This window comes from Paenibacillus sp. MAHUQ-45, from assembly GCF_058133325.1.
This window is the reverse complement of record NZ_JBYUPV010000001.1, coordinates 692057-807399: the sequence shown is the minus strand read 5'-3', so window position 1 is coordinate 807399 and position 115343 is coordinate 692057. Positions and strand designations below refer to the sequence as shown.

The window sequence follows — 115343 nt, the reverse complement described above, 5'->3', positions numbered from 1 at the left end:
AAGTACATGGACAGGTAGATCATCAGCGGCACAATCACAAAGGTCAGCACCGCAAGCTGCCAGTTAATATTCAACATAATCGCGAACACGCCGATCAGCGTCATGATCGCAATGAAGAAATCCTCAGGCCCGTGGTGGGCAATTTCCCCGATATCCATAAGATCATTGGTCATCCGGGAGACTAGATGCCCAGTCTTCGTATTGTCAAAAAAGTTAAAGGACAGCTTCTGTACCCGATCGAATAGCTTTTTCCGCATATCCGATTCGATATTAATACCCAGCTTATGTCCCCAGTAGGTGACTACAAAATGCATGAACGAGCTAACCACATAGATGCCCAACAAGCCCAAGCAGGAATATAGAATTACCCTCCAGTTGCCGCTAGGCAGGAGATCATCCACCACCCGGTTGACCGCGAGCGGGAATACAAGTTCCAGCAAAGCAGCGGCGATAGCACAAGTGAAATCTAGGATAAACAGCCCCTTATAAGGCCGATAGTAAGCAAAAAAACGACGCAGCATTTCCAGTTACACTCCTTACCGATGGTCCGAAGAAGAGGGAGCTGCAAGCCCCCGGTCTGCTTCCTCCGGACAGAATGATTACAGCAATAGTGAGGCCTTTGCCCCGCTAGGATTTCTTGCGTCCCAGCAAATACAGGAAGTAAGGAGCGCCAATAACGGCAACTACAATACCGGTTGGAATTTCCGATGGCTGCAGAATCCAGCGACCAATCGTATCGGCTGTAATGACGAGCAGTGCCCCCAGCAAGGCCGAAGTTGGCAGCATATACTGGTGCTTCGGACCAACCAGCCGTCTTGCCAGATGGGGAGCCACTAGACCGACAAAACCAATCCCGCCACTCACAGCCACACTTGCGCCAGCAAGGCCGACCGCAGCAGCCAAAAGGCGGAACTGTTCCCTATTGACAGGTGCGCCAAGACCGATCGCTGTCTGTTCCCCCAGATTAAGCACGTTCATAACCCGCGACTTGTAGAATATGTAAGGAAGCAAGATAACAACCCATGGTAGTAGAGAAAGCACAAACTTCCAGCTTGTTCCCCAGATACTACCGGCGAGCCAGGTTGCGACAAACTGATATTTGTCCGGGCTCAGACGAAGCGTAAGTACGATCATCGCAGCACTCATTCCAGCCGCAACCGCAACCCCGGTCAGCAACAAACGCGTAGGCGACAAGCCCTGATGACGTTTGTAGGCAAGTATATAAATCAAGGCTGCGGTTAAGCTTGCGCCGACAAAGGCCACAACGGGTAGCAGAAAGACCGGAGCCGCTGCGGTAGTCGGATAAAAGGAAATCAACAGCATAACCATGAGTCCCGCTCCGGCGTTGATACCGAGAATACCAGAGTCCGCCAGCGCATTACGTGAAATCCCCTGCATAACTGCACCACATACGGCCAGTGCAGCCCCAATCAACAGGGAGATGACAATACGTGGCAGCCGAAAATCAAACAGAATCAAGCTTTGCTTGTCTGTGCCTTGGCCGAACATCGTCCGGAGCAAGTCCAGAGGACTCAAGCGTATGTATCCAGTGTTAACACTGATTATAAAGACAACCACAATGAGAATAGACAAAATAGTCATGACAAAAAGTCCACGCCGATGTCTGATTTGCTCAAAAGATGAGAATACGGACTTCTCCATTATTACAGCTCCCTCCTTTCTTTACGCGCCAGATAGAGGAAGAAAGGCACACCAATCAGAGCAATGATCGCGCCAAGCGGCGTCTCATGCGGCGGGTTGATCATTCGTGCGGTAAGATCGGCAAAAACCGTTAGCAGACTGCCCAGAATCGCCGAGCATGGAATAATCCAGCGATAGTCCACACCAACCAAGTACCTGGTTAAATGCGGAATAATCAGTCCGATGAAACCCACTGTACCAACCACAGCAACCGAGGAACCAGCTAAGATCAGCACGATGATGACACCAGCCAATTTAACAAGACCCGTTCGCTGTCCAAGACCTTTGGCGATATCCTCACCCAAACTCAGCATCGTAATAGAGCGGGACAAAATAATTGCCCCCAGAATGGCAGCGCCAACCCAAGGGAACATGATCTTCAGCTGCAACCACTTCGTTCCAGCTACACCACCTGCATACCAGAAGGCCAGGTCTTGTCCAATCCGAAAATATAAAGCTATTCCTTCACTGAGTGCCTGCAGTAGCAAGCTGAATGCGGCACCAGAAAGAACCAGACGTGAAGGCGTTAACCCACCTTGGCCCAGTGATCCCACACCATATACGACACCTGCCCCCAAGCCGGCTCCAATAAAGGCATACATAATCAAATACATAAACGAAAGACCCGGGAAAAAGGCGAAACATAACGCAAGCGCAAAGCCCGCTCCAGCATTTATCCCCATCAGCCCTGAATCCGCGAGTGGATTTCGGGTCATCCCCTGCATAACAGCTCCTGCCACTGCAAAGCTCGCACCAACCATGGCACCACCAAGCACCCGTGGCAGACGTAAATCCTGAATAATCTGATGATCCGTCAGGTTCGGATTAAAATGGAAGATAGCTTGCCATACCACGGAAAGCTTGATGTCTGCCGCACCAAATGAGACCGATATCGCGATCCCCAGCGCCAGCGCAATCAATCCGCCAATCAATATCAGCGTTGCTGCCCATGGACGTGAACGGATTTTTTGCTTTTCCGCCTCGCTACTGGCCTCTATTCTACCTGTTGCCTGTAAACTCATGCATGTCACCCGTTTTCGTATGAAATTGATTCTCATTATCATCTTTGTATTGTAAATGAAATCTCTTCCTTTTGGCAATGGATAATTGTGATCTTATTATTTTTCTTTTCTGCATGAGCGTACATTTCTCCATCCCTTTTTCTGAAATCAAGTCAATTTCGTTGACAGGTTCACAAGTAATTTGGTAGATTCTATATTAATGTCCAAAATGATAATGATTATCATTATCTGATTGGTATCCACTATTTATACTGGGAGGTCCATCATGTTAAAGAAAAAGTCCCTACTGTCAGTCGCCGCGCTGATGATGCTATTCACGATCATTTTGACGGCTTGCGGAGGAACCAGCAACAATGCTTCAAGCCCTTCCCCGGCAGCTACTGCGGAAGCTTCAGCACCGGCGGCATCAGAACAACCGGCCGCTACCGATACACCGGCTGCTGAATTCCGTGATTACGAGACTCCCAAAGGGACCGTGAAAATTCCTACGAAACCCCAGCGCATCGTAACTGATTTTTACGGCGGTGAACTGCTCTCGGTGGGAGCCAATGTCGTTGGCGTTGAGCCAAGTGCTTTTGAGAATCCATTCCTGACCGATCTGCTCAAAAATACCACGGACGTCGGTTATCCTATCAGCGCCGAGAAAACCCTGGAGCTTGCTCCTGACCTGATCGTTGTCATGTACGATGGTAACTACGACGCGTTATCCAAAATCGCTCCTACAATCTATGTACCTTACGGAACTGCCACTAACATCTATGAGACTGTCAAGCTGTTCGGCGACATCGTTGGCGCTCCTGACAAAGCAGAGGCCTTCTTAACTGACTTTGACAAAAAAGCAGCCGAAGGCCGCGAGAAACTGAAAGGCATTGTCAAAGAAGAGGACACCTTCGGAATCTACGAGTTGACTGACAAAGGTGAACTGTGGATCTTCGGAGACAACGCCGGCCGTGGTGGACAAGTTCTCTACAATGCGCTCAAGCTGAAGATGCCGGAGAAAAACAAAAACGATAACCAAACACTTCAGCTCTCTATGGAACTGCTGCCGCAATACGCCGCAGATTATATGTTCCTGACTACCTATGATCCTGAGAAAAAAGGCGACAAGCTTAAAGAGCTGAAAGATTCCCCAGTGTGGAAAGGACTTCCGGCTGCCAAGAACAATCACTTGTTCTACAATGATTTCGATACCTACTACCGTTATGATCCCATCGCCATCACCGCGCAGATCGATCTGTTCGTGGATATGATCGTTGCACGGAATGAGGAGAATAAGAAGTAACTCGGGTGGGGATGGTGCTTATGAAAAGGAACGGGGTTTGGAACTGTAAGCGCGATGTGCTTGCCTGGATGCCTTCCATAGGAAAGCTTCCACTCGTACCGGGGCGCAGGCTGTCGACAGATTTCATCCGCTAGAAGCGGTACATTCCCTTTACCAGTTGCCTTAACAATGAAGAATAGGGTCCGCCTCCCTAACTAAGAGCATTTTTGCACCATATTTTCCTTCAATGCAGATAAATGAGGGATATAAGGACATTTTTGTATCTTATTTTTCGAAAAAGTATGCTAACCAGGGGATTCTGGAAGATTTAAGGTACAATATTGCACTTATTTTACGATCGCCCCTAGTTTTAGAAGATTTAAAGTACAAAAATGCCGTTAATCACACTCAAGACTCTTATAATAAGCTCTCTTTTCTCTTGGCTTTCTGGTTATTTTCATACGTTCTATATAGAGGTTTATTACAGAAAGTTGGAGCAACCGCGTCCAGTGCGAATGCGATGTTCCAAAATTAGGTATATTCCTTTGTGCGAAGCCTATCTGTCTGAAAAATCATACAAAAAAAGGAAATGGCAGTGCTCAGGAAGATTCCTGAACCTGCCGTTTCCTTTTTTCGTTCTACGCGCACCTGTTTGAGCAAGTGATGCGCAAACAAAAGCCACCCGGCCTCCGGGCGCAGGTACAATTCTTTTCTATTTGTAATTTCTAAGCTTCATGCACTGCGTTTTAAAATAAAAACCTACTCTACCGCATCAACTTTTTGATACCTTCCATTGTTAAATTCGCGGAGTAACGACAATCTAAAACTTCTGGATTCCCCAAGATAAACCAATAGTTCACTTCATCATATCCTATGATCTCAGCCCTAACTATTAAGTCCGTATGCATATTAGCTTTTTGTGAGTTTTTGGTACATTCATCATAATCAGCTACTCCCAATGCTCCATGACTTGGGATGCTCACCATCACCCCTTGCGGATAAAACACTTCGATATATCCTTCTACTTTGGTTCCAAGAGGGAGAAGCACTTTCAGCTCAAGCCATGTCTCCAATTGATTTATATTAATGTCATTCCATACTTTTTCGAATATTTCCTTAGGTATTCTTTTCAAATTTGGATCATCTAAAGACAACTCCTGATCTGATAAGAAAAAATCAAACTTCTTCAGATTAGAAATCTTACTTTCTTTCCCCTCTTCGATTAAAACCTGTCTGAATGCGGTTCCCTCTTCATCTACTTCAAAGTACCATGTTTGTTTGGCATAACAATCAGTTAAATAAATCATCTTCTTTCTTCCATGCCCAATTATATCTCTTCATTAAAAATGCCATTTGAGGTTATAAATTGCTAGTAGGGAAAATTCATAAGTTCATTCTATACATTAAAATACTGCTTTTTTCTTAACACGCCATCTCTTCCAAAAAACTGAAATTATAATGATTTGAACCACAAAAAATTGCATTGGAAAAAAATAAACCATCTCAAAATAATATTCCGTAAATTTAAACTCAACCAGGTTAACATATTCGTACTTAGATTGACCCCATTTCCAATCTACAGTTCCTTTTATAGTAATCAGAAGCAACAAACCAGATAAAATACTTGATATTATCCATATCATTAATTTTTTTGAATCAGCTTTTTTCAAACATAGGAAACAGACTAAATAAGATAGTGCTATTGGCGCAATATACGTAATGCATATTTCCAATAAAACGCCTGACCTCCAGCCATCTGAACGTATCCCTAAGGCATAGATCATAAAAGCATGAACTAAAATAACTAACAGTACATAGAACATTGCTTTATAGACGACCTTCTTCAAAAGATCACTCCTCAACGTTTCTCTTCTTTGTCGGGTTGCATCAACCAAAGCATAAATATTAAGAACAATTGTGTTGTTAGATAGAAAAATGGAAACGAGATAAGTAAGTCTATTAGAGTATAGGGTGGCTTTATACTTAAATAGTTCAGATCGATCAAACCAGCTACATTAGATTTTTGCCCATGAAGTCCTTTTAAATAATTTAAATACTTTAGACTAGGGGAAACACTAAAAACAAACCAAAGAATATTAGGTACGAATTTCCCCGCTTTTAATGACATCTTACAGCTTATGTATGTGAGAATTGTTAGAATCGAATAGACTAGAAAACATAGTCCTGCTTCCCCTCCGCCCCATTTTTCTAATCCGGCATACAAAAAAGAGATCGTGAGAACGTGTATAACAACCACAAAGAGAACTTCTATTATTGATATAATCTTTACTTTTCCTTTCAAACACTCCTCCCCCTTGTACTTAATCTGAAAATATAGAATTGGAAAAATATCACATAAATGAAAAATTACCCTTTAAGTATAATTATCGGATAATTCAGATCAACTATTGATTCCGACACGAAAAAAAGACAGCCCTTCTATAAAGAAGAACTGTCTCTTACGCCTTCTACACGCCTTTCAGATCCTACAACAACTTCCCAATCACAGTTCCACTCAAAATCTGCCCCAGCGTCTTATCCAGCGGCAACGGCTTGTTGCCGAGACAGGTGCGGACTGCGGTCAGCAGCACACGAACGTCGTACTTACTTGGGTGTACTGGAATCACTTCTTTTTCAAGCTTCAACAGCCCGTATACGGCCATCATGGCGGTGCGGACGGAGTATTCGACGGTGAAGACGCAGTCGTCCGGCACTTCGGCGAACTGGCCAAGGAAAGCTAAGTTCGTGCTGCCCTGCGGGATAACCTGCGGACGGTCGCCCATGACGCGTGGCATGAACTGTGAAGTGATGTATGGCATCATGCACGGAATGACGTTGGTCGTGTGGGCGAGAATTTCTGGAATGCGATCCTTCAGGCCCATATGGTAGCAAAGTTCCTCGAACAGCTCGCGTCCGGTACAGTCGGACATTTTCTTCTTGATATAGTCACCCTCTGCATCCGGGAACAGACCATATGCCCACAATACTTTGACGTTCTCAGGCTGGTTGATAAAGTGCGGTTGGGTTGGTGCGGTCCAGGACATGAGCCAGCTGGAATCCTTGATTGTGACTACGCCACCCATGCCCGGTTTGTCGCCAGTCCATTCCAGCAGGTGCGGGAACACGATGTCATCATCGGTTAGGGTGATGGTGAAGGACAACCATTTCGTTTTGTCGATATCGCCGCAGAAGACTTCAGGATGGCCGAAATCCGGAGACTTGGCGGCCAGCTTCTCCCATAGACTCCAGCAGCCCCGTTCGGACACGGAACGGTTCAGGATCGCCGGATGATTGAAATCGCCTAAGGTTGAATTTTCAGTCATAGAACCGTTAGTGACCAGCACTAAATCGCTATCTGATACCTTGATCACCTTCGGTGCGCCGCCTGCCAGTACATGAATTCCCGTTACCGTCTTCTCCCCATTCGAAAGATCGAGGTCGAAATCCACCACCTGATGGCCTTTATCGAAGTTGACGCCCTTCCCTTCCAGCCATTTGATCAACGGCAGAATCAGCGAATCGTATTGGTTGTATTCCGTATGCAAAATCCCTTTGAGCTGGTTCATACCACTAATGAGGTGCATAAAACGTTCCATATATCGCTTCACTTCAACTACGCTGTGCCAGTTCTCAAAGGCAAACATCGAACGCCAGAAGTACCAGAAATTCGTCTCCAAAAAGCTCGGGTCAAAGAACTCTTCAATCGTAGTCGCTCCCAGCCGCTCCTCGGTCAGCATGGTCAGCTTGCCAAGCTGCAACGAATCGGCAGTTGAAAGGCCCAGTGTGGAGAAATCGGCTTTCTGTCCAGCCTTCTCCACCAGACGGCAATGCGACTCTACAGGCTCAGCCAGGTTGAATTCACGGAATTCGTCCAGCACACTGCGGTCGGGATTTGTGAGGGATGGAATAAAGCCATACAGCTCCATAAAACATTCAAAATGCTCTTCAATTTCTCTACCTCCGCGCGCGCTGTAGCCATCCTTGGCGTTGCCTGCACCGTCCATAGAGCCGCCGTACACTGTCGATTCCTCTAAAATGTGAATGTTCTTGCCGGGCATATGCCCGTCGCGGATCAGGAAAGCCGCCGCCGATAGCGAGCCAATCCCTCCACCGACCAAGTAGGCTTTTCGTGAAGCAATACCTTCCGGCATTACAGGGTGAATCCGTTGATAAGTTCCCATGTTCATCTTCCTTCCGGGTTGAAGTAGTAAGGTTACTCATGAGCTGCCCTCACTATAACTCCATCCCGAAAAGAAGCCTATGGACAGCTTCCGCCATCTGTACAGAGATTGCACAATCACTCGCTTTTGTGTTCATTATGAAGAGTCTATGGCATACAAAAGCACCTCACTCCCGATTACGTTTCGGGAAATGAGGCGCCTCTAAGCTGTCTATCTGTTCAGGATAGCATCTACATCTTTCGCCAGTGCATCCAAGCTTTGCTGAACATCTTTATTATCTGTAAGAATGTCACCTAAACGGGACACAACCAGTGTCTCAACTTCATGATAAGCCCCGGTTGTTGGTCTCATTTTACTAAACTTCAGCTGATCTACTGCGACCTTATAGCCTGGAGATTCAGCCATAGTCTTTTTCATAAGATCCGTGTCCAGTGAGGAGAGCCGGGTTGGCAGATATCCTGTGCTTGCAGAAGCGAATGCCGCTTGGTCAGTGTCAGACAACCACTCCATGAATTCAAAGGTTGCTGCTTTCTCGATTTCCGTACCTGTGTTGGCCATGTAGACATTGGAACCGCCGACAGGTACGCCACGGGTACCCCCTTTGCCTTCAGGGATCATAGAAACTCCGAGGTCAAAATTGCCTTTTGCCGCCATCCCCAAAAAGATCTTGTAACCACCAATACTGGAGAAGGTCAGTAGTGTATCCGGACTTGACACAGCACCGATAAAGTCGTTCATCTGTGTAGCATTCAATACTTTGATCAAACCCTTGGATACGGCATCTCGCAGGAAAGTAATCAGTTCGACAGCACCCTTGCTGTTGATATTCGTAGCAGTTTCCTCGGCATTGAGCATGGACGTATCAGAGTACGAGAATAGCAGTGCCTCCAGAACCCAGAGGTCATTATTATACAGGTACATCGGTGTTTTCCCTGTCTCTTTGTAAGCGGCTTGCAAGTAAGACTCTAGCTCGTCAAATGTACCCGGTCCATTTTCATTCAAACCTACTTTTTTAGCCAAAGTCTTGTTCACATACATCACGGGCAAGCTTCTCATATGCGGAAAAGCATACATATCCTTGTCTACATAGAGATTCCCGAGATCACCAATCTTGAAGTCGTCATTCTTGAAATCGTTCACCTTCATAAAAGGTTCCAGATCCACAATTGTATTGCTGTCTGCAAAACCTTTGGTCTGGGATACTTCACCAATGAAAGCATTCGGAAGCGTTTGTGCTACCGCTGCTGCGTTAACTTTTTGCTGCATCTCTGAGTAATCGCCCTGATACTCCGCATTCACGTGAATATTCAGCTCAGCACCCTTGGTCTTATTGAACTGCTCCACCAGATCTTTATTAACCTGCTCCATGGCCGACGTCCAAAAATTAATCTCGACTACCTTATCACTTTTGGTGTACTTTTCTGCCCCTTGATTAGCATCTGCTTGTCCACACCCACTAAGAATGACAGTTGTTCCTACGACTGCTGTTAAAACTACTGCAAGTTTCTTCTTCATGTTAGTCATAACATCCTCCAGGTCATGTTGTTAGATTTACTTCACACCACTGTAAGTGAATGCTTTGATAATGTGTTTTCTCGCGAACATAAAGATGATCAGAATAGGAAGAATCAGCATCATATTACCTGCCATTACGATATTCGGATTCATCCCTTCTGCATCCTGAAGCTTCTTAACCCCGAGCGGCAAAGTACGTACTGTGTCAGTAGTTGTCCATACCAACGGGAAGAAGTAGCTATTCCATGTCCCGATAAACGTAAGCAGCGCCAGTGTAGATAGCGTTGGAATCGCCATTGGTAGCATAATCGTGCGGATGATTTTCCACTCACTGGAATTATCCAGCCGTGCAGCCTCCAGAATAGAATCGGGAACCTGCATAAAAGTCTGCCGGAGCATGAATATTGCCATTCCGCTCGCGATAAAAGGTACAATTAGTGACACATAGGTATTCAATAGTCCCACATTTGCAAACATCACGAACACAGGAAGGAAAATGAGCTGTCCGGGAACCATCATCGTCGCAAGTACGAGACCGAACAGTACCGACTTTCCTTTGAATTCATATCTGGCAAACGCATACGCGGCCGGTACAACAACCAGCATCTGTCCAACAAGCGTACCCAGAGTGATAATGATAGAGTTCTTCGTATAATGAAGAAAATTGATTCGGGTAAACGCATCTTTGAAGTTGCCCCATTGCAGCTTATCCACCCAGAACTTCGGAGGAATAGCAACCACCTCATCCAGTGTCTTGAATGCGGTCAGAAGCATCCAATAGAACGGAGCCAAAAAGATGATAATCAATAACACAGACAGCAGCAGTCTAACAGTTACTTTAGGGAGTCTCAGCCACATCTGTTTCTTTCTCCCCCTTATCTGTAATGCACACGGTTATTCAATACTTTAAAGTATAGGATCGTGATGAGTCCGACGATCAGCATCAGTACGACAGCCATAGCTGAAGCATATCCTACCCGGTAATACTCAAAGCCTTGCTTGTAAATGCTGTAGATCAAGGTATTGGTTGAATTGGACGGCCCACCATTCGTCATGACACTGATCGTCTCAAAGGCCTGAAACGAGCCAATAATGTTCATCAGAATTAAGAAGAACAACGTAGGCGAGATCATTTTCAGCGTAATTTGAAAAAATACCGAACGCCGGCTGGCATTATCCAAAGCTGCAGCTTCGTATAAATATGGAGGAATGGACCCCAGTGCTGAGAGAATGATCAGGACATTGAAGCCGAGCGATTTCCACACCGAGACCAATACGACAGAGAACAGAGCCACGCGCTTGTCTGTCAACCAGCCAACAGCATCCGCTCCAAACAGAGAAAGGATATAGTTGAACAATCCCTTGTCCGTATTCATGAGCCACATCCAGATCAACGATACCGATACCAGTGAAATAATATTGGGGGTAAAGCTGATGGTCTGAATAAAGCGGTTAATGAACGTATTTTTCTGCAAAAATAGCGCCAGCAATAAACCTAGTATGAGAACCATACTTACTTCCATCACCATGTACCCAATAGTGTTCATTAACGTATGGGCAAAGTCACTGCTGGTGAACAGCTCTTTGTAATTCTTCAAGCCAATAAATTTCATTGGCCCGCGCATATTCCAGGAAAAGAAGCTCAAATACATATTGTAGCCAATCGGATAAATGTAGAATGTCACCAGAATCAGGACGGCTGGAGCGATCATCACATAAGGGAGGATTCGCAGCGTGTTATTGTCTTGCTTCATACTCTGTTCGCTCCGTAGATTCTCTGTTCGTTCCCGTCAAAGAAGACTAAACTGGATTCTTCCACATACACCGTTACAGGTTCTAAAGGACGCTCCTGACTGTCAAAGCATTTGATGGCAATACTAGAGTTACTACCCAGCTCTGCTTTGTATATGATTTCAGAGCCCAAGATTTCGCGTGTAGTCAGCATGCCGTCGAAAGAAATAAATTGCGAGTTGCCCCCTGCTTTTTCATCCGCTAAAGTGAACTTCACCTTCTCTGGTCTAAACCCTACATACTTGGCTCCCGCAGGTGCAAGAGCCTGCAGTTTGCGATCATCACATTGCTCCAGTTCAAGAACGTTCATAGCAGGCGTACCGATAAATTTACTGGTGAAAATATTGTGCGGATCATGATAAATGCCCCGAGGCGTATCCTCCTGCATCACTTTGCCGCCATTCATTAACACAATTTTGGTGCCCATACTCATGGCTTCAACCTGATCATGCGTAACATATACGAAGGTTGCGCCCAGTCTTTGATGCAGTTCGATCAATTCGGAGCGCATCTGCTGCCTGAGTTTGGCATCCAGATTGGAGAGCGGCTCGTCCATCAGGAAGATCGCCGGTTTTTTAACCATCGCTCTGGCGAGTGCCAGGCGCTGTCTCTCCCCACCAGAGAGAAATTCCGGTCTCTTATGCAGATGCTTGGTTAAGCCAACCGTATTGGCAATATCCGTAATCAGCTGCATCCGCTCATCTTTAGGCACCTTGTTATTCTTCAAACCATACTCAATGTTCTGTTCTACCGTCATTGTCGGATAAAGGGCATAATTCTGGAAAACCATCGCCAGATTTCGTTTGCCCGGTTCCACACCGTTCATGTTCTTGCCACCAATGATGATCGAGCCTCCGGTATTATTCTCCAGACCGGCAATCATGCGCAGGGTTGTGGATTTCCCGCAGCCGGAGGGACCCACCAGAACCGTAAAGCTGCCGCTTTCGATATTCAGGTTGAGGTTCTCAATGATGGACTTGTCCCCGTATTTCTTCTCCACACGTTCCATTACAATACTGCTCATTTCCCATACCTCCGCCTAGCTGTCGATAATTGTGAGGGCCGATATAATAGTTAAGCTAGCCCAGATGGTTTAACCAGATTGGCGCAGATATCAGGATAATCTGTGATAATCGCGTCTACACCTGCATCGATCATTTGTTTCATGACCGAGACCTGATTGACAGTCCAGGCATTGACTTGAATACCGGCCTGATGGGCCTGCTCCACCACATCAGAGTCCACACAGATAAACAATGGATGAAGCGCATCAGCATGAACGGTCTTGGCATATTGCTCTCCTCTATGCAATTTGGAAAAATGCAGTAGAGCTGTTTTGATCTCCGGGCAAGCTTGCTTAAGCTCAAACATGGATTTGTGATTGAATGAGGAGAAGATCACCTGATCTACCAGATCATAGGTTTTCACCAATTCAGCCGCTGCCACGTTCAGGCCATCATACTTTTGCGATTGGAGCATAATATCCTTGACCTCGATATTCAGGTACAGATCATGTTCCTTGACCAGCTCCAGCACCTGCCGCAATGTTGGAATCTCTGCAGTAGCATACTTATCTTCAAAACGAGCGTTATAGTTATACTGCTTCAACTCCGCCAGTGTAAAATCGGTAACGTTCCCCTTGCCGTTCGAAGTTCTGTCGATGGTATCATCATGGATCACCACGATTTCCCCGTCTTTCGTAATATGAATATCTATTTCAAAGCCGTCCGCTCCCTGCTCTATGGCCAGCTTGAAAGCCTCCATCGTGTTCTCCGGAGCATACGCGCTGGCTCCCCGGTGTGCCAATACTTTGAGACTGCTCATGATTCCTGGCCCTCCTGTACTTCGTTCTTAGCCATCCTGTCATATAAGCTTTCTAAAAAAGAATAGGATTTCACTTCGCCATAACCGGCTCTAAAATTCACTTCATCAAGCCCGTCACGGGTGGCCTTATCCAGACCTCTAAGATCTGAGCAGATATCTGGGCAATCCGTAATGACAACATCCACCTCTGCATCGAGCATGGATTTAATAAAGGGAACATCGTTTACAGTCCAGGCATGCACCTTCACGCCGGCCTCGTGCGCCGCATGAACTTTTTCACGGCTGATACTTATAAAAAAGCCATGGAGTGCATTAGCGTCTACGGCTTTGGCGTAGGCTTCTTCGTGATGCAATTCCTCAAGATACAGAAGTCCGGTGCTGATATCCGGAAAATCTTGTTTCAGCCGGGCCATCGAGCTATGATCAAAGGACGAGAAACTAACTTGCTTCATCAAGCCATGCTCCGCAACCAATCTTGCAGCTTCCAAATGGATATCGGAACGATCAGCATTCGAAAAGATGAAATTCTCCTCAATGTTCAGCGCAAGATTATTCTCTTTAACAAATTGCAGGACCTCTACAAAAGTAGGAATCTCAGCTCTGGTATACTCCTGCTCAAACCTAGCATTGAAGTTGAATGCCTTCAGCTCTGCAAGGGTATAATTGGCAACTTCGCCAGTACCATTGGAGGTTCTGTCGATGGTATCATCATGGATAACCACAATTTCCCCGTCCTTCGTACGATGAATGCTGATATCCAGTCCATCGGCCTGCTGCTTGACAGCAAGCTTGAAGGCTTCCATTGTATTTTCCGGAGCATAAGCGCTTGCTCCCCGGTGTGCCCATATTTTTAGCTGCTCCATAACCAACTTCCTTTTTCATTTTATTGTTGAGCTGAGTTCCAGAGACTACGTGTACGAGTGTCTTGTTTGTTGTACTACCTTTATAGATTAGAGAATATTTATTCTCGTGATTTAAAAGAAACATTAAATATATCCGCAATTTTAAACATCAAATTTGTCCATATTTTCATATGAATGCGGATTCTTTCATCAAATCGTGGGATAATACAGAATTATTGTCTTAATTTCGGAAAAAAGACCGGTCTTTCATTTTACATTGGATTGATCATTCACTCCACATGTAAGCTATTTCTTCTGATACTGAGCTAGGCTTCTTTCTACACAACCACCCATAATTCTACTGACTTTATGCACAATTACGTCCGGATCGGTGTTGGCTCCAGCCTTCAACCATTGGATCACTTGTTCCAAAATAGCGAGCGTATAGAAGTCCGCTATCTCTTCCCTAGCTTGTGCGCTTGTCGTGTGCTCCCTCGCCAGCTCTTCAACGACTTTAATAGCTACGCCATAGATTACATCATACAGAAACTTCTCCAGATGCTCGCGGCCTAGTGAATGAAACGTATTGAGGCAGATCGTCTTATTCTTCTCGGTATAGTGCAGTACGCTACGGAAGCCCTGCTGCCAGCCGGCATAATTGCGGTATTGGTCCAGGCCCTCGATAATTTCCGTCTGATACACCCAGCCAAGCAGCTCATAAATATCGCGAAAATGATTATAAAAGGTATGCCGGGTCAGTCCGCAATCGTCGGTTATCTGACCGATTGTAATTTTATGAAGAGGTCTCGTCAGCATCAGTTTTTTCAACGAACGGGCCAGGGCGTTTTTCGTAATTTGCGAATAAGACATATGGTACCTCCTTGGAATGGGGTGAGTTGGTGTTTTAAAAATGTGCGTCATCGTACATGGGCGTGATCGCTGCGGGGCGAAGGGTGCTTACGATCGCTGTTAAAGTCCGATTTCAGTAATTGAATATTGCTAATGTGGAAATCGGACTTTAAAGGCGAACGCTTCGCTTCTTCAGCATCCCTTCGCCCCTCCGCTATGCGGCTTTTGTGCGTAAATCAACGTTTTTAAAACCTTAAAGATGGACGCTTCGATTCTACAACATCTCTTTGTTCCTCCGCTGTGCGGCTTATGCCCATAGGCCAATATTGTTCCATAGATACAGAAGCATAGAATTCACATGAAAATGAAGTGCTTGGTCTTACGTCAGAGAGGGCCTCTCTTGCGCAATAGTTGAAATATTCAGTATGAAAAAACAGCATTCAGTCTACCTTAGTTTAAGGATCTATACATAATTCTATATAAATGTGAAAAAAGGAACAAATAACTCATATAAAAAGGCGACCCCCGAAAATGCAGAAGTCACCTTGTTATATGAATCCTTTTATTGTCATACTCCTACTTCATCCATTTATAGCTCACTGGGCAATCTGCTCCCTGATATTCGCCAGGATCTTCTTCTCCAGTCTCGACACCTGAACCTGAGAGATGCCAAGCCGGCTGGCGACTTCGGACTGCGTCTGATCTCGGTAGTACCGCAGATAGACGATCAGCCGCTCCCGCTCGCTCAAGGCTCCGATGGCCTCGCTGAGCGCCAGTTTATCGAACCAGCGCTCCTGGGTGTCGTCGGCGATCTGATCAATCAGCGTAATAGGATCACCGTCATTCTCGAACACGGTCTCGTGAATCGAGGTTGGCGGCTTGTTGGCCTCCTGGGCAAACACGATTTCTTCCGGTGTTACGCCTAGTGCTTCGGCCACCTCGCCGATGGTCGGCAAGCGGTCCAGCGTCTTGGACATCTCATCCTTCATCTTACGCACCTTGTTGGCCATCTCCTTAAGGGAGCGACTAACCTTCAGGGTGCCGTCGTCGCGTAAGAAGCGCTGAATCTCACCGATAATCATCGGTACGGCATAGGTTGAGAATTTGACATCATAGCTGAGATCGAATTTGTCAACGGACTTCAGGAGTCCGATACAACCGATCTGGAACAAATCGTCAGGCTCATATCCGCGGTTCATGAACCGCTGCACCACCGACCAGACCAGGCGGATATTGCAGCTTACGAGCGTGTCACGGGCCAGGTTATCCCCGGCCTGACTAAGCGCGATAAGACGTTTGACCTCCGCATCGTCCAAGTAGGTCGGCGGAGCTTTTTTAGCTTCAGCATCCATGGCTCCAACCCCTAATTGTATAAAGCTTTTTTCGAGACGATGGTTTTCTTCATTGTGATGGAGGTACCGCGCCCCGGTTCACTGGTTACTTCAAACTCATCCATGAAATTCTCCATAATCGTAAAGCCCATTCCCGACCGCTCCAGCTCCGGCTTGGAGGTATATAGCGGCTGCTGTGCCAGCTCCAGATCCTCGATCCCCCGTCCCTTGTCCTCAATGGTCAAGCGTACGGTCTCGTTATCAATGGATGCCGAGATGCTGACAACACCGCTGGGGTCACTGTCGTACCCGTGGATAATGCAATTGGTGACGGCCTCCGACACGACGGTCTTCAGGTCATTCAGCTCATCCATCGTTGGATCAAGCCGGGAGACAAAAGCCGCCACAACCACACGTGCGAACGACTCATTCTCCGAGAGCGCAGCGAACTGCACCTGCATGAAGTTACCGGCTTGGCTATTAGTCATAACGCAACCTCCAAATCCGAGAGTGCAGCGCTCTCGTCGTCATATAAGGGCATAATCTTGAACAGGCCCGACATTTCAAGCAGACGCTGTACGGGTGCTGTCGCGTCGCACACCGCCATTTTGCCGCCTTTTGCGCGGATCAGCTTGTACCTTCCCAGAATAACACCAAGGCCGGAGCTATCCATGAACTGCAAATGTTTGAGACTCAGCACCAGATGCTCGACCTGGCCCCGCATGATCGCTTCATCCATATCCATCCGTACATAATCGGCGGCGTGATGGTCCAGCTCCCCTGACAAACGGACAATCAGCACTCCCCGGTGATGCTCCATTTCCACATGAGAATTCATGCTTGCCACTCTCCTCTTCGTTGCTTTGAAAAACTGCCCATGAACAGGAATCACTTGCTCACTCTTCACAGGACAAGGTTTTCTACGCGGCAAATCAGGAATCCTGCCTCCCGACAAAACTAGAAGAAAACCCCTATGAATCTACAGAATGCATAGGGGGCATCTACAAAATGTACGGAATTAATCCGCGTTGAACAGCGACCCTGCCGTCCGCTTGAACAGCTTCCACCAGCCTGCCTTCGCCACTGCCTGATCAGCCTTCAGCTCATATTCCTTAATTACGCTGGTGCCCTGGTATACGACCAGCTTACCGACAGTCTGTCCTTCGGCAACAGGCGCTTTAATGCTCTCCGGAAGCACCAATTCGTGCCGGATGCCCTCCTGAGTGACGCCTTTCTTCAGCAGAACGCTGTAGGCATCCTTGGCTGTAATCGGCAGCGTCTTCTTCTCGCCCTTCTCAATGTTAAGCGTGGCAATGGTATCACCGGTCTTGTGGATCGTATGCAGTTTATACTGCGAGAACAGGTAGTCGAACATGCCAGAAACCTCGCTGTTGCGGGTCTTCGTATTCGGCTCGCCCAGCACAACGGCCACGGCGCGCAGCCCATCTCTTGCAGCTGTTGCGGATAGGCAGAACTTAGCTTCCGAGGTATAGCCGGTCTTCAGACCGTCTGCTCCAGTGTAAAAACGGACCAGCTTGTTCGTGTTCACCAGCCAGAACGGCTTGCTCGAATCCTTGCGTAGGTAATCCTGATAAGAGCCGGTATATTTGATAATCCGCTCATGCTTCAGCAGCTCCCGGCTCATCACGGCGATATCATGGGCTGAGGAATAATGATTGGTCGCTGGAAGACCATTGCAGTTAGCGAAATGGGTATCCTTCAGCCCCAGCTCCTCCACCCGCTTATTCATCATATCGACAAAAGCACTCTCCGAGCCGGCCAGCTTCTCCGCCATCGCCACCGAAGCATCATTGCCGGAGGCCATAGCGATGCCTTTCAGCATCTCATCTACTGTCATTTCTTCACCCGGCTCCAGAAAAATCTGCGAGCCGCCCATCGACGCAGCATATTCACTGGTCCGCACTTTGTCATCAAGCTTAAGCCTTCCATCATCCAGCGCCTCTACCGTCAGTAACATCGTCATAATCTTGGTGATGCTGGCCGGCGGCAGCTTGTCATGGCTGTTCTTCTCATAGATCACTGTACCGGTGCCCGCATCCATCAGGATGGCGGAACGTGCCCCTGGCGCCAGGTCAACAGCGGCAGGCGTGCTGCTCTTCGCCTTGCCTTTTTCCTCCGCAAAAACACCTGAGGCCGGACCCAGGGCCGCGGTACTGATACAGAATGCTAGTAGCAGAGCTGCATAACGTTGTTTTCTCACAATAGTCCCCTCCTGAACGTTAACCCTCATTTCACAGGTACTGTGTTCCAGTTTCGTCAGAAAGGGACATTAATATTCCATTTTGCAGGGAAAAATCAGAATTATTTTCTGGCAGAATCCATCTCATAATGCGGATTTCAATCCGAATAGGTGCGATAACTAGCGACTTGGAAGTAATGTTTAATAGGCTTTAGGCTTAGAAAACTATTTTTTTACAGCATGAATATAATGTATTGTCTCGAATGCAGACAAATAATCCGTCCTATTCTTAAATAGGAGTTTGTTCATCATTTCAGGTGATAGATGCTCTTTAATTTGTAATCCTGACTTTTCCAACATGCTTGTAATTTCATCATATGTAAATCCTGATTTCATCGGTTCCCCGCTTGCTTCAGCAAATTTCACCAGGTTTTCCACCCGATTCGACATTCCCTTTTCTTCAAAAAGTTTTTCAGTTGCATAATCAAACACAATAGAACTACCTGATGGGACATTTGCAAAAAAATGTTGCAGCAAGGAAGCGTTTTCTTCTTTTGATAAATAATATGTGACACCCAACAGGCTAAAGAACGTTTTCTCGTTTTCAAATCCTTCCTTTACCAAGCTCTGATGAGAAAACTCAGTAGTAAAGTCCATTGCTACAAAATAAAGATTATCAGGGATGTCGAATTTAGCAGCTGTTAGCTTTCTTTTCTTTAACACTTGTGTATCCGGATGATCAATTTCAAAGATCTTTAAACTGCTTTGTAATTCCGGAAACCGGAGTGCGAAAGTATCCAGGCCAGCGCCTAATATGACATATTGCTTTAGGCCAGACTTCACTTCATTAAGTAATATTTTTTCACAATAGGCAGAGCGCGCTAGAGGTACTGAAGATACCTGAACTTGTGTAATCCATTTTAAAATTTTATCTGGTTCATCTTTAAACCTTTCTCCGATATCTTTATTAAAAAATTGTATACCGTCAATCAAATTTTTACTGATAGCTGAAAATTCCTCTTTGGAAAGCAACTTATTTACAATAAAATCATCTACCACTTTCGGTGAATCATACCTACTATGATACGCCTTACCAAAAGCTGATATTAAGGAAGTTAAACTAGCCCCATTTTGTTCTGAATCTGTTTCCACAGAAGTGTCTAATTCTTCTGGTATGTCGCTTTCACTATTGTATGTTCGGTCAAATGCTGAATCTAAAGCTGTTACGTTCGACTCAATTGGTTTCAATACGTTTTCCTCCCCAAATAATAATATAATTTTCCACGACTTAGAGTCAGTCCTATTCAACACAATATAATTGAATCATCAACAATAGCTGTCCGCACCGGGAATTGAAAATGTTACCACCTGCTCAAAGCAGGTGGTAACTCAAGTCTTTTTTTGACATTATTCTCTATCTGATTATGACTCAAATAGGTTTGCATACAGTCTCTAGTTATACCTAAACCATGTACAACTAGTTATCGATGATTAGATGCTCACTTATGGATTTATGAAATGGATTCGGTGCTAACGGCATTCTGGGCCGCTCCACGCTCATTGTAGCTTACAGCTGGACGGCTTTTGCCACTATGGCCGAGATAGAGTCTCGACAGAACTGGAAACCGGATGATCACCATAGCGAGTAACAGCGGAATCACCACACCCACCAGCGTGAACGCTACCAGTCCATAATCCGTCCCCAGTAGATACTTCAGGGCATAATTGATCGGCAAATGCAGGTACATGATCGCAATCGTATTACGTCCCAGATCTCCCAGCCATTTCAGCGGTAACAGCTTCGACAGCCAGAACACCAAGGCGCAGATCGTCAACGAGATGACTAGCGGAATGACCAGATCCAGCAGCAGCGCATCATATTGCTTGTATTTCATATTTAGGCTGTAGCTGATTATCCCGGCATGATCCAAATAGAACGCAGTCGCGCTTAGCAGCAATATGAACGGAACTATGAACCAGCGACCAATAATAGCCGGAATCGCCTTCTTCCCATAGTACCCAAGGGCATAATAAGTAATCGCCAGCAAGGACACATCGATGTTCCAAGGGAGATTATAGTTCTTCAGGGAAGTCATAGAAATCACATGAGCCAGCAGGTAACACGAGACGATCAGGATGAATTGGGTCGCGCCGCGGAAACGGGTAATGTACCCGAAGATCAGTTGGGTGAACAACAAGCAGGTAATGAACCAGAACACACCGTAGGGACCCGTCAGCGACAAGCCTCCATAAAGTAGCCTAGCGATATTTTCGGCAAACCCTTTTAAATTAAGTGTAGACAAGAGCAGAATAATCGTAATGAGTAATCCGTAGGCAATATAGGGCGTCATCAGCCCCTTAGTCCGTTTCACTGCCCACTCGATGTAGCGTGCCGGGTCCACTGGCTTGAATACCATACCGCTCAGCAAGAAGAACAACGGCATCCGAAACCAGGACAAATACTGATTGGCGAAGGCATCACCCGAATGTCCCATCACCACAAAAATAATACTTAGGCCTTTAGCCGCGTCAATCCACAGCTCGCGCCTTTTCTCCATGCGTACTCCAACTCCTCCCATATGTGTTCTCTTTTGTGAAGATAGTATAGGGGAGAGAGATGGTCATTTCAATTTTAAAATGATTATTTCCTGCAACTTTCATGCTGGGGACCTAGAGGAAACGCCCTTATTCCATTAAAAATGGGCCATCCGTTGACCGGATGACCCATAGTTTAAGCCTAAAAAAAGCTATCGTTCATTTTCCCTATTGGCATAGGTACAACAGTACCTTTTAATACCGCGTGACACCGTCTTTGGTGACTAAGGCATAGACAAGCGGCGGTGGTACCACCGGGCTGGAAGAGATCCGGTAAGCTTCAATAACCTTGCTCTCGGCTTCAGCCACCTTGTCTTCTGCAGCATCATTGACATGAAGCACTGCAAGCGTCTCGCCAGCCGCTACAGCATCGCCAACCTTCTTGGTCAGGTAAATGCCGACCGCAAGATCGATTATCGATTCCTTCGTCTCACGTCCAGCGCCCAGCAGCATAGCAGCGATACCAATTTCCTCAGCCTGAATGCCGTCGACATACCCTGACGCAGGTGCCTTGACTTCAATCAGGCGTTTCGCTGCCGGGAGCTTGTCCGGAGATTCGATCTGCGTCACATCTCCGCTTTGTGCAGCTACCATCTGCTTGAACTTCTCCAGCGCGGAACCGTCCGCGATGTGAGACTTCAAAATAGCCCTTGCCTCAGCTTCGTCGCGCGCCTTGCCACCTAGCACCAGCATATGGCTGCCCAGGATCAGGCTGACTTCTTCCAGGTCCTTCGGACCTTGGCCCTTGAGGGTCTCGATGCCTTCCTTAATCTCCAGCGCATTGCCGATGCCGAAGCCGAGCGGCTGGTCCATGTCGCTGATCACCGCGACCGTGTTGCGGCCCAGATGCGTGCCGATGTCAACCATGGCCTGCGCCAGCGCAATGGAATCGTCCAGCGTCTTCATGAAGGCGCCGCTGCCGGTCTTGACATCGAGCACGATGGCATCGGCTCCAGCAGCGATCTTCTTGCTCATAACGGAGCTCGCGATAAGCGGAATGGACTCTACCGTAGCGGTAACGTCACGGAGCGCGTACAGCTTCTTGTCAGCAGGCGTAATATTGCCCGACTGACCGATAACAGCGGCGCCGATTTCGCCAACCTGAGCGAAAAAGCGCTCGCGATCCATCTCCACAGAGAAGCCGGAGATAGACTCCAGCTTGTCGATGGTACCGCCGGTATGACCGAGGCCGCGCCCCGACATCTTGGCGACAGGTACACCTGCAGCCGCAACAAGCGGTGCCAGAACGACGGTCGTCTTGTCGCCAACTCCGCCAGTGGAGTGCTTATCTACCTTAACGCCTGCGATCGGGCTAAGGTCTACCTGATCGCCAGACTTGGCCATCTCCAGCGTCAAGTCCCCGGTCTCCCGGGCATTCATCCCTTGGAAGTAAACCGCCATTGCCCAAGCCGAAATCTGATAATCCGGGATATCGCCACGGCTGTAGCCTTGAATCAGAAATGCAATCTCTTCGCTGCTAAGCTCGCCGCCGTCTCTTTTCTTCTGAATAATGTCTACTGCTCTCATCCTGTAACCTCCACTTGGAATGCGGGATAGATAATAAAGTCCACAGCTGTAGCCTGTGACTACATGTTTGGAATAAAGCCCAATACCAGCTTCAAGAAGCTTTCGCGCACACGCTCAGCTGTCTCCATAACTTCTCCATGATCAAGTGGCTGATCGAGAATGCCGGCCGCCATGTTGGTGATACAGGAAATACCCAGCACTTCCATACCTGCATGACGGGCAACAATTGTCTCCGATACGGTGGACATGCCTACAGCATCAGCACCAAGTATGCGCAACATTCTAACTTCAGCAGGTGTCTCGTAGCATGGACCCAGCAGTCCGGCATATACGCCTTCCTTGAACTCGAAATTCTGTGCTGCTGCCGCTTCTTTCGCTACCTTGATGAGACGCGGGCTGTATGCGGTCGACATATCCGGGAAGCGTCCGCCTAGCGCCGGATCGTTCGGGCCGATCAGTGGGTTGCGTCCGGTGAGGTTCAGGTGGTCGGTAAGCAGCATCAAATCGCCTGGCTCAAATTCTGTATTCACTCCGCCCGCAGCATTGGTTACCAGCAAGCTGGTTACACCAAGCTCCTTCATCACACGTACCGGGAAAGCTGTCGTTTCTGGTCCATACCCTTCATACATGTGGAAGCGACCCTTCATCATTACCACACGGCGGCCTTCGATCGTACCGATCAGCAGTTCTCCCTCATGTCCTTCTACTGTGGACACCGGAAAGTGTGGAATTTCATTATATGGGATCGAGATTCCGTCTTGAATCAGGTCGGCTAGTACGCCAAGACCCGAACCAAGAATCAAACCGATCTCTGGTGCTACCGTGCTTTTTTCTTTAATGTAAATTGCGGCTTCTTGAATCTGATTTTGGCTAACTACGTTCATTGTCATTTCCCCCTTGAAGTTGGTAAAGCAGTTGTAATCCTTGGTTTCTATTGTAATTCTGCCAGGAAGCTTGTCCCGTACTGCGGCGCCTTAGCCCCGAAATTATCGGCAATGGTAGCCGCAACATCGGAGAAAGTATGGCGGATGCCCAGACTGTCCGGAGCTGTCAGCGCTGGACTGTAAATAAGCAGCGGCACATATTCGCGGGTATGGTCCGTTCCGGCATGAATCGGATCATTACCGTGGTCTGCCGAAATAATCAGCAGGTCTTCCTCACCCAGTGTAGCGATAATATCTGGCAGTGCTTTGTCGAACACTTCCAGCGCTCGCCCGTAACCTTCCGGGTCCCGGCGGTGTCCATACAGGGAGTCGAAATCCACGAGGTTAGTGAACAGCAATCCATTGAATGGCTTGCGCAGCTCATCGATAGTAACCTCAATTCCATGCTCATTGCTCTTCGTCGGATAAGAAGCGGTAACCCCTTCTCCTGTAAAAATATCGTTGATCTTGCCCACAGCAATGACATCCTTGCCGATATCGGCGAGTGCGTTCATCACGGTCGGCTCCGGTGGTTTCACCGCATAATCGTGGCGGTTTGGCGTACGGACGAAATGTCCCGGCTCGCCCACATATGGGCGGGCAATGACGCGACCTACCGAGAACTCGGGAGCCATGGTCAGCTCGCGGGCGATTTTGCAAGCCTCATACAGTTCCTCAAGCGGAATAATATCCTCATGTGCGGCAAGTTGGAACACGCTGTCTGCCGAGGTATAAACAATCCAGGCCCCCGTCTTCATCTGCTCTTCCCCGTACTCCACCAGGATATCAGTGCCGGAGGCAGGCTTGTTACCAATTACCTTACGACCGGTTGCCTTCTCGAATTTCTCGATCAGCTCTGCCGGAAAACCATCCGGGTACACATTGAAAGGAACTTCAATCTTGAGCCCCATGAGCTCCCAATGGCCGGTCATGGTGTCCTTGCCTACCGATACCTCTTGCATTTTACCGTAATATCCAGTCGGTGCCTCTACTGGTGCTAACGGCGGTAGAGGAGCAATATTAGCCAGACCGAGTTTTTGCAGATTAGGCAATTGTAAGCCCGGCACCCGCTCCAGAATATGTCCAAGTGTATGGGAACCGGCATCCCCGAAACCTGCTGCATCCGGTGCCTCACCAATCCCTACACTGTCTAGAACTATAAAGCCAATCCGTTTAAATGAAGACATGACCGTCTCACTCCTTCGTTATGTGACTGATTTGATGGTTGTACCCAACAGGAAGAAACGGTTGTACCGCCACTATAAGGACTGTATCCGTTCTTCGTGAAAAGAGGACCGCCGGCTGTTCCCGTGAGGCCTATCTTTTCAGTATGATTCCATCATACCCATATTACTCATAAAAAGCATCCTTAGCCTCATGCCCCAATGCTCTGGGATGATGCTGCTCATAGACTTCCTTCATATTCTTGCGGGCAATACCGCTATAGATCTGGGTCGTCGAAATATCCGCATGTCCCAGCATCTGCTGTACGGAGCGCAGATCTGCACCGCCTTCCAACAGATGGGCTGCGAAGGAATGACGCAGGGTATGCGGCGTTATGTCCTGCTCAATATGGGCTTCACGCGCATATTTCTTGATAACCTTCCAGAAGCCCTGCCTTGTCAAGCGTCCCCCCAGACTGTTCAGAAATAATGCCGGCTCCTCCTGATGATGTCGCAGCAGCTTGTCCCGCATATCGGCAGTATACGCTGCTACCGCCTCTGCAGCAATTACGCCAATGGGGACCACTCGCTCCTTGCCAGAGGTTCCTGTGCAACGGGCATATTTCATCCCGGTATGCACATCGCCGACATCCAGTGAGATTAGTTCCGACACGCGAATCCCTGTGGCATAGAGCAGCTCTAGCATCGCTTTGTCGCGCATCCCCTGAGGAGTGCTTTGATCGGGTGCTGCCAGCAGCTTCTCAATCTCCGCAACCGTCAGTACCATCGGCGGCTTCTTGTCCGGCTTGATGGATTCCATCTCCAGGGTTGGGTCCTGAAACATCAATTGTTCCTTCATTAAGTAATGAAAAAAAGCGCGGAGCGACACTGTATTCCGGTTCACCGTCGAGGCAGCCTTGCCTGCCGCACCCAGTGAGCCGAGATACAGCATAACTAACGGCTTCCTGATATCATCTGGTGATGCTGCGCCCCGCCCTTCCGCAAAATCCAGAAATTGCGACACATCCCGCCCGTAAGATTCCAGCGTATTCGCTGACAATCCTTTATCCCTGGACAAATAAAGCATAAAGGGCTGCAAGTGTGACCTCATCTCATTCACGCTCCTGTCTAACGCAGCTACTCTTGTGACGGCCTGCCTTCCGTGGCATGACTTTCAAATGATGCTGCCAAAAAGGACTCGGCCAAATTATGCCCAAGCTCACCTTAGCTTCATTCGACATAGTTCAACCTTTTTCCTGCTTCTATCTGTATACCCTCATTCACCATACCAGTAATAGTAGCGCAGACGCTCTCCCGCTTTCATTCCTTCACTGCCATAGTGGGCATCATGAAAAGCCCGGACCGCGGTGCCTTCCGGGATGTCTTGTTGTTTGATCGGGTTGATCCACTCGCCGATGAAGCTCATGACATGATAAAGCAAGTAGCTTAGCAGCACAAACATAAGCAGAAAATACATCCGCCGCACCGTTTTGGGCAAAGAAACGATCATCAATATTCCCCCTCCACGTTATTGACAAGGATCAGGCCTCCTCTGATCATTCAAATAGGCCCGTCCTTCAACTTATGCGATGGAATGGAACGTTATGTATCTTCCCCCTGATTCAAGAAAACCGGCAGATTCATTCAAAAAGCTCCCCCCGGCCATCTAGCCGTAGGAGAGCTTTGTGCGGTAAATCTTCATCTATAATCTTGCTCAGGACGGCTCGCCGTCCGTATTGTTCTTGTCCTTGCAGCGATGGCATATTCCATGAAAATCTAGTCTGTGATCAAGCACCGAGAAATTGTACTCCCTCTCCAGTCGCTCTTCCAGCGGACCTAACCAATCCTCACGGATCTCATCCATACTGCCACATTGCACGCAGATTAGATGGTGATGATGATGCTTCGCCGTATCTGTGCGCAGATCATATCTTGCCACGCCGTCACCGAAATTGATCTTCTCTACGACATGAAGCTCGCTGAGCAGTTCCAAGGTACGATATACGGTCGCCAGACCGATCTCGGGAGCCTTCTCCTTGACGAGCATGAACACGTCTTCCGCGCTTAAGTGATCCTCTTCATTCTCCAGCAGCACTCTTAAGGTCGCTTCCCGTTGAGGTGTTAGCTTGTATCCTTGGGATTGTAGCTGTTGCTTGATTTTATCTATTCGGGCTTCCACCTGTCTCCCTCCCCCTTGGAAAATTAACCACACCGGGCTTCAAACCACTTCTTTTATTATAGGGGGAGTCGCTTTGAGAAGTCAAACGGTTTTAATGAGCGGTTAGCAGGGACAGAGCTTGTACGAGCGATGGGGTGACCCAGCGCATCATCACAGGTGAGACCCAAGTCTCAAAGGAAGCTACGCCCAAGATCAGAAGAGCCATGGCAAAGGACAGTAAGGTGTACATGGCAAACGGCCGGGTAATGGGTGAACGGGTTCGCCCCAGCACTCTGCTGCGGATCATCAGCAAGGAGAAAGCAATCGCAGCTGCACTGGTAACCAGCAGGATCGGAATCAGCACCAGGTTGTGCGGAGCGACCGAGACCAGAGCAAACAACAAGCCATGCCAAGAGTATTGACTAACCAGACAACCTACCGTGAAACCAATCAGGACCCCTTTGAGAAAATCAAGAATAAGAATGCCCGGCAGTCCAATGACGGACAAGCCCAGAATCCAGATCAGACCCACCCATTTGAGATGCAAGACTGCGATACTCCAGAACGATTCCGCTGCCCCCGGAAGCCCCTGCTGGTCTACGGTGACAAAGAAGTTCCCCAAATAGTCACCCAGTTCCTGCTGTTGGTCCATGGTCAGCGCACTCACAATGAGAGCGCCGAAGACCACCCCCACTAGAAACAGTACGGCGACAAAAATATAGAGAGGCGTCTGCTCCTTCATCATCTGCCTTAAATTACGCATCGGGATGTGCTCCTTTCCGGTGTATGTTACACCATATGAGACAACATCCACTTCTATGACTTGTCCTTACGCCGAGGTGGACCTGGGGGTTCCAGCGTCCTTAGCTACTTGTCTTCCCGGACAACCTTGCCGTAGGTTCCTCCGCCACCTGCTGACAACGCAAGTGTACCTGAGCGAGCAGCGACAATGCTTGAAGCCAAATCCGTCCCGGCCACTGCGGCAATCTCATCCTCCCGGGCGGTATGCAAGATATTCATCTCTGTTCCGAACGCGTCCAGCAAAAGCTTCATTTTGGCCTTGCCGAGCCCCGGAATAAATTCAAGCGGCACCTGGTAATGATACTGTGGCCGATAACCTGGCACCTGCGGTGCCTGGCGGTCAGCAATATCCATAATTCGGTCCAGCACGCCCTTCACCAGTTTGAGACTCCCGCAGTAAGGACAGCGCTCTGAGGTGGCATAGGCTTCATCAATGATGCTGCCACAGCCGCCGCAGTATGTCCGGTGGTACTTGCCGAGCCGCGGATTAAGCCCGTAATTGGCGCTCACTCTTCGCCCGTCCTTTCGTTCCAGGGCCAAACGCAGCTCTGCAAACGAAGGCTTGGCCAGCTCCAGTGCGTTGTACTCCCGGCCGATTTTGCCCAGAGAATGAGCGTCAGAGTTGGTCAGAAAGGTATACGGGTCTAGCTCCGACACATAACTAGCCATCTCCGAGTCCGCACTCAGCCCCAGTTCAACTGCCGCAATGCGCTCCAAATCGAAAATATCGGCCATCCGCTCGGCAGAACAGCCATAAATTCCTTTGTGCGGTGTGAAGATATGGGCCGGAATCAATATTCCGCCCCGTTCGTAAATCTCATCTTGCAGCACTTGTGCCGGTGCATACAGACGCTGGGAGCTAAGATTCACATTAGTCATGTGATGACTCATCCAGTGACTAAAATCCGTCATGGTCTCTAAGTCCGGCATAAAGGCCAGGACATGGCACTCTTTTCGCCCCGGCTCACGAATTTCGATCTCCGAACCTAGCAGGATAGTCGTTCCGCGGTAGGTGATCCCCCCGCCTTCAGCCTCCGTCATCTCGCCCGAGTCCAATGCACTCCGGATGTCACGCTGTACGCCTGGAGAGTGGCAATCGATGATTCCAATCAGCTCGATGCCCTTGCGTTCAGCTGCCTCCCTGGCAATATTCGCAAACGTGAGATTGCGGCTGCCGCTGATTTTGACAGGCTGGCCTTCCGATGTCCTCCCGATATGGACATGCAAGTCAGCATAAAAGGTCTTAAGTTCCGGTGTTAGTGCCATTGTCCGGTCAACGTATACAGATGCCAGGCGTACACGGCCATCATCGTTTTGGCGTCGGCAATACGCCCGTCCGCAATATATTGATACGCTTCCTCCAGTGTCAGCTCCGATACTTCCAGGAACTCATCCTCATCCAGGTCCATCTCTCCAACCTGAGCATTCTCTGTGACATACAAATGTATGATCTCATCAGCAAATCCAGGTGAAGTGTAGAACGATTTCAGGTGCTTCAAATCACCGCTATGAAAGCCTGTCTCCTCTTGCAGCTCCCGGTGAGCAGCGACCAGTGGATCCTCGCCCGGGTCTAGCTTGCCTGCGGGAATTTCTACCTCAGTTCGAAGCATCGGCTGCCGATACTGTTCCACCACCAGCAGTTTGTTGTTGTTCAGTGCCAGCACCGCGACAGCACCTGGGTGCTTCACGACCTCACGGGTCGCGGTATTGCCATCCGGCAGTTGAACCGTGTCCACCTGCAAGGTAATAATCTTCCCATCAAAAATCGGCTGAGTGGACAAGGTTACTTCATCCAGGGCCGGATTGCTATTTCGTTTTTGATTATTTTCCATCACATTCTGGTCTCCTTTATCTCTGTTCTGCATACGGTGTATTATAGCAAACTTATCAGGAAAGAAGGTAACGGACATGAACAAGTTCTTCAGCCGTACAAGCTCAGCCGCCGTCATGATGGCAGGATCACCAACGCAAATTAAGGCCGTGCTGGCCGAATGGATCGAGCGATATGGTAGGGATATGCCGCTGGCTTACGTCCTCTCCCTGCATGACGAAGCACGGGCCCGCTCGCCCAAGGCTGGATAAATACATTCACTTCATTAAAATTCCAATTAAACCCCATATTATTTCCAAATGACAAAAGAGGTTCTATACATCCGATTATGTTTGGTCAACGTACGAAGGATGTGTGGTACAGATCGGCTAAAATAAAAACAAACATAGGGTACAACGGGGACAGGAGCAGTGGCAGTGGCTGTAAGAGTAGCTGTAGCGGCAATGGCTGTGGTAGCAGGGGCTGTGGCGGTAGTGACAGTAACAGCAGTGACAGTAACAGCAGTGACAGTAACAGCAGCAATAGTGAGAGTAGCGGTAGCAGCAATAACATCGATGGGCGACATAGACAGCACATGGATGACTAAGAGGAAAATAACCGGAATTTCTCCTGTTATTTGAAGCCATTTACTCATCCAGAACTAAATAACGGGAAAAACTCCCGTTAATTTAGGAATATCAATCAATAAGCTGGGCTTGGGCCTGAAATAACAGGAGTAAATCCTGTTATTTCTTGATCTATAGCGGATTCACCAGAATTAACGTGACTTTTTCCAGTTATTTTCTCATAACACGTATGTACCTTCACGATAACACAAGCTACGACAGGATAACCTACCTTTTCATGTAACTCGATTTCACTTCATCATTTCACATAATTCGCATCCAATTCACCTTTTCAAGTGACGCGCATCTACCTCATCTCTTAACATAACGCACCTACTCCATCTTTTCACGTGACTAGCAGCTACTTTTCCTTCTTACGTGACTCACATCTACTCCACCTCCTCATGTCACTCGTACCTACTCACCTTTTCAGGTAACTCGCATCTACCCTACCTTTGCGCATTACACGCGCACCTCACCGTCTCCTTTTTCGGCTACCGCCATCTTAAAACACCTACAAAAATAGGCCAATCAGAATTTTCTGGCTGACCTAATAATACGAAAAAAGCTGTTACCTGTTCTGGCAGTATGCCAGTCAGATAACAGCTCTTTGTGTTGAGTTCAGCAGGGAGGGGCTGTAGCCAGCCTATCCCTTAACGTTCTCCTGAATGATGGCGACCACCAGTTCAGCGGCTTTGGCGATATCCGCAGCCTTAATTCGCTCCTGGGTCGTGTGGATGTGCTCGTAACCAATGGCAAGATTGACTGTTGGCACCTTCAGTCCGTTGAACACGTTGGCATCGCTGCCGCCGCCGGAAGCAAACAGGCGCGTTGTCAGGCCAAGCGACGTGATCGCACGGTCTGCAAGCTGCACAACAGGATCATGCTGATTGAAGCTAAACGCCGGATAGATCACTTCGCTGCGGAATTCACATTCTGCGTTATATTCGCGGACCGTTGTCTCCAGCGCTTCGCGCATGGATTCAATCTGCCGATCCACCTTCTCCTGTACAATACTACGTGCTTCCGCATCGAGCTGCACATGATCGCATACGACATTCGTCGGACCGCCGCCAGCGAATTTGCCAATATTGGCCGTAGTTTCGCTGTCAATTCTGCCCAGCTTCATTGCCGAGATCGCTTTGCTGGCCACTTGAATAGCGCTAATTCCGTCCTCTGGATTAACCCCGGCATGCGCAGATTTCCCGTAAATTTGCATAGTAATTCTCGCCTGAGTCGGTGCAGACACGGCAATCGCACCTACTTCACCATTAGAGTCCAGTGCAAAACCAATCTCAGCGTCCAAATGCTTCGCGTCCATAGCACGTGCGCCCAACAACCCCGACTCCTCTCCGGCTGTGATAACGAACTGAATCTGTCCATGCGGCAGACCTTGCTCTTGGATCACCCGAATCGCTTCAAACAGTGCCGCTAATCCGGCTTTATCATCTGCACCCAGGATCGTGCTTCCGTCACTTGTAATCCAGCCGTCTTCATGCAGAGTTGGCTTAATGCCTTTACCGGGCACCACTGTGTCCATATGGCAAGTGAACAGTAGCTTAGGCGCCACTACTCCTTGATCTGCAGGCCATGTGACAAACAAATTGCCCGCTCCATGTCCTGTCCGCTCCTGGGAGTCATCTTCGACAACTTCCAGACCCAGCGCTTTGAACTTGCTCGTCAACACATCGGCAATTTCCCGTTCATTTCCCGTCTCACTGTCCACACGGACAAGCTCCATAAATTCCTGTATCAATCGGTCCTGTACAATCACTGGACTTCCCTCTCTTTCGCGGATACGTTACAATAGTTGTAATTGTGATATGTTCATAACTTAAACTAATTTAAAAGGAGTCACTCATGCAACGTCAAAAATGGTTTCGTATCGTTATCTACGTTATGCTGATCGCCATGATCGCATCCACCTTGCTAGGTTTCATCGAGCTCTTCCTTGTCGGCTAATCTCCTGCACAGGCAACGATAATAATAGCGGCCAGGGTTCTCCCGGCCGCTATTTGGATTTTCCATTTTTCCCGGGACCCAATCACACTTAAAGTTCATTCCAGGACGAAATGGCTTCACTATCAAAAGGAAAATGCTGCAGAAAATGAGGAATCAGCGACTGTGCCACTTCCTCAATCTCCACTGAGTGACCAACGCATGCCTCCAGAGAGGTCACCCCATACTCCGTAATGCCACAGGGGACAATGCCCTGAAAGCCTTGGCGGGCGATTTCCGCAGAAATGTTAAAAGCAAAGCCGTGGCTGGTAATAAACCCTCTGCGATGTTTGCTTTTATTAAACTTCACACCGATCGCGCAAATCTTCTCATCGCCTACCCATACACCTGTATATTCCGGCTTACGGCTGCCTACGATGCCATGAGAAGCAAGATAATCAATAATTACTGCTTCCAAAGTGCGCAAATAGCCATGAAGATCCACTCTGCCCTGTTCGCCCAGCTTCAATAGCGGATAGCCGACCAATTGTCCGGGCCCATGATATGTAATATCCCCGCCGCGGTCGATTTCAAACAAAGCAATGCCCTGTTCCTTCAATTGTACACTGTCCAAAAGAAGATGCTCGGGATGATTCTGCGATCCGATGGTATAGGTAGGCGGGTGCTGCAAAAGGATCAACTGCTCCGGCTGCTCGCCACGGTCAATCCCTTGCACAAGCTTCTTCTGCAGCTCCCATGCTGGACCATATTCCATCAATGGTGTATAGGAAATACGCAGCCTTTGATCATTCAAATTCTCCATGCGTCAGGGTCCCCTTTAGCGAGTCTCTGTTTCCTGTGATGGGCCGGGTATGGATCAGTAAAGCTTCGTTTCCGGCGTATAGCCTTCAATATTATCTTTTACACGTTGCAGGAAGCGTCCACAAATCACACCATCGAGAATCCGGTGATCGAGCGACAGACAGATGTTCGCCATGGAACGCACGGCAATCATGTCATTGATGACAACCGGCTTTTTCACGATGGATTCAAAGGTCAGTATTGCCGCCTGCGGATAGTTAATTATTGGATAAGACAGAATCGAACCAAATGAGCCGGTATTGTTGACGGTAAAGGTTCCACCTTGCATGTCATCGAGGCGCAGCTTGCCCTCCCGAGTCTTCTGTGCCAGTTCGTCAATTTCACGAGCCAGACCCGCGATGTTCTTCTGATCGGCCTTCTTGATCACCGGAGTCATTACGGAGTCTTCCGTGCCGACAGCCAGCGAGATGTTGATATCACGCTTCACGATGATTTTGTTAACCGCCCAGACCGAGTTCATGATCGGATAATCCTTAATAGCACTAACCACTGCTTTCATCATAAAAGCCAGGTAAGTCAGATTAATGCCTTCCTTGCGCTTGAAATCATCCTTTAGCTTGTTGCGCAGAGCAACGAGATTGGTTACATCCACTTCAATCATGGTCCAGGCATGTGGAATTTCCGACACACTTTGGCGCATTCTGGTCGCAATGGTATTACGGATCGGTGTGACATCGATCAAGTATTCGGAAGCGCCATTTTGCGCTCCTTCAATCTCAATTGATGGAATTCGCGGGGATTCACTTAAGTGCAATCCAGAATGGCGAACCGGCTCAAGCGGTGCCGATGCTTCTTCCGCCATTGGCGATGCAGTTGGAACTGCCGGAGTTGGTGTCTGTGCATATGTTGGTGCCTGTACGTATGTTGGCGCCTGCGTCGTAGTCGTAGTCGGAGCAGGAGCTTGTGCTACATTTTGCCCAGCAGCAGTGGCACCTCCCGCTTCCAAGTACGACAGCACATCCTTACGGGTAATGCGTCCGCCCATGCCTGTACCACTAACAGCAGTCAAATCAATGTTATGCTCTGCTGCCAGCGTCTGAACGGCCGGAGAATAGCGGGCACGCATCGGAGCATCAGCAGATGAAGCAGAAATCGCAGGTCTTCCAGCTGGCGGAGTAACTGGTACTGCCTGTGCTGCCACAGCGCCAACAGGCGATTGCGGAGTTGCGCTGGCTGCGACCGAACCCACTTCAGAAGATGATACAGGTACAGCAATACGGCAAATCACTTCGCCTACGTTAATCGTCTGGCCTTCCTCAGCCAGAAGCTCGCCCATAATTCCATCAACAGTAGAAGGCAGCTCAGCATTTACTTTATCCGTAATAAGTTCACACAGCGGCTCATACTGCTCCACCGGATCGCCCGGTTTCTTCAGCCATTTGCCAATGGTTGCCGACACAAGCGATTCCGCGAGCTGAGGCATAACCACGTCGGTCAACTTTTGATTGTCAGACATAATTTCACTCCTTAAAAGTTTTACGAAGCTATGCTTCCTAGAGTTACTCCGCAGTAAAACTGGCTTCCGAAGCGACCGCTTAGTTTTACGAAGCTATACACCTTGAGCTACTCCGCAGTAAAACTTGACTTCGAAAGCAACCGCTTAGTTTTACGAAGCTATACTCCTTGAGTTACTACGCAGTAAAACTTGACTTCGAAAGCATTCGCTCCGCAAAACAAATGAATGTTAGTATTGTGCCAGTCGAAGCATTTCTGCCTTCACTTTATCCTTGCTAAGCATGAAGAATTTCTCCATTGGCGGACTAATCGGCATGGCCGGTACATCCGGACCGCAGAGTCTGAAGATTGGGGCATCCAGATCAAACAAGCAATGCTCGGCAATAATGGCTGCGACCTCACCGCCGACACCACCGAATTTGTTGTCCTCATGAACGATCAGCACCTTGCCCGTTTGACGAACTGCAGCGATAATCGCAGCTGTATCCAGCGGCTGCAACGTACGCAGATCGAGGATATGTGCGGTGATGCCTTCCTCACGCTCCAGTTCTTCCGCTGCCTGCATGGCAAAATGCAACGGGAGGCTATAGCTGATGACCGTAATATCACTGCCCTCGCGCAGCAGGTTCGCTTCACCGATCGGCACTGTGTAGTCACCTTCGGGAACGTCCCCTTTTATCAGCTTGTAGCATTTTTTATGTTCAAAGAACAGGACCGGATCGGGGTCACGTACTGCGGCCTTCAGCAGCCCTTTGGCATCATAGGCCGAGTATGGTGCTATGATTTTCAAGCCTGGTGTACCGAAAAAGATGGATTCAGCACACTGTGAATGGTACAGGCCTCCGAAGATACCGCCACCGATAGGTGCACGAATCACCAGCGGACAGTCCCAATCATTGTTGGAACGGTAACGGATTTTGGCCGCTTCACTAATAATTTGGTTGGTTGCTGGCAGCATGAAATCCGAATACTGCATCTCGGCAATCGGCTTCATACCGTACATGGCTGCACCGATGGCAACCCCGGCGATCGCGGATTCCGCAAGTGGTGTATCCAGAACACGCTCTTCACCGAACTGTTCCTGCAGTCCCTTGGTTGTCGTGAATACGCCGCCTTTTACACCTACATCCTCACCCAGTACGAAGACGGAGTCATCGCGCTCCATTTCTTCCTTCATTGCCAGCCGAATAGCGTCAATATATTCCATCATAGCCATGTCTTATACCCCTCCTTGTGACTGGGAATCGCTGTACACATGCAGCAGCGTATCTTCCGGTTTCGGGAACGGTGCATTGTCCGCGTATTCAATCGCTTCTTTCAGCTCCAGATTGCACTCCGCCACGAGATCACGTTCCTGCTCCTCGCTCCAAAGTCCCAGCGCTGTCAAATAATCGCGGAAACGGGCTACGCCATCCTTTTTCCAGTTCTCGTCAACCTCTTCCTTCGTCCGGTAAGCCAGATCGTTATCAGAAGTCGAGTGCGGCGCTAAGCGGTACATCATCGCTTCAATCAAGGTAGGACCTTCACCAGCTAACGCTCGTTCGCGCGCTTCCTTCACTACACGATACACTTCCAGCGGATCATTGCCGTCAACACGAATACCCGGGAATCCATAACCTAACGCGCGGTCGCTGACCTTCCCGCCAAGCTGGCGGTGGGCCGGAATGGAGATGGCGTACTGGTTGTTCTCGCACATAATAATAACTGGAAGCTTGTTGACCCCTGCAAAGTTACATGCTTCATGAAAATCTCCCTGGTTGCTGGAGCCTTCCCCAAAGGTGACAAAAGAAACAAATGGCTTCTTCTTCATCTTGGCAGCCAGCGCAAAGCCAACCGCATGCGGCACCTGAGTCGTTACCGGACTTGATCCGGTTACGATCCGCAGACGTTTGCTGCCGAAATGGCCTGGCATCTGCCGGCCACCGCTGTTAGGGTCTTCTGCTTTAGCGAAGACGGACAACATCAATTCACGCACCGTCATCCCGACAGACAATACGAAAGCATAATCGCGGTAGTATGGCAAAAAATAATCATTCTGCCGATCCAGTGCAAAAGCCGCTGCCACCTGGGCCGCCTCCTGGCCGATACCGGAGACATGGAAATTGATCTTTCCGGCGCGCTGCAGCAACAGGCTGCGCTCATCGTATTTGCGAGAGAGCTGCATATATCTGTACATATCAATGACCTGGCCGTCGCTGAGTCCAAGCTGCTTATGTCGGTTAACGATTTCTACAGTACCTTGCAATTCCATAAATGAGGTACCTCCTAAAGTTTGGTAAGCGTAACTTCTTCGAGCTCCTTCGTACAAAACGCCTTCGAAGGGATACGCTTGTTCATAAAGTCTCAATTCTTAGACTGTTTTAGGACCACCTATACCCTGATCTTAAAACCAGGTACTAAGACTTGGCTTGAGTCTATTATAATCCCAACTTACTCAAAAAGAAAAGCCGGAAATACACGTTTGACAGCCCTTTTGAAGCCATTTGGGCAGCAGAACCTGTTGTCTGCTGTCCCTCATGTCCCGCGCAGTGCATTTTATAAGCCGATTGCCTTGCCATCGACTGCCAGCATGGCCTCGCCCACGATCTCCGACAACGTCGGATGTGCATGGATCGCCTCGCCAACTTCCCAAGGTGTCGCGTCCAGCAGTTGGGCCAGCGCCGCTTCCCCGATCAGATCGGTCACATGCGGCCCGATCATCTGCACACCAAGGATGTCACGGCTGCTGCGATCAGCCACGACCTTGACGAACCCGTCCTGTAAGCCGTATACAATAGCTTTGCCAATGGCCGAGAACGGGAACTTACCGGTAACGACATCATGCCCCAGTGCCTTGGCTTCCTTCTCCGTATAACCTACGCTTGCAACCTCAGGCCGTGTGTACACACAGCGGGGAACAAGGTGGGGATGATAAGGATGAAGTGGCTCCCCGGCCAAGTGATTCACAGCCCGAATGCCTTCATGGCTGGCTGCATGGGCCAGCTGCAATCCGCCAATGCAGTCACCGATCGCATAGATATGCGGCTCGCTGGTCTGCATGTTGGCGTTGACCGAGATAACACCCTTCTCTACGCGGATGTCCGTGTTCTCCAGACCAATATTCTCCACATTAGCTACCCGCCCTACCGATACGAGTAGTTTCTCAGCCGTCAGAACTTGCCGCTTTTCGCCTTTTACCGCTTCGATGGACAACGTGTCCCCACTGCTGCTGAAGCTCTCTGCCTCCACAGTCGTACCTGTTAAAATCTTAACGCCCCTTTTCTTCAGAAGACGCTGCAGTTCACGTGCCACTTCCTCATCTTCCTGCGGCAGAAGCTGGTCTGCGGCTTCCACCACGGTCACCTCTACGCCGAAATCAGCCAGCATGGAAGCCCACTCTACACCAATCACTCCGCCGCCGACGATGATCATCGAAGACGGAAGCTCTTCCAGCGTCAAAGCTTCTTCACTGCTGAGGATCATCTTGCCGTCAGGCTGGAGTCCTGGCAGAACACGCGGACGGGAACCGGTAGCGATAATGAGATGCTCCGAGACAACGGTCTCCATCTCGCCATCTTCCAGTTCCACTGCCACAGCACCGCTGCGTGGAGAAAAAATAGAAGGGCCAGTCACGCGCCCTTTCCCTTTAATGACTTGTATTTTATTTTTGCGCATCAAATACTGTACGCCTTGATGAAGTTGATCGACTACGGATTCCTTGCGCTGCTGTACTTTAGGGAATACGAGCTTTACGCCATTAGTCTCAATACCATAGCTTTCGCTCTCCTGTATTTCCGCGTACACTTCGGCGCTGCGCAAAAGCGATTTGCTTGGAATACAGCCACGATGCAGGCAGGTTCCGCCCAGTTTGTCCATTTCGATGACGACAACAGATTTCCCTAATTGCGCAGCACGGATTGCGGCCACATAACCTCCGGTTCCTCCACCTAGCACTGCCACGTCGCATGAAATTGTCATGATATGTATCCTCCAGTCATTACACTTAGCTTTGAATGTTAATCTACTACATTGTACTCCCTTTTCCGCCTATTACAAAATGTATAAACGTCATATGTCAATGGACTTTTAGAGAGTGAAGCGTTATCATAATGGTGAACTTACAGCGCCTAGAAGGGTAGGAGACACTTATGAGACTGCTCATTTCACGCTTTATTGCCATCCTTATCCTTGTAATTCCCGGCCTTGTCGCCATGAAAGGCTTTCTCATGATGAAGGATGATATCTTCGACTATTACTCCATGCATGGAGATGATAGCGTCACCCCGGTATTCGCCTGGCTTCATTTTGGCGGGGGACTAGTGTTGTTCGCAGCAGGCATGACTTTCCTCGGCGGCTGGATTCTCACCCGTGACCGCAAACGTAATTACGTCGGTCCCCGGTTCCGGGAGAAGCAACAGACGAACGGAACAAAACAGTAAAAAATGCTTTACCGCCAGCTATTTATTGAATTCACTCTACTACATAACATAAAAATCGGCATTGTCCGGTGAAGTTTGGACTTACAGTCTCTATTGTCTTCAGGTTTCTTCTATGTTAACTGCTTGAAGCAGTGGTATGCAGGAGACAGCCGATGCTTTCGACTTTCGATACTAGCTTTCCGTTAGAAAGTTCTCAGGCGATCGCTATCGCACATTTACCAGTAGTTTTAACAGTGAAAAATGGTCTACCACCTAATTAAGTGCATTTTTGTATCTTATTTCTCTTCGATATAGGAAAAAGAAGCAAATAAGGACATTTTTGTATCTTAATTTTCAAAAAAGCACGCTTAACAGGGGATTCCGGAGGAATTAAGGTACAATATTGCACTTATTTCCCGCTAAGCGGTAACGTCAGCGTATTTAAGGTACAAAAATGCCGTTAATTGTAATTCGTTAATTGCAATTCGTTAATCACACTTCGTAAATCATTATATTAATGTGTTCCACATATTTGTTTCTCAAAAAACTCCTAAACGTTAGCACATCAAATAAGAAGCTCCCCAAGATAGCGCAAATGCACCTTCGGGGAGCTTCTTATGGTTACTGTGTATAAGACGAAACTTGGCACTCGAACGTAAGCTTGAACGTAAGCTCGAACGTAAAATTCAAACGGAGGCTCGAATGTAACGCTCGAACGTAAAATTCAAACGGAGGCTCGAATGTAACGCTCAAACGTAAACTCAAACGGAGGCTCGAATGTAACGCCCAAACGTAAAATTCAAACGGAGGCGCGAATGTAACGCCCAAACGTAAACTCAAACGGAGGCGCGAATGTAACGCTCAAACGTAAACTCAAACGGAGGCTCGAATGTAACGCCCAAACGTAAACTCAAACGGAGGCTCGAATGTAACGCCCAAGCGTAAACTCAAACGGAGGCTCGAATGTAACGCTCAAACGTAAGCTAAAACGTAAACTCAAACGTAACGCTCGGTCTTCCTACGGTAGATATTTGGACTTCTAGTCACTGTTGTCCCCAGGTCAGTTAACTGCTGCTTTCCGCTGGCCTTGCACCAGATCCTGATACAGCCCCTCTTCCTGAAGCAGCTTCTCGTGGGAACCCTGCTGGATCAAATTTCCACCCTGCAAGACGAGAATACGATCAGCTGAACGGATCGTGTTCAAGCGATGGGCGATAACAAAGCTGGTTCGGCCCTTCATCAGTGCCTGCAAGCCTTCCTGGATTTTGACCTCTGTCACCGTATCAATACTACTGGTCGCTTCATCCAGTATAAGCATGGCTGGATCGGCCAGAATGGCTCTGGCAATCGCCAGCAGCTGCTTCTGGCCTTGACTGATTCCACTGCCATCTGCAGATAGCATGCGATCATAACCGCCAGGCATTCGCATGATGAAAGAATGCGCGTTAGCCAGCTTCGCGGCCTGCTCGACTTCCTCATCGGTAGCATCCAGCTTACCATAGCGGATATTGTCCCGGATGCTGCCCTTGAAGAGAAAGGAATCCTGCAAAACAAAAGCCATATGCCCACGCAGACTCTCGCGCTTGATCGAAGTGATATCCCGGCCGTCTATCATAATGTGGCCTTCGCTCGGATCGTAGAAACGGGATAACAGGCCTATCAGCGTTGTTTTGCCAGCTCCTGTCGGCCCAACCAAGGCAATCATCTCGCCAGGCTTTGCCTCGAAACTGATATTTCGCAGCGTATCCCCTTCACCGTCATAAGAAAAAGCCACCTCACTGAATTGAACAGCCCCTGCTACATGATCCAGCGCGATCGCCGCCCCCTCATCACGGGCCTCTGTCTCCTCATCCAACACCTCAAATACCCGTTCTGCCCCAGCGATTGCCGACAATAGTGTATTCCACTGGTTCGCCAGATCGTTAAGCGGCCGGGTGAATTGGCGGGTGTACTCCACGAAGACGAGAATGACACCGACTGAAATGGAGCCATGGAGCGCCAGCAAGCCGCCGACTCCGGCAACAATGGCGAAGCTCAGGTTGTTCAAGCTGTTCATCAGCTTCGGAATGAAGCCGGAGATCGACTGTGCCCAGTACCCGGAGAGCATGATCCGGTTATTCCGCTCACGGAAGCCCTCGATCACTCTTGTCTCCTGTGAGAACGCCTTAATAATCCGCTGGCCGGACAACGTTTCTTCAATATAGCCGTTCAGTTCACCCATATTGCGCTGCCGCTCCTTGAAGAGCGGACCTGTCCGCCGTGTAATCCAGCGCATACCAAACACCATTAGCGGCACCACAATAAACGTCAACAGTGTCAGCAGCGGGCTGAGCCATAACATAACGGCCAGTGTTCCCACCAGTGTAAGCACGCTGGAGAAAATCTGGATCGCTGAGCTGTTCAGCGTAGAGCTGACATTCTCGATATCATTAGTCAGACGGCTCATAATCTCGCCCTGCTGTCTGCGGTTAAAGAACGAAATCGGCAGCCTGTGAAGATAAGCGAACAGTTCCGTTCGCATCCGGTAGATGGTCTCCTGGGCAACCTCGATCATCCAAATATTTTGCAGCCAGGAGGTAAGTGAATAGAGAACATAGACCAACGACAGTGCACCGAGGAAAATCCCCCAGGACCGGCCCCCTGCACCTTCCAAATAATCGTCCACCGCCACCCCAATCATATAAGGACCTAGCAGCGACAACCCCGAGCTCAGGATTACCATGAACAGTACCAGTCCCAGCTTGGCTTTGCGCTCAGCAAGGTAGCTCCAGATCCGTTTTAGCGTACTGGACCAGTCCTTAGCCTTACCCTTGGGCTTGTGTCCGGAAGGTGTCCCGAAGCCGCTGCCAGTCCCCAGCTCAATGTCCGGCTTCGGATGGCGGAATGCTTCAAGTAAGGCTTTCAACATGTTGTTCCGCCTCCCCTGTCTGTGATTCAAGAATGGTCCGATAGAGCTTCGAACTGTCCATCAGCTCATCATGTGAGCCACGTCCAATCAGGCGGCCTTCATCCAGCACCAGAATCAGATCTGCAGATACTGTAGAGCTGATCTTCTGAGTAATCAGGAATGTTGTACAGGACATTTCCTTCAGAGCCTGGAGCAACAAGCCTTCGGTTACCGCGTCCAGCGCACTTGTACTGTCATCAAGAATCAGTATTGCCGGCTTGCGAACAAGAGCCCGGGCAATCGTTAGCCGCTGCTTCTGACCGCCGGACAGATTGACACCCCGTTGGCCCAGCAGTGTATCGTAGCCCTTCGGCAGATTTACGATCGTCTCATGAATCTGGGCCGCTGCTGCAGCCTGCTCGATCTCCTCCTGAGTGGCATGCTCATTGCCCCAGGCAATGTTCTCACGCACCGTGCCGCTGAAGAGCAGCACTTCCTGCGGAACATAGCCGATGGCGCCGCGAAGCTTCGTGAGATCCAGCTTGTCGGAATTCACTCCGTCTACTGTGATCACTCCGCCACTTTCTTCATAGAGACGGGGGATCAGGCCAACGAGTGAGGATTTTCCGGAACCGGTAGCGCCCATAATAGCCACCCGCTGTCCAGGCTGCACCGCAAAGGACACATCCTCCAGCACAGCGATTTCGCTGCCGGGATAGCGGAAGCTCACTCTGTCAAAAACAACACCGCCCTTGATTCCTGCCACAGGTTCACCGGCATGCTCTGAGTCTGATGTCGCAAGTGCCGGAAATCCGAGTGCTCCGTCTGTTTCGTCCGAAGAGGGATTGCCAGCAGCCATGACCTCTCCAATCCGCTGTGCAGACGCGCGAGCGCGAGAGAAGGTTACCACGATCCAGGATAATGCGGATAAGGCACCGATCGTCCGCAGCGAATAGTTGACCACTGCAACCGTCTCTCCCAAGGTGGCACTGCCCGCAGAAATATCTACACGCCCGTACCACAGAACGGCCACAATCGCCGCGTTTACAATCAATAGGATGAACGGCATCGTAGTCTCTGTAAGACGAAGTGCAGATATCGTTGTTCTCATCAAATTGCCGCTAAAGTTAGCAAAACGGCCGATTTCATGGCCCATCCGTACGAAGACCCGAATCAGGCGAATACCTGTCAGATTTTCCTGAATGACACCGTTCACGCCATCAAGACGGTTCTGAACCGTACGGAACAACGCGGAGGCTTTTTTCATCACCCAATATAAAAACACGATCAGAATCGGTAAGGTTACCGCGAGGAGCAGGCCCAGCTTAAAATGCACGACCAGCGCCATGATGACACTGCCCAATACCACGAGCGGAACCCGGGTCATAAAACGCAGACTCATGAACACCGTATCCTGAAGCTGGGAGACATCGACGGTCAGACGGGTAATCAGCGACGAGGTGGCAAAACGGTTAAACACTTCATACGTAAAGCTCTGTACTTTCTCATACAGCCGGTCCCGTAGATCGAAGGCAAAGCTCTGGCTGGCATGTGATGCGAGAAAAGAACTCAGCACACCGGCTATAAACGCCAGGGCCGCGCTGCCAATGAGCACCCCACCCCACAGCCACACCACCGATGCGTTCTGCCCCCTGATTCCGTCATCAATAATTTTGGAAATCAGGAGGGGCTGGGACAATTCCACAGCAAGCTCAATGACCATCATGACCAGTGCAGCGATGGAGGCGACTCTGTATTTTTTGAGAAAAGTAAAAATGATGTCCATAAGCAGTTCCTCCGTAATGTTCCATTACCCGTTATTCTGTTTATTCATACAATGCTTCCCGTAAGCGGGTAGACATGCTGGATGATTGGCCTGTTTTCAAAATCACCCGTCGCAATGCCTTGTTGCTGCGATTACTCTCGGTCAGATCTGCCAATATCTCTTCCATAAGAGCCTTGGCTGTCTCGGATAATTCCCCGTTCGCTTCGAGAGCCGCCATCCGTTCCCTGTAGTCATCATATTGCTCAGCCATGCCATTCCCTCCTTTCTTCACACGGTAAAAACCGTGCCATTCATACGAACTCATGTTTTACTGCAATAGAATTTATTATAGCATATCCTGTCATAATGATCTTTACGATAACCTGAGCCCCGAGAAGGCTGTAGAACGCATTATTGACACTGGCTTCTCCGGTACCGAATATGATACTCTGTTAAGGTCGCAATTTTCGGGATCATAATTAAGCGGGTACTAACGAAAGGACAGATGGACGTGGCACAGTTGTTTTTTAGATACGGGGCAATGAACAGTGGAAAATCCATAGAGATATTGAAAGTCGCACATAACTACGAGGAGCAGGGCAAATCCGTGCTGATGTTCACGCCCTCCATTGATGACCGGGACGAAGTAGGCTATATTACCTCCCGCATCGGACTGCGCAAACAGGCCATTCCGATTGACGATAACACCGATATCTTCGGGATTGTCAGCAAAAGTCTACCCAAGCCACACTGTGTATTAATCGATGAATGCCAGTTTTTGAACAAAGACAGCATTCTGCAGCTGGTACGGATTGTCGATGAGCTGGAGATTCCGGTGATGGCGTTCGGACTCAAAAATGATTTTCAGAACAACCTCTTCGAAGGCAGTAAATATATGCTGATCTATGCAGACAAAATCGAGGAGATGAAAACAATCTGCTGGTTCTGTGAACGCAAGGCAACGATGGCCCTCCGCGTGGAGAACGGTAAACCCGTCTACAGCGGCAAGCAGATTCAGATCGGCGGTAATGAAGCATACTATCCCGTGTGCCGCAGATGCCACAAGAATCCTCCCTTGTAACTATAAAAGCATTCCTAACCGGATTATCGGTTGGAATGCTTTTTTTAGATTAACGTTAGCGTATGGCCTGTAGGGCCGCGTGCTCGTCTTCCTCCCGGACGTATATCTCGTAGATCGGATTGGATCTTCCTCCAGCCGCCGCGCGCTGATTCAAGCCCCTGCTTCCCCCATCAATCTTGGAACGATGCGCAATGCCTTCAGCAAGTAGACTATTTTTAGCCTTGAAATATTGTACCTGGTCAAATGTGGTGATAAGCAAGGTGCGCTCTCTCGGAATAAAGAAATTCAGTATGCTCCGCAACAGACTCAATGAGTTCCCCTCCTCGTCTCTATCAAATACATTTTCAAGAATTTTTTGCCGAAAAGTGTCATTCATCATTGTTGTATTTTAGCATATTATGTATAATGTTTGGTAGATTAAGGATTAATTATCCTGATTACCGGGAGTGTCAGCATGTTGGATTTCGTGCTTTTTATGATTTTTTCTGTTGTAGAGAGTTCTACATTGTTTTACTTCGCATTTAAAGTTTTTAAAATTGATTTGTATGTAAAAGAAATCATATTTGCAGGAATTATCATGGCCTTCTTCTCTTATACTATTCGAATTGTATATGGTTTGGCTGAAATTGATATTTTGGTACAATACATATTGGTCTTTTGCTTTTTGTGGCAATTATTTCGTATACATATCTTCTATGCAGCAATCATGACAGGCCTGGCCTATCAAAGCTATATGTTTATTCAGTCCCTTATTTTTTTAATCCTGAACAGAACATTAGTTACTACAATTCACATTCCTACCAATTCAATAAGAACCTATTCCCTTCAATGCCTATCAGCTCTTGTAGTTTTTTCAATTGCTTTTTATGTAGGTAAAAAAAGAAAGGGTTTTGATTTCATTCCCGATAAGCCTGATGGAAAAATAAATACAAATCGCAGTGAAAAGATACTGTTTGTCCTGTCGTTCCCCTCTATTACTGTAGTCGTGCTAATGCTTTACCTTTTCAATAATTTATCGCCATACTTTAATTTAATGCCTCTCTTCTATGCTATCATCCTGTACGGTTATTTATATCTCTCACGAAAAAAGAATTTTGGAGACACGATATGAATAAATTAGCCTACAAAATTTCTAGTTTAATAAAAAATACCAATCCAGAAGAAACCTCCTCTGTTGAAGTAATGCAATATGCTTTAAATATAATTTTGAATAGCATATTAATTTTTCTCGGTACTTTGCTGATTAGTTGGCTGCTAGGGAATTTGAACGAGTCCATAATCTTTATAATATTCTTTTCGTCATTACGATTTCTCTCTGGTGGGTTCCATCTTAAAACCGCAACAGCCTGCAACATTGTTACGATTTTACTATGTACCCTAACTCCCTATTTGATTACCTTTCCAAATAACCGGGTTTGGATCATCAACCTCATTAGTTTGCTAATCATGTTTTTGTTCGCACCAAATCCAGACAAAAATGCCCAAATACAGCCTCAGTTGTATCCGACGCTAAAAATACTCTCCATAATCCTGGTTTCTCTGAACTTCTTCATTAGCTCCACTGTTATCGGACTTGCTTTTTTAGTACAGTCCTTAACAATAATACCTTTAAAAAGGAGGATTAAATCATGAAGAAAACTGCAGCCAAACTCGCCTCTTCGACGCTTTCCGCATCTGCCCGTTTTTTTGCATCCGTCATGAAGATCGGACTACACAGCCCAGAAATCCCAAAAGAACTGCGGAAGTAGTCGAACAAGGATGGGGAAAACATGCGTGTCTTGCTAAATGACGGTTCCTCTCAGGAAATTCTTGAGGAAGAAATATTGTATTTCTCCAATTACAAAAATACAATATTCGTCCATACGAAAGAAGGCGAATTTGTTCTCCCCACCACACTTTCCGATCTTTTCGCCGCTTATGGTAGCAAGGGCTTTGAACGTCTGGACCGCAGCAACGTCGTGAACATCAACAATATTGACGGTTATGATTCCGAACGGAAGATCGTTTTTTTCAATCAAGGGGAGCAATTTACTAACGTCTCGGAATCAAACGAAGCTCGAATCAAAAAGTACCTGTCTGACCGCAACAATACTCTGGATTAAAACAAAAACGGCGATACTGTCCCCTATGCGGGATGGATCGCCGTTTTTCGTTTCTTACAATACATAATTTACACAAAAAGTTAATTATCCTTTAACTTTAATAAAAAGTAAAGATGAATTCGCAGCGCGAATGGCAGGGGACGGATTCAATTCCAAATGGTACCATTTAAGTTAGGGTCCTGATTTTATTCTAACTACTCTTGGAGGAATCTTATGGAATATCATTTTCATCCCATTCCGCGCCCTTCATCACTTGATATGCTATCCGACGAACAATTGGTGGATATTTATGAATTGGCGATCGATGCCAAGGTATCCGCAGAATTTATCAATATTATTGAGAATGTCCTGGGCCGCAGAAACCTGCTTAGTAAGGGTACATGAGTTTACGCTATTTCCTCCCAAGCCAAGGATTTTGACCAGATATACTGATCATAAATTTATATAAAGCTTTTTTCATTAAAAAACCAGGCACCCCCACTTCGGGTGATGCCTGGTTTCTTTTCACTCCATATTGCTCATTGCAATACTATTCAACAATCTCTGTCTTGAAGACATTATCTAATTTGACGCCAATTCTTTTCTTCAAAGGAACTTTTACGTCGCGGCTCAGTTCTTTGAAGAAGGTCTCCGCATCACAGTTAACGTTCTTGGCCAACGCAGTGAGCACACCGTCACCAACGATGTTCGTGTTGCTCTCCGCAGGTATATCTACTTCAATATCATACTTTTTAGTTAGCGTTCTGATATATCTCGTAAAGATCTCCAGCAGTTCCTCGTTGTTAAAGTATTCAATGGCTGCCTTTCCTTTGCTGGTGAATTTCATGGTAATCTTCAATAGCGTATCCCCTTTTCTCTTCCCCACTGGTAATGTATGCTCTGATTCAACTTAAAATAGATGGCTGTAAGAAAGGGCAACAGATTCATTTCTTTCAGTACGATCCTATCTCTAATCATAACACATCAGGACAAGGGATGGTAAAGGGTTAGTTCTCAGAAGATTTTATCCATATATTGCATGGGCTAAATTCTTCGGCTTGCTCGCCATTTAGAAAGGAAATTTAAAAGTAACCACCCATAAAATTATTATTCCAACAATCACAGATATTAATCCCCGCTTATCTTTTCTTTTACTATAGAAATATGCCCCATTAGAAACCCCACCTTATTGAAGGCAGGGTATCTGTACGTTCCGATGATAAAAGTATATTGAACTTGGGACTTTTTGTAAATAAAATTTTAACATGTGTGGAACTCGCGATTCATGACTCACGAAGTAATCACACAACTACAGAGCCTCTCTTCTTCAGTGCATAGACTTATTTGGCAGTGGTCATAATAGGAAAGAAATGCGAAAGTAGAGAGAAGGTTCCATTCATGCGGCGAAATCCACCACCCAACACCTATCATCAAAATGATTCTCAGACTACTCTGCCGGGGGATGACCAGCTCCTAATTGATAAAGAAGTTGTGCCTAATACGCTACGTATTCGTCAAGACATGGGCGAAAGTAATGACTTAGTTATTCGCCAGGTTTTTTACGAGCATACGGAAAAGGTTGCTGCTGCAGTCATTTATATAGATGGCATGTCGGACGCAAACATTATTAATCAATTCATAACCGATGTAATCATTGCGAATATGAAAAAGCTTAGCCATCATCATGAGGGACTGGAAGTACGAGAGACTGACCCTGTCGTGCTTGCCAAAGAGCTTCTGATTGGTGTGGGTTCGATTCAGACTGTTACGGAGTTCGGCTTCTTATATAAAAACTTGCTGTCCGGCGAAGCTGTTATCTTTCTGGATGGCTCTGTCCAAGCCTACTGCGCCGATGTCCGGCAGTGGAAAGGACGTGAAATCGGCGAGTCCACCAATCAGACCTCCATCCGTGGACCGAGAGAGAGCTTCAACGAGACGCTCCGCACCAATACTTCATTAGTTCGCAGAAGAATTAAAGATCCCCGTCTTTGGCTTGAGACCTATTCCATCGGCTCGATCACCAAGACAGATGTAACGATAATGTATATCAACGGCATTGCCAAGCCTTCGGTCGTGGATACGGTCAAATCACGCTTACAATCCATTAATATCGACAGTATTCTCGACAGTGGATATATCGAGGAACTAATTGAAGATGGCAAATACTCGCTGTTTCCTACCGTTTACAATACAGAACTGCCTGATAACGTCGCCTCTCAACTGCTGGAAGGCAAGGTAGCCATTCTGGTGGACGGAACACCAAACGCACTGCTTGTCCCTACACAAATGATTTCTTTCTTCCAATCTACAGAAGATTATTACCAGCGCTCGGTCTATGCGAGCCTGTTGCGGATTTTGCGTTTCATCGGCTTCTTTATTTCTTTGCTGTTCCCGTCCCTCTATATCGCCATTACAACGTTTCACCGCGATATGCTGCCGGCTCCCCTGCTGATCAGTCTAGCCGCGCAGCGCGAAGGCGTGCCTTTTCCCGCATTTATCGAAGCTTTTATTATGGAAGTCACCTTCGAAATCTTGCGTGAAGCCGGCCTGCGTATGCCGAAGGCCACCGGACAAGCAGTATCTGTAGTCGGCACACTCGTAATTGGTCAAGCTGCGGTAGAGGCCGGAATTGTATCTGCTGCGATGGTCATCGTTGTCGCAATTACAGCAATATCTACTTTCACAGTTCCTGCCTACAGCATGTCGATTCCGATCCGGATTTTACGGTTTCTCTTTATGATTGTAGCCGCCAGCTTTGGTCTGCTTGGTATCTTTATGGCCATATTCGTGCTGCTGCTCCATCTTTGTGCACTTCGTTCCTTTGGAGAACCATATTTGTCGCCGATTTCCCCCTATCGGAAAATTGAAATGCAGGACTCTCTGTTGAGGATGCCAAGATGGCTGATGTTCAGACGCCCTGAAACTTCGGCGAGAAGAGGCGAGGAAAGGTTACGTTAACATGGATAAATTTAAGGTCATATTTCTAAAAATAATGATCGTGATGCTCTGCTTCCTCTCGTTAACTGGCTGCTGGAGCAGACGTGAGTTGAACGAGCTTTTGATTGTGCTCGGAATAGGATTTGACTGGGTAGATGATGAATTTCTCGTCTCCTTTCAGGTAGTCAACCCAAGTGAAATCTCTGCACAGAAAGGAGGCGGAACTCGTCCACCCACGACTTTATATCAGGGCAGGGGCAAAACATTGCTAGAAGCCGCTCGTTTCTTAACAGCAGAGGCGCCTCGTAAAGTGTATATGGGACATCTGCAATTCTATGTCATCGGTGAGGAGTTAGCGAAAAGAGGAATCAGTGATTTCATAGATAATGCACTACGTGACAATGAACATCGCATGGACTTCAATGTGGTCGTTGCTCGAGAAACCAAGGCCGAAGATATCCTGAAGATCTATACGCCTCTTGAAAAACTGCCCACTTACAGTATGCTTCATTCCCTTGAGACATCGGAGAAAAATTGGGCGCCTACAGTCTCCATTACAATGGATCAGGTGTTAAAACGATTATCTAGTGACGGCGTAGATTTGACTTTGACCGGGATCCGGCTAATCGGTAGTCTGGAGCAGGCGGAACACAAAAGTAACGTCGAAACCTTTCTCCCCGGCAGCCGCTTCCGGTACAACGGGATTGCCGCATTCAAAGGTGACAAGCTGGTGGGCTGGCTGAATGAGAAGGAGAGCAAGGGCTACACCGATATTTCGAATAAATTAGAAAGCACTTCTATCGAAGTTCCATGCGACGGAACCTCTTACACCGGAATTGAGATTACCTCCTCCGAATCGAAAGTTGAGTCTAAAATTATCGGGGATATCCCGGAGTTTATCGTCTCCATTCGTTCCGAAGGAAGTGTGAATCAGCGCTCATGCCGCGAGCTTGATTTAATGAATCCTGCTACCATCACGCAATTGCAGAAGCAGACGGTAGAAATTATTCGCAGTAATGCCGAAGTGGCCGTCAGTCGCTCCAAAATGATGAAATCCGATTATTTGGGCTTCGGTGAAGTGATAGCCCAGAATCATCCCCATTACTGGGAAAAAGTCAAAGGTCGCTGGATTGAGGAATATTTAGCGAAAGTAAAGGTTCGTTACAAGATTCAAATGTTAATACGCAAAACGGGTACAACGGGCAATTCGACCTTGAAACCATAGGGGAGTGTAGAGCATGGCCATAGCTTCAGTTATTGGGGTGCTGGCATTGGCGGCAGCTGCTCTTGGGCTGGAAATGCCCGGACTGCTGCAAAGGAAGCGTACAAAGGAGCTTGTGGTATTCCTTGCACTGCTACTGATCGGAACCTCACTATATATAGCACTGGTATTAAATGCTCCGCTTCCTAATCTGCTTATGCTTTTGAAAATCCGCTTCTCGTAGCAGTTCTATGGAGGGATACGGGAGAAAGGAAATACATGCCAACAAATACTATGGAGAAAATATCAGTACGGCAGTTTACGATACTGATCATCCTGGGGATCATCGGGGATTCCATTCTCGTGCTGCCAACCATGATTGCCTTTTTCGCCAAACAGGATTCCTGGATTGCGATGATTTTGGCTGGCATCTTTGGTCTGGTCGCGGGCTTTTTGTTCGCCGGGATTGCCAATCGACTCAAAGAGAAAAGTCTTATTGCGGCAATTCAAAGCAAATTGGGAATCGTAACGGGCGGTATAATCACACTACTGTTCCTGTTCCAATTCTTCATGTGTGCCTTGACTCTTATGAGCGAAATGAGCCAGTTCATGACCACGCAAATGATGCCGGAAACTCCTGTCAATGCGATACTTGTATTATTTGTAGCTGTTGTTATCATTGCTTACCGCTACGGAGTAGAGGCGTTTGCCCGCATGGGAGAACTCCTCTTTCCTGTTTTTCTAGTGTTATTCCTCTGTCTGGTCTTTTTTCTGTTCCCGCAGATTGAAGGCACCAATGTGAAGCCAATATTGGCTCATGGTCTGGGACCGGCTTTTAAAGGGATGTTCCCGGCTGTCACTCAAGCTTTTACGGAAGTGGTGTTTATTCTTATGCTGGCACAGCATGTCAACAGCAAGACCAAGCTGACCAAACCCATTCTGACCGGCTATGTCATCGGCGGATTTATTTTGCTCATCGTGGTCACGCTTTGCGTCCTCGTGCTGGGTCCATCGCTCATGGAAACCAAATATTATCCCGCCTTCGTGCTGGCCCAAAAAATAACCATCGGCAAATTCCTGGAACGCCTGGAGGTGATCCTTACCTTTTTATGGATCATTACTGTTTTCTATAAAACCACCATGCTTTTCTACGCCTTAACCACCGGGTTAGCTCAGTTCCTGCGCCTGAAGGAAAGCCGAATGCTAACGATCCCGCTCGGAATCATATTAATCGTATGCACCATCACCAGCACGCCCAACATAACCGTGTACAACCAAATTTTGCTCTTTTACTATCCCTGGTTCGATCTCATCTTCTGCTTCGGTCTGCCGCTGCTGTGCTTTGTGATTCTACTCATCCCAGGGAAACGGAAGAAAGGTGTGTCTAAAGCAGGCGAGCCCAATGAGACGGATAGAAATACTGCATAGGTAGTTCTGGTTTTTGAATTCTACCCAGCTAACACGATATAATCTGGTAGAGGCCGTCTTTGGGTCTGTACGAAAAAGTATAAGGAGCTGGGTACTCGTGTCGATAAAATCAATACAGGTACAGCGTAATGAAACCAAACTTGTGGGGTACACCGCAACAGCATCGTTAAATCAAGACTTGGAAAATGAAGTTGTCGTAAAATTACGCGAAGCACTGATAGCAAGACGTCATGAAATTGCCAACCAATTAGATGACACTGGCATCTACCTGATCCAAGTGTATCCTGACGTCGAGTGGACACCGGATGTCCCTTTTGAAAGTATCGTTGCGGTAGAAGTCAGTGAGTTCAGCACATTGAACGATGGATTCATAAGCCATACCCTACCGGCTGGAACCTACGCGAAGATCACCCATACAGGCCCCGAATCGCAGATTGGCGAAACGTATGATGCCATCCGTGAAGCGGATATCGGTAGTGATCGGATGTTTGATTTTGAATACTCGGCGGATCTAGGGTCACCGGAACACGAAGAGAGTGTTATTGAGATTTATTTGCCGCTGGGGGATTGAGTGGCGGGGTGCTGTGAAGATGGCTGTTGTGGTGCGGTAAAGAAGCGATTCTTGGAGTGAGAGAATCGCTTCTTTGTAACGCTTTTTGCACTATTTAGTTTATACGTTCTCCTTTAAAGGACTCTCTAATGTGTTTGATATCCTTTAGCAAATCGAAGATATCTTCTCTTGTTTAATTTGGCCGCTCTCCTGCCTCATCAATATTTTGTCCATTGGCAAATCTCCAAAGAAAATAGCCATTCGGTGCAGAAGGCCCGTCTTGCCCTTGTGTGAAAGCCGCCGTGCCACCAGGTGTTCCGCAAATGGGCTTGAGGACCTCGTAAGCATTTGCCATTTCTTTAATGAAGCCCTCACGGATTAAAAATGAAAAGTTTTCAGGGACCCATCCACTGTTAAAAATATTCTTGGATAAATAAGAACCTGGTAGCAGAGTAATCATTTCAAACTTCTTCGCTGTGCGATCATAGTAGCCCTTAGCTTCTTTCAAAAATACATTAGTTTCAAATTGTCCGATCTGCGCTGGTGAGATCGTATATCTGGTTCTTGGCATGGTTGCAACCTCCTTTCAATAAGGAAAATATAACCTGTGATTTTTATTTTTTCAACATTAAATCTGAAATATCCATTTTATCTTTGATTAAATCTATAAGAATGAAATAACCTATACTTTGAATGCCAAGTCTTATCATAGTAAAAGCTTCTACGACTTCCCTTCCGGATGGCATACAGTAAAAGAGGATGAACTTATAAACGAGGATATTGATCTTTATGAATGTCTCTAACTACTATAATCACTGGGAACTACCTTCAGAGATGATGAATAAGTAAATATCAGGTTCAAAAAACGCTCGGAGCTTATTGCTCTGAGCGTTCCGATTCAGCTACAACACTAAAGTTACTCCTGAACAGGCAAGCCCAGTAGTTTAGCAGCATTATCATAAAAAAACTTCTGCTGTACGCCGTCATCCCAACTCCAATTTTTCACCTTATCTAGTGTAAATTCATATGGCACATTGGGATAATTACTTCCATACAAGATCTGGTCCGATAAATGGAAATTCGCAGCTTCCAGATACTTTTCTCCGTCCGGGAATCGAACAAACAGGTCGGGCAATATATAAATATTGCGAAGGTACGAAGCGGTCCCTATCGCTTCATTTACGAATGGCCAAGCTCCGTGGTTGATAATAAAGTTTAAATCCGGGAACGCTTGGGCAGCTCTAACCAATTGGCTTGGTCTAGCGAAATCATAGTTCTGTCGCGGTCCGGTTATACCCAGATAAATGCTCAGTGTCAGCGCAAGCGGCAACTTATACTTTGTGCAGGCTTTGAATATAGGGTCCCACGCAGGGTCGCCTACTGGTAAATGAGGCAGTAACACAGATGCGTTGAGCGCCACCCCGCGGAACAGCCCTGTAGCGGCGTAGGTTTCAATCGTTCTTACCGCTTCGTCGACGTAGGGAGTATCTACCCCAATAAAGCCAATGAAGCGTTTGGACAGCGGACTTTTCAGAAAATCCGCAAGCTCCTCATTCGATGAGCCCGGCTCATTGCCACGCCCCATAATGACCGCGTAATCTATACCATGAAAGTCGAGCTCGCCAATCACCTCATCAAGCGTGCTTGAAGGTACTGAGACGACGTTTTGCAGCTTGCTTCTATCTCTGACAACATCCTTCCCGTCCACAAATAGCTTCTCCCATTTGGGAATCGGCGCCTTCATACGAAAATCAATAATCATAGTTGTTAACCCTCCTTCTTTTCCTAAGTTTGCACAGATGATATGCCCCCAGATGGTTCTCGATATGGGCTGCGATGTTACGTTTAATCTCCATGATTCGCACCAGATCGCGCTTAAAATTAATATCTGGCTTCTCCCAACCATCATCTGTCAGCCAGTGAAGCAGTAGCGTGTTATACTGCAGCAGAACGGGGAAAGCTGCCAGAATATGTGCGGCATTCCTTGATTAACATGCTGACCGCTTATCCAAGCATCCTGAGCGAATGCCCGCAATGTTACAGTAGTATCCATCAAAATACCGCTTATTCGAAAGGAAATCCCTCTCGCTAAGACTTTGAATTGCTTGGAGCAACCTTTCGTGTGTTTCCTGAAAGGCTTGAATATTTTGCTTTCTCATGCTTGCATTCTCCAAATCATGAATCCTATGGGGTCATGCACGCAGCCAAACAACCGATAGCAGTCTGCGGTATGTTGCAAAATTCACTCCTGAATGTATGGGCATCGTGCCCGGCTCAGCCATAGCCTTATTTCCATTTTACTTAAATTAATATAATTACCATATATTAAGTTTTATTCCCGTAACTTTCTTCACATAGTTCTCAGCCTTGTAATCCTTGCGCACCTCGTGCAGTACACCGCTATTCGCTTCAGACCAGGACTCCAGTATCATCCTTGGCTCTCCTTCAATGATATCACTCGCTGCAACAGTATCGCCGCTTCTAAACGCCTCAATGATATTCATCAAGTCAGTTCGATCGAGCAGCTTCACATAGTTGATGCCAGCCAGCGTTTCACATGGCTCCGTAAACTTGGCTGTAGCAATCACAATGGCTCTTTTAGCTTTGTAGTACCACATGCATGAGAAGACCTCCTACACAGCGCTGATGCTCACTGGATTGCCAACATGATACCGCTTTGCTTGTACAACATTCCTGACTCCTTCACGATCTGTAAACACCACATCAGCTCCAAAATCGCGACTCCCTTTAGTCTTGTATACTCCTGAATAGCCAAGCTCCATTAACAGTCTGTAAAGATACATCTCGAATCCTGAGCCATCCTCCATTCTGTCTATTTCAGCCATGTTGATAGCTGTTAAATCGTAATTCTCTTCAGTAAAGACTGCTATCCTCTTTTGTTTATGTTGGAAACTCACAACCAACAGACCAAACGTGATAATAACTACAACTATTGATACAGATAAAACATAGACCATTAGAGCTACCTCTAAAATCAACTAGTAAAATAATACCATATTACCTTGGAAATAAATTAAGTTATTGGTTTTTTCGACATGAAAAAGAGACAGTTAGATTAACTGCCTCTCCTCCATATGTTCCTTATTAACATTGCAATGCATCATCTTCCATATTCCGGTACATCATCTACATCCTGAGCTATCTTTGCACTTGCGTACAACAGCCACATAGAGTATTCAATCATTCTTTTAGTCTTCTGATTTTCAAATTTTTCCAATATATGCCGAAACACTATATGAGCATAGTTAATTGCAAGACTGGAAGTTGTTTTAATCTGTAGAGAATTGAACACTGGTGCAGCTTTAAAATTGCCTTTAGAAACAAATAAATGATCTACTACAGGAGAACCATGAACCGTCAAGGACAAAGCTCCATACAATCTATCGTAATCATCAGACATTTGCACGACTTCACATAGAGCTTTAGGTGTTGCATTTGGGTATTTACTTTGAGCTTAGCATCTTTATTTATGATAGACAGTAAGAGTTTACTATACCAGTTTGATCGTGGTATGTATTTATGTTTTATTCTATGATACGTTCTATTAATTTCTGCATGTTCACTTACAGGTATAATACTGCTATCCCTTTTTATCGCCAGGTACTTTTCTATATACTTTGAGTCCATAAACAACTGCATACGATTTTTAAAATCATCATAGATAAATGTAGTTGTGACCGCTGTTTCGAATAACGATCTGAATATAAGCGAGGCTTGATGAACACAGCCGTTTTTCAGACAATTATATATTGTAAACAAATCCGTAGATGCTTTGGACGCCAGCAAATAGCTTCCTTGTTCTGCATCTAAAATTGAAGAGTCTGCCAAGTAATTTAGAAAGTAATAGTATGTTAAAAGCAGATATAGCGTAGTATCATTTTCCACAGCTTGACCTTCCAGCCATTCTGGGAATCTTCGTTCTAAGTCTTGTATGTATAACTGAAACCCATCCTCCACATCTCCTAATGAAAATAGATCCTGTAATTCCTATTACATACCTCCCACCGTTGTATCCTCCTTCGAATTAAATCCCTCTAATTAGATAAAGCATTTATTTAATACCAGCATAGCATAATGCCAAACTCACATAACTACACTCCTAATAAATTCTCATTTTAACTTATTGTAAAGAAATCCATCACCATCCTCATTGACCTGTCGCGGTAGAACAGCCTGTGGTATATTATGGTAATCCAAAAAAACCTTTCTGATCTACAAGTATGGGGGTATATGAAAAAGAACATCCTGTGGATGCTCTCATGTTTTGTCCCTATTCAACTTTACTTAGTTTTATTTACATATATTAATTTATGTGTAGATTTTATCTTCTTACACCAGTTATTTTCAATATCAGTAAATATGCTGTTCCTGACTTTCATACAGCGCTAAAGCACATTCAACCTTCTTTACAAAAAAATACGATTATAAATTAGTTTTTTAAAATACTCATTACCTCTTCTAGTTTACTATAATTCTCATCTAAGATATATTGGGATGCCTTAACATTAATTTTTTTAAAGTAATAAGGAGTCTCATTGCTTAACCATAAATTTTTAAAAGCTGTAAAGCAAACACCCAAAGAATTGTATCGAAATCTATCATTTAAAATTTCAATCTTATGTATATTTGCTTTGTAGAACTCATTGGTTAGTGCATTTATTGCGTCATTCATTTCGAATTCCGTTTTATATCCATTTAGAGTGATCTTTTTTGAAATACAATTATAAATATCAATAAAAATCAAACCATATTTGTTATCAGTATTTGTAACTTCATTTAATTGTTTACCCGCTTTTTTATAATTCTCTTCTAGCCCATTTAGTGATCTCAGTCTCTTACATTCAATTAAAAAAGTATCATTTCCTTTAGTTGCTATTACATCAGTATTTTGATTGAAATCTATTTTATAACCTCTATTCTTAAGGTTTACTGCAACTGTTAGTTCATATAAGAAATCTCGAGAAGAGTCGTTTTTTGAAGTAATATCAAAAAAATCTTGACCTTTTACAACTTTTTCGAGTCTTTCATTGAATCCGTCACTCGTTTCATGCTTAAACGCTTCAAAAATATCAACAATTTGAATGCATTCTTGAAAAGCTTCATTCGCCTTAAGGAATGCGTCTGATTTAAAATTCTTATTTCCGCTTGCCATAAAATCATTAATATAATTCATATATCTTGAGTATCTTGAACTTTTGTAATTTATGTCCTTTATACCAAACCATTTTAATACAGAAGGCATTCGATTTAAATATTCTAATGTATGTGTACTGGTAAAACTAAGTATATTCATATTTTTATTCACCTTCCAAACCTATTATCGACCGATTTTAAAACTATTTACTAATATAATTAGTATAACACTACTCTTTTTCATTATGTTTGTCATATTCATTGGCTAATAGAGGATAGAGATGAATGAAAGACTCTACTGAATTGGTGCCTACTACTGTAACGTTATAGCACATAATTATCACTCCGATTTCTCTCAAATTTATGGAAGTCTGTAAACATTATCTCTCTAGTATTACCCAGCGATATTTTACTACGGAAAATAGTTTCAGCATATTAGGTTTATTTTGCTTCAATCGATTTAAGCTGTACGCTGTGTATAACTTCTATCCCTTACGAAAAATTTTGCAGAGGGTACATCTTCAATCAAACAACTGTTAGTGTGGAGAAATAAAAAGCGGTACATGTATCTGTTATGGGCAGATGAGCATGTACCTTTAATTGCTGCTGAGACGTTCTAGGGCTGACTGTGAGGTTGTTATATGTAGAAAGTAAAACAGTCAAACAATCTTCGGGAGGATCTAATAGAATGATGTCTTTAGCAACCACAAAATGTTACCCTCACAAAACATATTTGCACTAAATTGTATCACTCAAAAAATACCCTCCGATAATTCTAGAGCGAAATTTAAAACATTCTGCAGTAAGGAGACAAAAAACCTTATAAGTCAAGGCTTTCAGGTATTCTTCTTCTCCTTAAGTGACCTTTGATTTCTTAGCATTATTGGAAGTATGCTACCACAATACTACCATAATTGACTGATGCTTTATGAGTCGCTAGGTCTTCTTTTCATGAAGTTCTCGAACTTGTTTCTCAAAACATAAACATAATCACATATTGCTATTGCAAAATCTAAAAGGTCCGAAGCGTCTACTTTATTTATCATCACATCAGAGGCATGCGCTCCGACATTCCGATGAATTCGCAGAGTATTTCCCCATTCATAAATTCTCTTGTCAATAATCTCACGCTCAAGCAATTCCTTAAGACCACCAGCGATGTTCGAACTCTTAGTGTCAAAATCCTTACAAATACCCTCAACAGCCCTTCCACACATAACAGCGCATGCCAAATACGCACTACCTTTAAAGCATTTCTCAGCCTCATTCAGAGAGAAACTGACCGTCTCAGGTAAATCCCAAGACAATTCTCTTCTAGGCTCTGGCCATAACCTAACAGCATGACTCCATTCAAATTCATCATGCCCTATCTGCCAGTATTCTGTTCGGGCTAACAATGAACTTTTACAGATAGGACATTCTAAAAGAACTCGCTTCGTCGGATGATCTTCATATTCGCCAAAAGTTTCATGCTCGCCTCTTACAATACCATCTACTTTAGATGCACAATACGGACACTCGACAATCATACCTTACCTCAATTCTGGAAACTAATCCATCTCAATAAAATTCTGTAGTGCGAATTAACAATGAGTACTTGTGTTAACACGTTCCACTTCACCATATTTATTCTACGTTATTATCACACATTCCTGCACTTTAAATATGAGTTTGTCTATTGGGTTCTTAATTTAGCCATTATTTACATCAAATGATTGCACTTTGGTTACCTCTCTTGCTAGTTAAACTAATCTTGATTTTTCATCTCTCATACCCGAGCGAATTTATATCGTCCAGCCGTATGCTTATAGGTTTCTGTTCAGCGCCGACAAGCATCATAACCCTGCCAAATTCAGTCTTCTTGTATTCAAATTGTACCGGAATTGCCACGCCTTGTTCATAGAAGGTAATGACTCCATAGTTATTGTTTGTAAAGGCTATTTTAAAGGCTTGTTTCTCTGATTTCCAGTTTCCTTCAGAATCCGTCAATTCATATTCCATATATTCCGTTGATACCTCATTAGGATAAAGGCTTGTTAGCAGATGATGCTTCTACTGAAGGATTTGGCTCACCTGCCGTTACTGGTATCGTTACCTTTCCTTCATTATATGCTGTTACGGATTGATACATATTAGTAAAGATGGTTTGGTCGTTATTGAATGATGAAGGGTACATAATATAGTCATCGACTTTTTGCCTCCACAGCTCCGTTCCTTTGGTGCCGTCAATAGCAATCAGATCAGAATAGGCAGGAGTACCTTTATACTTTTCATACTCTCCACCCCAAGCGCCAATGTATAATGCATCCTCAAGTATGGACGGCTGGGGTACAATCCAAGGAATGGTGGCGCGGTACTTCTCATCACCTATCTTAATCTTCCATAACTCCTTACCTGATTTAGCATCGATGCCAACCATTTGTCCGCTTCTCACTTCGGATGCGATTACCTTATCTTTAAGCAAGGTTAACACAGGGGTTTTGGCACCTCAAAGACATCATTACCATACTGCCATTCCTGCATTTTGGTCTTAAATTCAATAGCAGTGACATGTCCGCTCAGATCGACTATGTAGAGCTGATCTCCAGCGACATTCAAACTGGATATTGGCGCATCCGTGCTTATGGAGTCAATCTCCTTCCCATTTTTCTCATCTACAATATGAATCACGACATCAATTGGAACATAAAGCTTATTCGCTGCTAAAACAAAACCGACAAAGGGGATTGCATTGCCATATTCCCAACTTACTTTGCTTGTTTTGATGTCTATCGCTTCTAGGGTGACGACCCGACGTTAGTTTGTTCTGGGAGCTGATGAAATGATTAGATTCGCTGTAGGCAGTGTATTGAAATACTTAGAGATTATGGAACCAGTAACTTCATCCGTACACAACTCACCAAACTTGTGGAAGTTTGCATTACCAAGATTAACTGATCTGTAACGAACCTTATATCTTAGGATACCTCCGCAGCGCTCAATCTCTTCTTTCGTCACTCCCTTCTCTTTTAGTGACATTCTTCTGCTTATCATAGACCTGAAGCTCTATGTAACAGCGGTCAGTTCATCTCCTCCCAATTGAACTTAGGGATAAGCTCTGTAACAGTTTTAGTTTTCATGGTTACCACTCCTACAAATTAATGACCTTGTAGTAACCGTCTCCGATCCGTTCGTAATCATTAAAGACCGTAGCGTGATGCCGCTTTGCATTAGCGCAGCATTTTGAAACGATATGTGTCCTGATCGTAGATTCAGCATAGTTCGTATTGTTGCGCTGCATGTACTCAATAGCTTCCTTAGGTGTGAACCGATTTTCTCCTTTGGCTTTAACTATGATTCTCGTTGCTTGTAACAGTTCATCCCTGCAAGTGCTTTTCATTCAGAATCGCCCCATTCATGATTTTCCTCATCTTAACATAAACTTCATTTTCCAGAATAGTAATCTTCTATTGTGATTAAGTGTTGTGATTAGAGCCAATGTCTAATTCATTTCCGCATTCAACATCCATTGTTTTCATATTGTAGGCGGGCTACAATCGGTTCAAGAGGTGAAAAACAATGTTGAAAGCGGAATTGCTCGAACGAGTTCGAGAGCACGGAATATCAATAAGCAGCAATATGATTGAGCGGTACGTCGAATATGGTCTTATCGTTGGAAATCGTGTGAGTTTAGGATTCTCCCAGGGTGTCGTTACCCACTACGATGAGCGGACAATAGACGCTATTATCTTAATTGATAAGCTTAAATCTAGCAGACTATGTAAGCATCAGAAGGACTATATCTTCATCCTTTATTGGAAAGGATATCCTGTTCAGTGGGACAAGCTAAAGGCTCGACTTATTGAATTCCATTCGAGCATTATGAATACATTCAAGGAAGTTGCAGGTTATACTGCACATCCTGAGTATCCTGAGATCATCGAAGATATCGCTAACAACGAAGCAGCAAGAGCACCTAAAGCAATTGGAAGGCCAACAAAACATTCTGAAGAGATGCAGAGGATCGAAGCAAAAGAATCTGCTAAGCGATTAATGATAGTCAGTAAACTCGTTTCTGACATAATCGACAACGGAACCATATCGTTGGATGTGTTTCACACTTTCAATCAACTATCTAATATCGACTCGGAAGTAATGAATGAGACTATTCTTGGGCCAACAAACAACTGGCTGCAGATGATGACCTGGAAGAATTCAGTAAGACACTCAGATGAGCAAGACTATCAAGAAGCTTACGAACTTATCGCAATACTAAAGGAATACTGGTCGGATCTAGAGGTTCACTTCGGAAGCGTATATGATATTCCTTTCTTCGGGAATAGCATTAAAAATCTAGAGGATTCTTTTCAATTAAAGTTATTTACAGACAAGCCATCGTTCTACAGATATGTTTTGCTTGTCTTAATCAGCGGTGGTTTTAGACAAAAACTCATGCAGTTCTTGTCCAATCCTTCCACGAGAGGAAACTGGAATCAAATTATCGCGGCTCTCCCTGCTCATCTCGCTCAGATTACAGGAGAGGAGGTGACACTCAATGGGTAACGTCGGAATCGCATTAGGCGGTGGCAAGGCCTTCTCTGCCCCTGCATGGTTCATCCTGGTTCTTATCAGTTTGGCCGTTATCGGAATCAACCATTTAATCAAAAGAGCAAAAAATTAAACAAATTGAGCACCTTCTCTATTGTGAGATAGGTGCTCGATGTTGTGTACTACTTCACAGCCACATTCTGAGGCTAATACAGCTTTAAATCGAGACTTACAGGGAAATATATTCCCTAACCTCTAGGGCTTCAAGACGCCTCTTAGAGCTTCACTACATAATCAAATCCCATCCATATGCGCTATAGGACTATGCTTCTGGTACTTTCTAGCGATCTCATCGTTTGTAAAATCCAGGTACGCTTTCTGAGTTACTTCCACTGAACTATGTCCAAGGATGCGGCACAAGCTAAACCAGTCCCCATTGTTCAAGATGTTGTACTTAGCAAAGTTATTCCTCAGTTGGTGAGGATGAATGGACACCCTTACCTGTTCTCCTGCCTGACGCAATGCTCTTTCATAATTGCGAACTTCTAGCTGCGTTCCTCTGGTCGTCGGAAACAAGAACGGACTCTCCGAATATCTGTCCCTGTACTTCATCCATTGCTTCATGTCATTAGCAAGCTTGAATGAGAAGTAAACATAACGCTCCTGCTTATTCTTTGGGTTCGTGATTAGAATGCTCTTATGTGTGAAATCGAAATGCTCAGGAAAAAGGGACAGGCACTCTCCAATCCGCCAAGAGCTTAGTTATGATGTAGTTCCTGTAACCGTGAAAGGTCGATGAATCAAACTGCTTTAACACTCGCTTGATTTCATCAGATGTCAGCATCTTCTTCATCTTCCGTTCAGACTCAGGGTTGTCAATACTATCCATTTAATTTTTCGGGATTTCTCGCTCAGCATGGTACAGATAATAGAAGAACACTTTGATGTTTCGAACGTAGTTGGCTATGGTTGTCATCGATATGTCCTTCTTATAGTCGCTTCGGTTATCTGGATGATTGATGTTCTTGGTTTCTTCCTTGTTGACGACCGTGTATTTGCCCCGCTCCCGCAGATACTTAATGTATTGGCGAATATGTCCTGACTGGACTTTCTTCACATCTTCAATCCCAAAGCTCTGCTTCAAGAACAGCGTAAACAACTTAAGGGTTTGTTCATAGGGTGCCATTGTCTTGCGGGAAAGATTCTTGGAACTGCAATAAAGCATAAAATTGTCGAGGTGGAATTCCATGTCTGTCATAAGAAATACCACTCCTTTATGGGATTGTTAGGAACCCAATAAACAAGTGGTATTTGTTGGCTTACTTATTCGATATTTATCGGCTCAAAACGTCCACTTTCGGATATTTATAGCCATAATTGCAATAGCCCTTGACACTCACAATCCCTTACCCCTCACTCCTCCTTACCCTTTCAAGAAACCTTATGCTCAATGCGCAGCTTGTCTGCTACCATGGCAATAAACTCCGAGTTAGTCGGCTTGGATTTGGAGATATTAATCGTGTAGCCGAACAGGTGGCTGATGCTGTCAATGTTGCCACGGGTCCAGGCCACTTCGATGGCGTGGCGGATGGCGCGTTCAACACGGGAAGGCGTGGTTTTGAACTTTTCAGCGATGGCCGGGTACAGCGTTTTGGTGATGGCACCCAGGATTTCGATGTTATTGTACACCATGGTGATCGCCTCACGCAGGTACTGATATCCCTTGATATGGGCCGGAACACCAATCTCATGGATGATGGAGGTAATGTTGGCATCCAGATTCTTGCCCTTGGACAATGGCACCACATTAGATCTTGAAGCCGTGAAGCCCGACATCCCGGAAGAAGAGGAAGAGGTCAGATTGGATTGTACGCCCACCAATTGCCGCACCCGGTTCGCAAGAACTTCCATATCGAACGGTTTCAAAATATAATAAGATGCCCCTAGCTGCACAGCTCTTTGCGTAATGTTCTCCTGTCCAAAAGCTGTCAGCATAATGATCTTGGGCTGCGGATTCAGGTCCATTTCACGCAGACGCTCAAGCACACCCAGTCCGTCCAAATGAGGCATAATAATATCAAGAATAAGGACATCGGGAACTTTACGTGTTTCGCTAAGCATATGCAGTACTTCTTCCCCATTGTACGCGATGCCCGTTACAGTCATGTCTTCCTGTTCTGTAATATATTCGGCTAGCAAGTTCGTAAATTCCCGGTTATCATCGGCCAACAACACTTCGATATTCTGCACTGGCTGCTTCCTCCTTATTTATACCTGCTATTCGAAAATAACAATTTTGTCTTCTCTCCCTTACGTTTTCGACATCTGGATTGAATTTCCTTCTGTCGAAAATTATTTTTCTTTATTTTTTTTCAGGGTTAGATTATAATTAATTATTTTATTGCACGGTTCGATGTAGTTCGGTCAGCTTCGACAAAAAATCTTAAGGCTAAATGGCCTTAAGATATTGTTGTAAGCTATTTTGTTCGCTGATTACTCCGGAATCCCTTAGCATCCATTCGATGAAGCAGCCGTACCCGGATTTAGGATCGTTCACGAATACATGGGTGACGGCGCCGATCAGACGGCCTTTCTGCACAATGGGGCTACCGCTCATCCCTTGCACAATCCCTCCGGTCTTGTCGAGCAGACGAGGATCGGTAATCCGCAGAATCAAACCCTTTGTGGCAGGAACCTGCTGCTTAGCTACATGGATGATCTCCACATCGAAACGTTCCACCTGTTGGCCGTCTACAACGGTCAGGATCTGCGCTGGTCCTTCTTTCACATCGTTGCTCAGTGCAATCGGAATCGGCTCTTTATAGAGGCTGTGTTCCGGGTTACGGTCCATTTTGCCGAAGATACCAAAGTCCGTATTACTCTCCACATTTCCTAGAACCTGACTCTCCTTGAGAAAATGAGCTCTTTTCTCACCAGGATCGCCGTCCTGGCTCTTGGATATCGAGGTAACACTGGACTGCACAATATGGCCGCTGCCGACTACAATAGGTGTTCCTGTGTTCATGTCGGTAATGACATGCCCGAGTGCACCATACACCCCCTGCTGCGGAGCATAAAAGGTCAGGGTACCTACCCCTGCTGCTGAATCCCGGATGTAAAGTCCAAGACGCCACACCTTGTCATTGCGGTCGTAGGCGGGTTTAAGCTTGGCGGTATGCTCCTTGCCACCTCTTTTAAAGACGATGTTGAGGAATTCGCCTGCTTTACCAGCACGCTCCACCAGTTTGGCTACCTTGGACACTTCATCCAGCTTCACACCGTCAATGGAGGTCATCAGATCCCCGGGCAGCAGTCCGCTGTTCTCGCCAGGTGAAATCTTGGAGGACTGTGAAGTCTGGACCATGTGATGCCCGACAACCAGCACGCCTGCAGATTTCACCTTCACACCAATCGTCTGTCCTCCCGGAATGACCTTCAGCTCCGGATCAATTCCCTTCTGCACCGTCTTGGCCTGGTTAGGCTCACGCTCCGGTGAAGAGGCAAAGCTTGTGATGGGTCCCGTTATGCCTGATAAACTGAGAAAGAAGGCAAGTAAAAGGCCGGGCATTAACTTCCTGAGGTTCGGCTTCAATGGCTGTCACGCTCCCTTTTGCTTCTTTCGCTTGACGAAAAAGGTGGTCGCCAATTGCGTACCTATAAGATAACCTTGCCCCCAGGCTTTTATTACTGTCAATCATTGTCCCGCTTACCCTGCGCAGCCTTGCTGGCCCCCGCCAGATTAAGCATTTCCTGCGCATGATGCAGCGTCTTTTCGGTAATTTCCACGCCACCCAGCATCCGGGCCAACTCCTTCACCCGTCCATCCTCGGACAGGGCTTCGACCTCGGTCATGGTCCGCTCATCCTCCACCTTTTTACGGATCAGGTACTGATGATCAGCCATACAGGCGACCTGCGGCAAGTGGGTAATGGAGAACACCTGACAAGAAGAAGACAGCTTAAACAGCTTATCCGCTATGGATTGTGCTGCACGACCGCTGACACCGGTATCCACCTCGTCAAAGATCAATACAGGAATAGCGTCGGTCCGGGCAAAAATACTCTTCATCGCCAGCATAATCCGCGACAGCTCACCGCCAGAAGCGATTTTGCCCAGTGGGCGCAGTGGCTCCCCGGGGTTTGGAGAGATCATGAACTCGGCGCTGTCGATTCCCTGTCTCGTTAAACGAATGCGCTGGCCTTGGTATTCAATGCCCCGCGGGTCCTCCAGTGTCTCCAAGCTGACCTTAAGCGATGTCCGCTCCATCTGGAGATCCTTCAGCTCGCTTTCCACCTGGGTAGCCAGATCGTCCGCACAGATCCGTCTTGCCTCGGTTAGCTCACCAGCTGCCTCCATTAATACAGCAAGCAGTTTATCGCGCTTCACAGTCAACTTCTCAAGATACTCGTCTTTATTCTCCAATAAATCGGTTTCCCGGTGAATTTGCTCATAATAAGCAAGGATCTGCTCTACACTGTCTCCATATTTACGGCGCAAGCCAGTAATCAGATCCAGCCGGTTCTCAATATCCTCCAGCCGCTGCGGATTGAATTCGATATCTTCACGATAGTCGCGAAGCTGAAACGCCGCATCCTCCAATTGATAATAGGAAGACTGCAGTTGCTCCAGAATGCTCTTCAAGCCTTTTTCATCATAACGGACGGCGTCTTCCAGCCTTGAAATGACTTTACCAATTGATTCCAGACCCTGGCGATCATACAGCAGTTCGTATGCCCCCGATACGGAATCCATCATTTTCTCACTGTGGGATAGTTTGACCCTTTCTTCGGAAAGTAATTCATCTTCACCCGGTTTTAATGCCGCCGAAGAAATCTCCTCCAGCTGAAAACGATACAGATCCAGCATCTGGTATGCCTTTTGACTGGATTCCTGCAATTCCCGTAGTTCTCTCTCCACCTTGGCAAAAGCGGTATACCGCTCCTGATACACCGCTTTAAGCGGCCCAATAATCGGTTCGCCGTAAGTATCCAGTAATCCGAGATGGCGTTCCGCCTTCAGCAGATTCTGATGCTCGTGCTGGCCGTGGATGTTGACCAGTTGTTCCCCAATTTCCCGTAGCATGCTGAGGTTGACCATCTGTCCGTTAACGCGGGAAGTACTCTTGCCCTGCAAGGTGATCTCGCGCCTGATGATCAGGTGTTCCTCCTTCTGTGCCTGGATGCCCAGTCTCTCCAGCGTTTCCCACACCGGATGGCTGTCCGGCAGGCTGAACAGTGCTTCCATCTCCGCCTTCTCACAGCCGTAACGAATGGAATCAGCGGACCCGCGTCCGCCGGCAATCAGTCCCAGCGCATCAATGATAATGGATTTACCTGCACCGGTCTCACCGGTAAGCACATGAAATCCGGGAAAAAAATGAACATCCACCGCCTCCACGACGGCCAAATTGCGGATTGATAACGTTTCTAACACGAAAAGAAGCACCTCCGAAAAGTCATGCCATTGGCTATTGATTAATGCTAGAGGATTACGAAATATAACCCATAATCTGCGAAATCACCGTTTTGCTGTCTTCGGGCTGGCGGCAAATAATAAGGATGGTATCATCCCCGGAAATAGTTCCCATAATCTGCGGCCAATCAATATTGTCGATCAAAGCGGCAACGGAATTTGCCGTACCCGGCAAACACTTCATCACAACCAGGTTACCGGAAAAGTCAATCTGTACGAAGTTGTCCACCAATACACGCTTGAGCTTCTGAACCGGATTGTAACGCTGATCTGTCGGAAGGGAATATTTATATCTGCCGTCATCCATCGGTACCTTGATCAGCAAGAGCTCCTTGATATCACGAGACACCGTAGCCTGGGTTACCTGAAAACCGGCATCCCGCAGCGCTTCCACCAGCTCGTCCTGTGTTTCTATTTCCTTTTGTGTAATAATCTCGCGAATCTTGATATGTCGTTGTCCCTTCATTGTTGCCTCCCGTTTTTTAAAAAAATTAGCTTAATTGGATTCACCATCGTCTTTGCCGAGTTCAATCACATGGATGGCTGCAGTCGCCATATTGACATACAGCACACCACTGCATTCGGGGTAGATCAGCAGATAAGGCAGCAAATAATCACGCAGCCCGCTGCCGGTGAAATCCAGCGGCTTGCGGGGGCGGGCAAGAATCACCATATAGAAGGACCCGTCCTCTTTGGCGACAACATAATCTATGAAGATCCTGCTGTACATCGCCGCTCCATTGACCCGGAATGACAGAGGAATCTTCAATTTGCCGCCAATCACCTCGTACCCAGCCTCTTCCATAAAGTCGATGGCCGGATGCGGGGGAATATCATTATTTATCGGAATCTTATCTTTAATCATTGAACGCGGAGAGCCCTCCAGCCATACATACAATCTGTATAACAAGCCTATGGCAACCGCGATTCCAATCACCGTCATGACGATCTTGTCAGAGCTACCTGCCACATCCATCACCTCGGAGATTTATTCGTGCGAACCCCCGCAAAATCCTCCCCAATGACAAAAGAAACTCACCGCCGTGAGTTTCCATGAGTTGTATTGACACTAAACGTGGCGTTAGCCTCCTTGATGACCTTATCGGCCAACGCAGCAAAGCTGACGGCAGCAGGCGCAGCTTCCGCACTATCAGGGTGCTCTACGGCTTTCTCTGCTACAGACTCATCAGCCGGATCAAGTCGCCAGTGAGCCAGGAACTCCACATTGCCCTCTCCACCGGTAATCGGCGAGAAGGTCAGATCCTGAAGACTATAGCCCAGCTCGGCCGCCATCGAAAGCACATTGACCAGCACTTCCTTATGCACAGCAGATTCACGAACTACGCCAGATTTCCCAACCTTCTCCCGGCCTGCTTCGAACTGCGGCTTGATCAGCGCGGCAACATCTGCCGGACGCTTCAGCAGCGCCATCAGCGGCGGGAGAATGATTTTAAGGGAAATGAATGATACGTCGATGCTGGCAAAATCGGGAACAGGCCCCTTTAGATCCGGAGGTGTCATATAACGGAAGTTGGTCCGTTCCATGACACTGACCCGCTCATCGTTGCGTAGCGACCAGTCCAGCTGATTGTAGCCGACATCAATGGCGTAGACATGACTGGCGCCATGCTGCAACGCACAATCCGTAAATCCGCCAGTGGAAGAACCAATATCAAGCATAGTCCGTCCGGTAAGATCAATACCAAAGGTACAGAGCGCTTTCTCCAGCTTCAATCCACCTCTACTAACATAAGGATGGACAGCCCCTTTAACTTTCAGAACGGATTCGCGCGATACCTTCATGCCTGGTTTCTCGATCCGCTCTTCATCCGCGAGAATGAGGCCGGCCATAATGGCGGCCTTGGCTTTCTCACGGCTTTCAAAATACCCCTGCTCCACGAGCAGTACATCTATCCGTTCTTTACGGTGTTCCATGGTCATCTCCCATTGTTCAAAGGATGCGGGTTACAGCTTCCGGTCTTCTCAGGAAGACGAAGTGTTCTTATATGAAAAGGCGCGCAGCGCGCTCATCGACTTGATTCGTTTGCAGAGCGCCTCGACGGTAAGGCCCGCCACCTGACGCTGCTCCTTGATCGAGCCGTGCTCCACGAATACATCCGGCACACCCATTGGATGAACCCTGACATCGTATAGCTCATGCTCCGCATAAAATTCCAGCACAGCACTGCCCAAGCTGCCAGCTTGACTTGCTTCTTCCAATACAACCATGCTTGTTCCGGCATGAGCGAGGTCCAGCAGCATCGAATTATCCATCGGCTTCAGGAAGCGGGCATTGACTACACCAACTTGAATACCTTCACGCTTCAGCAGCTCAGCTGCTTCTTCTGCAAGCTGAACCATTGGCCCGCAGGCCACAACCGCGTATTCATCGCCCGGACGTACCCGTTCCCAAGTACCTATCGGTATGGTGTGCAGCTCTTCATCAAGCGGAACACCTGTGCCATTGATCCGCGGATAACGATAAGCAATCGGGCCGTCATTGTAATCTAGTGCTGTCTTCATCATATGGCGCAGTTCATTCTCATCCTTCGGCATCATCAGCACGATATTCGGAATATGGCGCATGAAGGCAATATCGTATACCCCTTGATGCGTCTCTCCATCAGCGCCGACAAAGCCGGCCCGGTCGATTGCGAACATGACATTGGCATTGTGGCGGCAAATATCATGCAAAATCTGGTCGTAAGCCCGCTGCATAAAGGTGGAATAGACCGCGAACACCGGCTTCATGCCCTCCATCGCCAGCGCGGCACAGAGGGTAGCGGCATGCTGCTCAGCAATGCCGACATCAATCATACGATCAGGGAATTCCTTAGCGAACGGGAACAGTCCCGATCCGCCTGGCATAGCAGGCGTAACGGCAATCAGACGCTTATCTTCACGACCCAGTTCGATCAATGTCTTGCCAAATACTTCGGTGTACATCGGATTGCCGACTGCTTTAAGCACTTGGCCGGATTCGATTTTGTAAGGGGAAATCCCATGCCATTTGTGAGAATCGGCTTCCGCCGGTTTATAGCCCTTACCCTTCGTAGTAAGCACATGCACAAGCACAGGACCGTTCACATTATCGGCCTGTTGGAAGGTCTCGATCACTTTCTCAAGATCGTGACCATCTACAGGTCCAAGATACGTAAAGCCCAGTTCTTCAAAAAGAACACCGGGAACCATCATATATTTAAGGCTGTCTTTCACCCACTCCGCCGTTTTGGCGAGGCGATCTCCGATCGCGGGGATTTTCTTGAGCAGTCCTTCAACTTCGTCTTTGGCGCGCAAATAGTGGCGGTCTGAACGAATCTTGCTCAAATAATTGTGCATAGCCCCTACATTCGGCGCAATGGACATTTCATTGTCGTTCAGAATTACCATCAGTTTACGCTTCTCGTGTCCAATATGATTCAGCGCTTCAAAAGCCATACCGCCGGTGAGCGCACCATCACCGATTACGGCAATCACGTTGTTGTCTTCGCCTTTCATATCCCGGGCCATAGCCATGCCCATAGCTGCTGACAGGGAGGTGCTGCTGTGCCCGGCCTCCCAAACGTCATGCTCACTCTCGTTACGTTTGACGAATCCCGAGAGCCCTCCATGCTTCTTGAGGGTATCGAAACGATCCTTCCGTCCGGTCAAAATTTTGTGGACATAAGACTGATGCCCGACGTCAAAAATGATTTTGTCCTGAGGACTATCATAGCAGTAATGCAGGGCCAGCGTGAGCTCCACGACTCCCAAATTTGGTGCTAGATGCCCTCCGGTTACAGACAGCTTTTCAATCAGGAAATGACGAATTTCCTCAGCAAGAACACCCATTTCTTCGATTGATAGCATTTTCAACTGCGCAGGCTCATTTATTTGTGGAAGCAGCACGTGTATTCCCCGCTTTCCTAGTTGTTGTAAAATATATAAATCCCATTATAACACAAACGAAACGGCTGTCGAAGTACAGCCGTTTCCGTATTTGATTCTAATGATCCCGCTTCATGAGATAATCGGCGATCTCCAACAGCCGGCTAGGGTCAGTGAAACCGCCGTCCAGCACGGCTTTCCGGGCTGTCATCGTCAATCTCTCCACCTCGGATTTCGAAGCCTCAATCCCGATAAAAAACGGATATGTGACTTTTTGCTGCTCGATATCACTTCCTGTTTTTTTACCAAGTTTGCCTTCGTCGCCGATCAGATCCAGAATATCGTCCTGAACCTGGAAGGCCAGTCCAATATTTGTTCCGAATTCCCGCAGGGCGTTCAGCTGCTGCTCATTCGCACCCGCGATCCGTCCTCCCGCCAAGAGCGAGAAGATAAACAGATCACCAGTCTTGTGCTCATGAATGTAACGAAGCTGCTCCAGGCTGGTTAAGCCTTGTTCACCCTCCATATCGGCCACTTGACCGCCAACCATCCCACGTGGACCGGCCATTTCAGCCAGTTCCTCTACGATGGCAAGCGAGCTCTCCGCCGGAATACCATGACGCCGTGTGGCTTGTACAATGCTGTAGAACGCGTGGGTCAGTAGTGCATCTCCGGCCAAGATGGCTGTCGCTTCACCGAACACCTTGTGATTCGTCAACTTACCGCGCCGGTAATCATCATTGTCCATAGCTGGCAGGTCATCATGCACTAGTGAATACGTATGTACCATTTCGATGGCAGCAGCTACAGGCAGCGCAGCAGAGCGTGATCCACCCAGTGCTTCACAAGCCGCGACGACAAGCAGTGGCCGCAGGCGTTTGCCCCCGGCCATCAGCGAATACTGCATCGCCTTATGCAAGTTATCAGGAACAAACCATGCCTCAGGGATGGTTGTCTCCAGTTCAGTCGTGACCAGATCATTAATTATCGCAATATAGGACTCAATGGGTTCCCGCAGGGGCTCCCCGGCGATCCCTTCGGGATTGCTGTCAAAAGGACTCATCGCTGACCCCTTCCAGACCGCCAAACGGCTTCTTGCGCAGTTCGCCGTCTTCTTCTACAATCATCTCAATCTTGCGTTCTACCTGCTCCAGCTTGTTGCCGCACAGCTGGGACAGTTTCATACCCTGCTGAAATAAATCGATGGCCTTTTCCAGGGGGACATCGCCGTGCTCAAGCTCCCGCACGATTTCCTCCAGACGGTCCATTGCTCCTTCAAAATCCAGTTCCGCTTCCTTTGTCATCGTCTTTGCCATCCTCCTTCATTCCCCATACCTGGCAATTCAGTTCACCATCATTCAGCTTGACCACCACAAGGTCGCCGAGTGCTACATCGTTCAGCGATTTGACCAAGTGCTGTTGTCCTTCGTCGTAGACGAGGCTGTAGCCTCTCGACATAACTTTGAGCGGGCTTAGCGCGTCGAGGTGGCGCATTTCCGCCACAAATCTCGAACGCTTGTCCCGCAGCCGTGCCCCCATAGCGCCGATCAGTTCACGGCGCAAGCCTTCGGCGCGCTGCCTGGCGGCGATCACGCCGTCACGCGGGTGGAAGCGCTGCAGGCTGTGCCGCAGCACCGCTTCCCGCTCCCGCGCGCGCCCTAAGCGCGCATCTGTCGCGTTTGCGAGCCGCTGGCGCAGCATGTCGAGCTGCTGCGCATGCTGCAGCAGATACCGGCGCGGGTTGACCAGCACCGGCGACCGCTGCAGCGAAGCCAGCCGCTCGCGTCCGCGCTGGGCGCGCCGCTGCAGCCCTTGGCGCAGCCTGCGCTGCTGCTGGCGAAGCTGCGCCGCCAGCTCGGCGGCATGCGGCACCGCCAGCTCAGCCGCAGCTGTAGGCGTCGCCGCGCGGAGATCGGCGGCGAAGTCGGCAATCGTGAAGTCGGTCTCGTGGCCAACGGCCGAGATGACCGGGATATTCGATGCCGCAATCGCACGGGCGACGATCTCTTCGTTGAACGCCCAGAGCTCCTCCAGGGAGCCTCCGCCGCGCCCAACGATTAGCACGTCAGCTTCACCCATCTCGTTCAGGGTCTTGATCGCCTTTACGATGGAAGGCGCAGCGCCTTTGCCCTGCACTGTCACCGGATACAGTACAACCGCGGCTTGCGGGTATCTTCGCTGAAGTGTAATCATAATATCCCGCACAGCTGCGCCGGTCGGAGAAGTTACAACCCCGATGCAGCGGGGCATCCTTGGCAGTGGAGACTTGCGTTCCGCCGCGAATAATCCCTCCTGCTCTAGCTTCGCCTTCAGCTGTTCATAAGCAAGATACAGACTGCCGATGCCATCTGGCTGCATGTGTGTTGCATAGAACTGGTATTGCCCATCCCGCTCATATACAGTCACATTGCCCCTGGCAATGACCCGCGAGCCTTCCTTCGGTACAAAGGGGAGTCGCTGATTATGGGACGCGAACATGATCGCCTTGATTCGGCTGCTCTCATCCTTCAGAGTGAAATACATATGTCCGCTGCCGTGATGTGTAAAGTTGGAGATTTCACCACGTATCCATACATCCGACAGAAGATGATCCGAGTCCAGCTTCATGCGGATGTAACGGTTAAGTTCCTTAATGGAATAGACTTGCCGCTCTGCCGCCATGATTTCTACCTATTCCAGTCCGTGACGGCGTTTAGCTGCAATCAGCGTATTCCCCATCAGCATTGTAATCGTCATAGGGCCCACACCACCCGGTACAGGTGTAATATGGCCAGCAACTTCTTTCGCGCTTTCATAGTCAACATCCCCGGCAAGTTTGCCAGAATCCAAACGGTTCATACCAACATCAATGACGATAGCGCCTGGCTTAACATAGGATGCATCAATGAAATTAGCACGTCCAATCGCAACTACCAGGATATCAGCTTGGCGGCTGAGTTCCACAATGTTGGCTGTACGGGAATGACACATGGTCACTGTAGCATTCTCACGTTGCAATAGCAGGGATACCGGCTTGCCGACAATATTACTGCGACCGATGACCACGGCATGCTTGCCGGAGATCTCGATTCCTGTACGCTTGATCAACTCTATGACACCAGCAGGTGTACATGGAAGAAGGCTATCATCGCCAATAACCAGATTACCCACATTCACCGGATGGAAACCGTCAACATCCTTCTCCACAGCAATCGCATCAATAACGGCTTTTTCTTCGATATGTCCTGGCAATGGCAATTGCACCAGAATCCCGTCAATGTCGTCACGCTGATTCAACTGTTCTACCAGTGCCAGCAGCTCTTCCTGCGAAGTCGAGGCATCTAGTCTATGTACTTCGGAATGGAAGCCCAGACTAATACAGGATTTCTCCTTATTGCGCACATAAACCTGTGAAGCCGGATCTTCCCCTACAAGCACAACGGCAAGACCTGGCTTTACCCCGCGTTCCACAAGCCCAGCAACCTCCCGGGCAATGTCGATGCGAATTTCGTCGGATACTTGTTTACCACTGATGATTGCTGCTGTCATGAAAATCTCTCCTCTTTGGTAGGCTTTGGTTGATTTTATATTATAAATTGAACCTGTTTTGGGGCTCAAGTCAAAATCAGAGGTCAACATTAAAGTTCATTCCTGATTCTAAGATAATTCCTAGCTCTACACAAAACATGGCGTGCTCTCAAAAACCTGGCTTGCAAAGCGTTGCAAAATGCAGGGTCAGCTTGTCTCCTGAAGTCTACCGATGCATTCCTCGTGTCTACTGACAAAAGATCGATATCCTAAATAATGGTAATATCGTACCTTAAAAGTCGGGAATTTCGAGTGTAATGTATATTAAGAGCAATAACCGCACTTAATCTAAAAGATTCGCTTCTCTAAAGCTAAAGTGAACCATTTTAGGGGGCGATAATGCTCCTAAATCATACATTCGCCTGTTTCCCGCCTAATTAAGGGGCATTTTGGAGCTTATTTCCCACAGCGACCTTCAATAGTCCGTGGTTCCTCATATCTAAGTGATTCCTCACAGTCCATGGTTCCCCACAGCATCCTCACCTTAAATTACTTATTGGAGGTGATCAGCTTTAAGCGTGTCCAGTTCCTGGATCATTTTACCCAGTACCCCGTTCACGAACTTGCCGGAATCCTCGGTACCAAAGTGCTTGGCTAGATCAATCGCTTCGTTGACCGATACCTTGGCAGGCACATCGCTTGCGAATACCATTTCAAAAGTCGCCAGACGCAAAATCTGACGGTCCACCCGCGACAAACGGCTCATTTGCCAGCCCTTCAAGTAATACTCCAGCATGTCATCAATCGCTACCTTATGTTCCCATACGCCATTCACATGATCTACTACATAGTGCTTCAGTTCAATCTCATCGGTAATGACACGCTCCGTCTCATTCTCCTCCGAAGCCTCTTCCAGCAGCATTTCTACCGCTTCAGCACTGTCCACATCATTCATTTCCATTTGGTACAGGCTTTGTACAATAATCTCTCTCGCTAAACGTCTCTTCATGTGTTCCTCCTAAAATCTTGTTTCGCATATCTTTATTTTAAGCCCAAATTTAGCACATTCTATCCCTATATAGGACACAGATTATTACAACTGCGGCAGGAGTCTTCTCTCCACAAAAAAACCGCGTGATCTTTCTTCCGGGGCAACGAACATCAGCAAACCTACAATTCCTGCTTCGGGAGAAAGACTATCGCGGTTCATTTGAAAGGACGCCAGCGTCCAGACAACCACTCCACCAGCTCCTGCCATCTAACCAACAGAGACTGCGCGTGATCGTCCTTCCTTTTGCCAAGCGTATATCCGATGAACACTACCAGTGCAAAGAACAGCATATCCCAAAAACCGCTAATCAAATAAATCAAACCGAGAATGATCCCGAAGGTAACTCCGGCGATCCTACCCCCGTGACTTTCCCATACTTCTCTCCAGGACATAGGGGAAACCCACCTCTATTCCACTCGACTTTTGAAGCTTGGAGACTGTGACAGGTTGGCAATATATACGGACACATCCGCGACTGGTATGCCAGTCGTCTCCTGCACGAAATCGTGCACCTGACGCTGAACTTCCGTGGTCAGCAGCGGGAGCGAATGCTCTCCGTCCACCACCGCGCGGATCATGATTTCAAGACCCGCCTGAGAGACGCGAATACGCGACTTCAGGTCACGAATGCCTTTCACCTTGCCGGCAGCCTTAAGGCTGAGGTTCTCAATCGTTTCCATGGAGATCTGGATATCTCCGTACTCTGTGCGCTGATCCACCGAAGGCAGGGTTGCCCGGTCACGTCGCATCGAGATGTAGAAGAAACGAATGCTGAGCAAGAACAGGATCACCGCGATCGTGATCGCAACAATGTAGACTGCCGGCCCATCCTTAATCTCCACCGTTCTAGGGATGGCCCCGCTCAAGAGGAGGATGGCTATTGCAGATAATATTCCGATGCTAAGGCTGTAGATGAAGAGCAGAAGCCTGTCCAAAATTTTCGCCACGAGTCTCATAACCTCCTTAAATTAGAGTAAACCCTCGACGTTGCTGTCGGGGGTTTATAGAAGAACGGGTGGCTTTTATTTCACACGAACCACAGCTTCAACATCCTCGTTCTTTTCTACAGTGGTGCTCTTGAACTGCACATCATGAATATGAACATTGACTTCCACAACGGTAAGTCCAGTCATGGTCTCGATGGAACGCTTAACATTGCGCTGAATCTCCGCAGCTACTTCAGGAAGACGGTTGCCGTACTCGATGATTACGGATACATCTACCGCAGCCTCGCGTTGTCCAACCTCTACCTTTACACCTTTGGACAGGTTCTTACGTCCGAGAAGTTCCACAATACCTCCGGCAAATCCACCGCTCATGCCGGCCACACCTTTAACTTCTACGGTTGCCAAACCTGCGATTACCTCGATTACTTCCGGGGCGATTTGGATTTCACCGATTTCAGTCCGTTCAAATTCCGTCGGCAATGTACTCATATTAGCCTTCACACCTTTCAACATGTTGTTCATGATTTCAAGCTTAAAGCACGTCTCTTATTAAACATACTATATCATTTGGCGAACTTTATGACAAACAAAGTACAGTCGTCCTAAACTTCATACTCTTCCAGGAATTTGATATCAAAGTTCCCATCCAAGAACACAGGATGTTCGAGCAGTTTTTGATGGAACGGAATAGTCGTATGGATTCCTTCCACCGCGAACTCGCCCAGGGCGCGCTTCATCTTCGCAATGGCTTCCTGACGGGTTGGTGCCCAGACAATCAGCTTTGCAATCATGGAATCATAGAAAGGCGAAATGGTATACCCAGGATAAGCGCCGCTGTCTACGCGAACACCAAGACCTCCTGGTGGCAGATAGAAGCCGATTTTGCCCGGAGAAGGCATGAAATTCTTCTCAGGATCTTCGGCATTGATTCGGCATTCGATGGACCAGCCGTCAATGACAATATCCTCTTGCTTGAATGAAAGCGGATTGCCTTCAGCAACAGAAATCATTTCCTTGATCAGGTCAACACCGGTAACCATTTCAGTAACTGGGTGTTCGACTTGAATCCGGGTGTTCATTTCCATGAAATAGAATTTACCATCCGGTCCGAGTAGAAATTCCAGTGTACCTGCTCCGGAATAGTTCACGGCAAGCGCTGCACGTACGGCTGCATTACCCATAGCCTCACGAATTTCCGGTGTCAGTACGGCGCAAGGCGCTTCCTCCACCAGTTTCTGACGACGGCGCTGCACGGAGCAGTCCCGTTCACCCAGATGGACCACATTTCCATGCTTATCGGCAATAATCTGTATCTCAACATGCTTCATTCCCGTCAGGAATTTCTCCAGATAGACTCCGGCGTTGCCGAAGGCCTTCTGTGCTTCCTGCTGGGCTGCAGTAATCTGCTTCACCAGGGATTCTTCATCCTCAGCAATCCGGATGCCCTTGCCTCCGCCGCCCGCTGTTGCCTTGACGATGATCGGATACCCGATCTCACGGCCCAGCGCTATAGCTTCCTCTACATCACCCACAAGGCCATCAGAACCCGGGATGACCGGAACTCCGGCCTGCTTCATGGTGTCTTTCGCCACAGCCTTGTCACCCATACGCGTAATCGCTTCCGGGGAAGGCCCGATAAATGTAATGTTGCAAGACTCGCAAATCTCAGCAAAGTCAGCGTTCTCCGCGAGAAAACCGTATCCCGGATGGATCGCATCGCATTCGGTCAACGTGGCAACACTCATAATATTTGTAAAGTTCAGATAGCTGTCCTTGGATGGCATTGGTCCAATGCAGTAGGCCTCATCTGCCAACCGGACATGCAGTGAGTCCCTGTCGGGCTCGGAATAGACTGCCACGGTGGAAATGCCGAGTTCACGACAGGCCCGAATAATGCGGACCGCTATTTCTCCACGGTTGGCAATCAGCACTTTTTGAATGTTCATGCGTTTCCTCCCAAAAGTATTGCGGAGCCTTAAGCTCCGCATGATTTACAGCATATTATTCCGGTTTGACCAAGAACAATGGCTGGCCGTATTCCACAAGCTGGCCGTTCTCGACCAAGACGGATACGATTTCGCCTTTCACTTCTGCTTCCAGTTCATTCATCAGCTTCATAGCTTCGATAATGCACACTGTTGTCTTGGCATTGACACGGTCGCCGACAGATACAAACGACGGCGTTTCAGGAGATGCGGCACTATAGAAGGTACCCACCATCGGAGACACGATTGTATGTAGTGTACTTTCTGCAGGAGTAGACGGAGTCTGCACCTGACCAGGTGTCTCGATCACAGTCGGCTGCACCGCTGGTTGTTGCGGAACAGGCTGTTGCAGAACAGGCTGCGTCAGAGGATAGGCATAAGGAACCGCTGTTCCGTCGGCCTCAGGGCGGTTCGGTTTGCGGATAGCCAGTTTCATTCCTTCGTTCTCAATCTCCAGCTCATGTACGGAGGATGTCTGGTCCAGCAATTTGATCAATTCCTTAATTTCGCTTAATTTGAACATAAAATCAGTTCACTCCTTCAGCTTTCTCTCGAAACCGCTCTTCTTCGCGGACAAGATAACTTTAAGTATTATATCATAAACGCTAGAAATGGAAAGAGCCCGGGATAACCCGAGCAATTTCGCTATTTTCTTTGCTTTTTTTTCATAGCTTATTGCTGAGAGATGTACTGTACGCTGACCTTGTCTTGTGTAACGCTAAGTTCTTTCATGACCAGGTCCACAATGCCCACCGCTTGCTTCACATCCAGCTTGTCACTCAGAACGATCACTTTGTAGAAATTGTTGCTGTCTTCCTTGACGACGGCTTCCCCATATTTTTGCTGGAGTTGCTCTTCGATGGCAGTTATTTTGGATTCTTTCTCTTCTAACGCACTAAGCTGCTGCTGAGCTACAGCGTTCTCAGCCGGTGTTTTATCCATGTCATTGATCATAGCCATCAGATCCCGTTGCTGCTTCACATTCTTTTGCTCACGCTCGTACAAGTAGTTGTTGAAGAAACTGCTTGCGGAGACACTTTGGGAGGCGACTTCGTCCAGAATATCAGCATCTTTTTTAGCTGATGTTTTCTCGCCTGCTGCGGTTTTCTTATCGGCACTCTTGTCGCTGCCGCTCTTGCTGTCAGCAGTTGATTTGTTACCGTCAGTGTTTATATCCGTTGCAGACGATTTATCGGCTGTTTTGTCTGAAGCACCGGATTTTACCGATTCATTATTCTTGTTATCAGTAGCCTTGCTGCTGTCTCCTGTAGTCGCTGCTGTGCTGTCATCTAATGTTGCAGGGTCCTGTACAGCATTCTGAGCGGTAGTTCCCCCATCGCCGGTAACATCACCTTGTGTCACAACTTCATTAACCTCGAAGCCTTTATCAAGCGCATTATTGGGAGAGTTTCCCTTAGCTGCGCCATCCACCTGCATGCTGCCTGCCGTCTCCTTTGGAACCGAAGCACCGGAGTCCTCTGTGAACAAATAATATGCGGATAATACCACCATCAAGCTGAGCATCGATACTAACCAAATCGTTTGTCTTTTGCCGTTCATTCCTTATTCCTCCTTTTATGCTTTCCTTCTTCTATTCCTGCTTGCGCGGAACTACAGAGATCTTGTAGCTAGGTACATTCAGTCCTTTCTGAACGGCTTGCTCAATCAAGCCCCGAACGACCTTGTTCTCTGCTCCTTTGGCTACCACCAGCACACCGCGCACCTGAGGTTTGAGCCGCTTGGTTATGATCGGGGTCTGATCCCCGGACTGAGAGTAGGTTACGATCTCGCCGTCCCTTGTGTACTGTGTCGTATGGCGTTTTCCCCCGTTGGCATCCGTCTCTTCACTAAGCTGCTGAGAGTCTTTGACATCTCGCTGCACGACGATCTCCTCGGTAGAATCAACGGTAACCATAATATCCACTGTCCCCACACCGACGATTTTCTCCAGAATTTCCTTGGTGCGGTCCTCCATGGCTTGTTCTATGCTGGAAAAAGAATTTGCTGCCCCAGGATCAGCCTGCTGGATTGTAGCTTGTGAACTGCCGGTACTGGGCGGCTCCCGGCCCGTATTCTCACTGTCGAGCTTCTTCACATTCACAAAAGAATTGAAGAGCATAATCGCCGCGCCCAGCAAGCCCAGAATAATCAGCCAGCGGAATGTATGACTCCGCTTTGGGCTTCCCGCTCCACCCCCGGCCCACTGTTCCAGCTTTTTCAACCAATTTCCCATCCCTGTAACCCCCCTTCATTGTTTGGCATACTCTTCATTCTTCGCCTTACAACTTCTTGTCGCTTACGTTTTGATCTTGTATGTGGATGACCTCCGGATTAAGGTCCCATTTTTGCTTTAGCAGTTCAGTGATTGACTTCGCTTCTTTCGATGACTCTCCGCTCTCTTCGACACTGCCCTTTGCTCCCGCCTGTCCGGTCTGGGATGGCACTGCACTTGGTGTGCCCCCTATAGATACCTCTACGGCTTCCACAGGAGGGATGACAATCGGCTGGGAGACTGCTGCGCCGGAGGCACCTCCCTTCCCTGCCTCCGTCCCTGAGGGGGAAGGGGCTGCAGGCAGCGCTACCGTTACGCCTGAAATCATCGGGACATCCTCGCCGCTGCCCTCAGGGGGCTTGCCCATGGCCAGCGAGACAGTCACGCGAACACCTCGGACGCTTGTCTCGCTGATAATCTGCTCTCGCATCTGTCCTGCTACTTCCTCAGCCGCCAGCTTGAGGCTCTGCTCCTGACGGCCCTGGGCTAACTTCTGTCCGTCCGCCAAAATTTTCTCCAACGAATCTTCCCCTTTACCTGTGCTTGAGAACAGGCCACCAGTCTTCTCCTGCTGGCCTATCGCCATGCTTAGCTCCTTGGCAGCGTCTCCCTTCAACAAGGAAACGACGGGGTTCAGCAGAGTGAGTAGGATCAACAGGCTGAGCACCAGTCTGGCATAACGCTCCATAGATTTGCTTGGAAGGAGCAACTCCACGAAAGCAGCCAGCAGCACCACAAGGATGATCTCACGCAGCCAATCGCTTAACCAGGTCATTGTCTCCCTCCCAAAAGTGTGTTACATGTCCAGTACCCCTGAAATCCTTAGCTACAATCTGGGTTCAGAGACACCAATCTACACTCACCTCATCATTACCGTGACATTGCCTGCGGTCAGCATAATGGTGACGGCCAGGAAGAACATGAGCGAGACCGCAGCCAAGGCGGCGAACACATACACCATACTTTTTCCAATGGTCTGCAGGCAGGATACAATCGGTGTCTCGCCGAGCGGCTGCATCACAGCAGCAGCAACATTGTAGATGAGAGCAAGCACCAGGATTTTGATCGCCGGGAATGCACAGAGGAACAAAATAATGATGACTCCCGACAACCCAATGGCGTTCTTCACCAGCAGTGAAGCGGAGATGACGGTGTCCGTAGCATCCGCGAACATTTTGCCGATGACCGGAACGAAATTTCCCGTTATATACTTTGCAGCCCTGATCGTAACCCCGTCAGTGACCGAGCTGGTAATGCCCCTGACGGATATGACGCCCAGAAACACAGTCAGCAGTACCCCCAGCAGCCCGGCACCGATATTGCGCAGCAGATTGGCCAGTTGGGTAAGCTTGTATTTCTCGGACAGCGAGCTGACCAGATGCAGCACGGCCGAGAAGAATAGCAGCGGGAAAACCACAGTGTGAATTAAGGTACCAACCGTATGGATCATGAACACGATCAATGGATGCGTGACTGAGACTGTGATGATATTCCCCATGGAAGCAAGAAGCGCGAAGAGCAGCGGAATCATCGCCATCATGAAATCAATCATCTTATCGATCGCATCCTTGGCATAACCGATAGCAATATTGAAACTGTTGACGGCAATGACGAGCACTACCATATAACAGAGGGTATACGCGACTTTACTGACGGTTTTACGTTCAAAAGCGGTCTGTAGCGTCTCCAGAATCATACTCATCACACTGATCATGACAATGGTGACGAGGAGCTTGCCGTTATAGAGTACCTCGTGCCACATGTACCCTCCCAGGCCTGACAGCACCCCTTTCATGCTGAGTCCCTTGTCTCCTGGTAGCAGCATATCCATAAGGGTAGGGGTGGCCCCGTCCGGGAAGAATCCGCCGTAATCCTTCATCAGCTGATCCCAGTATTGGTCGACTTTGTCCTTGGGGAGACTCTCCACCTGGCTTTTCACCCATTGATCCACCGGTGTTGAGTTCCCATCAGGAGAGGATGCTGGCGAAGCAGCGGCGCTCCCGGCACACCACAGCATCAGGAGGCAGGGGAGCAGAAGCAGTATGCGTTTGAACGGTGGAGGGCGAAACTTGCGGCGTTCCGGCATGACTTCTCCTCCCTGTCCCTGTTTCGCGTTCGTAGTTCTTTAAGACCCTATGCGGGTAAAAGCTTCATAACCGTTTCGATGATAATGCTAATGATGGGCACGGCCAGCACCATGATCAGTATTTTTCCGGCTAGCTCAATCTTTGAGGCAATCGACTCCTGGCCTGCATCACGCACCACCTGAGCGCCAAATTCGGCAATGTAGGAAATCCCGATAATTTTGAATATGGTCTTTAAGTAGATCATTTCCATGCCAGAGGATTCGGCGATCCGCTCCAGTGTGGAGAGAACCATCCCGATTTTTCCAATCAGGAACAGAAAGATCAGAACACCTGTGGCAGCTGTGAGCAGGAAGGCGAACATCGGCTTTTGTTCCTTCAGGACGAGTATCAATATGGTCGACATGAGCCCGATCCCTACAACTTGAATGATCTCCATGACACGCCGCGCCTAATGAAAAAGAAAGATCGTTTTGATTTCCTGGAGCAATCCGTCCAGCATTCGGATAACCATGAACAGCACGACAACGAACCCGATGACTGTGACCCAATGGGCGATATCCTCTTTACCCATCTGCTTCAACACGGTATGAATCATGGCGATGATGATGCCAATGCCGGCAATTTGGAAGATGGCATTCACTTCAATATTCATTCCTGGCACCTCGCTAAAAGATCAAAATGACGATCAATGCTCCAAGCAGCAGACCCAGGCTTTTGCTCATAGTTTCGTATTTGCCTTGATCCTCTCTGGCCGCTGTCTCTTCCTGCTTCAATTGCTGCAAAGCCAGCGCGATATGGTTGCTCTGGTTCGACCTGTCGCTTGTGCCAAGCGTACAGCTTAGCTGCCTCATAATCTCTTTCTCCGCTACCTTCAACGCTGCGGCCTTCCAGTGAACCTCCATCGCCCGGCCGAAGGCCTCCTCTGCGCTGCGATCATGCGGCGGTGACATTTCCTCGGCAGCTTGGACGAACAAGGCTCGCAGCGGTTCCTTGCACTGCTGTCCGATCCGCCGCAGCGCTTCCGGCAATGGTGTAAAGCCGTACATAATCTCCGTCTCCAGTCGCTGCAGGGCGGCGATCAGGCCACGGATATTCCGGGGGCGGTCGGCATACTGCCTGGCCCGTTGGAACCCGGCCAGTGTGCCGGCTAACACGACCAGCACGGCGCCGAACAGTTTAAGCATGGCGTTCACCGCCTATCCGCTCCCCCGGGGAGCTTGGCAGCAGCGCGCGTTTCTGACCGTCCAGGATGCGGAAGGATAGTCCCGCCTCACCGCGGCGCAGAATCACATAACGCTCAAACATCTTGTGCTCGATCAGGCTACCTAATCCCGGTCTGCGGGCCAGCTCGGCCACTTCCTTACCGTGAGCGGAAGCCACGACCGTGATGCCTGCGTGCAGTGCTTCAGTTACCGCTTCGGCATCCTCCGGACGGCCAATCTCATCAGCAATAATGACGTCTGGAGAAAGCGAGCGAATCATCATCATCATTCCTTCCGCTTTGGGGCAGCCGTCCAAAATGTCGGTGCGTGGGCCTACATCGAAGGCGGGAATTCCGCGTCTGCTCCCTGCAATCTCGGATCGTTCATCGACGATACCAACCTTGAGACCTTGCCGGACTCCATCCTGTCTGTTCTGACTACCGCCTGAGATTTGTCTGGCGAGATCGCGCAGCAGTGTAGTCTTGCCATGCTGGGGCGGGGAAAGGATCAGCGTATGCAGCACCCGCATTCGACCTTTGTCCAGCAGATAAGGCAGCACCGCGTCCGCCACACCTGGTACCTCACGTGCGATGCGCACATTGAATCCGGTGATATCGCGCAAATGCTCGACACCGCCCCCGCTAAGCACCGTTCGCCCAGCCAGTCCAATTCGATGCCCTCCAGGAATCGTAATGAAGCCCTTTCGCAGCTCTTCTTCCATCGTATACAAGGAATGGTTGCTGATCAGATCCAGCAACCGATGGCTGTCCTCGCGATCCGGCCGATAAGCTTCGCCTGGCTTTTGTGTGAGGCTACCATCGCCGCTTAGAAAGTGGTACTTGCCGGAATAGTTGATTTCGAGCGGCCGGCCTTCGCGGACCCGGATTTCCTCTACCGCCGATAAAAGCTGTAAGGGAAGGCTTTTTAGCAACACTCTTACTTTTTCAGGGAATAAGTGAAGCCACTCATTTGCCATACACGCTACCCCCAAGTTGTCCTCTACTTCTTCTGCTTTAATTCATATTTATGCTTGTACCGGTCAAATATGACTATCATCTATCATTTTTTTAGAATTCCAATTAAGAGAAAGGCAACACCGCAACCAATCCAGCCTAGCTTGCCCCAAGACAGTTCCTGTGCCATCCCGGTGAGTCCAATCGTCGTGGTTAGAATTAGGATCGTGGGGCCTACTAAAGCCAGTGTAGAATTAACGGCCAGTGCCTTATCCACCTGATTAAGCCGCAGCATAATCAGCGCAGCTATAATCTCGGCGCTCCCGGACAACATTCTAAGTACTGCCATCCAACTTACATACTTGTCCAAATCTGTTCATCTCCTTTTGACAAGATTAATAACACTCCTACTTCCTTGGAATCATCTACTTCAAGCCATTATTCATGGATATGCGGGACAGGCACGGATTAGACAGGAAAGATAGGGAAGATTAAGGGGAGGATTGTGAAACAAATCATAGTGATCATCTCGATAAGAAAATATCATCGGTATGATAAATTTATTTTTACACGAGAAAAAAAGAGGGGATCATCATTATGCATGTTCGAAGTTTATGGGCAGGACTAACTGGCGCAGTTGCTGTGAAGCGGGCGCGAGAAGTGGTAATTATTATTATCTCGGCCTTCTTGGTCGCCAGCGGACTGCGTCTGTTTCTGATTCCGCACCAGTTGTTAAGTGGAGGTATAGCCGGGGCAGCATCGGTAGTCGGGTATCTAACCAATCCGAAATATATCACTATATTTTATTTTGCAATGAACTTACCGATTTTGGTGTGGGGCTTTATCGCTGTGGGCAAGAAGTATATCTGTCTAAGCATGCTCTCGGTGGTGGCTACAACCTGGTTCATGACGATTATTCCCGTGGTGAAATTGACCAAGGACCCGATTCTGGCCAGTATTTTCGGTGGGGTAATTATTGCCTGCGGGGTTGGATTCGCGCTGCGAGTCGGTGGTTCCTCCGGGGGATTTGATATTCTTGGCTCTATTATTACCCGTAAGCACGATATTCCGATGGGCTCGATCCTGTTCGTCATGGACGGGGTTGTGATTTTGAGTCTCGGTTTCTTCAAAAGCTGGGATTCGGCCCTGTATGCCATGCTCTGCATCTTCGTCAAAAGCCGGGTCGTGGATATGATTCACATCCGCCACATCAAACTGACCTGCTTCATCGTCACCAAGGAACGGGAGAAAATGCTGAACCGGCTCACCCTTCTGCCGCATGGGGTTACCGTAGTGAATGCGGAGGGTGGTTACAGTCATGAGGGCAACACCATGCTGATGACGGTCACAACCCGCTATGAGCTGTCGGAGCTTAGAAAGACGATCCTGGAGACTGATCCGAAAGCCTTCGTCAATGTGCTGGAGACGGTAGAGATTCTGGGCCGGTTCAGAAGGCTTGCCTAGCAGTGCGGAGTGATCCGATAGATTCAGATTCGAGTTTTTTCAAAGAGTGCAGCCGCTATATAGAACGTATTAAAAAACAAACATAGCCAAGAAAAAGAGAGCTTTATAAAAGGTTCAAAGTGTAATTAATGGCATTTTCGCACCTTAAATCCTCTGCAGCTAGGAGGTAGTGGAGATTAAGTGCAATATTGCACCTTAAATTCTTGAGAATACACTGTCCAGCATGCTTTTTCAAAAAATAAGATGCAATATTGCCCTTATTTCCCTAATTTGCTTTTATTGAAGAAAAATAAGGTACAAAAATGCTCTTAGTTGGGGAGTAGTCCCTCTTTTTCACTGTTAAGACGACTGATGAAGGGGAATGTAGCGCTTCTAGCGAAAAATCTGTTGACAGTCTAAATTCCGGCGCCAGCTCTCCTTATAGAAGGCTGCTTTCAGACGTGCTCTTTCAGGCGAGCACTTCAGGCGAGCACTTCAGGCGAGCACTTCAGACGAGATCTTTTCGACGAGCACTTTCTATCTACACAGTCCCAAGCTTCCCTGTTCGCGCATCTTTGCTTTTGGTTAATTTCTTTTGTTCGTATTACATAGTTCCACATAAAACCATAAAAACAGGGATGCCGGCAGCCGTAATGGCTGCTGACATCCCTGTTTGTGCGTTCACGTATAGCTTAACGACGGTCCTGTGGGCCGCCCACAAAAGCTTGCTCAGTGGTATCCAAATTATAGGCGGTGTGAAGCGCCTGAATAATATTTTGCAGATTGCCCGATTCAATGACACAAGATACTTTGATCTCGGACGTACTAACCATCTTGATGCTAACGCCTTGTCTCGAGATAACATCAAACATCTGTGCGGCCACGCCAGGATGGCTGACCATACCAGCGCCGACAATGGATACCTTGATAAGATTATCCTCGGAGGTCACTTCACGGTAAGGCAGTGCGCTATGCAGCTCCTTAATCACTTCCTTAGCACGTTCCAGATCATCCAGCGAGACGGTAAAGGAGAAATCTGCATGCTCCCCTTGTACGCCGCTCTGTACAATAATATCCACATCAATGCCTTCTTCAGCCAGCTTGCCGAAGACTTGGGCCAGTACACCCGGCACATCAGGCACTCCCAAAATGCTGATCCGCGCCACGTTCTTGTCGTAGGCAATACCGCTTACCACTACTCCCTGCTCCATGTTTGTTTCCTCCTTCACAACAGTACCTTCATTATGGTTAAAGCTTGATCTGACGACCAGCTTGACTTGGTGACGTTTAGCATACTCTACAGCACGCGGATGCAGAACAGCAGCGCCCAGATTGGCGAGCTCCAGCATCTCGTCGTAAGAGATTTCTTTCAGTTTGCGCGCAGTCTTCACGATCCGCGGGTCGGTTGAGTAAATCCCGTCGACATCAGTGTAGATCTCACACACATCCGCTTTGATCGCCGCCGCAAGTGCAACAGCCGTTGTGTCAGAACCACCGCGACCTAGCGTGGTGATCTCTCCGTTCACCGTCATCCCCTGGAAGCCGGCAACGATGACAATCTGGTTCTTCTCCAGCGACTCCAGCACGCGGTCAGGCAAAATTTCGTTAATGCGAGCCCGTCCGTGCGTTTCATCTGTACGGAATCCAGCCTGCCAGCCTGTATAGGACACAGCGTCCCGGCCAATCCCATGCAGTGCGATAGACAACAAAGCCACAGAGATTTGCTCCCCTGTAGTCATCAGCATATCCATTTCACGCGCTGGTGGCTGAGCGTTCAGCTCCTTCGCCTGATCAATCAAATCATCTGTCGTATCGCCCATGGCGGATACAACTACAACACAGCGGTGGCCCTCATCTTGCTTCTGTGCAATACGTCCTGCGACCCGCTTCATGCGTTCGATGTCGCCAACGGAGCTGCCCCCGAATTTCATGACATAAAGTGACAAAGTCTCATTCACTCCCTATTTCGGTCTATGTAGTATCTAACTTTCAGTTTCCCGCTTTAAATCAGTATAATACGAAATTAGTGTTATGCGTTAATGGTTTCACAAAAAAATATCCGGGCAATTCTTGGATTGTCCGGAAACAGGCCCCTTACAAAAGGATTTTAACAGGAATTTATTTGTTTTGGAAACCCAAACACGTACAAGCCCCACCGCTAATGCAGGGGGCTTGTACGCAATAAAATCTTATATGGAACATAGCTCTTGACTGAAAGACTACGCGCGGGAGATGTATTTACCTTCGCGAGTATCGATCAGAAGAACGTCGCCTTCGTTGATGAACAAAGGTACTTGTACGGTGTGACCAGTCTCCAGCGTCGCGGCTTTAGTAGCACCTTGAGCGGTGTTTCCTTTAACGCCTGGCTCAGTTTCAGTAACCTTCAGCTCTACGCTGGTAGGCAGGTTGATCCCGAGGATCTCGCCTTGATAGCTCACGATGTTCACAGTCATGTTCTCTTTCAGGAAGTGAAGTTCCCATTCAAGCTGCTTGCTGGACAGTTCGAACTGATCGTAAGTTTCGTTGTCCATGAAAGTGTGCTCCGAACCGCTGGCATACAGGTACTGTACACCACGATTTTCGATGATGGCGCGACCGATGGTTTCGCCTGCACGGAAAGTACGCTCAACGGTGTTACCGTTGCGCAGGTTTTTAAGCTTGGAGCGTACGAATGCCGCACCTTTACCTGGCTTAACATGCTGGAAATCAAGAACGGTGAAGATATCGCCGTCCACCTCTACGGTCAAACCTGTTTTAAAATCGTTAACTGAAATCACAAATACCCCTCCTGAAATCAATAATTATAATGGAACCCTGATGAGAAAATATAGTCTTCCCGTTCGAAAGCTACTCATGGGCTTAAAACCGAATTACAATACTGTATACTCTTTGGACGAGTGCGTCAGCAGCGCAATGCCGCTTTCCGTAATCACTACATCATCTTCAATGCGTACGCCGCCAAGACCCGGCAGATAAATCCCCGGCTCCACGGTAACTACCATGCCTGGCTCCATAATCTCATCACTGAGCTTGGAGAGACGCGGCCATTCATGCACTTCCATACCAAGACCATGGCCTGTGCTGTGTCCGAACTGCTCGCCGTAGCCATAACGCGTAATGATATCACGCGCCAGTGCGTCGCATTCACGTCCAGTCATGCCAGGTTTGATATTGGCCAGCGTATGTAGCTGAGCTTCCAGCACAATATCATAAATCTCTTTCAGCTTCGGATCTGGTGATCCCAGCGCAATGGTCCGCGTCAGGTCGGAGCAGTATCCGTCAAGCAGAGCACCGAAGTCCAAGGTTATGAACTCATTGCCCTTGATCACACGGCTGCTCGCCACACCATGCGGCATCGACGAACGTTCACCGGAAGCCACGATCGTATCGAAGGACGAAGACGTTGCCCCATGGGTACGCATGTAGAATTCCATTTCCAGATCCACATCACGTTCGGTCATGCCCGGTTTGATCACATTCAGAATATGGCGGAAAGTATCATCCGCGAGCGCGCCAGCCCGTCTCATGACAGCCAGCTCTTCTTCATCCTTGTAGGTGCGCAGGTTCTCAACAGCCTTGGATACCGGAACCAACTCAGCCGGCTTCAAAGCATCCGCATAAGCTGTATAAGCGCTGTAAGCCACATGATCCTGTTCAAAGCCAATACGCACATTGTTGCCTGCTGGCAGCAATTCACGTACGGTATCTAGAAACTTGGAAGCGTGCTCTACCACTTTTAATCCGTTTGATTGATCCGCTGCCTGTGTCATATACCTGAAGTCTGTCAGCAAATATGCATCATCACCTGTGACGAGTACATAGCCTGACGATCCGGTAAATCCGCTCAAATAGCGGCGGTTGATGTCGCTGGTAATTAAGATCGCATCCAAACCCTGATCCAGCAAAGTCTTGCGCAGCTTGGAGACACGCTTGTTGCCCATTTTCATTCTCCTCTCAAAATAGCCACATTGTATTTTAACATAGGGTTATGCCCTTGAGAAGTTTTTTTGAGGCGTTTAAGTAAGTATGCTCTTCTGTTCCCGCTTACGCTCATCTGTGTACTCCATTGCAGTGGTGTAGCCAATAAACAGTCCCCAGAGTAAAAATACGCAAAATTCACTGACCACTGAATTCCATGGCAGCCGGAATGGCCGCTGTAACAGGAAGAGCCAGGAACCCGCCAGGAAGAGGCCTGCCCACCAGAGTATGCCATAAATCATCCCCGGCCACGGGCCCTTTAACCAGCGTAGTGCGAATACATAAATCAGGGCAGCGATCACCGACAGAACAATAAAGAACAAGTAACCGATCAGATGGCCCGCCGGCTTCAGCAAGAAGTCATGCTTGAAGAAAGGTTCTGCCAAAAAAGCAGGAATGACCTTGGTAAAGCGCAGTGTATACATGATCCAGCGGGCACCTCCCCAGATGAATCCGGCAAAAAAGCCCAGCTCCACGGCAAACACAAACCGATTTGTATGCACGGTCTTCTGTTGTTGTGACTTGCTCATCTTGACTGTACACCCTTTCCTCATTGGTTTAATGAGGCCTAAACATCCTTATCCTCACTCTAATGGATAGTATGTACAGTAAAAGCCGATCCAACTAGTAATGTCCGTAAAAATTAGTTACAATGAAGGATATACAAATATATTACAACGGGAAGGTGAATGCGGTTGTCCCAGGAAACTCCAAGCTACGGCGGCCAAGCCGTTATTGAAGGCGTCATGTTCGGCGGCAAGCATGTTAACGTAACTGCCGTACGGCGCAAGAATCAGGAAATCACATTTTTGGAGGTACCGAGGAGCGACAAAAGCTGGGTCGTTAAACTGCGCAAAATCCCGCTGCTTCGCGGCCTTGTCAGTATTATAGATGCCAGCGCCAAGGGCTCCAAGCACCTGAATTATTCCGCAGAATCTTATGCCGAGGATGAGGTAGAGCCAGAAGAAGCCGCCAAACCTAAGAAGAAGGATAAGGAAGAGGGCTGGAGCCTCGGGATGATTTTTGGCGTCGCAGTCATGGGTATTCTTTCGTTTATCTTTGGCAAGGTGATTTTCACCCTCGTACCGGTATTCGTTGAAAGTTTCTTTTTTAAGAATGCATTTGATAACTATGTTTTGCACAACATCATAGAAGGTGCCATCAAGCTGATTCTGCTGCTCGTCTATCTGTGGGCGATCTCCCAGACACCGGTTATCAAGCGGCTCTTCCAGTATCATGGCGCGGAGCATAAGGTCATCAGCGCTTTTGAAGCTGGTGAGGAATTGACCGTGCGCAACGTACAGAAGTACAGCCGCCTGCATTACCGCTGCGGAAGCAGCTTCATGATGCTGACGATTGTGCTTGGCGTCATTATTTACTCTGTAGTTCCATGGGATAGTCTGTGGGAACGTGTCATTCAGCGGATTATTTTGCTGCCGGTGGTTATCGGGGTCTCCTTTGAAGTCTTGAAGGGAACGAACGCAGTACGCGACATACCAGGATTGAAGTACCTGGGCTATCCGGGTCTGTGGCTTCAATTGCTCACAACGAAGGAGCCTAAGGACGAACAAGTAGAGGTATCTATCGCTTCCTTCAACCGCATGCGGGAGTTGGACGCAGAGATCGAAGCAAAGGGTTATGCGGGAGCAAGTGTGTCAGGCATATTGGATCCGGCGAAAGGATGAGTGGCCTATGAAAAGGCATGCTTTGATTTTTTGGAGTGCAATACTGCTGGCAGCATTCGGAGTGGTGAACGCGATCATCGATAGTAATTGGAGGGCGTTATCTGAACTGATTATCCCGGTTCTCTTGATCGCTGTGATCTATTATTTCTTCAAAAAACGGTCTTATGGCGGAGGCACGCGTGGATCGAAGATCAAGGTTAAGCCCTCCCAGAAGACGATGGCCAAGGTAGCTGGCGCAACTGGCGCCCGCAAGAGCCAGGCCTCGCCTGGCAAACGCAAAAGCTATCCATTCCAGGTCATCGAAGGCAGCAAGGGCAAGAACGATGATCACCTACCCAAATATCATTAATGCAAAAAAGGCATCTCCACGTTAGCTTGTCACGTGAGAGATGCCTTTTTCATTAAGTCTGCTCTTCAATGCGGCCGCCAGCCCTTGAAGAACGCCTCGCCCGCCTTGAATCCAGAATCATATAGCTTGTCACTTAGTTCCGGTGTAATGTCAAATTGGGTCGTACCGACCCCCAGCGTGGGAATTCTTACAGTGCGGTCAAGCTTCTGCTTCTCAATATACCGTTCATCATGGGCGGATAGCATGGTGGATATCATCGCCTGCAGCATCGTGAATGGACCGGTAATCCGGTTCGGCTGAGGATCTGCCCTGCCTATCATTCTATAGCCGACAACAGGAGCCAGTGGACTTGCAGACGGTCCGCTATTTTCCTGGAACAACCATAACGGAAAATTACTCAGCAAGCCGCCATCTACGATGTACACGATTTGCTCTCTAAATCGCTTGCCTTTCGCAGCCTCTCCACTTAATCGCAGCATGACCGGATCGAAGAAATAGGGAATACTGCAGCTCATGCGCACCGCTCTCGCCACGCTAAACTGTTCCGGCGATATGCCGTAGTCCTTAAGCCCATCTGGAAGCACGACAATCCGCCCATTCGTAATATCCGAAGCGACAATGTACAATTTACCGCGTGGCAGATCGCCGAATGTACGCACCCCCTTTTGTTCCAGGATGCCGCGAATCCACGATTCCAACGCTTCGCCAGAATACAATCCTTTCTTCAGCATCACCCGCAGGGCCGGACCGACAATGCCGGTGTTGAAGACAGGTGCCCGCTTCAGAAACATCGTGAAGGCTGTCTCCCTAATAATCCCGCTCATTTCCTCCCCGTTATAGCCTGCGGCAATCAGGCTGGCCACAATGGAGCCAGAAGACGTCCCTGCCACTTTTCTAAAGGTACGTCCTGCCCTCTCAGTTGCCGCTACAGCACCCGCCAGTGCAATCCCCTTTACTCCCCCGCCTTCAAATACAGCATTAATAGCCATAACCATAGAATTACCCCCGTTCCCATAGATCTTACTGCTTATCTATGAGCACGGGGGTACATTCATGACTTATAAGGGATAACTAAAGAATCAGGGCTTAAAATAAAATGTCAGCAGGCTTGAAAGGCCAAACGGATCTCTGACAACAATATCATTGGCGCGGAACATAATGCTTCCCGCCACCTCATTATATTTCTCGTTATATTTCAATTGATTGATAATCTGCTGACCGCTCTGCCATTCCGCACTTTGGTCGCTGGCCCCTACTTTATAAGCTGCCAGGCCGATGTAGAGCTTCACGTTAGTGTTACCTACCTCATTCACCCACCAATCCACCAGCTTGTCATACCGTGCGGCGTTGAAAGACAGACTCCAATAAATCTGCGGAGCAACATAATCGATCCAACCCTGCTTGACCCATGTCCGCACATCGGCATACATGCTGTCATAGGCGGTTACGCCTGCGGTGGTATCAGAGCCAGTGCTGTCCATCTTGATGTTGCGCCAGACGCCAAACGGACTAATGCCATACGATACCGATGGCTTGGCGCTGTGAATCTGTGACCCAAGTTGGCGAACGAACTCATTGATGTTGTCCCGGCGCCAGTCGTCCTTCGATACGACTCCCTTGGCGTTATAACTCTTGAAGGTTCCATCATCGGAGAAGGTCGTATTCGACGGATAGAAATAATCGTCCAGATGAACGCCATCAATGTCATAGCCATTGACGACTTCCATTACCGTATCAATAATATGCTGACGAGCCTCAGGCACCCCTGGATTTATGTACAGCTTGCCTCCAGCATTCACTATCCATTCAGGATGAGCTTTAACTACATGATTACTCGCAAGGCCTGTAGTTGAAGCATCCGTTGTAGCCCGGAACGGGTTGAACCAGGCATGAAATTGCATACCGCGTGCGTGTGCTGCACTGACCATATAGGCGAGCGGGTCATAGCCCGGGTCTTTGCCTTGCGTTCCGGTCAATACCTTCGACCATGGCACCAGGGACGAAGGATACAGGCTATCTGCAGAGGGTCTAACCTGCACGAAGACTGCATTAAAGCCCACTGCCTTCAGCTTGTCCAGCAGATTATCAAATTCCTGCTTCTGCTTGTCGATTTTCCCGGCGGAAGATACTGATGGCCAATCCAGATTGAAAACAGAGGAAATCCATGCGCCTTTCATCTCTTTGCTGACCCCGGCCCCAGGTAACGGAACATTTGGTACTGTTCCAGTTGGTGATGGCGTCGTCGTTGGTGCTGGCGTTGCTGTAGAAGCTGGTGTCCCTGTAGGCACAGGTGTAGAGGTAGGTGCAGTCGATGGTGTCGGCTGCGGACCTGAGGATTGCGGCGGCTCTGCCCCTGTATACAAGGAAATATGCTTCGTTACTTGATCCCATACCACCTGCAACCCGAGCTGTTCACTGACAAAACGCAGTGGTACCATTACCCGCCCCTGCTTCACCTCTACGGTGGATTCTAGGGTTATAGCTGTTCCATTCACGAGGGCGTTCTTCTGGCCGCTAGTCAGCTTGATTACCGTGTCGCCCTGCGTGATCGTAGCTGTCTTACTGTTCTGATTCCATTCAACGCCGGCGCGCAGCCCTTTACTAATAACGCTGATAGGCACCATTGTCACATTCTTTGGTGTGATATAAGGTGGCACATCACTGACCAGTGCCTCCCCATCCAGTTCAATCGTAATCTGAATCCCCGCTGCACGTATCCCTACAGAAAACAGCGGCAGACTCAGGATGATTACCAGTAATCCAAGCATCCATTTACGGTATTTCATAATTCCTCCCCAATCCAAAAAGTGTGGTAAAAAACAAAAAAACGGAGTCATCCTAAAAAGGACGGTATCCGTTTTGACGTAAAAAACTGGGAAAGGTTGCGGTAAATCCGTAGAAAAGGAAGATCCGGGTTCCTTTTTCTAAGAATCGCTAACCAGTTCATCATGAATATTATACAGCGTCTGCACTCGTTCCTGGTCCCGGCGGAAGTATTCCACCAGTGTCTCAATACGTGTGATCGAATCCCAGCTCAAGTGATGCTCGATGCCTTCAACATCCTTATAGATATTCTCCTCTTGCACACCGATCAGTTCGAGAAATTGCTCTAACAGCTGATGACGGTCAACCAGTCGTTTTCCCACTTTTTTTCCTTTATTGGTCAGGACAAGCCCACGATATTTCTCATAGATGAGATATTCGTCCTTATCCAGTTTTTGGATCATCTTGGTCACAGATGAAGGGTGGACTTCCAATCCCTCGGCAATATCCGAGACCCGCGCATACCCTTTCTCATCAATGAGCTTGTATATGCGCTCCAAATAATCCTCCATGCTGGGTGTTGGCATTCAACTTTACCTCTTTTCTATAATGAGCGTGGCGCAGGCGGCCAAACCTTGCTCTAACAATGATACATGTTTCTCCCGCTCCTTGGCAAGTCCCGCCACATTTTGCAGTCCAAATTGCACAGCATTACCACGGTTTCAATGACTATAAAATCAGCACACTAAAGATATCCCCTATGTGAAGGAGCGTGTATGCATGTCTACAGTGACACCGAAACGCCCTGCAGTCAGGCGGCAAATAAAACCTACAGCCCCCTTCATGCCTGAGCTTGTTTTTTTCGAGCCGAACGCCCTGAATTATCCCAAAGGGGAGCGGATTATGGCTTGGGTTAAGAGCAATAATATCCCTTACCGCATGACTACCTCGCATAACCGTATCACCAATCTTCCCGGCGAAACGGAAATCGAGCAGTATAAAATCGCCAAACGAACACTTGTTGTCGGATTACGCAAAACACTAACCTTCGACCAGTCCAAGCCTTCTGCTGATTATGCTATTCCTATCGCGACCGGATGTATGGGGCACTGCCATTATTGTTATCTTCAAACCACGCTTGGATCCAAGCCTTATATTCGCGTATATGTCAATACAGATGATGTGATGGATGCTGCCAAAAAATATATTGAAGAGCGCTCACCGGAAATCACCACGTTCGAAGCAGCCTGTACCTCCGATCCACTAGGCCTGGAGCATATTACAGGTTCTCTGGAGGAGCTGATTAATTTCATGGCCAAAGAGCCGCTGGGGCGGCTGCGATTTGTTACCAAGTATCAGCATGTAGATTCGCTGCTCAAGCTTCAGCACAACGGTCATACGCGTATCCGCTTCAGTATCAACGCCGATTATGTCATCAAGAATTTTGAGCCGGCGACTGCCCGGTTTGAGGAACGCATAGAGGCCGCTGGAAAGATCGCACGAGCCGGGTACCCGCTAGGCTTCATTATTGCCCCTATTATCTGGCATGACGGCTGGCAGGAGGGTTATGCCGAGCTGCTGTCCAAGCTTGCCGAAGCTCTGCCTTCAGAGGCGGGAAAAGGCTTGACCTTTGAGATGATTCAGCATCGCTTCACCAAGACAGCAAAGACGGTCATTGAGAAGCGTTATCCGAAGTCGAAGCTGGAGATGGATATTGAGAAGCGGAAAAAGAAATGGGGGCGTTGGGGCCAGAACAAATATGTGTACCCTGATGAACAACAAACCGCCCTGCGAGAATTCATCACAGAGCGGATTTTCGAGCATTTTCCAGAAGGCAAGATTGATTATTTCACCTGATGACTCAGGCAGCATTAGCAGCATCTTCTATATAGATTGAACTTAGGATTCTAATATAGGGTTAATTTTTTTAGTTCAATCTATATAGCTAAAGAAGCAGGATGGATCATAGCCATTGTCCCATATAATTGCAGATTAGTTCAGCCTAAAATTTCAGCCAATCAGGTGTAATACCCTGCAACCAAATCGTGATGCGGAACATCTGATCCGTAAAGAGCAGCAGGCCCATAAACACCATCAGGACACCGCCGATCTTCATTAACAAGTTGGAGTATTTAAGGATGCGTCTGGCTCCGCCCAGAAAGAAAGCTAAGGCAAAGAAAGGTAGCGCAAACCCGACACTGTATGCGGTAATTAGGGTGAACCACGTGCCGGGATCACTGGCGGAGAGCGCAATGATAGCCGTCAGAATCGGGCCAATGCACGGTGACCAGCCGGCAGAAAAGCCAATGCCGAAGATAAAAGATCCGGCATAGCCTGCCGGCTTCCATTTGAGATTCAGCTTTCGTTCACGCATCAGAAATTGCGGCTGAAAAACACCGAGCAGAAACAGACCCATAACAATAATAAGGATTGCCGACAGCTGGCGGATCAGATCACGCTGGCCGTTGAAGAACTGCCCGAACAACCCCGCGCCAAAGCCTAAAGTGTAAAAAACCGCTGAAAACCCAAGGATAAATGCCAAAGTATGACTCAAGGTCCGGAAACGGACCTCTTTGGAGTTGCCGCCGCTCTTCAATTGCTGAACAGATAATCCGGTTATGTAAGACAAATACGAAGGATAAAGAGGCAGGCAGCATGGAGAGATAAATGAAGCCAGACCCGCAGCAAAGGCTATCCCTGCATTAATGTTGGACAAAGCAGCAGCGCTCCTTCCCGATTAATGTCTCTTCCGCAAACCTTCTTTAGTATGATGGCTTCATGATGACTTCTGATGTCTCGATGTTATGTTAAAATGCTTAGCTCACATGTTCATTTGCACTCATTCGTTTTTTAGACTCTCAGTTTCTTCGCATTCACATGCTGTGGGCACTCACACGTTCAACCCCACCTACATGGGGCTACTAACTTATTCTCTGCTTAAGTTGGCAGACCCTTCTTTCCGATCAGCGTGAGCGCAAGCAATGCGATAAGCAGCAGGACAATCGTCGCCCCTGGGGCAAGATTCCAGATTCCGGCTACAACAAGTCCACCCACGACCGCAATTTCCGCGATAACCACCGATACAATGACCGATGATTTAAAGCTGCGGGATAACAGTAGACTAATGGCAACAGGTATGGTCAGCAGCGCGGATACTAGCAACGAACCCACGATTTTGATCGCTGTGCTGATTACCAGTGCGGTCAGAATCGTGATTAACATGTTCAACAGCTTCACCGGCAGTCCGCTGACGCTCGCAGCATCCTCCTCAAAGCTGAGCAAAAAGAACTCCTTGAAGAATAACGCAACCACGACCACAACCGCTATCGTAACCAATCCAACAACGAGCAAGTCCGTATTGTCGAGCGTATAGATGCTACCGAACAGATAGCTCATCACATCTGCATTGTACCCTTTGCCCAGAGTGAAAAAAAGCGAGGCCAGCGCTACACCGCCAGACATGATGATCGCAATCGACAACTCGGCGTAGCTTTTGTACGCCTTGCGGAGCTTCTCAATGGCAAAGGAGGCGGCAACGGCGAAAATCAGCCCTGCGCCCAGCGGATAAAATCCCGCCAAAAAGCCCAGCGCCACACCGGCAATCGTGACATGCGCGAGCGTGTCTCCGATCATCGACAGTCGTCTAAGAACAAGAAAAACGCCTATAAGCGGCGCAGTAATACCAATCAGCAGCCCGCCCGCAAGCGCCCGCTGGAAAAAATCGCTGAATAGAATTTCCAAAATTGATTCTCCTTTTTTATTCGATCCCTCCCAAACCCTCCCTTCCCCAAGGGAGGGCCCCAAAGGGCTGCACCCTCTGGACACCGCTAAGTGCAACTGACGTAGGCGGAAGGGATTGCTGTGACTAGAGCCGTTTGACGCATGATCGCTTTCGTCCCTCACGGGACACGCTTTACGGTGGACGGGACTTAGGGACTTAAAAGATCTACTAACAAGATCAAAGGCAAGATAAAGGTCAAAAGCAAGATCAAAAGCAAGGGCGAAGACCTGATGTTATCCTATGTTATACAATGGATAACTGCAAGAACCAGTGCTCTTGGTTATCCTATGTTATACAATGGATAACCGCAAGGTCCAATGCTCTTGGTTATCCTATGTTATACAATGGATAACCGCAAGGTCTAGTGCTCTTGGTTATCCCATGTTATACAATGGATAACCGCAAGGTCCAGTGCTCTTGGTTATCTAACGTTGCACTGTTGATACCTTCCGATACCGGAACACTCGGGGAGCATAACTGGAAAAACTCCAGTTATTTAAGAAGGATAGCTCCTTTTTCTTAAATTAGCTGGAATTATTCCCGTTAATCTAGCATTTTAATTGGATTCGAGCTGAATAACTGAAAATAACAGGAGTTTATCCCGTTATTTTAATACTGACCAAGAAATGTATCAGATTAACGGGAGAAAATCCCGTTATTATGACGTACTAGTCAGCATTTGCTGAATTTCATCTTTCAGGCCGAGGATTACCACGGCATCCGTCAACTAAGCGTGTGCTGAAGATTATCCTCGACGCAATCCTGTACATCATGAGAGTGGCGGCAGTAGAAATTGATTTTACCGTTACGCTGGACAGGCTCCTGGCCCAAATAATTACGGATCATATCAATGTCATGCGACACCATCAGGAAGGTCATATGATGATGAGCATGCATATGCGTGATCAGGTCGAAAAATCCGGCCTGTGTCTCGGCATCAATCCCAACAGTAGGTTCGTCCAAAATAAGCAGATCCGGGTGATTGATCAGCGCCCGCGCCAGGAACACACGCTGCTGCTGACCGCCGGAGAGCTGACCGACTCTTTTATCCGCAATATCCTGAATACGCATCACTTCGAGTGCATCATCACACTGCCGTTGCTGTGCCTTCGATACTCTGCGGATTAGGTTCTTGTTGTTGTAAAGACCGGACAGCACCACTTCGCGCACAGTCGCCGGGAACAACGGGTTAAACGCGTTTTTCTGCGGCACATAGCCGATCCGCTCCCAGTCCTTAAACTTACGCACGGATTGACCAAACAACTTGATGTCACCGCTACTCGGAGGCAGCAGGCCAACGATCATTTTCATCAACGTGGTTTTACCGGCTCCATTAGAACCAATGATGCCAAGAAAATCACGCTCTTTTACAGTATAGCTAAGTCCGGATATAACTTTTTGCTCTCCATAGGAAAAGGAAAGATCCTGTATCTCAATCATATGTTGATGACAGTCCAGGGATACCGGTTGCATGCGTAGTACCACCTTTCACGTATACTTTCCTTATTATTGTAAGGCTAGAATCAGATTTTGCAAATTTTTCTCCATCAGGGTGAAATAATTATCATTGTTTTTCTCCTGTTCCTGGGTCAGACCCTCTACCGGGTTCAACACTAGTGTCGATACCCCAGTTTCATTCGCCAGTGTTTTGGCAAGACGGTCAGAGACCAGTTCCTCGAAGAAAATATACTTAATCCCTTCATCCTTCACGAGCTTCGCTAATGCAACCAAATCCTGACCACGTGGCTCAGCATCCGGTGACAAGCCCATGATCGCATGCTGATCGAGACCATAATCACGAGTCAAATAGCCGAAGGCCTGATGGGAGACCACAATTTCTTTGCCCGGAACCTTGGCGAGTTCGGTTTCGAACTTGACGTCAAGTGCCTTGAGGCGCTCTGCCAGCTTATTATAACGCTCCTCATAGGCATCTTTGTGCCCGGGATCAACGTTTTGCAGGCTGTTTTTAATATTTTCGGCCATAATCAGCGCCGACTTCGGACTTACCCAAGTATGCGGGTCCGTGTGCAGGCTATCTCCGCCCGTATTTCCATTCTCTGCACCATGATCCTCCGCCCCACTCTCATGATCAGCATTATCGCTGCCGCCATGGTTATGACCGTCATCTTCATTTGTTTTGATCAAAGCAATGCCCTGACTCACTTCCACGGCCTGCACTTTACTTCCACGATCCAGCCCCTTCAGGAAGTTCGGTACCCAGCCCTCAAGCCCGGCACCATTATACAAAAACAGCTGCGCTTTGGACGTATTCATAATATCCTGGCTACGAGGTGTCCAATCATGCGGTTCTACACCGACCGGCAGCAGGTTGATGGCATGGATGTCATCCCCACCAATTTCTTTGGCAAATTCATATATAGGATAAAATGTGGTGACCACGTTTACTTTGCCCTCCACAATATTTCCACCACTCTTTGCGCCGCATCCGGCGAGTACAAGAACCAGCATCAGGGCAACCACAATCCACCCTTTGCGTGACATACGTGAAACCATAATACCTATCGACTCCTCAGATCGTAATGTTTACTATGCGAATTATAATAGTAATAGTTACGATAAGTCAACTCTTATGACTATGATATTTCTGCTTTTTCAGCAAAACAACTTTCTCAGAACACCATGGAGATCCCAAATTAAAATAAATAAAACTGCAACCCAATAGTCAGATGACCCAACTATCGGACTGCAGTTCAGTTACGGTTGTAAATCACTTCGGCTGTTAATGGCTACATATCTATTCCGTAATTCGCTCTTCACACTAGAACTTCACGGTTTTTATCGCAGCTTTGTCATCGCCATCCGGTGCAAGAAAAACTGCACTACGTGCTTCGACATTCACTTGGAGTAAAATCAGCGGTACTGCAGCCTCACCAGTTGCCAGCGCTGCTTGTGCCTGAGTTATATCATAGATTCTCCAGCTATTATTATTCAGATCTTGCACGAACAACGTATTACCGAATAGTTGAGTTTTCCAGCCGTACACGTCCTGGTCCGGAACGAAATTGGCAGTTAGCGAATTGATTAGCTTACCCGTTGCCAACTGATAGGTGTAAAAAACGGGCTGCAGTGCTTCAGGATTACTGATCGTGGCACCCAGCCGTTCTTCATGAGACGTACCCACCAGCAGATTCTTCCCATTCAATTGATAGATAATGTCATGTCCACCAAGGCGTTGTGCGCTACCAAAAGGCAATGAATATTCTTGCTTGCTGAACAAGTTGATAATACGGAGAAAATATGTTGTAGATCCGATGCCCGAACCCTGGTATTTCATCACGACATAAGGGTAACCAGGATAATTGACGTCAAGCAGCCGAATATCTTCATAATTATCATTTAGGTTTAACTTTAGTGAATAGTTCACCTGGCTTGATAACCACGGGCTTTGGAAGAGTTGGAATTGACCATTATTCACTATTGCGATGCGCTCTGGCTCACCGGCGCTTGGTGCTGACCAGCGGGCAGTTAAGAACCCTTCATCTGTATTTTTCGGTAATTTCAGCGCATAGCGAAAGTTATCGCTACTTAGCACCTTGCCGTCATAGTCGAGGACAAGCTTTTTAAGCGCCTTATTTTCTTCGGTTAGGAGTACAATTTTCTTTGAAACGGTCACAACAGCTAAATCATAAAGTTTAAGCGTCCGACCCCACACCACAGTATGAAGTGAGGTATCCAACATTTGCAGTGTGCTACTATCATCACCGTTACGATTCATCAACAATACTCTATTGCCGGTGAGTGGAGTAACCCGGGGCGCATCCAGACCTCCACTATTGAAGGCACTCGCTGGGAGTGTAACTACAGTAGGAGCACTGCTTGTAGCGCTAACTGGAACGGCTAGTGTGTTCAAAATAAGCAATAACAGGAGGGTGAACAGAAAGGTTTTTTTCATAGTGACAAATGATCCCCTTTCGAGACAAATAACGATCTTTTTAAAAAGAAATTACACTTGTCTCCCCATTATATTTCTCAGAACATTAGATGACAAATAATTTTATTTATCCCAAAATGATCCTATTACACAGGACAAAGTATGCGACGGCTACTCCTCTGCATTAACATCAAACAATAAGCGCAACGCAGGGCATAACAGTGTACCGGTTACGACCGGAGAATTACATTGACACATAATTTTTTCAAAAAAAGGGAACATCCCACACAGCTCTCATAGCTGAAGGATGTTCCCTTTAAAGTTCGTTGCAGTCGCCCTACTTCACAATCGCTCCGTTAGGCATGCTGTCCGGTACTGTGGCCAGCGTTAGCTGATCGCCTTTGGAAGCCGCCAAAATCATACCCTGCGACAACTCACCACGCAGCTTAACCGGCTTCAGGTTCACGATACAGATCACCTTTTGTCCTACCAACTCTTCAGGTGTGTAGAACTTCGCTATTCCCGATACAACCTGGCGCTGCTCGTAACCGAGATCCAGTTGGAGCTTCAGCAGCTTGTCAGCCTTCTTCACTGGCTCAGCGGCAATGACTTGCGCCACCCGCAGCTCCGCCTTGGCGAAATCGTCGATGCCGATTTCTTCCTTATGCTCTTCTTCCAGCTCGGATTCAGCCGCTGCAGGAGCCGCTGCGGCCTGCTGAGCTGCTGCGGCCTTGCCACCGCCCATCGCCTCAGCGATGTAAGCCACCTCTTGTTCCACATCAAGACGTGGGAAGATCGGATTGCCCTTCACCAGCTTCGTACCAGCCGGTATCAGGCCAAACGTCTTGCCGCTGTCCCATGTAGTCAGCTCGCCTGACGCAATGCCAAGCTGCTCCCAGATCTTCGCTGGTGCGCCGGTCAGGAACGGCTGTAGCAGAATGGACGCAGTCCGCAAGCTTTCAACAAGATGTCTCATCACGGAAGCCAGCTCCGCAGTTTTGCTCTCATCCTTGGCGAGCGCCCAAGGCTGAGTCTCATCAATATACTTGTTCGTCCGGCTAATGAACGCCCCGATGGCGGTCAATGCAACGGAGAACTCCATTTTCTCCATCGCTTCTTCCACTTTCTCATATGTGCTCTGCGCCGCAGCCAGCAACTCGCCGTCGAATGCGGTTACGTTACCTTCATAAGCCGGAAGCACGCCTTCAAAGTACTTCTCAACCATCGCACCTGTCCGGTTCAATAGGTTGCCAAGGTCATTGGCAAGATCGTAGTTAATCCGGTCTACGAAGCTTTCCGGTGTAAAGGTGCCGTCAGAGCCGAATGGTACTTCGCGCAGCAGATAGTAGCGCAGGGCATCCAGACCGTAGCGGTCAATCAGAGTCACTGGATCAACCACGTTACCCTTGGATTTGGACATTTTTCCATCCTTCATCAGCAACCAACCGTGTGCAAATACTTTCTTCGGCAGTGGCTCGCCCAGTGCCATCAAAATAATTGGCCAGTAGATGGTGTGGAAACGAACGATCTCTTTACCCACGATATGCACATCTGCAGGCCAGAATTTATCGTACAAACTACGGTCTGCCGAGCCATAGCCCAGTGCAGTAATGTAGTTGGTGAGGGCGTCAATCCATACATACACCACATGCTTCGCGTCACCCTTTACTTTAACGCCCCAGTCGAAGGTGGTACGGGATACTGCCAAATCTTCCAGACCCGGCTTGATAAAGTTGTTGATCATCTCGTTCTTACGGGATTCCGGCAGAATGAACTCCGGGTTCTCCTCGTAAAATTTCAGCAGACGGTCTGCATATTTGCTCATCCGGAAGAAGTAGCTTTCTTCCTTGACGAGCTCTACCGCATGACCACTATCCGGGCTTTTCGCGCTAATAATGACTCCATTGCCGTCGCGCTCTACATCAACGAGTTGTGTCTCGGTGTAAAAGGTCTCGTCAGGAATGCTGTACCAACCCTCGTAATCACCTTTGTAAATGTCACCCTGCTTCAGCAAACGGTCAAAAATATCCTGCACGATCGTTTTGTGGCGTTCTTCTGTAGTCCGAATGAAATCATCATTGGAAATATCCAGTTTGCGCCACAGGTCCTTAATACCGACAACAATATCGTCAACGAATTGCTGCGGGGTCTTGCCAGCTTCACCGGCCTTTTGTTCGATCTTCTGTCCATGCTCATCTGTACCGGTCAAGTAATGAACCTCGTAGCCACGCAGGCGCTTGTAACGGGCCATAGCATCCCCGGCTACCGTTGAATAGGCATGCCCGATGTGCAGCTTGTCACTCGGATAATAGATTGGTGTTGTCAGATAAAAAGTTTTCTTGTCGCTCATTTGTCGTCACCCTTTCTTCTCCATAAAAAAACAAAAAACTCCCGCCCCCTTATGGGGCGAGAGTAAACTCACGCGTTACCACCCAAAATTCCCTGTCTCCTCACAGAGAACAGGCTTCTCCAGTTCCCTTGCCGGGAACTGCCCATTAACGCTGGAACACGCCGTTATCTTACGTGAACCTACATACGGTTCCCGCTCGAACACAGTTCCTCCCGGACCATATTCAATCTGGCGTCCCCTGCCGGTTCTCAGCTTCCCCCGGTTCTCTGTACAGGTATCCCGATCTACTCATCCGTTCCTCGGAAATCAAGTTATTATCCAAAATATACCCAAAAAGACGCCGTCATGTCAAGTAACCTGAGACGTTCCTCCCTTTGGGGGCTCCTCCTTGAGCGGGGGGACAGGGTCCAAGCCTCCCGGGTGAAAAGGATGACAGCGGGCAATGCGCTTGGCAGCGAGCCATGAACCTTTCAAGGGACCATGAACTTCTATCGCTTCCAGTGCATAGGCTGAACAGGTCGGGTAAAAGCGGCAAGTAGCCGGCTTAATCGGTGAAATAAACTTGCGGTATACCCGGATTGGCGCCTGAATCGCTCTGCGTCCGACTCCCATCTTAATGCCCTGCTTTGCTGAGACTCGCCGGCGTTGATTCCTCTTCTCGGGTCTCTTCACAATCCTTGCAGTAACCGAACACCTCAAATTTATGCTTGACGACCCGGAACTGATCCGGTGTATCAGTCAAATTCATCGGGCAGAAATGAATGGGATAAGTCTTCATGCACTGAAGGCAAATCATATGATGGTGATGATGATCGTGTACGCAGCTGGCCTTGAACTTCACGCCATCTTCAAAGACGACCTGTTCAAGCACACCAAGCTCCTCCATTACCCGGAGATTGCGGTAGACGGTATCAAAGCTGAGACCGCTATACTTGCGGCCCATGTGATCATAGACATCCTTCGCTGACAAATATCCTGTATTCTCGCCGAATAACTTGGCAAGCGTTTTGCGCTGATCGGTGATTCGCAGTCCCTGCCCCGACATGACTTCCAATATTTGATCTGTCGACAGCATACGCTCATCTCCCATAATATTTGTTCATTTCAATTACACTCTCTTTATAATGCCCCAAAATATAGACTCCGTCAATGAAGCTCCTTGCCCGCATGAGATCAAATATCAATCCATGAGTATTATATCCACAAAAAAACCCGAGGCACGTTCAATGTCAGAACGCCCTCGGGATGTGTAAGAAAGTCTATTTATAAGTGCTTGAAACTGAAAATGTCCTTACTTCTTGGCTGGAAGCGGTGTGAAGACAAAGTTTACAGGAAGATTACTTCCCGATGCAACTGTGAACAGCATCTCAACCGAACCCTCATATGCACCGGTGCGGAAGAGCACTGCATTCATGTCGGAATTTGACAGGCTTCCTTTATTCGCCAGATTCACTATCACACCATTCACAAGAACAGATCCAAGGTAGTTGCCTCCACGCGGGTTGAATGTGATGAGTGTGTTTGGTGCTACGCGATCAAGCTTGATTTTGTACAATACCCCAAAGTTCCCGGCATTGGAAGCTTCGGTTCCATACATAGGATCCACACCAACAAGGTTCGGATCGTTCTTATTGTCTCCCAGAACAAGTCTGGACGGTGTTGTTCCGATTACATCAGGTACGTTGATGATACGAGTGGAATCAGGATACGTACCACGGTTATGCACGCCGTCGCGGTCAAGAATAGGCAGAAGCGGCAAAGTGGCCAATGGATCCTTGGTCTGCTCGATCATCATTACGTCATATTGGATGGCATAATCACTTACCAGATCAGCACTAAGGGAAATAATGTCCCCCGGTTTCATTGCGACTTTACTTGTGTCGGTCAGGATCGGCACACTTTGTCCCGGCTGAAGGGTAATCGTGCTGTAGTTCTCGCCAGTCACAATTGAATTATAGTATTTCATGACAGAAATTTTGCCTGTGTACTCCGGTGATGCTGCAGGACCGGCAAATCCGACAAATTGCGTCGTAATCGTTGCTGGTTCTGGGTTTTTATTCGTTGCAATGATATACACTTTCTGTCTTGTGCTCATGTTGTTCTTATGGTGAACCAAGAAACGTGTCGATCCAAGAGCCGTCTCGCGGTACAGTACCCCTTCAGTGTTCACTGTTTCAGGGCTGTTACTGCGGATCAGTGTGTATGGCTCGGAAGAAGTGTTGTATCCCACATTAGGATAGCTCGGGATACTACCACCATCGATGGTCAGAACATCACCCGGCTGGGTGAATAACTTGGCAACTTCGTCCTGCGTATACAACTGCTCATTCGTAATATTAATCGTCTTTTCAAAAGTACTGCTCAATCCCTGTTTGTCCGTAACCTTCAATTGGATGGAGATTGGACCCGGGTTGAAATAGGCAAGTGCACGATTCGACCATTCGGTCGTAATTGTTTCACCTTCGGGATCATAGCTTTGGTCGGTAATGACCACAGGCTCACCCATTTTATATTCATCTTTGTCTGTCGTGAAGCTGGCTACCGGCGGCTGGTTAGGCTGCAGGACATTGATGGTTACAGAGTAAGGATTACTCCATTGTCCACTCTCGTCTCTAACAGAGTAGCTAATAGTATAAGACCCTGGTTGATCATATACATCCTGCTTACCATCCCAGCGTTCATCAACGATGGCGGTGCCATTCGGGGAAGAGCTGGTTGTAGTAAAGACTACCGGCTGGCCAGCATAGATTTCGGTAGGCTGTACCGTGAAGGATGCTTTAGGTTTCGTATCCAGTGTCAGATTAACACTTTTTTGCACATTATCTACGGTATAAGGAATACTGAGCGCTGCAGTAATAGAAGTTAATGGAATCATAAATGTGCCATTGAACAGGTAGGCAGGACCTTTCATCGTTACCTTTTTGCCGTTGACGGTGTAGACATTGCTGTCCGTCTTGAAACGCATAACGTCAGTGCCTTTAGTAACGACTGTTTCCTTTGTTTTGTTGTCAAAATAGAATTTCACCCCTACCCGCTCCACCATAGCACGGATTGAAACGTAGGATACACCATTCTTGACAGCCATTGGCTGGTTAGCCAGATACAGAACTCCATTGGAATACATCTTGTTGCTGTTCATCATCAGAATAAGCTGGTTAGGGCCACTGGTAGGAACAGGCTGTACGCTTTGGTTCGGGGTTACAGTTGGTGTTGGGGTTGCGCTTGGTACTGGCGTTGCTGTTGGCAATGTTGTGGATACAGGTGTTTCTGTCGTTACAGGTACGTCACTTGGTGGTGGCGTGGGTGAAATTTCACCTGCTCCAGGCACTGCATTGTTAAGAGGCTGTTCAGTGGCCTCTGGCTGATGCGGTAACGAGTCTGTTGCTTGCGACGGATTGACGGCGTTCTGCTGCGTAGTATCCGGAACAGCAGCACCGACAGTGCCGATCACGGTTCCACTCACAGAGGACGCAAATGCCGGAACGGCTGCAGCGACCTGAGAAACCGCCAATACAGCAACTAATGCGAGTTTTCTAAAATTCATTGTATGACTCCTTCTGCTCCTATTTGATGGAATATTAGCGCGCGTTCGATATTCAGCAGCTACATTCCCTGCAAACATACTGTCATCCATACGGACGACGGTTAAGTTTGCTGCGTACCTTTTTAACAAAACATAGTATTAGACGCAGTAGGTCTTAAAAAGTTTCAGAAATGTAAAGAAAAGATTAACTACATCTTCCATAAACACGGAAAAACACCTCTCTGAATCAAAAACCATGATCCATTGAGGTGTTCATAGTATGTCATTACTCATTTTTTATAGGGTTTTAATTACTTGGAAAGCATACCAAATGCTTACTCGGCACTCTGCTTCCAAGCCTCTCGATACTCCTTGGGCGTCATCCCCGTCTGCTTCTGGAATACTTTGGTGAAATAACGCCGTTCTTGATAGCCGACACCCGAACCAATCACCGCAATGCTTTTCTCGCTGTGGGCCAGCATGAACTTAGCGGCATCGACCCGTTGCTGCGTTACATATTCGACAAACGTCATCGAGAAGCGGTTCTTGAACAGCAAGCAGAAGTAGCTGCTGCTAATGCCAAGCTTGCCGGCCACCTCTTCAATGCCAATGTCAGAACTCAACTTTTCAGTAATGTACTGAACCGCCATGTTCATGAGCTGATCGGAGGATTTTTTCGAGTTCTCGCTTGCGTTATCCGGCACTTCCTGGAACAAAGGAAGACTATTAAACAATTTATCTTTGTACTTCCTGCTGCGAATATGGGCCCCAATCTCACGTACCTTATTGCCTAGCTCCTCATAATGTATCGGCTTGCAGATATACTCCCTCACCCCGAGCCGGATCGCTTCACGAGCATAATCAAACTCCTGGTATCCCGTGAGCAGCAGCACCTCACACTCATTGCCAAGTTCACGCAGCTTGCCCACGAATGTCAGGCCATCCATAACCGGCATGCGGATATCGCACAGTACAAGATCAGGATGTTCCTCCTCAGCAATACGCAAGGCATCCCTGCCGCTCCGGGCCATGCCCGCCACAGTCATACCCATGTCCTCCCAGGGCAGCACACGGTTCAAATTGTTGAGAATCGGCGCTTCATCGTCAACCAATAATACTTTTAGCATAATGATCTTCCCCCTGCTCGTATTTAGGTATGACGCATTGTATGATCGTTCCCTGTCCGGGGCTGGAGCAGATAAAGACACCGTACAAATCTCCGTATTCAATACGGATACGGTCGGCTACACTGCGGACGCCAAGTCCTCGCCGCTCATGATTCATCCGATTCTCCGGTTTGTCCTCAGCTTCTTGCTCCGCATTCTCGTTCACCATGTACTGAAACAACGATAACTGAGCCGGCGTCATACCAATCCCGTTGTCTGAGATTCTCAGGACCAGATTCCCCCGCTCTTCCCAGCCCTGAATGATCAACTTGCCTGTATAATCAATCCCCTCAAAGCCGTGTTGAATGCTGTTCTCCACAAGCGGCTGGAGCGTAAGCTTCAGAATCCCGCAGCTCATCAGCTCATCAGGAATGTCGATCTCATAGTCGAATAGATCCTCAAACCGGAACTTCTGGATATCCAAATAATTGCGAAGATGCTTTATCTCTTCCTCAACGGTAATCTCGTCCCTGCCCTGAATGCTAATCCGCAAAATACTCGCCAGCCTGTAGACCATTTCACTTACTTTGCGCCCTTCATTCTGCACGGCCAGCACATTGATCGACTCCAGTGTGTTGAACAGAAAATGAGGCTTAATCTGTGCCTGCAAAACACGCATCTCAGCCTGATTCTTGCGGCGCTGCTCGACCTGAACCCGGGTGAACAGACCATTGATCTTATTCATAAGATCGTTAAAACCTTTTGCCAGCAGAGTCAACTCATCGTTTCCTTTTTCCTCAACACGAGTAGTCAGATCTCCATCTTCTACACGGCGCATGAAGCGGACAATGACCGCAATGGCACCCGTAATCCTGTTCATAAAGAATAGGTTAAAGAACACGGCCGCCAAAAAACAGATAAAGACGACGAACACAAACCAGCGTGCAAATACTGTTACTTCACGAGATAGCGTGTCCCAGGAGGTCACGGATACCAGACTCCAAGGGTAATCCTTCAGGTGATACACAGATAGAATGCTTTTCTCTCCAGCAAATTCAGTCTTCACGCTCTGAAATCCAGACTTGAAATCGATCTCTTTCGTTGTGAACGAATCGATATTTTGTCCGTCCAGCTTGTTGTCAGGATCGAACAGGATCATACCATCATCATTAACCAGCATAAAGGATACCTTCTGATTGCTGTCGCCAATCTTCAAGTTACGAAAAATCGATTGGAATTCCCAATTCTTGACCTGTACCACTAATATGCCGATGTTCTGAAAATAGCTTAGCTCCTTCACAAGCCGGATTTGTGTAAAGACAGGTTCAACGCCTGTCAATTCCGGGTATTCGTGAGGAGCCAGCCATTTGGGTACACCATTGAGCGTCATGACTTCCTTGTACAGATCGCTCTGTTTGAATTTATCATACGGCAGCGTGCGGAAATTTTCCTTATTAAATACCGATACAATCTGTGAGCTGCCTTTTCCATTAAAATTGTAAAGAAAAGCATAACTGATCGAAGGATGGTTGTATAACAGACTCCGGAAGCTGCGCTGGCTGGCATTCAAGCTGAGCTGCTCAGCATCCGTCAGATCCTGTTTGGAAGGATCGTCGGCACTTAGCGCCATATGAAACACTGAGGTGGCAATTCCGTTGTCTGTTACATTATCCATGTCTTTGAAGACATTGGAGATACTATAGCTGATCGCCTTCAGGGAATATTCCGACTGCTGGCTATATTTGGTCTCAATCGAATTATAAGTCACGAAGAACATGATCATGCCTAGAATAAATAATGGAATGATGATCAGGCCCACAAATGCCGTAAATAATTTGTAGCGCAAATTCATCGGCTATGCTCCTGACCTTAAGAAATTATCCCTTCACACTGCCCGCAGTAACGCCTTCAATGATTTTCTCCTGCAGAATCGCATAGATAATAACCACTGGCAATACGCTGTAGACAATCCCCGCCGACATCTGTGCATAGTTCATTTGATACTGATCTCGGAATTGGACCATGCCCACTGGGAGTGTGCGCAGTTCATCATTGGAGAGGAAGTAGTTGGCCAGCAAGAATTCATTCCAATTTCCCAGGAAATTCACGATGAATACTGTAACCATTGCAGGAACTGTAAGCGGTACTATAATTCTAGCAAAGATTCCCGGTGCCTTCAAGCCATCCACAACCGCCGCTTCCTCAATTTCTGAAGGCAGAGAGCGCATAAATGCAGCTAAAATAATGATCGTAAATGGTATCGCATTCGCAATATATGGGATGATCAGCGCCCAGTGTGTGTTTAAGATACCAAGTTTACGTACAATGTTGTAAATCGGTAGCATCAATGCATTGTTCGGAATCAACATCCCTACAAGAACGAGAGAGAACAATATCGTATTCCATTTACCCTGGCGCATGCGTGTGATCGCAAACGCGAACATGGAAGCCAGCAAGATAGATACAACTGAAGATAAGACCGAAATGTACAAGCTGTTGAAGAAATAGGTACTTATTTTCGCATTAACCCATGCCTCAACATAGTTATTGAAGACAAATTCTTTCGGGATACCAAAAGGATTAAGGGCAATCGCGTTGTTATCCTTCTTCACGGACGAGAACAGTACGAACAGGAAAGGAAACAGGATGACTAATAGATAACCCAACAGGATCACATGGGGTAGACTCTTTTTCAGGGTGCGCATCAGTATTCCACCCTTTCTGTACGCCGGGCAATAAGCACCTGATACAATACCGTGACCACCAGCGTGAATGCAAAGATCAGGACTGCGATGGCATTGCCGTACCCATATTTGAAGTTGGTAATTGCATATTTAATCATGTACGTCGCCATTACTTCAGTCGAACCAGCCGGTCCGCCCTTCGTCATTACGATAACGATGTCCGCAGCCTTCATCGCACCCGCGATGGACAGCATGATGACTACTGAAATAATAGGAACGATTAAAGGAAGCGTAATTCGGGTCGCCCGCTGAAAACGGGTTGCACCATCGATTGCCGCAGCTTCATCCAGTTCGCCTGGAATGGACAGAATAGCTGCCAGCACCATGACAATATAAAATCCGGTCCACTGCCACGCATTGGTGATCAGGATGGACAGCATCGCGAACCGCTCATCCGACAACCAGTATACCGGGTTAATTCCGACCAAACTCAGCAGTTTGTTAAAGAGTCCGATGTTAGGCTCGTAGATAAAGCCCCACAGGATTCCGATAACAGCCGTCGACATAATCGATGGCATAAAAACCGCTGTCTTATAGAGACCCTTCAGCTTCTTCACATTTGCGATTAGAAGAGAGAAGATCACGATCAAGGGAACTTGGATAAACACAGAGAACAGGATGAACCATCCATTGTTTTTCACCGAAATCCAGAACCTTGGATCTCCGAAAGCTTTCGAATAATTACTAAAACCAGTGAATTTAACTGTCGATGATACACCATTCCAACTGGTGAAGCTGTAGTAGATGGAACTGAAAATGGGATAAATGAAGAACATCAGGAACAGAATTAACGCAGGAATAACAAACAACGTAAAGACCACAGGGCTTCTCAATGCTTTATTCATGGCTACCTCCAATTGCTTAGACATCAGGGAACGATTTAAGGAAGTATTTTAAAAAATGTACCCTGGAACAAGCGCCAGGGTACATTCAGTTCCTGCTTCTTATTCCACTGCTGCGTTGGCTTCTTCCTGAACCTTTTGCAGTGCTTCGCCCATCTTCTCAGGTGTGGTCTGTCCGCCGATCAGCTTTTGAATTTGAATGTTGCTGATCTCAGTGGTTACATCCGCTTGCACAAGAGAGTCAAAAGCTGGGAATGAGGATTGGGAGTTGTTCAGTACAGCCACGATCTCGCTCATCAGATCATCTGTAATATTTTGATTCAATACGTTCTGGTCAATCTTCATTGCAGGCAGCACACCATCTTCTACAAGTCCGCGAAGCTGCATTTCTTCATTAAACAGGTTCTTGATGAAAGATTTCACTGCAGCCAATTGACGAGGGTCATTAGCTACCGCAGCAGAGAAGCCGTAACCATTGTTCACATCGCGCATCAGGGATGTTTGGTCACCCACGCCGCCTTCAACTGGTGGAATATTGAAGAATCCAACCTTGCCGATCAGACCTTCACCAGATTGACCTGGTTTAAATACGGAAGATTTCCATGTTCCGTCATACAACAGGATGGCTTCACCGCTCGTGAATTGTGTTGTATATTCAGCGTACTCGAAGCCTAGCTCGCCTTTTTTGAAGTAACCTTTGTCTTCCCAATCTTTGTACTTGGCAAAGCCGGCAACGACTTGCGGATCTGTCCATTTAGCTTCGCCAGTAGCGAACTTAGCAGTGACTTCCGGTCCAGCATAGCGCGACCACAGGTGGTTAGCCAACATCAACGGTACCCAGCCTGCTTTGGAAGCAGCAGCCAATGGCACTTTGCCGTCAGCCTTGATATCTGCCAGTTGTTGTTCCAGCTCGGCAAAAGTCGTAGGAGCCTTCCAACCTTTGCTGTTGTAGTACTCTTTGTTATAGAAGAATCCTTCCCCGGAACCGCCGATTGGCAATCCGTAGATCTTACCTTCATAAGTAAACGGATCAAGGTTGGAGAACTTATCTTTGATACCCAGTTCTTCCAGAATAGGTGTCAGATCAAGAAGCTTGTTTTCTTTCGCATAAATCTTGGAGTCAGGGCTACCGAACAGATCG

General features: G+C 47.7%; 118 protein-coding genes and 2 pseudogenes (2 of these 120 running past the window's edge). 21 read left to right on the top strand and 99 right to left on the bottom strand.

Annotated features, from left to right (window positions below; translation table 11 throughout):
- The 3 genes from AC3Y23_RS03635 to AC3Y23_RS03625 form a co-directional block, all read right to left on the bottom strand.
- On the bottom strand, positions 1–521 hold the 5' end (the start) of the coding sequence (locus tag AC3Y23_RS03635) for an ABC transporter ATP-binding protein (RefSeq protein WP_379195678.1). The gene continues 1195 nt to the left of window position 1, outside the view; only the first 521 of its 1716 coding nucleotides appear in the window; the start codon lies at positions 519–521; the stop codon falls past the left edge of the window.
- Between the two features lie 106 nt (positions 522–627).
- Positions 628–1662, bottom strand: a complete 1035-nt coding sequence (locus AC3Y23_RS03630; protein ID WP_379195676.1) for a FecCD family ABC transporter permease — start codon at positions 1660–1662, stop codon at positions 628–630.
- Between the two features lie 2 nt (positions 1663–1664).
- Positions 1665–2723: a FecCD family ABC transporter permease gene (locus tag AC3Y23_RS03625; RefSeq protein WP_379195674.1), complete on the bottom strand. Its 1059-nt coding sequence runs from the start codon at positions 2721–2723 to the stop codon at positions 1665–1667.
- Positions 2724–2988: 265 nt separating this feature from the next.
- Between AC3Y23_RS03625 and AC3Y23_RS03620 the strand changes: the two genes are divergently transcribed.
- Positions 2989–4005, top strand: a complete 1017-nt coding sequence (locus AC3Y23_RS03620) for an ABC transporter substrate-binding protein (protein ID WP_379195672.1) — start codon at positions 2989–2991, stop codon at positions 4003–4005.
- Between the two features lie 743 nt (positions 4006–4748).
- Here AC3Y23_RS03620 and AC3Y23_RS03615 read toward each other — a convergent pair.
- The 26 genes from AC3Y23_RS03615 to AC3Y23_RS03490 all read right to left on the bottom strand — a co-directional run bounded on the left by AC3Y23_RS03615 (position 4749) and on the right by AC3Y23_RS03490 (position 29549).
- Positions 4749–5291 (bottom strand): hypothetical protein, encoded by a 543-nt coding sequence (locus AC3Y23_RS03615; RefSeq protein WP_379195670.1) that lies wholly within the window; start codon positions 5289–5291, stop codon positions 4749–4751.
- 96 nt (positions 5292–5387) lie between these two features.
- On the bottom strand, positions 5388–5831 hold the full coding sequence (locus AC3Y23_RS03610) for a hypothetical protein (RefSeq protein ID WP_379195668.1): 444 nt from the start codon (positions 5829–5831) through the stop codon (positions 5388–5390).
- Between the two features lie 11 nt (positions 5832–5842).
- A complete protein-coding gene (locus AC3Y23_RS03605) occupies positions 5843–6286 on the bottom strand; it encodes a hypothetical protein (RefSeq protein ID WP_379195666.1) in 444 nt (147 codons plus the stop codon).
- A 184-nt stretch (positions 6287–6470) separates the two neighbouring features.
- A complete protein-coding gene (locus tag AC3Y23_RS03600; protein ID WP_379195664.1) occupies positions 6471–8165 on the bottom strand; it encodes an oleate hydratase in 1695 nt (564 codons plus the stop codon).
- A gap of 210 nt (positions 8166–8375) precedes the next feature.
- Complete coding sequence (locus AC3Y23_RS03595; protein WP_379195662.1) at positions 8376–9680, bottom strand: extracellular solute-binding protein; 1305 nt, start codon at positions 9678–9680, stop codon at positions 8376–8378.
- 36 nt (positions 9681–9716) lie between these two features.
- A complete protein-coding gene (locus tag AC3Y23_RS03590) occupies positions 9717–10538 on the bottom strand; it encodes a carbohydrate ABC transporter permease (RefSeq protein ID WP_379195660.1) in 822 nt (273 codons plus the stop codon).
- Positions 10539–10555: 17 nt separating this feature from the next.
- Positions 10556–11434, bottom strand: a complete 879-nt coding sequence (locus AC3Y23_RS03585) for a carbohydrate ABC transporter permease (RefSeq protein ID WP_379195658.1) — start codon at positions 11432–11434, stop codon at positions 10556–10558.
- Entirely contained in the window at positions 11431–12495 is a 1065-nt protein-coding gene (locus AC3Y23_RS03580; RefSeq protein WP_379195656.1) for an ABC transporter ATP-binding protein, read from the bottom strand. Before AC3Y23_RS03580 ends, AC3Y23_RS03585 begins: the two co-directional genes overlap by 4 nt.
- Before the next feature lie 50 nt (positions 12496–12545).
- The gene (locus tag AC3Y23_RS03575) at positions 12546–13295 is read right to left on the bottom strand and encodes a glycerophosphodiester phosphodiesterase (RefSeq protein ID WP_379195654.1); all 750 of its coding nucleotides are present in this window, start codon (positions 13293–13295) and stop codon (positions 12546–12548) included.
- Positions 13292–14158 carry a glycerophosphodiester phosphodiesterase family protein gene (locus AC3Y23_RS03570; protein WP_379195652.1) on the bottom strand — a complete coding sequence of 289 codons (867 nt, stop codon included), beginning with the start codon at positions 14156–14158 and terminating at the stop codon, positions 13292–13294. The genes AC3Y23_RS03575 and AC3Y23_RS03570 overlap by 4 nt, the downstream gene beginning before the upstream one ends.
- A gap of 285 nt (positions 14159–14443) precedes the next feature.
- Positions 14444–15007, bottom strand: coding sequence for a TetR/AcrR family transcriptional regulator C-terminal domain-containing protein (locus tag AC3Y23_RS03565; protein WP_379195650.1), 564 nt, complete (start codon positions 15005–15007; stop codon positions 14444–14446).
- Between the two features lie 575 nt (positions 15008–15582).
- Positions 15583–16338, bottom strand: coding sequence for an RNA polymerase sporulation sigma factor SigF (sigF, locus tag AC3Y23_RS03560; protein ID WP_379195649.1), 756 nt, complete (start codon positions 16336–16338; stop codon positions 15583–15585).
- A gap of 11 nt (positions 16339–16349) precedes the next feature.
- The gene (gene spoIIAB / locus AC3Y23_RS03555) at positions 16350–16805 is read right to left on the bottom strand and encodes an anti-sigma F factor (RefSeq protein WP_379195647.1); all 456 of its coding nucleotides are present in this window, start codon (positions 16803–16805) and stop codon (positions 16350–16352) included.
- Positions 16802–17155, bottom strand: coding sequence for an anti-sigma F factor antagonist (gene spoIIAA / locus AC3Y23_RS03550; protein WP_066363552.1), 354 nt, complete (start codon positions 17153–17155; stop codon positions 16802–16804). The genes spoIIAB and spoIIAA overlap by 4 nt, the downstream gene beginning before the upstream one ends.
- Positions 17156–17335: 180 nt before the next feature.
- A complete protein-coding gene (locus AC3Y23_RS03545) occupies positions 17336–18568 on the bottom strand; it encodes a D-alanyl-D-alanine carboxypeptidase family protein (RefSeq protein WP_379195645.1) in 1233 nt (410 codons plus the stop codon).
- Positions 18569–18742: 174 nt separating this feature from the next.
- Positions 18743–19669, bottom strand: coding sequence for a class I SAM-dependent methyltransferase (locus AC3Y23_RS03540; RefSeq protein WP_379195776.1), 927 nt, complete (start codon positions 19667–19669; stop codon positions 18743–18745).
- Positions 19670–20028: 359 nt separating this feature from the next.
- The gene (locus AC3Y23_RS03535; RefSeq protein ID WP_379195643.1) at positions 20029–21075 is read right to left on the bottom strand and encodes an acyltransferase family protein; all 1047 of its coding nucleotides are present in this window, start codon (positions 21073–21075) and stop codon (positions 20029–20031) included.
- Positions 21076–21307: 232 nt separating this feature from the next.
- A complete protein-coding gene (locus AC3Y23_RS03530; protein WP_379195641.1) occupies positions 21308–22639 on the bottom strand; it encodes a pyrimidine-nucleoside phosphorylase in 1332 nt (443 codons plus the stop codon).
- A 59-nt stretch (positions 22640–22698) separates the two neighbouring features.
- Positions 22699–23523 (bottom strand): purine-nucleoside phosphorylase, encoded by an 825-nt coding sequence (locus tag AC3Y23_RS03525; protein ID WP_379195639.1) that lies wholly within the window; start codon positions 23521–23523, stop codon positions 22699–22701.
- 47 nt (positions 23524–23570) lie between these two features.
- Positions 23571–24749, bottom strand: a complete 1179-nt coding sequence (deoB, locus tag AC3Y23_RS03520; protein WP_379195637.1) for a phosphopentomutase — start codon at positions 24747–24749, stop codon at positions 23571–23573.
- A gap of 163 nt (positions 24750–24912) precedes the next feature.
- The gene (gene xerD, locus AC3Y23_RS03515) at positions 24913–25836 is read right to left on the bottom strand and encodes a site-specific tyrosine recombinase XerD (protein ID WP_379195635.1); all 924 of its coding nucleotides are present in this window, start codon (positions 25834–25836) and stop codon (positions 24913–24915) included.
- Positions 25837–26001: 165 nt separating this feature from the next.
- Entirely contained in the window at positions 26002–26235 is a 234-nt protein-coding gene (locus AC3Y23_RS03510) for a DUF4227 family protein (protein WP_379195633.1), read from the bottom strand.
- A 204-nt stretch (positions 26236–26439) separates the two neighbouring features.
- Positions 26440–26904: a ferric iron uptake transcriptional regulator gene (gene fur, locus AC3Y23_RS03505; protein WP_379195631.1), complete on the bottom strand. Its 465-nt coding sequence runs from the start codon at positions 26902–26904 to the stop codon at positions 26440–26442.
- A gap of 91 nt (positions 26905–26995) precedes the next feature.
- Positions 26996–27646: a stage II sporulation protein M gene (gene spoIIM, locus AC3Y23_RS03500; protein WP_379195629.1), complete on the bottom strand. Its 651-nt coding sequence runs from the start codon at positions 27644–27646 to the stop codon at positions 26996–26998.
- A 104-nt stretch (positions 27647–27750) separates the two neighbouring features.
- Complete coding sequence (locus AC3Y23_RS03495) at positions 27751–28950, bottom strand: endonuclease Q family protein (RefSeq protein ID WP_379195627.1); 1200 nt, start codon at positions 28948–28950, stop codon at positions 27751–27753.
- Positions 28941–29549, bottom strand: a complete 609-nt coding sequence (locus tag AC3Y23_RS03490; protein ID WP_379195625.1) for an NUDIX hydrolase — start codon at positions 29547–29549, stop codon at positions 28941–28943. The genes AC3Y23_RS03495 and AC3Y23_RS03490 overlap by 10 nt, the downstream gene beginning before the upstream one ends.
- A gap of 43 nt (positions 29550–29592) precedes the next feature.
- Between AC3Y23_RS03490 and AC3Y23_RS03485 the strand changes: the two genes are divergently transcribed.
- Together AC3Y23_RS03485 and AC3Y23_RS03480 are read left to right on the top strand one after the other, a co-directional pair.
- A complete protein-coding gene (locus AC3Y23_RS03485; protein WP_379195623.1) occupies positions 29593–29766 on the top strand; it encodes a hypothetical protein in 174 nt (57 codons plus the stop codon).
- A gap of 165 nt (positions 29767–29931) precedes the next feature.
- Positions 29932–30135, top strand: a complete 204-nt coding sequence (locus tag AC3Y23_RS03480; RefSeq protein ID WP_379195621.1) for a hypothetical protein — start codon at positions 29932–29934, stop codon at positions 30133–30135.
- 631 nt (positions 30136–30766) lie between these two features.
- On the opposite strand, the gene AC3Y23_RS03475 is transcribed toward AC3Y23_RS03480, so the two are convergent.
- Entirely contained in the window at positions 30767–31894 is a 1128-nt protein-coding gene (locus tag AC3Y23_RS03475; protein WP_379195619.1) for a M20/M25/M40 family metallo-hydrolase, read from the bottom strand.
- Between the two features lie 86 nt (positions 31895–31980).
- Here AC3Y23_RS03475 and prli42 point away from each other — a divergent pair, with 86 nt between their 5' ends.
- Complete coding sequence (gene prli42 / locus AC3Y23_RS03470) at positions 31981–32082, top strand: stressosome-associated protein Prli42 (RefSeq protein ID WP_379195617.1); 102 nt, start codon at positions 31981–31983, stop codon at positions 32080–32082.
- Between the two features lie 88 nt (positions 32083–32170).
- On the opposite strand, the gene lipB is transcribed toward prli42, so the two are convergent.
- The 5 genes from lipB to lpdA form a co-directional block, all read right to left on the bottom strand.
- Positions 32171–32872 carry a lipoyl(octanoyl) transferase LipB gene (lipB, locus tag AC3Y23_RS03465; RefSeq protein WP_379195774.1) on the bottom strand — a complete coding sequence of 234 codons (702 nt, stop codon included), beginning with the start codon at positions 32870–32872 and terminating at the stop codon, positions 32171–32173.
- A 63-nt stretch (positions 32873–32935) separates the two neighbouring features.
- The gene (locus AC3Y23_RS03460) at positions 32936–34396 is read right to left on the bottom strand and encodes a dihydrolipoamide acetyltransferase family protein (RefSeq protein ID WP_379195615.1); all 1461 of its coding nucleotides are present in this window, start codon (positions 34394–34396) and stop codon (positions 32936–32938) included.
- Positions 34397–34624: 228 nt separating this feature from the next.
- The gene (locus AC3Y23_RS03455; RefSeq protein WP_379195613.1) at positions 34625–35611 is read right to left on the bottom strand and encodes an alpha-ketoacid dehydrogenase subunit beta; all 987 of its coding nucleotides are present in this window, start codon (positions 35609–35611) and stop codon (positions 34625–34627) included.
- 3 nt (positions 35612–35614) lie between these two features.
- Positions 35615–36646 carry a thiamine pyrophosphate-dependent dehydrogenase E1 component subunit alpha gene (locus AC3Y23_RS03450; RefSeq protein ID WP_379195611.1) on the bottom strand — a complete coding sequence of 344 codons (1032 nt, stop codon included), beginning with the start codon at positions 36644–36646 and terminating at the stop codon, positions 35615–35617.
- A gap of 284 nt (positions 36647–36930) precedes the next feature.
- The gene (lpdA, locus tag AC3Y23_RS03445) at positions 36931–38352 is read right to left on the bottom strand and encodes a dihydrolipoyl dehydrogenase (RefSeq protein WP_379195609.1); all 1422 of its coding nucleotides are present in this window, start codon (positions 38350–38352) and stop codon (positions 36931–36933) included.
- A gap of 170 nt (positions 38353–38522) precedes the next feature.
- Here lpdA and AC3Y23_RS03440 point away from each other — a divergent pair, with 170 nt between their 5' ends.
- A complete protein-coding gene (locus AC3Y23_RS03440) occupies positions 38523–38813 on the top strand; it encodes a DUF2627 domain-containing protein (protein WP_379195607.1) in 291 nt (96 codons plus the stop codon).
- 1039 nt (positions 38814–39852) lie between these two features.
- Here AC3Y23_RS03440 and AC3Y23_RS03435 read toward each other — a convergent pair.
- From AC3Y23_RS03435 to AC3Y23_RS03425, 3 genes are read right to left on the bottom strand one after another with little or no spacing between them, the layout of a single operon-like run.
- Complete coding sequence (locus AC3Y23_RS03435; protein WP_379195605.1) at positions 39853–41700, bottom strand: ABC transporter ATP-binding protein; 1848 nt, start codon at positions 41698–41700, stop codon at positions 39853–39855.
- Positions 41681–43465 carry an ABC transporter ATP-binding protein gene (locus tag AC3Y23_RS03430; RefSeq protein WP_379195603.1) on the bottom strand — a complete coding sequence of 595 codons (1785 nt, stop codon included), beginning with the start codon at positions 43463–43465 and terminating at the stop codon, positions 41681–41683. Before AC3Y23_RS03430 ends, AC3Y23_RS03435 begins: the two co-directional genes overlap by 20 nt.
- Before the next feature lie 40 nt (positions 43466–43505).
- Positions 43506–43715, bottom strand: a complete 210-nt coding sequence (locus tag AC3Y23_RS03425) for a Ni2+-binding GTPase (RefSeq protein WP_379195601.1) — start codon at positions 43713–43715, stop codon at positions 43506–43508.
- A 240-nt stretch (positions 43716–43955) separates the two neighbouring features.
- Here AC3Y23_RS03425 and AC3Y23_RS03420 point away from each other — a divergent pair, with 240 nt between their 5' ends.
- Entirely contained in the window at positions 43956–44525 is a 570-nt protein-coding gene (locus AC3Y23_RS03420; protein WP_379195599.1) for a thymidine kinase, read from the top strand.
- 55 nt (positions 44526–44580) lie between these two features.
- Here the strand turns inward: AC3Y23_RS03420 and AC3Y23_RS03415 are convergent, their stop codons facing one another.
- Entirely contained in the window at positions 44581–44835 is a 255-nt protein-coding gene (locus tag AC3Y23_RS03415) for a putative signal transducing protein (protein WP_379195597.1), read from the bottom strand.
- Positions 44836–44979: 144 nt separating this feature from the next.
- On the opposite strand from AC3Y23_RS03415, the gene AC3Y23_RS03410 reads away from it, so the two are divergent.
- The 4 genes from AC3Y23_RS03410 to sda all read left to right on the top strand — a co-directional run bounded on the left by AC3Y23_RS03410 (position 44980) and on the right by sda (position 47011).
- Positions 44980–45636 (top strand): hypothetical protein, encoded by a 657-nt coding sequence (locus tag AC3Y23_RS03410; RefSeq protein WP_379195595.1) that lies wholly within the window; start codon positions 44980–44982, stop codon positions 45634–45636.
- Positions 45633–46157 carry an accessory gene regulator ArgB-like protein gene (locus tag AC3Y23_RS03405; RefSeq protein WP_379195593.1) on the top strand — a complete coding sequence of 175 codons (525 nt, stop codon included), beginning with the start codon at positions 45633–45635 and terminating at the stop codon, positions 46155–46157. The genes AC3Y23_RS03410 and AC3Y23_RS03405 overlap by 4 nt, the downstream gene beginning before the upstream one ends.
- A gap of 137 nt (positions 46158–46294) precedes the next feature.
- Positions 46295–46627 (top strand): LytTR family DNA-binding domain-containing protein, encoded by a 333-nt coding sequence (locus AC3Y23_RS03400; RefSeq protein WP_379195591.1) that lies wholly within the window; start codon positions 46295–46297, stop codon positions 46625–46627.
- A gap of 213 nt (positions 46628–46840) precedes the next feature.
- The gene (gene sda / locus AC3Y23_RS03395) at positions 46841–47011 is read left to right on the top strand and encodes a sporulation histidine kinase inhibitor Sda (RefSeq protein WP_379195589.1); all 171 of its coding nucleotides are present in this window, start codon (positions 46841–46843) and stop codon (positions 47009–47011) included.
- Between the two features lie 145 nt (positions 47012–47156).
- Here the strand turns inward: sda and AC3Y23_RS03390 are convergent, their stop codons facing one another.
- Complete coding sequence (locus AC3Y23_RS03390; protein ID WP_379195587.1) at positions 47157–47465, bottom strand: hypothetical protein; 309 nt, start codon at positions 47463–47465, stop codon at positions 47157–47159.
- Positions 47466–48004: 539 nt separating this feature from the next.
- On the opposite strand from AC3Y23_RS03390, the gene AC3Y23_RS03385 reads away from it, so the two are divergent.
- The 5 genes from AC3Y23_RS03385 to AC3Y23_RS03365 all read left to right on the top strand — a co-directional run bounded on the left by AC3Y23_RS03385 (position 48005) and on the right by AC3Y23_RS03365 (position 52743).
- Positions 48005–49564: a spore germination protein gene (locus tag AC3Y23_RS03385; protein WP_379195585.1), complete on the top strand. Its 1560-nt coding sequence runs from the start codon at positions 48005–48007 to the stop codon at positions 49562–49564.
- A gap of 1 nt (position 49565) precedes the next feature.
- Positions 49566–50768 (top strand): Ger(x)C family spore germination protein, encoded by a 1203-nt coding sequence (locus AC3Y23_RS03380; protein ID WP_379195582.1) that lies wholly within the window; start codon positions 49566–49568, stop codon positions 50766–50768.
- Between the two features lie 13 nt (positions 50769–50781).
- Positions 50782–50988, top strand: coding sequence for a hypothetical protein (locus tag AC3Y23_RS03375; RefSeq protein ID WP_379195580.1), 207 nt, complete (start codon positions 50782–50784; stop codon positions 50986–50988).
- A 35-nt stretch (positions 50989–51023) separates the two neighbouring features.
- A complete protein-coding gene (locus AC3Y23_RS03370) occupies positions 51024–52172 on the top strand; it encodes a GerAB/ArcD/ProY family transporter (protein ID WP_379195578.1) in 1149 nt (382 codons plus the stop codon).
- Between the two features lie 97 nt (positions 52173–52269).
- Complete coding sequence (locus AC3Y23_RS03365) at positions 52270–52743, top strand: GyrI-like domain-containing protein (protein WP_379195576.1); 474 nt, start codon at positions 52270–52272, stop codon at positions 52741–52743.
- 172 nt (positions 52744–52915) lie between these two features.
- Here the strand turns inward: AC3Y23_RS03365 and AC3Y23_RS03360 are convergent, their stop codons facing one another.
- From AC3Y23_RS03360 to AC3Y23_RS03310, 11 genes and pseudogenes are all read right to left on the bottom strand, one after another.
- Positions 52916–53293, bottom strand: coding sequence for a hypothetical protein (locus AC3Y23_RS03360; protein WP_379195574.1), 378 nt, complete (start codon positions 53291–53293; stop codon positions 52916–52918).
- 345 nt (positions 53294–53638) lie between these two features.
- Positions 53639–54484 carry an amidohydrolase family protein gene (locus tag AC3Y23_RS03355; RefSeq protein ID WP_379195571.1) on the bottom strand — a complete coding sequence of 282 codons (846 nt, stop codon included), beginning with the start codon at positions 54482–54484 and terminating at the stop codon, positions 53639–53641.
- A gap of 553 nt (positions 54485–55037) precedes the next feature.
- A pseudogene (locus AC3Y23_RS03350) lies at positions 55038–55550 on the bottom strand (restriction endonuclease).
- Positions 55551–55843: 293 nt separating this feature from the next.
- Positions 55844–56143: a hypothetical protein gene (locus AC3Y23_RS03345; protein ID WP_379195784.1), complete on the bottom strand. Its 300-nt coding sequence runs from the start codon at positions 56141–56143 to the stop codon at positions 55844–55846.
- Positions 56101–56628, bottom strand: a complete 528-nt coding sequence (locus tag AC3Y23_RS03340; RefSeq protein ID WP_379195569.1) for a DUF5677 domain-containing protein — start codon at positions 56626–56628, stop codon at positions 56101–56103. Before AC3Y23_RS03340 ends, AC3Y23_RS03345 begins: the two co-directional genes overlap by 43 nt.
- 544 nt (positions 56629–57172) lie before the next feature.
- The gene (locus tag AC3Y23_RS03335; RefSeq protein ID WP_379195567.1) at positions 57173–58036 is read right to left on the bottom strand and encodes a PDDEXK family nuclease; all 864 of its coding nucleotides are present in this window, start codon (positions 58034–58036) and stop codon (positions 57173–57175) included.
- Positions 58037–58802: 766 nt separating this feature from the next.
- Positions 58803–59405 carry a DUF4145 domain-containing protein gene (locus AC3Y23_RS03330; RefSeq protein ID WP_379195565.1) on the bottom strand — a complete coding sequence of 201 codons (603 nt, stop codon included), beginning with the start codon at positions 59403–59405 and terminating at the stop codon, positions 58803–58805.
- Between the two features lie 232 nt (positions 59406–59637).
- Entirely contained in the window at positions 59638–59877 is a 240-nt protein-coding gene (locus AC3Y23_RS03325) for a hypothetical protein (protein ID WP_379195563.1), read from the bottom strand.
- Positions 59878–59896: 19 nt separating this feature from the next.
- A complete protein-coding gene (locus AC3Y23_RS03320) occupies positions 59897–60349 on the bottom strand; it encodes a hypothetical protein (protein WP_379195561.1) in 453 nt (150 codons plus the stop codon).
- Positions 60343–60546: a hypothetical protein gene (locus AC3Y23_RS03315; RefSeq protein ID WP_379195559.1), complete on the bottom strand. Its 204-nt coding sequence runs from the start codon at positions 60544–60546 to the stop codon at positions 60343–60345. The genes AC3Y23_RS03320 and AC3Y23_RS03315 overlap by 7 nt, the downstream gene beginning before the upstream one ends.
- 460 nt (positions 60547–61006) lie before the next feature.
- The gene (locus tag AC3Y23_RS03310) at positions 61007–61255 is read right to left on the bottom strand and encodes a DUF7669 domain-containing protein (RefSeq protein WP_379195557.1); all 249 of its coding nucleotides are present in this window, start codon (positions 61253–61255) and stop codon (positions 61007–61009) included.
- Positions 61256–61434: 179 nt separating this feature from the next.
- Here AC3Y23_RS03310 and AC3Y23_RS03305 point away from each other — a divergent pair, with 179 nt between their 5' ends.
- Complete coding sequence (locus tag AC3Y23_RS03305; RefSeq protein WP_379195555.1) at positions 61435–62418, top strand: hypothetical protein; 984 nt, start codon at positions 61435–61437, stop codon at positions 62416–62418.
- On the top strand, positions 62411–62536 hold the full coding sequence (locus AC3Y23_RS03300) for a hypothetical protein (RefSeq protein WP_379195553.1): 126 nt from the start codon (positions 62411–62413) through the stop codon (positions 62534–62536). The genes AC3Y23_RS03305 and AC3Y23_RS03300 overlap by 8 nt, the downstream gene beginning before the upstream one ends.
- 161 nt (positions 62537–62697) lie before the next feature.
- Here AC3Y23_RS03300 and AC3Y23_RS03295 read toward each other — a convergent pair.
- The 27 genes and pseudogenes from AC3Y23_RS03295 to AC3Y23_RS03165 form a co-directional block, all read right to left on the bottom strand.
- Positions 62698–63661, bottom strand: a pseudogene (locus tag AC3Y23_RS03295) (tyrosine-type recombinase/integrase).
- 173 nt (positions 63662–63834) lie between these two features.
- A complete protein-coding gene (gene spo0A, locus AC3Y23_RS03290; protein ID WP_379195551.1) occupies positions 63835–64653 on the bottom strand; it encodes a sporulation transcription factor Spo0A in 819 nt (272 codons plus the stop codon).
- A 199-nt stretch (positions 64654–64852) separates the two neighbouring features.
- Positions 64853–65971, bottom strand: coding sequence for a SpoIVB peptidase (gene spoIVB, locus AC3Y23_RS03285; RefSeq protein WP_379195549.1), 1119 nt, complete (start codon positions 65969–65971; stop codon positions 64853–64855).
- A gap of 122 nt (positions 65972–66093) precedes the next feature.
- Entirely contained in the window at positions 66094–67836 is a 1743-nt protein-coding gene (recN, locus tag AC3Y23_RS03280) for a DNA repair protein RecN (protein ID WP_379195547.1), read from the bottom strand.
- 55 nt (positions 67837–67891) lie between these two features.
- Positions 67892–68341 (bottom strand): transcriptional regulator AhrC/ArgR, encoded by a 450-nt coding sequence (gene ahrC, locus AC3Y23_RS03275; RefSeq protein WP_175373063.1) that lies wholly within the window; start codon positions 68339–68341, stop codon positions 67892–67894.
- Positions 68342–68371: 30 nt separating this feature from the next.
- Positions 68372–68851 carry a hypothetical protein gene (locus tag AC3Y23_RS03270; protein ID WP_379195772.1) on the bottom strand — a complete coding sequence of 160 codons (480 nt, stop codon included), beginning with the start codon at positions 68849–68851 and terminating at the stop codon, positions 68372–68374.
- A 59-nt stretch (positions 68852–68910) separates the two neighbouring features.
- Positions 68911–69810: a TlyA family RNA methyltransferase gene (locus AC3Y23_RS03265; RefSeq protein WP_379195544.1), complete on the bottom strand. Its 900-nt coding sequence runs from the start codon at positions 69808–69810 to the stop codon at positions 68911–68913.
- Between the two features lie 48 nt (positions 69811–69858).
- Positions 69859–71763 carry a 1-deoxy-D-xylulose-5-phosphate synthase gene (gene dxs / locus AC3Y23_RS03260; protein ID WP_379195542.1) on the bottom strand — a complete coding sequence of 635 codons (1905 nt, stop codon included), beginning with the start codon at positions 71761–71763 and terminating at the stop codon, positions 69859–69861.
- A 97-nt stretch (positions 71764–71860) separates the two neighbouring features.
- Positions 71861–72805 (bottom strand): polyprenyl synthetase family protein, encoded by a 945-nt coding sequence (locus AC3Y23_RS03255; RefSeq protein WP_379195539.1) that lies wholly within the window; start codon positions 72803–72805, stop codon positions 71861–71863.
- Positions 72792–73046 carry an exodeoxyribonuclease VII small subunit gene (gene xseB, locus AC3Y23_RS03250; RefSeq protein WP_379195537.1) on the bottom strand — a complete coding sequence of 85 codons (255 nt, stop codon included), beginning with the start codon at positions 73044–73046 and terminating at the stop codon, positions 72792–72794. The genes AC3Y23_RS03255 and xseB overlap by 14 nt, the downstream gene beginning before the upstream one ends.
- Positions 73018–74403: an exodeoxyribonuclease VII large subunit gene (xseA, locus tag AC3Y23_RS03245; protein WP_379195535.1), complete on the bottom strand. Its 1386-nt coding sequence runs from the start codon at positions 74401–74403 to the stop codon at positions 73018–73020. Before xseA ends, xseB begins: the two co-directional genes overlap by 29 nt.
- Before the next feature lie 9 nt (positions 74404–74412).
- Positions 74413–75270, bottom strand: coding sequence for a bifunctional methylenetetrahydrofolate dehydrogenase/methenyltetrahydrofolate cyclohydrolase FolD (folD, locus tag AC3Y23_RS03240; RefSeq protein ID WP_379195533.1), 858 nt, complete (start codon positions 75268–75270; stop codon positions 74413–74415).
- A gap of 532 nt (positions 75271–75802) precedes the next feature.
- A complete protein-coding gene (gene nusB / locus AC3Y23_RS03235) occupies positions 75803–76258 on the bottom strand; it encodes a transcription antitermination factor NusB (protein ID WP_066363708.1) in 456 nt (151 codons plus the stop codon).
- Positions 76259–76455: 197 nt separating this feature from the next.
- On the bottom strand, positions 76456–76692 hold the full coding sequence (locus AC3Y23_RS03230) for a DUF2273 domain-containing protein (RefSeq protein ID WP_379195530.1): 237 nt from the start codon (positions 76690–76692) through the stop codon (positions 76456–76458).
- Positions 76693–76707: 15 nt separating this feature from the next.
- Entirely contained in the window at positions 76708–77247 is a 540-nt protein-coding gene (amaP, locus tag AC3Y23_RS03225) for an alkaline shock response membrane anchor protein AmaP (protein ID WP_379195528.1), read from the bottom strand.
- A gap of 75 nt (positions 77248–77322) precedes the next feature.
- The gene (locus AC3Y23_RS03220) at positions 77323–77736 is read right to left on the bottom strand and encodes an Asp23/Gls24 family envelope stress response protein (protein WP_379195770.1); all 414 of its coding nucleotides are present in this window, start codon (positions 77734–77736) and stop codon (positions 77323–77325) included.
- A gap of 113 nt (positions 77737–77849) precedes the next feature.
- On the bottom strand, positions 77850–79193 hold the full coding sequence (accC, locus tag AC3Y23_RS03215) for an acetyl-CoA carboxylase biotin carboxylase subunit (protein ID WP_379195526.1): 1344 nt from the start codon (positions 79191–79193) through the stop codon (positions 77850–77852).
- Positions 79194–79248: 55 nt separating this feature from the next.
- Entirely contained in the window at positions 79249–79755 is a 507-nt protein-coding gene (gene accB, locus AC3Y23_RS03210; RefSeq protein WP_379195524.1) for an acetyl-CoA carboxylase biotin carboxyl carrier protein, read from the bottom strand.
- Positions 79756–79904: 149 nt separating this feature from the next.
- Positions 79905–80792 carry a SpoIIIAH-like family protein gene (locus AC3Y23_RS03205; RefSeq protein WP_379195522.1) on the bottom strand — a complete coding sequence of 296 codons (888 nt, stop codon included), beginning with the start codon at positions 80790–80792 and terminating at the stop codon, positions 79905–79907.
- A gap of 31 nt (positions 80793–80823) precedes the next feature.
- Positions 80824–81465, bottom strand: a complete 642-nt coding sequence (gene spoIIIAG, locus AC3Y23_RS03200; RefSeq protein ID WP_379195520.1) for a stage III sporulation protein AG — start codon at positions 81463–81465, stop codon at positions 80824–80826.
- A gap of 46 nt (positions 81466–81511) precedes the next feature.
- Positions 81512–82279 carry a stage III sporulation protein AF gene (gene spoIIIAF, locus AC3Y23_RS03195; protein ID WP_379195518.1) on the bottom strand — a complete coding sequence of 256 codons (768 nt, stop codon included), beginning with the start codon at positions 82277–82279 and terminating at the stop codon, positions 81512–81514.
- Positions 82280–82363: 84 nt separating this feature from the next.
- On the bottom strand, positions 82364–83590 hold the full coding sequence (gene spoIIIAE / locus AC3Y23_RS03190) for a stage III sporulation protein AE (protein WP_379195516.1): 1227 nt from the start codon (positions 83588–83590) through the stop codon (positions 82364–82366).
- 47 nt (positions 83591–83637) lie between these two features.
- Entirely contained in the window at positions 83638–84027 is a 390-nt protein-coding gene (gene spoIIIAD, locus AC3Y23_RS03185) for a stage III sporulation protein AD (protein WP_379195514.1), read from the bottom strand.
- 12 nt (positions 84028–84039) lie between these two features.
- Positions 84040–84243, bottom strand: coding sequence for a stage III sporulation protein AC (spoIIIAC, locus tag AC3Y23_RS03180; RefSeq protein WP_379195512.1), 204 nt, complete (start codon positions 84241–84243; stop codon positions 84040–84042).
- A 13-nt stretch (positions 84244–84256) separates the two neighbouring features.
- Entirely contained in the window at positions 84257–84775 is a 519-nt protein-coding gene (gene spoIIIAB, locus AC3Y23_RS03175; protein WP_379195510.1) for a stage III sporulation protein SpoIIIAB, read from the bottom strand.
- On the bottom strand, positions 84768–85769 hold the full coding sequence (gene spoIIIAA / locus AC3Y23_RS03170) for a stage III sporulation protein AA (protein WP_379195508.1): 1002 nt from the start codon (positions 85767–85769) through the stop codon (positions 84768–84770). Before spoIIIAA ends, spoIIIAB begins: the two co-directional genes overlap by 8 nt.
- Positions 85770–85852: 83 nt before the next feature.
- Positions 85853–86116, bottom strand: a complete 264-nt coding sequence (locus AC3Y23_RS03165; RefSeq protein WP_379195506.1) for a YqhV family protein — start codon at positions 86114–86116, stop codon at positions 85853–85855.
- Between the two features lie 227 nt (positions 86117–86343).
- Between AC3Y23_RS03165 and AC3Y23_RS03160 the strand changes: the two genes are divergently transcribed.
- Entirely contained in the window at positions 86344–87210 is an 867-nt protein-coding gene (locus tag AC3Y23_RS03160) for a YitT family protein (RefSeq protein ID WP_379195504.1), read from the top strand.
- 671 nt (positions 87211–87881) lie between these two features.
- On the opposite strand, the gene AC3Y23_RS03155 is transcribed toward AC3Y23_RS03160, so the two are convergent.
- The 4 genes from AC3Y23_RS03155 to AC3Y23_RS03140 form a co-directional block, all read right to left on the bottom strand.
- Entirely contained in the window at positions 87882–89135 is a 1254-nt protein-coding gene (locus AC3Y23_RS03155; RefSeq protein ID WP_379195768.1) for an aspartate kinase, read from the bottom strand.
- Between the two features lie 273 nt (positions 89136–89408).
- Positions 89409–89966 carry an elongation factor P gene (gene efp, locus AC3Y23_RS03150; protein WP_379195502.1) on the bottom strand — a complete coding sequence of 186 codons (558 nt, stop codon included), beginning with the start codon at positions 89964–89966 and terminating at the stop codon, positions 89409–89411.
- A gap of 93 nt (positions 89967–90059) precedes the next feature.
- Complete coding sequence (locus AC3Y23_RS03145; protein WP_379195500.1) at positions 90060–91130, bottom strand: M24 family metallopeptidase; 1071 nt, start codon at positions 91128–91130, stop codon at positions 90060–90062.
- 75 nt (positions 91131–91205) lie between these two features.
- Positions 91206–91697, bottom strand: a complete 492-nt coding sequence (locus tag AC3Y23_RS03140) for a YqhR family membrane protein (protein WP_379195498.1) — start codon at positions 91695–91697, stop codon at positions 91206–91208.
- 159 nt (positions 91698–91856) lie between these two features.
- On the opposite strand from AC3Y23_RS03140, the gene AC3Y23_RS03135 reads away from it, so the two are divergent.
- Together AC3Y23_RS03135 and AC3Y23_RS03130 are read left to right on the top strand one after the other, a co-directional pair.
- The gene (locus AC3Y23_RS03135; RefSeq protein ID WP_379195496.1) at positions 91857–92852 is read left to right on the top strand and encodes a DUF1385 domain-containing protein; all 996 of its coding nucleotides are present in this window, start codon (positions 91857–91859) and stop codon (positions 92850–92852) included.
- A gap of 7 nt (positions 92853–92859) precedes the next feature.
- On the top strand, positions 92860–93201 hold the full coding sequence (locus AC3Y23_RS03130; protein WP_379195493.1) for a hypothetical protein: 342 nt from the start codon (positions 92860–92862) through the stop codon (positions 93199–93201).
- A 65-nt stretch (positions 93202–93266) separates the two neighbouring features.
- Here AC3Y23_RS03130 and AC3Y23_RS03125 read toward each other — a convergent pair whose 3' ends face one another.
- The 3 genes from AC3Y23_RS03125 to mntR all read right to left on the bottom strand — a co-directional run bounded on the left by AC3Y23_RS03125 (position 93267) and on the right by mntR (position 96551).
- Positions 93267–94190 (bottom strand): patatin-like phospholipase family protein, encoded by a 924-nt coding sequence (locus AC3Y23_RS03125; RefSeq protein WP_379195766.1) that lies wholly within the window; start codon positions 94188–94190, stop codon positions 93267–93269.
- Positions 94191–94280: 90 nt separating this feature from the next.
- A complete protein-coding gene (locus AC3Y23_RS03120) occupies positions 94281–95987 on the bottom strand; it encodes a family 10 glycosylhydrolase (RefSeq protein WP_379195491.1) in 1707 nt (568 codons plus the stop codon).
- 138 nt (positions 95988–96125) lie between these two features.
- Complete coding sequence (gene mntR, locus AC3Y23_RS03115) at positions 96126–96551, bottom strand: transcriptional regulator MntR (protein WP_379195489.1); 426 nt, start codon at positions 96549–96551, stop codon at positions 96126–96128.
- A 193-nt stretch (positions 96552–96744) separates the two neighbouring features.
- Here mntR and splB point away from each other — a divergent pair, with 193 nt between their 5' ends.
- Positions 96745–97821, top strand: a complete 1077-nt coding sequence (gene splB, locus AC3Y23_RS03110) for a spore photoproduct lyase (RefSeq protein ID WP_379195487.1) — start codon at positions 96745–96747, stop codon at positions 97819–97821.
- A 145-nt stretch (positions 97822–97966) separates the two neighbouring features.
- Here the strand turns inward: splB and AC3Y23_RS03105 are convergent, their stop codons facing one another.
- The 14 genes from AC3Y23_RS03105 to AC3Y23_RS03040 all read right to left on the bottom strand — a co-directional run.
- Positions 97967–98680, bottom strand: a complete 714-nt coding sequence (locus tag AC3Y23_RS03105) for a cytochrome c biogenesis CcdA family protein (protein ID WP_379195485.1) — start codon at positions 98678–98680, stop codon at positions 97967–97969.
- A 221-nt stretch (positions 98681–98901) separates the two neighbouring features.
- Positions 98902–99705, bottom strand: coding sequence for a metal ABC transporter permease (locus AC3Y23_RS03100; RefSeq protein ID WP_379195483.1), 804 nt, complete (start codon positions 99703–99705; stop codon positions 98902–98904).
- Between the two features lie 763 nt (positions 99706–100468).
- Positions 100469–101185 carry a metal ABC transporter ATP-binding protein gene (locus tag AC3Y23_RS03095; protein ID WP_483874833.1) on the bottom strand — a complete coding sequence of 239 codons (717 nt, stop codon included), beginning with the start codon at positions 101183–101185 and terminating at the stop codon, positions 100469–100471.
- Positions 101186–101251: 66 nt separating this feature from the next.
- Entirely contained in the window at positions 101252–102247 is a 996-nt protein-coding gene (locus AC3Y23_RS03090; protein WP_379195479.1) for a metal ABC transporter solute-binding protein, Zn/Mn family, read from the bottom strand.
- Positions 102248–102524: 277 nt separating this feature from the next.
- Positions 102525–103658: a hypothetical protein gene (locus tag AC3Y23_RS03085; protein ID WP_379195477.1), complete on the bottom strand. Its 1134-nt coding sequence runs from the start codon at positions 103656–103658 to the stop codon at positions 102525–102527.
- A 316-nt stretch (positions 103659–103974) separates the two neighbouring features.
- Entirely contained in the window at positions 103975–105987 is a 2013-nt protein-coding gene (gene metG / locus AC3Y23_RS03080) for a methionine--tRNA ligase (protein WP_379195475.1), read from the bottom strand.
- Between the two features lie 348 nt (positions 105988–106335).
- Positions 106336–106599, bottom strand: coding sequence for a membrane protein insertion efficiency factor YidD (gene yidD, locus AC3Y23_RS03075; protein ID WP_379195473.1), 264 nt, complete (start codon positions 106597–106599; stop codon positions 106336–106338).
- Between the two features lies 1 nt (position 106600).
- Positions 106601–107062: a Fur family transcriptional regulator gene (locus AC3Y23_RS03070; protein WP_379195471.1), complete on the bottom strand. Its 462-nt coding sequence runs from the start codon at positions 107060–107062 to the stop codon at positions 106601–106603.
- Positions 107063–107278: 216 nt separating this feature from the next.
- Positions 107279–109531 (bottom strand): stalk domain-containing protein, encoded by a 2253-nt coding sequence (locus tag AC3Y23_RS03065; protein ID WP_379195469.1) that lies wholly within the window; start codon positions 109529–109531, stop codon positions 107279–107281.
- A gap of 314 nt (positions 109532–109845) precedes the next feature.
- Positions 109846–110637, bottom strand: coding sequence for a response regulator transcription factor (locus tag AC3Y23_RS03060; RefSeq protein WP_379195467.1), 792 nt, complete (start codon positions 110635–110637; stop codon positions 109846–109848).
- Entirely contained in the window at positions 110615–112468 is a 1854-nt protein-coding gene (locus AC3Y23_RS03055) for a cache domain-containing sensor histidine kinase (RefSeq protein ID WP_379195465.1), read from the bottom strand. Before AC3Y23_RS03055 ends, AC3Y23_RS03060 begins: the two co-directional genes overlap by 23 nt.
- 25 nt (positions 112469–112493) lie before the next feature.
- The gene (locus AC3Y23_RS03050; RefSeq protein WP_379195463.1) at positions 112494–113321 is read right to left on the bottom strand and encodes a carbohydrate ABC transporter permease; all 828 of its coding nucleotides are present in this window, start codon (positions 113319–113321) and stop codon (positions 112494–112496) included.
- Positions 113321–114205 (bottom strand): carbohydrate ABC transporter permease, encoded by an 885-nt coding sequence (locus tag AC3Y23_RS03045; protein ID WP_379195461.1) that lies wholly within the window; start codon positions 114203–114205, stop codon positions 113321–113323. The genes AC3Y23_RS03050 and AC3Y23_RS03045 overlap by 1 nt, the downstream gene beginning before the upstream one ends.
- 99 nt (positions 114206–114304) lie before the next feature.
- Positions 114305–115343 carry the 3' portion of an extracellular solute-binding protein gene (locus tag AC3Y23_RS03040; protein WP_379195459.1) on the bottom strand. 374 nt of this gene lie beyond the right edge of the window, so only the last 1039 of its 1413 coding nucleotides appear in the window; its start codon lies off the right edge, out of view; the stop codon is at positions 114305–114307.

Bases quoted from the DNA above. Each gene is read 5' to 3' on its own strand.
- AC3Y23_RS03335 (WP_379195567.1), bottom strand. From the start codon at position 58,036: ATGAATATACTTAGTTTTACCAGTACACATACATTAGAATATTTAAAT.
- xerD (WP_379195635.1), bottom strand. From the start codon at position 25,836: ATGAGGTCACACTTGCAGCCCTTTATGCTTTATTTGTCCAGGGATAAA.
- nusB (WP_066363708.1), bottom strand. From the start codon at position 76,258: ATGAAGAGACGTTTAGCGAGAGAGATTATTGTACAAAGCCTGTACCAA.
- AC3Y23_RS03405 (WP_379195593.1), top strand. From the start codon at position 45,633: ATGAATAAATTAGCCTACAAAATTTCTAGTTTAATAAAAAATACCAAT.
- spoIIIAC (WP_379195512.1), bottom strand. From the start codon at position 84,243: ATGAATATTGAAGTGAATGCCATCTTCCAAATTGCCGGCATTGGCATC.
- metG (WP_379195475.1), bottom strand. From the start codon at position 105,987: ATGAGCGACAAGAAAACTTTTTATCTGACAACACCAATCTATTATCCG.
- AC3Y23_RS03600 (WP_379195664.1), bottom strand. From the start codon at position 8,165: ATGGGAACTTATCAACGGATTCACCCTGTAATGCCGGAAGGTATTGCT.
- spoIVB (WP_379195549.1), bottom strand. From the start codon at position 65,971: ATGCCCGGCCTTTTACTTGCCTTCTTTCTCAGTTTATCAGGCATAACG.
- AC3Y23_RS03615 (WP_379195670.1), bottom strand. From the start codon at position 5,291: ATGATTTATTTAACTGATTGTTATGCCAAACAAACATGGTACTTTGAA.
- AC3Y23_RS03595 (WP_379195662.1), bottom strand. From the start codon at position 9,680: ATGAAGAAGAAACTTGCAGTAGTTTTAACAGCAGTCGTAGGAACAACT.
- AC3Y23_RS03205 (WP_379195522.1), bottom strand. From the start codon at position 80,792: ATGAACGGCAAAAGACAAACGATTTGGTTAGTATCGATGCTCAGCTTG.
- AC3Y23_RS03570 (WP_379195652.1), bottom strand. From the start codon at position 14,158: ATGGAGCAGCTAAAAATATGGGCACACCGGGGAGCAAGCGCTTATGCT.
- AC3Y23_RS03630 (WP_379195676.1), bottom strand. From the start codon at position 1,662: ATGGAGAAGTCCGTATTCTCATCTTTTGAGCAAATCAGACATCGGCGT.
- AC3Y23_RS03425 (WP_379195601.1), bottom strand. From the start codon at position 43,715: ATGGCTGAGCAATATGATGACTACAGGGAACGGATGGCGGCTCTCGAA.
- sigF (WP_379195649.1), bottom strand. From the start codon at position 16,338: ATGGATGCTGAAGCTAAAAAAGCTCCGCCGACCTACTTGGACGATGCG.
- spoIIIAA (WP_379195508.1), bottom strand. From the start codon at position 85,769: ATGGCAAATGAGTGGCTTCACTTATTCCCTGAAAAAGTAAGAGTGTTG.
- AC3Y23_RS03045 (WP_379195461.1), bottom strand. From the start codon at position 114,205: ATGAATAAAGCATTGAGAAGCCCTGTGGTCTTTACGTTGTTTGTTATT.
- AC3Y23_RS03140 (WP_379195498.1), bottom strand. From the start codon at position 91,697: ATGAGCAAGTCACAACAACAGAAGACCGTGCATACAAATCGGTTTGTG.
- AC3Y23_RS03460 (WP_379195615.1), bottom strand. From the start codon at position 34,396: ATGTCTGACAATCAAAAGTTGACCGACGTGGTTATGCCTCAGCTCGCG.
- AC3Y23_RS03145 (WP_379195500.1), bottom strand. From the start codon at position 91,130: ATGGGCAACAAGCGTGTCTCCAAGCTGCGCAAGACTTTGCTGGATCAG.
- AC3Y23_RS03050 (WP_379195463.1), bottom strand. From the start codon at position 113,321: ATGCGCACCCTGAAAAAGAGTCTACCCCATGTGATCCTGTTGGGTTAT.
- spoIIIAB (WP_379195510.1), bottom strand. From the start codon at position 84,775: ATGCTTAAACTGTTCGGCGCCGTGCTGGTCGTGTTAGCCGGCACACTG.
- AC3Y23_RS03385 (WP_379195585.1), top strand. From the start codon at position 48,005: ATGCGGCGAAATCCACCACCCAACACCTATCATCAAAATGATTCTCAG.
- spoIIM (WP_379195629.1), bottom strand. From the start codon at position 27,646: ATGCGTAATTTAAGGCAGATGATGAAGGAGCAGACGCCTCTCTATATT.
- AC3Y23_RS03535 (WP_379195643.1), bottom strand. From the start codon at position 21,075: ATGGAGAAAAGGCGCGAGCTGTGGATTGACGCGGCTAAAGGCCTAAGT.
- spoIIIAF (WP_379195518.1), bottom strand. From the start codon at position 82,279: ATGACCTGGTTAAGCGATTGGCTGCGTGAGATCATCCTTGTGGTGCTG.
- yidD (WP_379195473.1), bottom strand. From the start codon at position 106,599: ATGGGAGTCGGACGCAGAGCGATTCAGGCGCCAATCCGGGTATACCGC.
- AC3Y23_RS03435 (WP_379195605.1), bottom strand. From the start codon at position 41,700: ATGTTGAAAGCCTTACTTGAAGCATTCCGCCATCCGAAGCCGGACATT.
- AC3Y23_RS03130 (WP_379195493.1), top strand. From the start codon at position 92,860: ATGAAAAGGCATGCTTTGATTTTTTGGAGTGCAATACTGCTGGCAGCA.
- AC3Y23_RS03620 (WP_379195672.1), top strand. From the start codon at position 2,989: ATGTTAAAGAAAAAGTCCCTACTGTCAGTCGCCGCGCTGATGATGCTA.
- spoIIIAD (WP_379195514.1), bottom strand. From the start codon at position 84,027: ATGGAGATCATTCAAGTTGTAGGGATCGGGCTCATGTCGACCATATTG.
- AC3Y23_RS03305 (WP_379195555.1), top strand. From the start codon at position 61,435: ATGTTGAAAGCGGAATTGCTCGAACGAGTTCGAGAGCACGGAATATCA.
- xseB (WP_379195537.1), bottom strand. From the start codon at position 73,046: ATGACAAAGGAAGCGGAACTGGATTTTGAAGGAGCAATGGACCGTCTG.
- AC3Y23_RS03265 (WP_379195544.1), bottom strand. From the start codon at position 69,810: ATGGAACACCGTAAAGAACGGATAGATGTACTGCTCGTGGAGCAGGGG.
- AC3Y23_RS03495 (WP_379195627.1), bottom strand. From the start codon at position 28,950: ATGGCACTAACACCGGAACTTAAGACCTTTTATGCTGACTTGCATGTC.
- AC3Y23_RS03230 (WP_379195530.1), bottom strand. From the start codon at position 76,692: ATGTCCTGGAGAGAAGTATGGGAAAGTCACGGGGGTAGGATCGCCGGA.
- ahrC (WP_175373063.1), bottom strand. From the start codon at position 68,341: ATGAAGGGACAACGACATATCAAGATTCGCGAGATTATTACACAAAAG.
- AC3Y23_RS03125 (WP_379195766.1), bottom strand. From the start codon at position 94,190: ATGGCTATTAATGCTGTATTTGAAGGCGGGGGAGTAAAGGGGATTGCA.
- AC3Y23_RS03085 (WP_379195477.1), bottom strand. From the start codon at position 103,658: ATGAAAAAAACCTTTCTGTTCACCCTCCTGTTATTGCTTATTTTGAAC.
- accC (WP_379195526.1), bottom strand. From the start codon at position 79,193: ATGAACATTCAAAAAGTGCTGATTGCCAACCGTGGAGAAATAGCGGTC.
- AC3Y23_RS03580 (WP_379195656.1), bottom strand. From the start codon at position 12,495: ATGAGCAGTATTGTAATGGAACGTGTGGAGAAGAAATACGGGGACAAG.
- deoB (WP_379195637.1), bottom strand. From the start codon at position 24,749: ATGTCTTCATTTAAACGGATTGGCTTTATAGTTCTAGACAGTGTAGGG.
- AC3Y23_RS03525 (WP_379195639.1), bottom strand. From the start codon at position 23,523: ATGAACGTAGTTAGCCAAAATCAGATTCAAGAAGCCGCAATTTACATT.
- AC3Y23_RS03585 (WP_379195658.1), bottom strand. From the start codon at position 11,434: ATGAAGCAAGACAATAACACGCTGCGAATCCTCCCTTATGTGATGATC.
- AC3Y23_RS03255 (WP_379195539.1), bottom strand. From the start codon at position 72,805: ATGAGTCCTTTTGACAGCAATCCCGAAGGGATCGCCGGGGAGCCCCTG.
- AC3Y23_RS03510 (WP_379195633.1), bottom strand. From the start codon at position 26,235: ATGATCGTTTCTTTGCCCAAAACGGTGCGGCGGATGTATTTTCTGCTT.
- AC3Y23_RS03545 (WP_379195645.1), bottom strand. From the start codon at position 18,568: ATGAGGGTTAACGTTCAGGAGGGGACTATTGTGAGAAAACAACGTTAT.
- accB (WP_379195524.1), bottom strand. From the start codon at position 79,755: ATGTTCAAATTAAGCGAAATTAAGGAATTGATCAAATTGCTGGACCAG.
- lpdA (WP_379195609.1), bottom strand. From the start codon at position 38,352: ATGACAATTTCATGCGACGTGGCAGTGCTAGGTGGAGGAACCGGAGGT.
- AC3Y23_RS03450 (WP_379195611.1), bottom strand. From the start codon at position 36,646: ATGGAATTGCAAGGTACTGTAGAAATCGTTAACCGACATAAGCAGCTT.
- AC3Y23_RS03625 (WP_379195674.1), bottom strand. From the start codon at position 2,723: ATGAGTTTACAGGCAACAGGTAGAATAGAGGCCAGTAGCGAGGCGGAA.
- AC3Y23_RS03055 (WP_379195465.1), bottom strand. From the start codon at position 112,468: ATGAATTTGCGCTACAAATTATTTACGGCATTTGTGGGCCTGATCATC.
- AC3Y23_RS03070 (WP_379195471.1), bottom strand. From the start codon at position 107,062: ATGCTGTCGACAGATCAAATATTGGAAGTCATGTCGGGGCAGGGACTG.
- AC3Y23_RS03490 (WP_379195625.1), bottom strand. From the start codon at position 29,549: ATGCAGAACAGAGATAAAGGAGACCAGAATGTGATGGAAAATAATCAA.
- AC3Y23_RS03360 (WP_379195574.1), bottom strand. From the start codon at position 53,293: ATGCCAAGAACCAGATATACGATCTCACCAGCGCAGATCGGACAATTT.
- prli42 (WP_379195617.1), top strand. From the start codon at position 31,981: ATGCAACGTCAAAAATGGTTTCGTATCGTTATCTACGTTATGCTGATC.
- AC3Y23_RS03065 (WP_379195469.1), bottom strand. From the start codon at position 109,531: ATGAATTTTAGAAAACTCGCATTAGTTGCTGTATTGGCGGTTTCTCAG.
- AC3Y23_RS03270 (WP_379195772.1), bottom strand. From the start codon at position 68,851: ATGGATGTGGCAGGTAGCTCTGACAAGATCGTCATGACGGTGATTGGA.
- spoIIAA (WP_066363552.1), bottom strand. From the start codon at position 17,155: ATGAATTCTCATGTGGAAATGGAGCATCACCGGGGAGTGCTGATTGTC.
- spoIIIAG (WP_379195520.1), bottom strand. From the start codon at position 81,465: ATGGGAAATTGGTTGAAAAAGCTGGAACAGTGGGCCGGGGGTGGAGCG.
- sda (WP_379195589.1), top strand. From the start codon at position 46,841: ATGGAATATCATTTTCATCCCATTCCGCGCCCTTCATCACTTGATATG.
- AC3Y23_RS03310 (WP_379195557.1), bottom strand. From the start codon at position 61,255: ATGAAAAGCACTTGCAGGGATGAACTGTTACAAGCAACGAGAATCATA.
- AC3Y23_RS03060 (WP_379195467.1), bottom strand. From the start codon at position 110,637: ATGCTAAAAGTATTATTGGTTGACGATGAAGCGCCGATTCTCAACAAT.
- AC3Y23_RS03330 (WP_379195565.1), bottom strand. From the start codon at position 59,405: ATGATTGTCGAGTGTCCGTATTGTGCATCTAAAGTAGATGGTATTGTA.
- AC3Y23_RS03345 (WP_379195784.1), bottom strand. From the start codon at position 56,143: ATGTCTGATGATTACGATAGATTGTATGGAGCTTTGTCCTTGACGGTT.
- AC3Y23_RS03590 (WP_379195660.1), bottom strand. From the start codon at position 10,538: ATGTGGCTGAGACTCCCTAAAGTAACTGTTAGACTGCTGCTGTCTGTG.
- AC3Y23_RS03575 (WP_379195654.1), bottom strand. From the start codon at position 13,295: ATGAGCAGTCTCAAAGTATTGGCACACCGGGGAGCCAGCGCGTATGCT.
- mntR (WP_379195489.1), bottom strand. From the start codon at position 96,551: ATGCCAACACCCAGCATGGAGGATTATTTGGAGCGCATATACAAGCTC.
- spoIIAB (WP_379195647.1), bottom strand. From the start codon at position 16,805: ATGACTAATAGCCAAGCCGGTAACTTCATGCAGGTGCAGTTCGCTGCG.
- splB (WP_379195487.1), top strand. From the start codon at position 96,745: ATGTCTACAGTGACACCGAAACGCCCTGCAGTCAGGCGGCAAATAAAA.
- AC3Y23_RS03485 (WP_379195623.1), top strand. From the start codon at position 29,593: ATGAACAAGTTCTTCAGCCGTACAAGCTCAGCCGCCGTCATGATGGCA.
- AC3Y23_RS03565 (WP_379195650.1), bottom strand. From the start codon at position 15,007: ATGTCTTATTCGCAAATTACGAAAAACGCCCTGGCCCGTTCGTTGAAA.
- AC3Y23_RS03300 (WP_379195553.1), top strand. From the start codon at position 62,411: ATGGGTAACGTCGGAATCGCATTAGGCGGTGGCAAGGCCTTCTCTGCC.
- AC3Y23_RS03120 (WP_379195491.1), bottom strand. From the start codon at position 95,987: ATGAAATACCGTAAATGGATGCTTGGATTACTGGTAATCATCCTGAGT.
- AC3Y23_RS03325 (WP_379195563.1), bottom strand. From the start codon at position 59,877: ATGGAATATGAATTGACGGATTCTGAAGGAAACTGGAAATCAGAGAAA.
- AC3Y23_RS03370 (WP_379195578.1), top strand. From the start codon at position 51,024: ATGCCAACAAATACTATGGAGAAAATATCAGTACGGCAGTTTACGATA.
- AC3Y23_RS03220 (WP_379195770.1), bottom strand. From the start codon at position 77,736: ATGAGTACATTGCCGACGGAATTTGAACGGACTGAAATCGGTGAAATC.
- AC3Y23_RS03430 (WP_379195603.1), bottom strand. From the start codon at position 43,465: ATGGACATCATTTTTACTTTTCTCAAAAAATACAGAGTCGCCTCCATC.
- AC3Y23_RS03135 (WP_379195496.1), top strand. From the start codon at position 91,857: ATGCGGTTGTCCCAGGAAACTCCAAGCTACGGCGGCCAAGCCGTTATT.
- AC3Y23_RS03440 (WP_379195607.1), top strand. From the start codon at position 38,523: ATGAGACTGCTCATTTCACGCTTTATTGCCATCCTTATCCTTGTAATT.
- AC3Y23_RS03160 (WP_379195504.1), top strand. From the start codon at position 86,344: ATGCATGTTCGAAGTTTATGGGCAGGACTAACTGGCGCAGTTGCTGTG.
- AC3Y23_RS03375 (WP_379195580.1), top strand. From the start codon at position 50,782: ATGGCCATAGCTTCAGTTATTGGGGTGCTGGCATTGGCGGCAGCTGCT.
- AC3Y23_RS03380 (WP_379195582.1), top strand. From the start codon at position 49,566: ATGGATAAATTTAAGGTCATATTTCTAAAAATAATGATCGTGATGCTC.
- AC3Y23_RS03455 (WP_379195613.1), bottom strand. From the start codon at position 35,611: ATGGCTATGATGGAATATATTGACGCTATTCGGCTGGCAATGAAGGAA.
- folD (WP_379195533.1), bottom strand. From the start codon at position 75,270: ATGACAGCAGCAATCATCAGTGGTAAACAAGTATCCGACGAAATTCGC.
- AC3Y23_RS03400 (WP_379195591.1), top strand. From the start codon at position 46,295: ATGCGTGTCTTGCTAAATGACGGTTCCTCTCAGGAAATTCTTGAGGAA.
- AC3Y23_RS03095 (WP_483874833.1), bottom strand. From the start codon at position 101,185: ATGATTGAGATACAGGATCTTTCCTTTTCCTATGGAGAGCAAAAAGTT.
- AC3Y23_RS03530 (WP_379195641.1), bottom strand. From the start codon at position 22,639: ATGAGAGCAGTAGACATTATTCAGAAGAAAAGAGACGGCGGCGAGCTT.
- AC3Y23_RS03090 (WP_379195479.1), bottom strand. From the start codon at position 102,247: ATGTCACGCAAAGGGTGGATTGTGGTTGCCCTGATGCTGGTTCTTGTA.
- AC3Y23_RS03410 (WP_379195595.1), top strand. From the start codon at position 44,980: ATGTTGGATTTCGTGCTTTTTATGATTTTTTCTGTTGTAGAGAGTTCT.
- xseA (WP_379195535.1), bottom strand. From the start codon at position 74,403: ATGGCGGCAGAGCGGCAAGTCTATTCCATTAAGGAACTTAACCGTTAC.
- AC3Y23_RS03355 (WP_379195571.1), bottom strand. From the start codon at position 54,484: ATGATTATTGATTTTCGTATGAAGGCGCCGATTCCCAAATGGGAGAAG.
- spoIIIAE (WP_379195516.1), bottom strand. From the start codon at position 83,590: ATGCCGGAACGCCGCAAGTTTCGCCCTCCACCGTTCAAACGCATACTG.